The organism is Nitrosopumilus zosterae (assembly GCF_025998175.1).
Lineage (GTDB): Archaea > Thermoproteota > Nitrososphaeria > Nitrososphaerales > Nitrosopumilaceae > Nitrosopumilus > Nitrosopumilus zosterae.
On the sequence record NZ_AP026695.1, the window covers coordinates 57,672 to 173,014 of the forward strand.

Annotated in this window: 137 protein-coding genes, 3 tRNA genes and 1 pseudogene (1 of these 141 only partly in view); 95 read left to right on the forward strand and 46 right to left on the reverse strand. The window is 32.7% G+C overall.

Annotation, left to right across the window (positions count from 1 at the left end; genetic code table 11):
* Window positions 1–135 precede the first annotated feature (135 nt).
* On the forward strand, window positions 136–366 hold the full coding sequence (locus tag OO712_RS00345; protein ID WP_109877527.1) for a hypothetical protein: 231 nt from the start codon (window positions 136–138) through the stop codon (window positions 364–366).
* A gap of 85 nt (window positions 367–451) precedes the next feature.
* Entirely contained in the window at window positions 452–919 is a 468-nt protein-coding gene (locus tag OO712_RS00350) for a hypothetical protein (RefSeq protein ID WP_109877526.1), read from the forward strand.
* 565 nt (window positions 920–1,484) lie between these two features.
* On the opposite strand, the gene OO712_RS00355 is transcribed toward OO712_RS00350, so the two are convergent.
* The 3 genes from OO712_RS00355 to bluB form a co-directional block, all read right to left on the reverse strand.
* Window positions 1,485–2,009, reverse strand: coding sequence for an NADPH-dependent FMN reductase (locus OO712_RS00355; RefSeq protein WP_109877525.1), 525 nt, complete (start codon window positions 2,007–2,009; stop codon window positions 1,485–1,487).
* 47 nt (window positions 2,010–2,056) lie between these two features.
* Window positions 2,057–2,149: transfer RNA gene (locus OO712_RS00360), tRNA-Arg, on the reverse strand.
* 24 nt (window positions 2,150–2,173) lie between these two features.
* Window positions 2,174–2,884: a 5,6-dimethylbenzimidazole synthase gene (bluB, locus tag OO712_RS00365; RefSeq protein ID WP_109877524.1), complete on the reverse strand. Its 711-nt coding sequence runs from the start codon at window positions 2,882–2,884 to the stop codon at window positions 2,174–2,176.
* Between the two features lie 67 nt (window positions 2,885–2,951).
* On the opposite strand from bluB, the gene OO712_RS00370 reads away from it, so the two are divergent.
* Window positions 2,952–3,025: transfer RNA gene (locus OO712_RS00370), tRNA-Val, on the forward strand.
* A 3-nt stretch (window positions 3,026–3,028) separates the two neighbouring features.
* Here OO712_RS00370 and OO712_RS00375 read toward each other — a convergent pair.
* Entirely contained in the window at window positions 3,029–3,523 is a 495-nt protein-coding gene (locus tag OO712_RS00375) for a hypothetical protein (protein WP_109877523.1), read from the reverse strand.
* A gap of 81 nt (window positions 3,524–3,604) precedes the next feature.
* On the opposite strand from OO712_RS00375, the gene OO712_RS00380 reads away from it, so the two are divergent.
* Window positions 3,605–4,102: a CopD family protein gene (locus tag OO712_RS00380; protein ID WP_109877522.1), complete on the forward strand. Its 498-nt coding sequence runs from the start codon at window positions 3,605–3,607 to the stop codon at window positions 4,100–4,102.
* On the opposite strand, the gene rtcA is transcribed toward OO712_RS00380, so the two are convergent.
* The gene (rtcA, locus tag OO712_RS00385; protein WP_109877521.1) at window positions 4,082–5,107 is read right to left on the reverse strand and encodes an RNA 3'-terminal phosphate cyclase; all 1,026 of its coding nucleotides are present in this window, start codon (window positions 5,105–5,107) and stop codon (window positions 4,082–4,084) included. The genes OO712_RS00380 and rtcA overlap by 21 nt on opposite strands.
* Window positions 5,108–5,170: 63 nt before the next feature.
* Between rtcA and OO712_RS00390 the strand changes: the two genes are divergently transcribed.
* Genes OO712_RS00390 through OO712_RS00400 form a run of 3 tightly spaced genes read left to right on the forward strand, consistent with a single transcriptional unit; the run spans window position 5,171 to window position 7,650 of the window.
* Window positions 5,171–5,665 (forward strand): nicotinamide-nucleotide adenylyltransferase, encoded by a 495-nt coding sequence (locus tag OO712_RS00390; RefSeq protein ID WP_109877657.1) that lies wholly within the window; start codon window positions 5,171–5,173, stop codon window positions 5,663–5,665.
* 39 nt (window positions 5,666–5,704) lie between these two features.
* Window positions 5,705–6,850 carry a pyridoxal-phosphate-dependent aminotransferase family protein gene (locus OO712_RS00395; RefSeq protein ID WP_109877520.1) on the forward strand — a complete coding sequence of 382 codons (1,146 nt, stop codon included), beginning with the start codon at window positions 5,705–5,707 and terminating at the stop codon, window positions 6,848–6,850.
* A 41-nt stretch (window positions 6,851–6,891) separates the two neighbouring features.
* On the forward strand, window positions 6,892–7,650 hold the full coding sequence (locus OO712_RS00400) for a peptidylprolyl isomerase (protein ID WP_109877519.1): 759 nt from the start codon (window positions 6,892–6,894) through the stop codon (window positions 7,648–7,650).
* Here the strand turns inward: OO712_RS00400 and OO712_RS00405 are convergent.
* Entirely contained in the window at window positions 7,647–8,711 is a 1,065-nt protein-coding gene (locus OO712_RS00405; RefSeq protein ID WP_109877518.1) for a sn-glycerol-1-phosphate dehydrogenase, read from the reverse strand. The two genes, OO712_RS00400 and OO712_RS00405, sit on opposite strands and share 4 nt — an antisense overlap.
* Before the next feature lie 76 nt (window positions 8,712–8,787).
* Here OO712_RS00405 and psmB point away from each other — a divergent pair, with 76 nt between their 5' ends.
* Complete coding sequence (gene psmB / locus OO712_RS00410) at window positions 8,788–9,420, forward strand: archaeal proteasome endopeptidase complex subunit beta (RefSeq protein ID WP_109877517.1); 633 nt, start codon at window positions 8,788–8,790, stop codon at window positions 9,418–9,420.
* A gap of 7 nt (window positions 9,421–9,427) precedes the next feature.
* Window positions 9,428–11,368 carry a beta-CASP ribonuclease aCPSF1 gene (locus tag OO712_RS00415; protein ID WP_109877516.1) on the forward strand — a complete coding sequence of 647 codons (1,941 nt, stop codon included), beginning with the start codon at window positions 9,428–9,430 and terminating at the stop codon, window positions 11,366–11,368.
* On the opposite strand, the gene sepF is transcribed toward OO712_RS00415, so the two are convergent.
* A complete protein-coding gene (gene sepF, locus OO712_RS00420; protein ID WP_109877515.1) occupies window positions 11,360–11,638 on the reverse strand; it encodes a cell division protein SepF in 279 nt (92 codons plus the stop codon). The genes OO712_RS00415 and sepF overlap by 9 nt on opposite strands.
* Window positions 11,639–11,712: 74 nt before the next feature.
* Window positions 11,713–12,726, reverse strand: coding sequence for a DUF814 domain-containing protein (locus OO712_RS00425; RefSeq protein ID WP_109877656.1), 1,014 nt, complete (start codon window positions 12,724–12,726; stop codon window positions 11,713–11,715).
* 71 nt (window positions 12,727–12,797) lie between these two features.
* Between OO712_RS00425 and OO712_RS00430 the strand changes: the two genes are divergently transcribed.
* Entirely contained in the window at window positions 12,798–13,862 is a 1,065-nt protein-coding gene (locus OO712_RS00430) for a M24 family metallopeptidase (RefSeq protein ID WP_109877514.1), read from the forward strand.
* Window positions 13,863–13,864: 2 nt separating this feature from the next.
* Here OO712_RS00430 and OO712_RS00435 read toward each other — a convergent pair whose 3' ends face one another.
* The 7 genes from OO712_RS00435 to OO712_RS00465 are packed head-to-tail and all read right to left on the reverse strand — an operon-like array spanning window position 13,865 to window position 19,135.
* The gene (locus OO712_RS00435; RefSeq protein ID WP_109877655.1) at window positions 13,865–14,347 is read right to left on the reverse strand and encodes a hypothetical protein; all 483 of its coding nucleotides are present in this window, start codon (window positions 14,345–14,347) and stop codon (window positions 13,865–13,867) included.
* Window positions 14,348–14,361: 14 nt separating this feature from the next.
* Complete coding sequence (locus OO712_RS00440) at window positions 14,362–15,207, reverse strand: class I SAM-dependent methyltransferase (RefSeq protein ID WP_109877513.1); 846 nt, start codon at window positions 15,205–15,207, stop codon at window positions 14,362–14,364.
* Window positions 15,208–15,209: 2 nt separating this feature from the next.
* Complete coding sequence (locus OO712_RS00445; protein WP_200829106.1) at window positions 15,210–15,383, reverse strand: hypothetical protein; 174 nt, start codon at window positions 15,381–15,383, stop codon at window positions 15,210–15,212.
* Window positions 15,380–16,636, reverse strand: coding sequence for a bifunctional phosphopantothenoylcysteine decarboxylase/phosphopantothenate--cysteine ligase CoaBC (gene coaBC, locus OO712_RS00450; RefSeq protein WP_109877512.1), 1,257 nt, complete (start codon window positions 16,634–16,636; stop codon window positions 15,380–15,382). Before coaBC ends, OO712_RS00445 begins: the two co-directional genes overlap by 4 nt.
* On the reverse strand, window positions 16,617–17,456 hold the full coding sequence (gene panB / locus OO712_RS00455; protein ID WP_109877654.1) for a 3-methyl-2-oxobutanoate hydroxymethyltransferase: 840 nt from the start codon (window positions 17,454–17,456) through the stop codon (window positions 16,617–16,619). Before panB ends, coaBC begins: the two co-directional genes overlap by 20 nt.
* Window positions 17,449–18,213: a 4-phosphopantoate--beta-alanine ligase gene (locus tag OO712_RS00460; RefSeq protein ID WP_109877511.1), complete on the reverse strand. Its 765-nt coding sequence runs from the start codon at window positions 18,211–18,213 to the stop codon at window positions 17,449–17,451. Before OO712_RS00460 ends, panB begins: the two co-directional genes overlap by 8 nt.
* A 10-nt stretch (window positions 18,214–18,223) precedes the next feature.
* Entirely contained in the window at window positions 18,224–19,135 is a 912-nt protein-coding gene (locus OO712_RS00465) for a pantoate kinase (RefSeq protein ID WP_109877510.1), read from the reverse strand.
* A 65-nt stretch (window positions 19,136–19,200) separates the two neighbouring features.
* Between OO712_RS00465 and OO712_RS00470 the strand changes: the two genes are divergently transcribed.
* Complete coding sequence (locus OO712_RS00470; protein WP_109877509.1) at window positions 19,201–20,181, forward strand: phosphate signaling complex PhoU family protein; 981 nt, start codon at window positions 19,201–19,203, stop codon at window positions 20,179–20,181.
* Here OO712_RS00470 and OO712_RS00475 read toward each other — a convergent pair whose 3' ends face one another.
* Both OO712_RS00475 and OO712_RS00480 read right to left on the reverse strand, forming a co-directional pair.
* Entirely contained in the window at window positions 20,182–20,697 is a 516-nt protein-coding gene (locus OO712_RS00475) for an NUDIX hydrolase (protein ID WP_109877508.1), read from the reverse strand. It lies immediately after the preceding gene.
* Window positions 20,698–20,722: 25 nt separating this feature from the next.
* Complete coding sequence (locus tag OO712_RS00480) at window positions 20,723–21,625, reverse strand: AsnC family transcriptional regulator (protein ID WP_109877507.1); 903 nt, start codon at window positions 21,623–21,625, stop codon at window positions 20,723–20,725.
* Between the two features lie 145 nt (window positions 21,626–21,770).
* On the opposite strand from OO712_RS00480, the gene OO712_RS00485 reads away from it, so the two are divergent.
* From OO712_RS00485 to OO712_RS00510, 6 genes are all read left to right on the forward strand, one after another.
* A complete protein-coding gene (locus OO712_RS00485; protein WP_109877653.1) occupies window positions 21,771–22,928 on the forward strand; it encodes an ABC transporter permease in 1,158 nt (385 codons plus the stop codon).
* Between the two features lie 109 nt (window positions 22,929–23,037).
* Window positions 23,038–23,625 (forward strand): ABC transporter ATP-binding protein, encoded by a 588-nt coding sequence (locus OO712_RS00490; protein ID WP_264953722.1) that lies wholly within the window; start codon window positions 23,038–23,040, stop codon window positions 23,623–23,625.
* Window positions 23,625–24,929, forward strand: coding sequence for a COG1361 S-layer family protein (locus OO712_RS00495; protein WP_109877505.1), 1,305 nt, complete (start codon window positions 23,625–23,627; stop codon window positions 24,927–24,929). Before OO712_RS00490 ends, OO712_RS00495 begins: the two co-directional genes overlap by 1 nt.
* 31 nt (window positions 24,930–24,960) lie before the next feature.
* A complete protein-coding gene (locus OO712_RS00500) occupies window positions 24,961–25,305 on the forward strand; it encodes a hypothetical protein (RefSeq protein WP_370684796.1) in 345 nt (114 codons plus the stop codon).
* 619 nt (window positions 25,306–25,924) lie between these two features.
* Complete coding sequence (locus OO712_RS00505) at window positions 25,925–26,308, forward strand: hypothetical protein (RefSeq protein ID WP_109877503.1); 384 nt, start codon at window positions 25,925–25,927, stop codon at window positions 26,306–26,308.
* A 3-nt stretch (window positions 26,309–26,311) separates the two neighbouring features.
* Window positions 26,312–27,865, forward strand: coding sequence for an ABC1 kinase family protein (locus OO712_RS00510; RefSeq protein WP_109877502.1), 1,554 nt, complete (start codon window positions 26,312–26,314; stop codon window positions 27,863–27,865).
* On the opposite strand, the gene hsp14 is transcribed toward OO712_RS00510, so the two are convergent.
* The gene (gene hsp14, locus OO712_RS00515; RefSeq protein WP_109877501.1) at window positions 27,866–28,258 is read right to left on the reverse strand and encodes an archaeal heat shock protein Hsp14; all 393 of its coding nucleotides are present in this window, start codon (window positions 28,256–28,258) and stop codon (window positions 27,866–27,868) included.
* 219 nt (window positions 28,259–28,477) lie between these two features.
* Between hsp14 and OO712_RS00520 the strand changes: the two genes are divergently transcribed.
* The 5 genes from OO712_RS00520 to pyrH all read left to right on the forward strand — a co-directional run bounded on the left by OO712_RS00520 (window position 28,478) and on the right by pyrH (window position 32,692).
* On the forward strand, window positions 28,478–29,116 hold the full coding sequence (locus tag OO712_RS00520) for a DUF922 domain-containing protein (RefSeq protein WP_146196007.1): 639 nt from the start codon (window positions 28,478–28,480) through the stop codon (window positions 29,114–29,116).
* Between the two features lie 126 nt (window positions 29,117–29,242).
* On the forward strand, window positions 29,243–30,070 hold the full coding sequence (locus OO712_RS00525) for a cupredoxin domain-containing protein (RefSeq protein ID WP_109877499.1): 828 nt from the start codon (window positions 29,243–29,245) through the stop codon (window positions 30,068–30,070).
* A gap of 128 nt (window positions 30,071–30,198) precedes the next feature.
* Complete coding sequence (tmk, locus tag OO712_RS00530; protein WP_109877498.1) at window positions 30,199–30,780, forward strand: dTMP kinase; 582 nt, start codon at window positions 30,199–30,201, stop codon at window positions 30,778–30,780.
* Window positions 30,777–32,012: an HD domain-containing protein gene (locus OO712_RS00535; protein ID WP_109877497.1), complete on the forward strand. Its 1,236-nt coding sequence runs from the start codon at window positions 30,777–30,779 to the stop codon at window positions 32,010–32,012. Before tmk ends, OO712_RS00535 begins: the two co-directional genes overlap by 4 nt.
* The gene (gene pyrH / locus OO712_RS00540) at window positions 32,009–32,692 is read left to right on the forward strand and encodes a UMP kinase (RefSeq protein ID WP_109877496.1); all 684 of its coding nucleotides are present in this window, start codon (window positions 32,009–32,011) and stop codon (window positions 32,690–32,692) included. Before OO712_RS00535 ends, pyrH begins: the two co-directional genes overlap by 4 nt.
* Here the strand turns inward: pyrH and OO712_RS00545 are convergent, their stop codons facing one another.
* Window positions 32,693–33,049, reverse strand: a complete 357-nt coding sequence (locus OO712_RS00545; RefSeq protein WP_109877495.1) for a hypothetical protein — start codon at window positions 33,047–33,049, stop codon at window positions 32,693–32,695. It lies immediately after the preceding gene.
* Window positions 33,050–33,119: 70 nt separating this feature from the next.
* Here OO712_RS00545 and OO712_RS00550 point away from each other — a divergent pair, with 70 nt between their 5' ends.
* A complete protein-coding gene (locus OO712_RS00550) occupies window positions 33,120–33,677 on the forward strand; it encodes a hypothetical protein (RefSeq protein WP_109877494.1) in 558 nt (185 codons plus the stop codon).
* A 248-nt stretch (window positions 33,678–33,925) separates the two neighbouring features.
* Here the strand turns inward: OO712_RS00550 and OO712_RS00555 are convergent, their stop codons facing one another.
* The 4 genes from OO712_RS00555 to OO712_RS00570 form a co-directional block, all read right to left on the reverse strand.
* On the reverse strand, window positions 33,926–34,573 hold the full coding sequence (locus OO712_RS00555) for a Dna2/Cas4 domain-containing protein (RefSeq protein ID WP_109877493.1): 648 nt from the start codon (window positions 34,571–34,573) through the stop codon (window positions 33,926–33,928).
* A 33-nt stretch (window positions 34,574–34,606) separates the two neighbouring features.
* Entirely contained in the window at window positions 34,607–34,843 is a 237-nt protein-coding gene (locus OO712_RS00560; RefSeq protein WP_109877492.1) for a hypothetical protein, read from the reverse strand.
* A gap of 10 nt (window positions 34,844–34,853) precedes the next feature.
* Window positions 34,854–35,891, reverse strand: a complete 1,038-nt coding sequence (locus tag OO712_RS00565) for a V0D/AC39 family V-type ATPase subunit (RefSeq protein WP_109877491.1) — start codon at window positions 35,889–35,891, stop codon at window positions 34,854–34,856.
* A 61-nt stretch (window positions 35,892–35,952) separates the two neighbouring features.
* Window positions 35,953–36,621: a hypothetical protein gene (locus OO712_RS00570; RefSeq protein WP_109877490.1), complete on the reverse strand. Its 669-nt coding sequence runs from the start codon at window positions 36,619–36,621 to the stop codon at window positions 35,953–35,955.
* A gap of 127 nt (window positions 36,622–36,748) precedes the next feature.
* Here OO712_RS00570 and OO712_RS00575 point away from each other — a divergent pair, with 127 nt between their 5' ends.
* The 3 genes from OO712_RS00575 to OO712_RS00585 all read left to right on the forward strand — a co-directional run bounded on the left by OO712_RS00575 (window position 36,749) and on the right by OO712_RS00585 (window position 40,061).
* Window positions 36,749–38,308, forward strand: a complete 1,560-nt coding sequence (locus OO712_RS00575; protein ID WP_109877489.1) for an ammonium transporter — start codon at window positions 36,749–36,751, stop codon at window positions 38,306–38,308.
* Between the two features lie 73 nt (window positions 38,309–38,381).
* On the forward strand, window positions 38,382–39,158 hold the full coding sequence (locus tag OO712_RS00580) for a sulfurtransferase (protein WP_109877488.1): 777 nt from the start codon (window positions 38,382–38,384) through the stop codon (window positions 39,156–39,158).
* Between the two features lie 108 nt (window positions 39,159–39,266).
* A complete protein-coding gene (locus tag OO712_RS00585; protein ID WP_109877487.1) occupies window positions 39,267–40,061 on the forward strand; it encodes a hypothetical protein in 795 nt (264 codons plus the stop codon).
* A 5-nt stretch (window positions 40,062–40,066) separates the two neighbouring features.
* Here the strand turns inward: OO712_RS00585 and OO712_RS00590 are convergent, their stop codons facing one another.
* On the reverse strand, window positions 40,067–42,166 hold the full coding sequence (locus OO712_RS00590; protein WP_109877486.1) for a V-type ATP synthase subunit I: 2,100 nt from the start codon (window positions 42,164–42,166) through the stop codon (window positions 40,067–40,069).
* Between the two features lie 72 nt (window positions 42,167–42,238).
* Here OO712_RS00590 and OO712_RS00595 point away from each other — a divergent pair, with 72 nt between their 5' ends.
* The 6 genes from OO712_RS00595 (at window position 42,239) to OO712_RS00620 (ending at window position 47,144) form a co-directional block, all read left to right on the forward strand.
* A complete protein-coding gene (locus OO712_RS00595) occupies window positions 42,239–42,856 on the forward strand; it encodes a V-type ATP synthase subunit E (RefSeq protein ID WP_109877485.1) in 618 nt (205 codons plus the stop codon).
* Between the two features lies 1 nt (window position 42,857).
* Window positions 42,858–44,636, forward strand: coding sequence for a V-type ATP synthase subunit A (locus OO712_RS00600; RefSeq protein ID WP_109877484.1), 1,779 nt, complete (start codon window positions 42,858–42,860; stop codon window positions 44,634–44,636).
* Window positions 44,633–46,018: a V-type ATP synthase subunit B gene (locus OO712_RS00605; RefSeq protein ID WP_109877483.1), complete on the forward strand. Its 1,386-nt coding sequence runs from the start codon at window positions 44,633–44,635 to the stop codon at window positions 46,016–46,018. Before OO712_RS00600 ends, OO712_RS00605 begins: the two co-directional genes overlap by 4 nt.
* Before the next feature lie 4 nt (window positions 46,019–46,022).
* Window positions 46,023–46,655 (forward strand): V-type ATP synthase subunit D, encoded by a 633-nt coding sequence (locus tag OO712_RS00610; protein ID WP_109877482.1) that lies wholly within the window; start codon window positions 46,023–46,025, stop codon window positions 46,653–46,655.
* Window positions 46,655–46,786 carry a hypothetical protein gene (locus tag OO712_RS00615; protein WP_263970085.1) on the forward strand — a complete coding sequence of 44 codons (132 nt, stop codon included), beginning with the start codon at window positions 46,655–46,657 and terminating at the stop codon, window positions 46,784–46,786. The genes OO712_RS00610 and OO712_RS00615 overlap by 1 nt, the downstream gene beginning before the upstream one ends.
* Window positions 46,787–46,853: 67 nt before the next feature.
* Entirely contained in the window at window positions 46,854–47,144 is a 291-nt protein-coding gene (locus OO712_RS00620) for an ATP synthase subunit C (RefSeq protein ID WP_109877481.1), read from the forward strand.
* Window positions 47,145–47,181: 37 nt separating this feature from the next.
* On the opposite strand, the gene pyrI is transcribed toward OO712_RS00620, so the two are convergent.
* The gene (pyrI, locus tag OO712_RS00625) at window positions 47,182–47,643 is read right to left on the reverse strand and encodes an aspartate carbamoyltransferase regulatory subunit (protein ID WP_109877480.1); all 462 of its coding nucleotides are present in this window, start codon (window positions 47,641–47,643) and stop codon (window positions 47,182–47,184) included.
* Between the two features lie 41 nt (window positions 47,644–47,684).
* Between pyrI and pyrB the strand changes: the two genes are divergently transcribed.
* The 3 genes from pyrB to OO712_RS00640 are packed head-to-tail and all read left to right on the forward strand — an operon-like array spanning window position 47,685 to window position 50,754.
* Entirely contained in the window at window positions 47,685–48,614 is a 930-nt protein-coding gene (pyrB, locus tag OO712_RS00630; protein ID WP_109877479.1) for an aspartate carbamoyltransferase, read from the forward strand.
* Window positions 48,615–48,665: 51 nt separating this feature from the next.
* Entirely contained in the window at window positions 48,666–49,376 is a 711-nt protein-coding gene (locus OO712_RS00635; protein WP_109877478.1) for an LON peptidase substrate-binding domain-containing protein, read from the forward strand.
* A gap of 22 nt (window positions 49,377–49,398) precedes the next feature.
* Window positions 49,399–50,754, forward strand: coding sequence for a PEFG-CTERM sorting domain-containing protein (locus OO712_RS00640; protein ID WP_200829105.1), 1,356 nt, complete (start codon window positions 49,399–49,401; stop codon window positions 50,752–50,754).
* Here OO712_RS00640 and OO712_RS00645 read toward each other — a convergent pair.
* Window positions 50,751–51,134, reverse strand: a complete 384-nt coding sequence (locus OO712_RS00645; protein ID WP_109877476.1) for a CopG family ribbon-helix-helix protein — start codon at window positions 51,132–51,134, stop codon at window positions 50,751–50,753. The genes OO712_RS00640 and OO712_RS00645 overlap by 4 nt on opposite strands.
* 90 nt (window positions 51,135–51,224) lie before the next feature.
* Here OO712_RS00645 and OO712_RS00650 point away from each other — a divergent pair, with 90 nt between their 5' ends.
* Genes OO712_RS00650 through OO712_RS00660 form a run of 3 tightly spaced genes read left to right on the forward strand, consistent with a single transcriptional unit; the run spans window position 51,225 to window position 53,661 of the window.
* On the forward strand, window positions 51,225–52,124 hold the full coding sequence (locus OO712_RS00650) for a metal ABC transporter substrate-binding protein (RefSeq protein WP_109877475.1): 900 nt from the start codon (window positions 51,225–51,227) through the stop codon (window positions 52,122–52,124).
* Window positions 52,118–52,840, forward strand: a complete 723-nt coding sequence (locus tag OO712_RS00655; protein ID WP_109877474.1) for a metal ABC transporter ATP-binding protein — start codon at window positions 52,118–52,120, stop codon at window positions 52,838–52,840. The genes OO712_RS00650 and OO712_RS00655 overlap by 7 nt, the downstream gene beginning before the upstream one ends.
* A gap of 32 nt (window positions 52,841–52,872) precedes the next feature.
* Window positions 52,873–53,661, forward strand: coding sequence for a metal ABC transporter permease (locus OO712_RS00660; protein WP_109877473.1), 789 nt, complete (start codon window positions 52,873–52,875; stop codon window positions 53,659–53,661).
* On the opposite strand, the gene OO712_RS00665 is transcribed toward OO712_RS00660, so the two are convergent.
* Complete coding sequence (locus tag OO712_RS00665; protein WP_109877472.1) at window positions 53,651–56,437, reverse strand: copper resistance CopC/CopD family protein; 2,787 nt, start codon at window positions 56,435–56,437, stop codon at window positions 53,651–53,653. The genes OO712_RS00660 and OO712_RS00665 overlap by 11 nt on opposite strands.
* Window positions 56,438–56,530: 93 nt before the next feature.
* Between OO712_RS00665 and OO712_RS00670 the strand changes: the two genes are divergently transcribed.
* Window positions 56,531–57,169, forward strand: a complete 639-nt coding sequence (locus OO712_RS00670; RefSeq protein WP_109877471.1) for a hypothetical protein — start codon at window positions 56,531–56,533, stop codon at window positions 57,167–57,169.
* A gap of 12 nt (window positions 57,170–57,181) precedes the next feature.
* On the opposite strand, the gene OO712_RS00675 is transcribed toward OO712_RS00670, so the two are convergent.
* Together OO712_RS00675 and OO712_RS00680 are read right to left on the reverse strand one after the other, a co-directional pair.
* Window positions 57,182–58,051: a PEFG-CTERM sorting domain-containing protein gene (locus OO712_RS00675; protein ID WP_200829104.1), complete on the reverse strand. Its 870-nt coding sequence runs from the start codon at window positions 58,049–58,051 to the stop codon at window positions 57,182–57,184.
* 57 nt (window positions 58,052–58,108) lie between these two features.
* Complete coding sequence (locus OO712_RS00680) at window positions 58,109–58,927, reverse strand: CFI-box-CTERM domain-containing protein (protein WP_109877470.1); 819 nt, start codon at window positions 58,925–58,927, stop codon at window positions 58,109–58,111.
* A gap of 112 nt (window positions 58,928–59,039) precedes the next feature.
* Here OO712_RS00680 and OO712_RS00685 point away from each other — a divergent pair, with 112 nt between their 5' ends.
* From OO712_RS00685 to OO712_RS00740, 12 genes are all read left to right on the forward strand, one after another.
* Window positions 59,040–60,749, forward strand: a complete 1,710-nt coding sequence (locus tag OO712_RS00685; RefSeq protein WP_342453488.1) for a peptidase — start codon at window positions 59,040–59,042, stop codon at window positions 60,747–60,749.
* 33 nt (window positions 60,750–60,782) lie between these two features.
* Complete coding sequence (locus OO712_RS00690) at window positions 60,783–60,989, forward strand: hypothetical protein (protein ID WP_109877469.1); 207 nt, start codon at window positions 60,783–60,785, stop codon at window positions 60,987–60,989.
* A gap of 1 nt (window position 60,990) precedes the next feature.
* Entirely contained in the window at window positions 60,991–62,547 is a 1,557-nt protein-coding gene (locus OO712_RS00695; protein ID WP_200829103.1) for a peptidase, read from the forward strand.
* A gap of 63 nt (window positions 62,548–62,610) precedes the next feature.
* Window positions 62,611–63,003 carry a hypothetical protein gene (locus OO712_RS00700; RefSeq protein WP_109877650.1) on the forward strand — a complete coding sequence of 131 codons (393 nt, stop codon included), beginning with the start codon at window positions 62,611–62,613 and terminating at the stop codon, window positions 63,001–63,003.
* On the forward strand, window positions 62,996–63,496 hold the full coding sequence (locus tag OO712_RS00705; protein WP_109877467.1) for a winged helix-turn-helix transcriptional regulator: 501 nt from the start codon (window positions 62,996–62,998) through the stop codon (window positions 63,494–63,496). The genes OO712_RS00700 and OO712_RS00705 overlap by 8 nt, the downstream gene beginning before the upstream one ends.
* Window positions 63,450–64,715 carry a peptidase gene (locus OO712_RS00710; protein WP_109877466.1) on the forward strand — a complete coding sequence of 422 codons (1,266 nt, stop codon included), beginning with the start codon at window positions 63,450–63,452 and terminating at the stop codon, window positions 64,713–64,715. The genes OO712_RS00705 and OO712_RS00710 overlap by 47 nt, the downstream gene beginning before the upstream one ends.
* Before the next feature lie 229 nt (window positions 64,716–64,944).
* Complete coding sequence (locus tag OO712_RS00715) at window positions 64,945–66,510, forward strand: peptidase (protein WP_225866922.1); 1,566 nt, start codon at window positions 64,945–64,947, stop codon at window positions 66,508–66,510.
* Window positions 66,511–66,550: 40 nt separating this feature from the next.
* Window positions 66,551–67,327 carry a rhomboid family intramembrane serine protease gene (locus OO712_RS00720; protein WP_109877465.1) on the forward strand — a complete coding sequence of 259 codons (777 nt, stop codon included), beginning with the start codon at window positions 66,551–66,553 and terminating at the stop codon, window positions 67,325–67,327.
* 33 nt (window positions 67,328–67,360) lie between these two features.
* Complete coding sequence (locus tag OO712_RS00725) at window positions 67,361–67,537, forward strand: tautomerase family protein (protein ID WP_109877464.1); 177 nt, start codon at window positions 67,361–67,363, stop codon at window positions 67,535–67,537.
* A 141-nt stretch (window positions 67,538–67,678) separates the two neighbouring features.
* On the forward strand, window positions 67,679–68,527 hold the full coding sequence (locus tag OO712_RS00730) for a WING-49 domain-containing protein (protein ID WP_109877648.1): 849 nt from the start codon (window positions 67,679–67,681) through the stop codon (window positions 68,525–68,527).
* Between the two features lie 11 nt (window positions 68,528–68,538).
* Complete coding sequence (locus OO712_RS00735) at window positions 68,539–69,282, forward strand: peptidase (RefSeq protein WP_225866921.1); 744 nt, start codon at window positions 68,539–68,541, stop codon at window positions 69,280–69,282.
* 277 nt (window positions 69,283–69,559) lie between these two features.
* Window positions 69,560–70,366, forward strand: a complete 807-nt coding sequence (locus OO712_RS00740; RefSeq protein WP_109877646.1) for a carbon-nitrogen hydrolase family protein — start codon at window positions 69,560–69,562, stop codon at window positions 70,364–70,366.
* On the opposite strand, the gene OO712_RS00745 is transcribed toward OO712_RS00740, so the two are convergent.
* A complete protein-coding gene (locus OO712_RS00745; protein WP_109877645.1) occupies window positions 70,350–70,865 on the reverse strand; it encodes a topoisomerase DNA-binding C4 zinc finger domain-containing protein in 516 nt (171 codons plus the stop codon). The two genes, OO712_RS00740 and OO712_RS00745, sit on opposite strands and share 17 nt — an antisense overlap.
* Between OO712_RS00745 and OO712_RS00750 the strand changes: the two genes are divergently transcribed.
* The 13 genes from OO712_RS00750 (at window position 70,859) to OO712_RS00810 (ending at window position 82,957) form a co-directional block, all read left to right on the forward strand.
* Window positions 70,859–72,022, forward strand: coding sequence for a thiolase domain-containing protein (locus OO712_RS00750; protein WP_109877463.1), 1,164 nt, complete (start codon window positions 70,859–70,861; stop codon window positions 72,020–72,022). The two genes, OO712_RS00745 and OO712_RS00750, sit on opposite strands and share 7 nt — an antisense overlap.
* A gap of 1 nt (window position 72,023) precedes the next feature.
* Complete coding sequence (locus OO712_RS00755) at window positions 72,024–72,392, forward strand: Zn-ribbon domain-containing OB-fold protein (RefSeq protein WP_109877462.1); 369 nt, start codon at window positions 72,024–72,026, stop codon at window positions 72,390–72,392.
* A gap of 70 nt (window positions 72,393–72,462) precedes the next feature.
* Window positions 72,463–72,624, forward strand: a complete 162-nt coding sequence (locus tag OO712_RS00760; protein WP_200829102.1) for a hypothetical protein — start codon at window positions 72,463–72,465, stop codon at window positions 72,622–72,624.
* A gap of 164 nt (window positions 72,625–72,788) precedes the next feature.
* Window positions 72,789–74,942, forward strand: a complete 2,154-nt coding sequence (gene nrdD, locus OO712_RS00765) for an anaerobic ribonucleoside-triphosphate reductase (RefSeq protein WP_109877644.1) — start codon at window positions 72,789–72,791, stop codon at window positions 74,940–74,942.
* Between the two features lie 212 nt (window positions 74,943–75,154).
* Window positions 75,155–77,806, forward strand: a complete 2,652-nt coding sequence (locus OO712_RS00770) for an adenosylcobalamin-dependent ribonucleoside-diphosphate reductase (protein WP_109877461.1) — start codon at window positions 75,155–75,157, stop codon at window positions 77,804–77,806.
* Window positions 77,807–77,852: 46 nt separating this feature from the next.
* Window positions 77,853–78,962 carry a hypothetical protein gene (locus OO712_RS00775; protein ID WP_109877460.1) on the forward strand — a complete coding sequence of 370 codons (1,110 nt, stop codon included), beginning with the start codon at window positions 77,853–77,855 and terminating at the stop codon, window positions 78,960–78,962.
* A 1-nt stretch (window position 78,963) separates the two neighbouring features.
* Entirely contained in the window at window positions 78,964–79,632 is a 669-nt protein-coding gene (locus tag OO712_RS00780) for a ribosome biogenesis protein (protein ID WP_109877459.1), read from the forward strand.
* Window positions 79,633–79,654: 22 nt separating this feature from the next.
* Window positions 79,655–79,728 (forward strand) — tRNA-Gly (locus tag OO712_RS00785).
* A gap of 88 nt (window positions 79,729–79,816) precedes the next feature.
* A complete protein-coding gene (locus tag OO712_RS00790) occupies window positions 79,817–80,110 on the forward strand; it encodes a ribonuclease P protein component 4 (RefSeq protein WP_200829114.1) in 294 nt (97 codons plus the stop codon).
* A 122-nt stretch (window positions 80,111–80,232) separates the two neighbouring features.
* On the forward strand, window positions 80,233–80,685 hold the full coding sequence (locus tag OO712_RS00795; protein WP_109877457.1) for a 30S ribosomal protein S19e: 453 nt from the start codon (window positions 80,233–80,235) through the stop codon (window positions 80,683–80,685).
* A 7-nt stretch (window positions 80,686–80,692) separates the two neighbouring features.
* On the forward strand, window positions 80,693–80,974 hold the full coding sequence (locus OO712_RS00800) for a DNA-binding protein (RefSeq protein ID WP_109877456.1): 282 nt from the start codon (window positions 80,693–80,695) through the stop codon (window positions 80,972–80,974).
* Window positions 80,975–81,015: 41 nt separating this feature from the next.
* A complete protein-coding gene (locus OO712_RS00805) occupies window positions 81,016–82,095 on the forward strand; it encodes a zinc-binding dehydrogenase (RefSeq protein ID WP_109877455.1) in 1,080 nt (359 codons plus the stop codon).
* A 7-nt stretch (window positions 82,096–82,102) separates the two neighbouring features.
* Window positions 82,103–82,957 (forward strand): HpcH/HpaI aldolase/citrate lyase family protein, encoded by an 855-nt coding sequence (locus tag OO712_RS00810; RefSeq protein ID WP_109877454.1) that lies wholly within the window; start codon window positions 82,103–82,105, stop codon window positions 82,955–82,957.
* 8 nt (window positions 82,958–82,965) lie between these two features.
* Here OO712_RS00810 and OO712_RS00815 read toward each other — a convergent pair whose 3' ends face one another.
* Complete coding sequence (locus OO712_RS00815; RefSeq protein ID WP_109877453.1) at window positions 82,966–83,577, reverse strand: transcriptional regulator; 612 nt, start codon at window positions 83,575–83,577, stop codon at window positions 82,966–82,968.
* Window positions 83,578–83,631: 54 nt separating this feature from the next.
* Between OO712_RS00815 and OO712_RS00820 the strand changes: the two genes are divergently transcribed.
* From OO712_RS00820 to OO712_RS00880, 13 genes are all read left to right on the forward strand, one after another.
* Entirely contained in the window at window positions 83,632–83,982 is a 351-nt protein-coding gene (locus OO712_RS00820; RefSeq protein ID WP_109877452.1) for a response regulator, read from the forward strand.
* A 64-nt stretch (window positions 83,983–84,046) separates the two neighbouring features.
* Window positions 84,047–84,190: a hypothetical protein gene (locus OO712_RS00825; protein ID WP_200829101.1), complete on the forward strand. Its 144-nt coding sequence runs from the start codon at window positions 84,047–84,049 to the stop codon at window positions 84,188–84,190.
* An 80-nt stretch (window positions 84,191–84,270) separates the two neighbouring features.
* The gene (locus tag OO712_RS00830) at window positions 84,271–84,975 is read left to right on the forward strand and encodes a tetratricopeptide repeat protein (protein ID WP_109877450.1); all 705 of its coding nucleotides are present in this window, start codon (window positions 84,271–84,273) and stop codon (window positions 84,973–84,975) included.
* Window positions 84,976–85,255: 280 nt separating this feature from the next.
* Window positions 85,256–85,405 carry a hypothetical protein gene (locus OO712_RS00835; RefSeq protein ID WP_200829100.1) on the forward strand — a complete coding sequence of 50 codons (150 nt, stop codon included), beginning with the start codon at window positions 85,256–85,258 and terminating at the stop codon, window positions 85,403–85,405.
* A 95-nt stretch (window positions 85,406–85,500) separates the two neighbouring features.
* The gene (locus OO712_RS00840) at window positions 85,501–86,085 is read left to right on the forward strand and encodes a riboflavin synthase (RefSeq protein WP_109877449.1); all 585 of its coding nucleotides are present in this window, start codon (window positions 85,501–85,503) and stop codon (window positions 86,083–86,085) included.
* Window positions 86,086–86,163: 78 nt separating this feature from the next.
* Window positions 86,164–86,829: a 3,4-dihydroxy-2-butanone-4-phosphate synthase gene (gene ribB, locus OO712_RS00845; protein WP_109877448.1), complete on the forward strand. Its 666-nt coding sequence runs from the start codon at window positions 86,164–86,166 to the stop codon at window positions 86,827–86,829.
* A gap of 2 nt (window positions 86,830–86,831) precedes the next feature.
* Entirely contained in the window at window positions 86,832–87,248 is a 417-nt protein-coding gene (ribH, locus tag OO712_RS00850; RefSeq protein ID WP_109877447.1) for a 6,7-dimethyl-8-ribityllumazine synthase, read from the forward strand.
* The gene (locus OO712_RS00855) at window positions 87,245–87,997 is read left to right on the forward strand and encodes a GTP cyclohydrolase IIa (RefSeq protein WP_109877446.1); all 753 of its coding nucleotides are present in this window, start codon (window positions 87,245–87,247) and stop codon (window positions 87,995–87,997) included. The genes ribH and OO712_RS00855 overlap by 4 nt, the downstream gene beginning before the upstream one ends.
* The gene (locus OO712_RS00860; RefSeq protein WP_109877445.1) at window positions 87,991–89,181 is read left to right on the forward strand and encodes an amidohydrolase family protein; all 1,191 of its coding nucleotides are present in this window, start codon (window positions 87,991–87,993) and stop codon (window positions 89,179–89,181) included. Before OO712_RS00855 ends, OO712_RS00860 begins: the two co-directional genes overlap by 7 nt.
* The gene (locus OO712_RS00865; protein WP_109877444.1) at window positions 89,168–89,824 is read left to right on the forward strand and encodes a 2,5-diamino-6-(ribosylamino)-4(3H)-pyrimidinone 5'-phosphate reductase; all 657 of its coding nucleotides are present in this window, start codon (window positions 89,168–89,170) and stop codon (window positions 89,822–89,824) included. Before OO712_RS00860 ends, OO712_RS00865 begins: the two co-directional genes overlap by 14 nt.
* A 36-nt stretch (window positions 89,825–89,860) precedes the next feature.
* Complete coding sequence (locus OO712_RS00870) at window positions 89,861–90,118, forward strand: hypothetical protein (RefSeq protein ID WP_109877443.1); 258 nt, start codon at window positions 89,861–89,863, stop codon at window positions 90,116–90,118.
* A 97-nt stretch (window positions 90,119–90,215) separates the two neighbouring features.
* The gene (locus OO712_RS00875) at window positions 90,216–90,773 is read left to right on the forward strand and encodes a hemerythrin domain-containing protein (protein ID WP_109877442.1); all 558 of its coding nucleotides are present in this window, start codon (window positions 90,216–90,218) and stop codon (window positions 90,771–90,773) included.
* Between the two features lie 2 nt (window positions 90,774–90,775).
* Window positions 90,776–91,078 carry a hypothetical protein gene (locus tag OO712_RS00880; RefSeq protein ID WP_109877441.1) on the forward strand — a complete coding sequence of 101 codons (303 nt, stop codon included), beginning with the start codon at window positions 90,776–90,778 and terminating at the stop codon, window positions 91,076–91,078.
* Window position 91,079: 1 nt separating this feature from the next.
* On the opposite strand, the gene OO712_RS00885 is transcribed toward OO712_RS00880, so the two are convergent.
* The 5 genes from OO712_RS00885 to OO712_RS00905 all read right to left on the reverse strand — a co-directional run bounded on the left by OO712_RS00885 (window position 91,080) and on the right by OO712_RS00905 (window position 95,812).
* Window positions 91,080–92,471: an NAD-dependent succinate-semialdehyde dehydrogenase gene (locus tag OO712_RS00885; RefSeq protein WP_109877643.1), complete on the reverse strand. Its 1,392-nt coding sequence runs from the start codon at window positions 92,469–92,471 to the stop codon at window positions 91,080–91,082.
* An 82-nt stretch (window positions 92,472–92,553) separates the two neighbouring features.
* Window positions 92,554–93,069, reverse strand: a complete 516-nt coding sequence (locus OO712_RS00890; RefSeq protein ID WP_109877440.1) for a transcription factor — start codon at window positions 93,067–93,069, stop codon at window positions 92,554–92,556.
* Window positions 93,070–93,095: 26 nt separating this feature from the next.
* The gene (locus OO712_RS00895; protein WP_109877439.1) at window positions 93,096–93,629 is read right to left on the reverse strand and encodes a TrmH family RNA methyltransferase; all 534 of its coding nucleotides are present in this window, start codon (window positions 93,627–93,629) and stop codon (window positions 93,096–93,098) included.
* Window positions 93,619–94,740 (reverse strand): GTPase HflX, encoded by a 1,122-nt coding sequence (gene hflX / locus OO712_RS00900; RefSeq protein ID WP_109877438.1) that lies wholly within the window; start codon window positions 94,738–94,740, stop codon window positions 93,619–93,621. The genes OO712_RS00895 and hflX overlap by 11 nt, the downstream gene beginning before the upstream one ends.
* 25 nt (window positions 94,741–94,765) lie before the next feature.
* Complete coding sequence (locus tag OO712_RS00905) at window positions 94,766–95,812, reverse strand: phosphate signaling complex PhoU family protein (RefSeq protein ID WP_109877437.1); 1,047 nt, start codon at window positions 95,810–95,812, stop codon at window positions 94,766–94,768.
* 90 nt (window positions 95,813–95,902) lie between these two features.
* Here OO712_RS00905 and OO712_RS00910 point away from each other — a divergent pair, with 90 nt between their 5' ends.
* The 9 genes from OO712_RS00910 to OO712_RS00950 all read left to right on the forward strand — a co-directional run bounded on the left by OO712_RS00910 (window position 95,903) and on the right by OO712_RS00950 (window position 101,316).
* The gene (locus OO712_RS00910) at window positions 95,903–96,376 is read left to right on the forward strand and encodes a PUA domain-containing protein (protein ID WP_109877436.1); all 474 of its coding nucleotides are present in this window, start codon (window positions 95,903–95,905) and stop codon (window positions 96,374–96,376) included.
* Window positions 96,373–96,714 carry a nascent polypeptide-associated complex protein gene (locus tag OO712_RS00915; RefSeq protein ID WP_109877435.1) on the forward strand — a complete coding sequence of 114 codons (342 nt, stop codon included), beginning with the start codon at window positions 96,373–96,375 and terminating at the stop codon, window positions 96,712–96,714. The genes OO712_RS00910 and OO712_RS00915 overlap by 4 nt, the downstream gene beginning before the upstream one ends.
* A gap of 87 nt (window positions 96,715–96,801) precedes the next feature.
* A complete protein-coding gene (locus OO712_RS00920) occupies window positions 96,802–97,128 on the forward strand; it encodes a hypothetical protein (RefSeq protein WP_109877434.1) in 327 nt (108 codons plus the stop codon).
* Between the two features lie 120 nt (window positions 97,129–97,248).
* Complete coding sequence (locus OO712_RS00925; protein ID WP_200829099.1) at window positions 97,249–97,812, forward strand: hypothetical protein; 564 nt, start codon at window positions 97,249–97,251, stop codon at window positions 97,810–97,812.
* 339 nt (window positions 97,813–98,151) lie between these two features.
* Window positions 98,152–98,622 carry a hypothetical protein gene (locus OO712_RS00930; RefSeq protein ID WP_109877432.1) on the forward strand — a complete coding sequence of 157 codons (471 nt, stop codon included), beginning with the start codon at window positions 98,152–98,154 and terminating at the stop codon, window positions 98,620–98,622.
* 17 nt (window positions 98,623–98,639) lie between these two features.
* The gene (locus tag OO712_RS00935; RefSeq protein WP_109877431.1) at window positions 98,640–98,981 is read left to right on the forward strand and encodes a hypothetical protein; all 342 of its coding nucleotides are present in this window, start codon (window positions 98,640–98,642) and stop codon (window positions 98,979–98,981) included.
* On the forward strand, window positions 98,974–100,305 hold the full coding sequence (locus OO712_RS00940; protein WP_109877430.1) for a UbiD family decarboxylase: 1,332 nt from the start codon (window positions 98,974–98,976) through the stop codon (window positions 100,303–100,305). Before OO712_RS00935 ends, OO712_RS00940 begins: the two co-directional genes overlap by 8 nt.
* A gap of 56 nt (window positions 100,306–100,361) precedes the next feature.
* Window positions 100,362–100,850 carry an acyl-CoA thioesterase gene (locus tag OO712_RS00945; RefSeq protein WP_109877429.1) on the forward strand — a complete coding sequence of 163 codons (489 nt, stop codon included), beginning with the start codon at window positions 100,362–100,364 and terminating at the stop codon, window positions 100,848–100,850.
* 55 nt (window positions 100,851–100,905) lie between these two features.
* The gene (locus OO712_RS00950; protein ID WP_109877428.1) at window positions 100,906–101,316 is read left to right on the forward strand and encodes a hypothetical protein; all 411 of its coding nucleotides are present in this window, start codon (window positions 100,906–100,908) and stop codon (window positions 101,314–101,316) included.
* Window positions 101,317–101,635: 319 nt separating this feature from the next.
* Here the strand turns inward: OO712_RS00950 and OO712_RS00955 are convergent, their stop codons facing one another.
* Window positions 101,636–102,049, reverse strand: a complete 414-nt coding sequence (locus OO712_RS00955; protein WP_109877427.1) for a hypothetical protein — start codon at window positions 102,047–102,049, stop codon at window positions 101,636–101,638.
* A gap of 143 nt (window positions 102,050–102,192) precedes the next feature.
* On the opposite strand from OO712_RS00955, the gene OO712_RS00960 reads away from it, so the two are divergent.
* Entirely contained in the window at window positions 102,193–102,858 is a 666-nt protein-coding gene (locus OO712_RS00960; protein WP_109877426.1) for a hypothetical protein, read from the forward strand.
* Here the strand turns inward: OO712_RS00960 and OO712_RS00965 are convergent, their stop codons facing one another.
* Window positions 102,859–103,542, reverse strand: coding sequence for a hypothetical protein (locus OO712_RS00965; RefSeq protein WP_109877425.1), 684 nt, complete (start codon window positions 103,540–103,542; stop codon window positions 102,859–102,861).
* Window positions 103,539–103,922: a hypothetical protein gene (locus tag OO712_RS00970; protein ID WP_109877424.1), complete on the reverse strand. Its 384-nt coding sequence runs from the start codon at window positions 103,920–103,922 to the stop codon at window positions 103,539–103,541. Before OO712_RS00970 ends, OO712_RS00965 begins: the two co-directional genes overlap by 4 nt.
* Before the next feature lie 119 nt (window positions 103,923–104,041).
* Here OO712_RS00970 and OO712_RS00975 point away from each other — a divergent pair, with 119 nt between their 5' ends.
* Window positions 104,042–105,310 (forward strand): DUF5679 domain-containing protein, encoded by a 1,269-nt coding sequence (locus tag OO712_RS00975; RefSeq protein ID WP_264953748.1) that lies wholly within the window; start codon window positions 104,042–104,044, stop codon window positions 105,308–105,310.
* Window positions 105,311–105,339: 29 nt separating this feature from the next.
* Here the strand turns inward: OO712_RS00975 and OO712_RS00980 are convergent, their stop codons facing one another.
* Entirely contained in the window at window positions 105,340–105,816 is a 477-nt protein-coding gene (locus tag OO712_RS00980) for a hypothetical protein (RefSeq protein ID WP_109877413.1), read from the reverse strand.
* Window positions 105,817–106,135: 319 nt separating this feature from the next.
* On the opposite strand from OO712_RS00980, the gene OO712_RS00985 reads away from it, so the two are divergent.
* Window positions 106,136–106,345, forward strand: coding sequence for a hypothetical protein (locus tag OO712_RS00985; RefSeq protein ID WP_109877412.1), 210 nt, complete (start codon window positions 106,136–106,138; stop codon window positions 106,343–106,345).
* On the opposite strand, the gene cyoE is transcribed toward OO712_RS00985, so the two are convergent.
* The 4 genes and pseudogenes from cyoE to asd all read right to left on the reverse strand — a co-directional run bounded on the left by cyoE (window position 106,340) and on the right by asd (window position 108,887).
* Window positions 106,340–107,269: a heme o synthase gene (gene cyoE, locus OO712_RS00990; protein WP_109877411.1), complete on the reverse strand. Its 930-nt coding sequence runs from the start codon at window positions 107,267–107,269 to the stop codon at window positions 106,340–106,342. The genes OO712_RS00985 and cyoE overlap by 6 nt on opposite strands.
* Window positions 107,270–107,271: 2 nt before the next feature.
* Window positions 107,272–107,595, reverse strand: a complete 324-nt coding sequence (locus OO712_RS00995; RefSeq protein WP_263970084.1) for an Lrp/AsnC family transcriptional regulator — start codon at window positions 107,593–107,595, stop codon at window positions 107,272–107,274.
* Between the two features lie 51 nt (window positions 107,596–107,646).
* Window positions 107,647–107,709 (reverse strand): annotated as a pseudogene (locus tag OO712_RS10685) (Lrp/AsnC family transcriptional regulator); the annotation flags it as partial.
* Window positions 107,710–107,810: 101 nt separating this feature from the next.
* Window positions 107,811–108,887 carry an aspartate-semialdehyde dehydrogenase gene (gene asd, locus OO712_RS01000; RefSeq protein WP_109877409.1) on the reverse strand — a complete coding sequence of 359 codons (1,077 nt, stop codon included), beginning with the start codon at window positions 108,885–108,887 and terminating at the stop codon, window positions 107,811–107,813.
* An 83-nt stretch (window positions 108,888–108,970) separates the two neighbouring features.
* Between asd and cobD the strand changes: the two genes are divergently transcribed.
* From cobD to OO712_RS01025, 5 genes are read left to right on the forward strand one after another with little or no spacing between them, the layout of a single operon-like run.
* Window positions 108,971–110,050 carry a threonine-phosphate decarboxylase CobD gene (cobD, locus tag OO712_RS01005; protein WP_109877408.1) on the forward strand — a complete coding sequence of 360 codons (1,080 nt, stop codon included), beginning with the start codon at window positions 108,971–108,973 and terminating at the stop codon, window positions 110,048–110,050.
* Complete coding sequence (locus OO712_RS01010) at window positions 110,047–110,886, forward strand: cobyric acid synthase (protein WP_109877407.1); 840 nt, start codon at window positions 110,047–110,049, stop codon at window positions 110,884–110,886. Before cobD ends, OO712_RS01010 begins: the two co-directional genes overlap by 4 nt.
* On the forward strand, window positions 110,883–111,851 hold the full coding sequence (locus OO712_RS01015) for a cobalamin biosynthesis protein (RefSeq protein WP_109877406.1): 969 nt from the start codon (window positions 110,883–110,885) through the stop codon (window positions 111,849–111,851). The genes OO712_RS01010 and OO712_RS01015 overlap by 4 nt, the downstream gene beginning before the upstream one ends.
* Window positions 111,844–112,569 (forward strand): adenosylcobinamide-GDP ribazoletransferase, encoded by a 726-nt coding sequence (gene cobS / locus OO712_RS01020; protein WP_109877422.1) that lies wholly within the window; start codon window positions 111,844–111,846, stop codon window positions 112,567–112,569. The genes OO712_RS01015 and cobS overlap by 8 nt, the downstream gene beginning before the upstream one ends.
* The gene (locus OO712_RS01025; protein WP_109877405.1) at window positions 112,566–113,150 is read left to right on the forward strand and encodes an NTP transferase domain-containing protein; all 585 of its coding nucleotides are present in this window, start codon (window positions 112,566–112,568) and stop codon (window positions 113,148–113,150) included. The genes cobS and OO712_RS01025 overlap by 4 nt, the downstream gene beginning before the upstream one ends.
* Here OO712_RS01025 and OO712_RS01030 read toward each other — a convergent pair.
* Window positions 113,133–113,330, reverse strand: a complete 198-nt coding sequence (locus OO712_RS01030) for a 30S ribosomal protein S27e (protein ID WP_109877404.1) — start codon at window positions 113,328–113,330, stop codon at window positions 113,133–113,135. The genes OO712_RS01025 and OO712_RS01030 overlap by 18 nt on opposite strands.
* Window positions 113,327–113,608: a 50S ribosomal protein L44e gene (locus OO712_RS01035; RefSeq protein ID WP_109877403.1), complete on the reverse strand. Its 282-nt coding sequence runs from the start codon at window positions 113,606–113,608 to the stop codon at window positions 113,327–113,329. The genes OO712_RS01030 and OO712_RS01035 overlap by 4 nt, the downstream gene beginning before the upstream one ends.
* Window positions 113,609–113,726: 118 nt before the next feature.
* Here OO712_RS01035 and OO712_RS01040 point away from each other — a divergent pair, with 118 nt between their 5' ends.
* Window positions 113,727–115,343 carry the 5' portion of an adenine deaminase gene (locus OO712_RS01040; protein ID WP_109877402.1) on the forward strand. The gene runs 99 nt beyond the window's last position, so only the first 1,617 of its 1,716 coding nucleotides appear in the window; it begins with the start codon at window positions 113,727–113,729; its stop codon lies off the right edge, out of view.

The window sequence follows — 115,343 nt, forward strand, 5'->3', positions numbered from 1 at the left end:
TTGATAATTTTTTTAGGTGTGGACTTTGAAAAAATTATTATTTTTTCAAAACAGAAAATCAGAATTTCTTATATGTTATTTTTTAGAATTTGAAAAGTTATAGTCTTATATAGAACAATTAAAGTTTAGAATCTGTTGAATCGTACAAACCAAAGCACGATAATTAAAGAAGCAATTAATTCTTATCTTGACAAAGGGGTAACGGACAAACAAGATATCTACACCAAAGTAGTTGATGAACTTGGTGTTCCAAGACCAACTGTAAGAAGAGTTGCAAGAGATCTACGAACTGAACTATTGCAAAAAATCCAAATCTTACAATCCGATATGCCCAAAGTATCTACAACCTCTGAAGAAGACGAATAAATTCGGCTCCTTTTTCTTTTTAATTATAATACCATTTTGTGGTATTCAGCATTACTGTTATAAATAATGAATTTTTTAAATTATTATGGGATATTTGGGCAACCACCTGGCCACTGTTTCCACAGGAATATTTGCAGCCGTACTTACAGGACTTTGGGCATTTTGGGATTTATCACCAATACTAGATTTCATATTTCTGATGGCAGTTCCAATAACATGGTTTTTGACATTTACATGTTGGATATCACAAAAAAGTACTGACTATATGCATAAACATGCATCATCTCATGCTCAAACTGAAAAAAAAAGCTTGAGTAGCTCACAAACAATTCAAACAACAACCAGTGGTAATCAAGTTACTCTTTCAGAAATTAAACAAATTCAATCAGAATTATCTACAGAGCTTAACAACCTAAAAGAATCTGTAAAACTAAAAGATGGTGAAATTGAAAGATTAAACCAAGAAATTTCTAATTTACAAACACTTGTTCAAATCGAATCATTAAAAACCGAATTGGCTAATTTGAAAATGCTAGCATCTAAAAGAAAATAAAATTTCAAGATCTAATTTTTACAATGAGAGCACTCTATACCGTGATTTTCCTTACAACCCGGGCAACTAACAGCTCCTCCATAATGACATTTACAAGAACACAATTCAGTAAGATCCTTTTTCAAACTTAACAATATACATATGATGATGTTATTATTTGATTCTTCTATTTTTAAGACAAATCAATTAAAAATCTCTAATTCAAATCATTATTCAATCTCAAATCTATTTTACAAATATTACATTACATATGTTAATTATTAATTTCTTTTATGAATCAATTTTTAGAAATAAATGAACAATTCTGGAGAAATAAATTATAATTTTTCAAAATCTCTAACCTCAAATTCATCTATCCTAAAATAATCAGTTATCAAAATAATCACTAATAGAAAACACATTTTCATTTTGATAATTATTCAAATTTTTTGAATATTTTATTTATAATTCAAAATATTTGTACACCAATTTTATCAAAACCTATTGAAATGTTGTCGAAAAATTTGCAATTAAAAATCATATTATAAAATAATTTTTTGGCATGATTATTTTATAAGATCTAATCCTATCGTAATTTAGATCCCATTGCTAAAGTTTCATCCACCATCTCTTTTAGTCGATTCTGTGCATCTGTATCTAACATGTTATTTTCCTTAACTGAATCTGTAGTTAAAAATACCGCCTTTGGATTCGTTATTACTCTAAAATATGATAATAACTGAGTTATTAACGTCTGGACGTCTATAAAACCAATACTTCCAGAAGCTAAAATTGTTATTCCTGCAACTTTTCCGGCCGTTTTTTTATAATTGATATATTCAAATAAATTTTTCAATGACGAACTAAAAAATGAATTATAGATTGGTGATCCAATTAACCATACATCTGCATCCATTATGTCATTTGCTGCGGTCTTTGTAGCTTCATTATATTCTTCATCTGGTCCTCTGTAACATTCAATCTGACCTTCTGATAAATTAATTAATTTCGTTTCTTGATTTTTTGATTTTGCATAATCATAAACATATTTCATAACAATTTGTGTATTAGCATTCTTTCTTGGACTGCCTGAAATAACTACAACCTTCATGTATCAAGAAATTTGTTTCTGTATTTAAGTTTCCATTAATTTTTAAGCGGGCTTGGAGGGCTTCGATCCCTCGACCTGTAACTTAGGAGGCTACTGCGCTATCCATGTTGCGCGTCAAATTGACTCTGCGCCACAAGCCCAGCAAAAAAAATACTCTTAATTATTTAAGCGTAATCAAGATTGTCCTTGATCATTTTTTGAATATTTTTCCAATTGTTATTTTCTTTATCATTCCACTTTTCAAAATATACAACATCTTTCAATTCTAGTCTTGGTAACCATCCAGCAGTTTCAAGATCTGGTTTTTCTGCAAAATCATCAACATAACCTAAACACAAGTATGCAACAGGAATTACATGTTCGGGCAACTCTAAAACTTCTTTTAGAGTTTCATTTGATAGTATGCTTACCCAACCAAGACCTACTCCTTCAGTTCTTGCTGATAACCATAAATTCTGAATTGCACAGCACACACTGTAAAGACCTGCCTCAGGAATACTTGATCTACCAATCACAAATGGTCCAAATTTTGTAGGATCATATGTTACACACAAATTTACAGGAGATTCTGAAATTCCCTCTAACTTGAATGAAAGATATTTTGATCTTTTTGGCTCTTCAATCAATTGTGATGAACGTTTTTTTTCATCCTGAAAAGATTCTTTTATCTTCTTTTTTGTTTGATCATCTTTAATTAAAATAAAATTCCATGGTTGTGAAAATCCAACTGATGGAGCATGATGTGCAGCATGAAGAATTTTTGATAAAATCTCATCTTCTATAGGTTTGGAGGTAAAATGAGATCTTACATCTCGTCTTGAATAAATTGCCTTATAGAAGCCTCGTTTTTCATCTTCGGTAAAATCATCTGTCAATATATTTCTCCTTTATTCTTCTTTTGTTAAACGTTAATAATGTCAATCTTTAGTTTTGTACTTCATTGGGCCGGTAGTCTAGCTGGTTAGGATACCGCCTCGACACGGCGGTGATCGTGAGTTCGAATCTCACTCGGCCCATTTTTAATAACCAGTTTTGAATTCTTTCTGTGCTTCGCTCCAAGAAGATTGAGTAGTAATACTTCCTTCAGCACTAAAACTAGTGATTTTATTATCTATTATTGCTTCATAAATTTCTGTATTGACATCGTCTTTACTTAAAACAAATGTATTTTTCAAAGGAATTTCGGCACCTGAACTAAACAAAGCCCTTCCAGGCAATGCAATATCTGCCGTAGAATAAATTCCAGAACCTAATAATGTTTCATCCCCATAAAGATTGTATTCTATTACTGAAACTGTAAATGTTTTATCACTTGGATTTTTTACTAGAAATGTCACTTCAAATTTTGCTTGATTATTTATTGAACTAACATCTATCAATTCCACATTTGTTAATTCAATCTCAACTTGATCAAGATCTACATTATCAAGACTAGCATAATAGACAATTCCTCCCATTAATCCTAAAACTCCAATTACTGCTGCATAAACTGTCGTCTTGCTTTGAAGAGCCATTCCATTGTCTCAGATCATAAATAACTAAAAAACGTTATCAAGATCCAAATACATAATATTTAATCAGAAATATCATTATCTATGACTGCATTAGAACAAGCAATTCTTACATGGATACATCTTGTTTCAGCTGCAATATGGGTAGGTGGTTCACTTTTCATTGGAATTGTTTTTTCTCCACTTCTAAAAACTATGACTAGTTCTCTTGAAGAAAGAATGCAAATTATGATTCGTGTAGGAAGACGATTTAACAAAATTGCTGTTCCCTCATTAATTATTTTGATGGCTACTGGATTATACAGTTCGCATATGTTACTTGGTAAACCTGATTTACTTGTTGCAACAAGCTATGGAACATTTCTTATTATTAAAATAATTCTTGTTATTGCGTTAATAATTACATATGCAATACATGTTAGAGTAATTCGTAAAGACATTGAAGAAAAAATAATGTCAAACCAAATGCCTGAATCTCAAATTCAAAAATTAAGAAAAAAAATTATTATTCTTGGAGAAATTACTGTAGTGTTATCAGTGGCAATTTTATTTTTTGCATCTTTACTTGATGCTGGAGTTTGATATTCCCTCAACAATTACTTCAAAACCATTAGTTAACTTCCCAACCCCATATTTACAACCTGTAATTTTTGACGTCACAAACAAATTTGTCTCCAAATGTTTTGTAATGTCTTTTATCAAAAATGTAGTTTTTCTAGGACCTAGGCTTGCAGGAACTACAAGCATATCTGCTAAATTTTCATCCACGCTTTGTAAATTATTAATAAATTTATCAAAGTCCAAATCAAAACTTTGTGTTTTTTTATTAAATAACGAATCTACTCCAATAATGGAATTTTCATCAATACTGTAAATTAATAATGATGCACCAGAATCTATTGCATCTTCATTTTTAGTTTCTGTTTCTACATTAAAATTTTCGTCTGATAACTTTTTTTTGATTCGTTTAATTTCATTTCTAATTATTTCAATCGGGATTTTTGAGAACGTACAAATTAATTTTACATTATTTGTTTTTCTTTTTGAAAATAATATTGATTTCAAACGAGAAGGATATACTTGTAATTTTACTTCTCCACCTCCTTTGGGATAATAGCCTCGTTTAATTAATTGAAGAGAAAATTCTATGCCCATTCTTGAATATGCTTCTTTTAGAATATGCTGTGTATACTCAAAAGAAGGACTCCAAGGAACATCTGTGCCTCCCTTAATTGTTAAACTTAATTTTTTTTGGGATATTGCAACTACCGGAATCAATACTTGTAAAATTAAAGTAATACTTCCAGCAGTACCTACATCTTCACTTAATTCTAAATTATCAAGATCTCTTGGAATGAACTTTAATTCTGTAGAACCTATTTCTGCTCCAATTACTTTTGCATTTGAAATTTTCTGAAGAATTTTAACAGCTGTTAGATGTTGTGGTCTTAATCCAGGAACTTTTCTGTTTTTTCTTATATTTTCTAAATGAATTGATTGTTTTGTAATACATGCAAGTGTAATTGCTGAACGTATTATTTGACCTCCTCCTTCACCAAACTCTCCATTAATTTTCAAAAAATTCATAGTTTTTTTCACCAAGTACTCTTTATGATACTTTTTTTACAAAGAAATTTTCTATATTTTTGTATGAATGGATTGTTAATAGGACGATTCCAGCCTTTTCACTTGGGTCATCTTGAGGCATTACGATTTGCACTATCTAAAGTAGATAGATTATGGATAGGTTTGGGCAGCTCAAATAAACCTACAGAAAAAAACAATCCATTTTCTGCAGAAGAACGAAGAGAAATGATTCTTTCATCAATTAATGATTCTATGAAAAAGCGAATTTCAATTTATTTTATTCCTGATTTGGATAATCATGTTAAATGGATTGAGAAAATAGATACTATTGTACCTAAATTTGATATAGTTTTTTCTAATGATGAATTAACAAATCATCTGTATTCTAAAAGAACAGTCAAAGTAGTTCCAATTCCATTTTTGAAAAGAAATGAATTATCTGGAACCAATATTAGAAATTTGATAATTAGCGATCAAAAATGGGATCATCTTGTTCCTGAAGGGACAAAAAATTTTTTGATAAACACTAGCGCCAATGATCGTTTAAAAAATCTCTAATTATAAATAAACCCCATAACACACTGTGATAGATAACATATGGAATATCTTTCAATGCTTCCAGGTCCAACAAATGTACCTAATAGAGTAATGAGAGCAATGCTTGCACCTATTATTAATCACAGAAGTGATGATTTTGTTGAATTATACACTGACGTAGTAGAAAAAACTCAACAAGTATTTGAAACACAAAATGATATCGTTGCTTTATCTGCATCTGGAACTGGTGCTGTTGAAGCTGGTGTTGTAAATTTAGTTAAAAAAGGTGATAAAATCATAATTCCTGTAAATGGAGAATTTAGTAACAGATTAGCACAACTAATTGAAGGACAAGGAGCTAATGTTGTTAAACTACAAACTCCACCTGGAGAAAATGCAACTTTTGATCAAGTAAAAGAAGCATTTGACAATAATAAAGATGTTAAAGCATTCTACGTTGTTCACAATGAAACTTCTACTGGTACAATGGTAAATTATCTTGATAAAGTGTCTGATTTGACATCTAGAAATGACGCATTCTATGTTGTAGATTCTGTTTCATTGCTTGGTGGTGCTCAATTACCAGTGGATAAATGGAATATTGATGTATGTATGACTGGCGCACAAAAAGCAATTGCAGCTCCACCAGGCATTTCACCAATATCTGTTAGTGCTAAAGCCAAAAAATACATGATAGAAAATCCACCACCTACAATGTATTTCAATCTAGCTAGATATTTCAAATATTATGATGAAGAGAAACATACTCCTTTTACACCTGCACTTCCATTACTTTATGCATATAGAGAAGCATTATCGATAATGCTGGAAGAGGGATTACAGAATGTCTTTAATCGCCATAAAATTTGTTCAGATGCATTATACTCTGGATTAAGCGCAATGGGTCTTACTCCATTTGCAAAAGAAGAAGACCGTTCAATCTCAATTGTTGCATTAAATTACTTGGAAGGACTTGAAGACAAAACTTTCAGAAATACACTAGCTAATAAATTCAAAGTGTTAGTTGCAGGCGGATTTGGTAATCTTAAAGGTAAAGTGTTTAGAGTTGGATGTATGGGAGAAGTTAGTCCATATCATGTAATGAGAACCATCTCTGCAATTTCATCTACATTAGCAATGATGGGATATGATGTAGATGCTCAAGCAGGACTAAAAACTGCAGAAGAAAAACTGAAAGCTCTCTAAATCCTGTTAACTTAATATAAGGAAATTCGAGACCGATCACATTGACTTTCGATAAAGGATCATTAATTCTAGTAGACTATACTGCAAAAGTAAAAGACACTGAAGAAATATTTGATACCACTATTGAAGAAGATGCAAAAAAACATTCTATCTATGAAGAAAATGTAAAATATCAACCAAAATTGGTTTCAATTGGAGAAGTTAGTTATCCTGTTCTAAAAGGATTAGATGAAGCACTTGCAAAAACATCAGCTGGTGACAAACTAACAGTTGAAGTTACACCGGACAAAGGTTTCGGTGAAAGAGATTCTGGAAAAGTTAGAATGATTCCACTTAGAAAACTAGGTGAAGATGCAGAGAAAGTTTCCGTTGGTGATACAATAGAAGTTGATAATAAAAGAGGAATTATCCGTTTTATTGGATCTGGTAGAGTACAAATCGACTACAACCACAGATATGCAGGAAAAACTATCTTATTTGATGTAAATGTAATAAAGTCTCTTGATTCTCCAAATGACAAAATTGATGGAATTCTCAAAAATAGATTACCTGTTGAGGATACAAAAATTTCATTTATTTTGAAGGACAAAGAAGTGAACATCACAATTCCTGAAGAAATTTTACGTGCTGATGGATTACAAATTATGAAACATTTCATTCAATTAGATATTTTCAAGTTTGTTCCAACTCTGGAAAAAGTGAACTTCATTGAAACCCATATAAATAAACAAACTCAGGAAAAGAAAGTAGAAAAAACTCCTGAAAAAATAGAAAAAACACCTGAACAAAAAACAGCTTAAATTACTTTAGTACTCTTTGCAAGATTCATTGCTTTTCTTTCTGTCATTTCAATCTCTTTGAGAATTGTGTATCTTTCAGGTCTTAATTCTTGTGCAATTATTAATGCATCAATGATTTGTTCTTCTTTCAAACCGATTTGTCTTGCAGTTATAGGGGCGCCAAGATCTTTGAGAGCCTTTGCAATTTTTCTCCAATCCTGTCCTTGAAGTTTTGAAATCATGATTGAACCCAATCCACACTTTTCACCATGTAATCCTTTTCCTGGTGCAATCTTATCTAATGCATGAGAAAAAAGGTGCTCTGCACCAGAACATGGTCTACTACTACCTGCAATACATGATGCAACTCCTGCACTAATCAGAGCTTCTACAATCACTCTTGCATCTAATCCGTTTTTGGCATATTTCCTTGAATTTTCTATCACAATATTTGCACTCATTAATGCTAAATCTGCTGAATATCTACCGTAATATTCACCAGTTTTTTCATGACCTAATTGCCAATCCTTTACTGCAATTATGTTTGCAATCAAATCACCGCATCCACTTGAAAGCAATCTGGTAGGTGCTTTTTTTATAATATCAATATCTACAAAAACTCCCAAAGGTGCGCTGGCAACAATTGAATGTGGTTTGTCTGTTTTTACTGAAACAAATGGACTTGCCATTCCATCATGTGATGCTGCAGTTGGTACGCTGACAAATGGGATGTCTAAATTAAAAGAAACCATTTTTGCAGCATCTACAGAGCGACCTCCTCCAATTCCAGCAACTATATCGGAATGATCTTTTTTGACATCTTTTTCAATTTTATTTAGACTAGAAATTTGATTATCTTTTGATAAATGCCATACGAATTGAATTTTTTTTGATTTTAGTGATTTTTCAATTTTTTCTTTAAGAATTTTTTTTACATGAATTCCTGAAATGAGTGATACTTTCTTTGGTTTAGTGAGGTTATGGAGAAAACCCCCAAATTCAGAGATATTTTTTTCACCTACCACAATTTGTCTTGGCAATTCCATAGTATGTGATTGCATGCGATCCTGATTTTTTGTCATTATTTATGATTTCAAGTGATCAAAAAGTTATTTAAAAGGGTGAGATGCCACTCACTTTATCTTAAAAGGTGTATTTTTGTCAAATAATGTTGAAGAAAAAATTCTGCACGGGACTACCACTGTAGGTATCAAGGCTAAAGATGGTGTTGTCTTATGTGCCGATATGAGAGCTAGTGCCGGCTATTTTATTGCAAATAACAATACCATGAAAATCCAAAAAATTGACTTACATGCAGGATTGACTCTCGCTGGGGGCGTTGCAGACGCTCAAAATATTGTTGATATTTTACGTTATCATGCAAATCTCCACAGAGTTGAAAAACAAGGCCCAATTTCTATTCATTCACTTTCCAGACTTTGTTCATTGATATTTCATCAAAATAGAGGCTATCCATTTATGGCTGACATTTTAGTTGGTGGTTATGATGCAAATGGTCCTGCTTTATTTAATATTGATATGTTTGGCTCAGTTGAAAAAAAATCATATGTTACAACTGGTAGCGGCTCACCAGTAGCTTATGGTTTGCTTGAAGAAGAATATAGAGAAGATCTCACAGTTGAAGAAGCTAAAAAAATAGCTCTACGAGCTGTTAAAGCCGCAATTGTTAGAAACATCGGAACAGGCGATGGAATTAACATCGCAATAATGGATAAAGACGGATTCCGTCTTTTGACCGATGAACAAAAGAAAGCAGTTATCGAACTTTAGTGATTTAATGCAAAGAAAACAACAACAAAAAGAATTACCTCCTAGTAGCCAGAATATAATGGCAACCATACTGCAAAGTATACCAAAAGAGGCAAGTGTAACAAAAATCGAATACGAAGGACCACGAATTGCTCTTTATACAAACGCTCCTAGATATCTTATGGAAAATAATGAAACAATTTCAAACCTTGTAAATATTATCAAAAAAAGAATTGTTGTAAGAACTGATGAGTCAATTAGAAAACCTGAAGATGAAGCTAGACGAATTATCGCAGAATGTGTTCCAGAGGAAGCAAAACTACAAGGAACAATCTTTGATACTGCAACCGGTGAAGTTTCAGTTGAAGCAAAGAGACCATGGTTACTACAAAGAAACGCAAAAGAGTTCAATCATGCTGAAGTCACCGAAAAAATGGGCTGGAAATTGCGTATTAGAAAAGCAACTACTATACCTTCACGAACAATTCAAACAATTAATGCAACTCTGAAGCAATCTTCTGCTGAGAGAAGCAAACAACTCAAACAAGTAGGCGATGAAATTTTTAGACCCAGACTGTCTCAAAGAACTGAAGTTTCACTTTATACTTTAGGCGGGTTTGGTCAAGTTGGAAGATCCTCCTTATTACTATCTACCCCTGAAAGTAAGATCTTAATTGATTGTGGGATTAATCCCGGTGCTCGCTCTCCAATGGATGCTTTTCCTAGACTGGATTCTCTAGATATTACCCTTGATGATCTTGATGCAATCGTAATTGGACATGCACACTTGGATCATACAGGATTTTTACCGGCTTTATGCAAATATGGCTATAAAGGTCCAATCTATTGTACTGAACCAACTCTTCCTATGATGAATCTCATTCAATTAGATGCAATCAAAGTAGCTTCTGCTCAAGGCAGAACTCCAATTTATTCAGAAAGAGATGTAAAACAAATAATGAGACAGACTATCACTCTCCCCTATGGAACTGTAACTGATATTTCTCCTGATATCAAACTAGTTCTTGCAAATGCAGGCCACATACTAGGTTCTGCTTTATGTCATTTTCATATTGGAAATGGTGATCATAACTTTGTTTATTCCGGTGATATCAAATTTGGAAAAAGTATTTTGTTTGAAGCTGCTAGTTGGAATTTCCCAAGAGTAGAAACATTATTGATCGAAAGTACATACGGACTAAAAGAAGATATACAACCAACCAGACAAGAGGTAGAATCCGCTTTCATTAATGCAGTTAACAATACATTAGCTGATGGAGGCAAAGTTCTAATTCCAATTCCTGCTGTTGGACGTGCCCAAGAGATAATGATGGTAATTGATCATTATATGAAATCAGGAGAAATGATTGAAGCTCCAGTATTTACAGAAGGAATGATCTCTGAGGCATCTGCAATTCATGAATCATATCCTGAATATCTTGCAAAAGAACTAAAACAAAAGATCTTAGAGACTGATGACAATCCATTTGATTCAGAATATTTCACTAATATTGAACATGGAGATGCCAGAGAGGAACCAATGAGAGAAAATTCACCATGTATTATTTTAGCAACATCAGGAATGTTGGAAGGTGGGCCTGTTTTAGAATATTTCAAAAATATTGCACCTGACAAGAAAAATAAAGTATTATTTGTTTCATATCAAGTTAATGGAACTTTAGGAAGAAGAGTTCTTGATGGTTCCAAACAAGCAACTATGTTGGGAAAAGAAGGTAAAGTTGAAGTTGTTACAATCAATTGTGGTGTAGAAAAACTAGATGGTTTCAGTGGTCATAGTGATTATAATCAACTAATGTCATTTGTACAAAGATTGAGACCAAAACTTCGAAGAGTCCTTGTTAATCACGGAGAACGTAAGAAATCAGAAAATCTTGCAATGAATATTAGGCGAATGTACAGAGTACCTGCCCATTATCCTCAAATTCAAGAAGCAATTAAATTATTTTAAATCGTATTCTGGTTTCCAAATTTTTATGTTAGATGGAGCAACAATAATTCTTTCTTCTCCTAATCTTGCAATATCTGCATCAGCAGCTTTTGCAATAGAATACAATTCTTCAACAACCTTTCTTAATTGCTCTACATCTTTCTGAGCTAATGGCGTAACTCTCAAAATCAAAATCATTTCTTTTTTGATGTCTTCTTTTATGGAATGAACATCACTAATGTCTCTAATGGTTATAGCTTTTAGATATGTGGGGCTTTCTTGTTTTTGCATCCTTATTGAAAATGGCGATCTACTCCCTCAAAAACTCTTCCTTAGTTCTAACTAATTTTTAAAAAAATTCACGCCTACATTCTGAATTTAATATAAGATTGCTCTTCTGCACATTGGGAATTAATTTCCTCAGTTAAATTCTCATTTTTCACGGTTACAATACAATCTTGATCTTTTGGTGCATCTGAATATCTTAGTGTTACAGATGCTGCAAATTCTACATGATCTTTTGCATTTTTTCCACGTAAAATTGAAATGGGTCCTAGATGATCTTTGGCTTCAAGCAAAATATCTCCTGGTAATGCAATTGCTTTGATCATTTCATTTTCATCTTTGTTTCTTCCAACAACAAATTTTGTTTCTTCATCTAATCTAAAATGTCTTCCAATTTTCAACAAATCAATATCGTTGATTGTTGGAGTTTCAACATGTTCAAACAAGTCTTTAGCTTTAATTCCAAATTGTGGTTCTGTTAACAAACAACCCCCACCTGCATTAGGTGGATTTTCAATTCCATATTTTTTTGCCATTTCTAATTGATTTCTTCTTGTTCTACCTTTTATCATTCCGAGATTTTCCCTTTTGATCAATCCTTCTTTTTCAGGATCTGTTTCTGGAAGTAATCCGGCAGAAAGTGGTCTTACTATTTTTCCAATCAATCCTGATTCTTTTTCAATAATTCTTAATGCAGGTGCATGTTGACTCATTGGACGTTGTCCTAAAACTTCTCCGGATATGATAAATTCTGCACCGATCTCCTCCATGTATTTTTTTGCAGCATCAAACATCATAGTTCTACAATCAACACATGGATTAAAACCCGCACCAATTCCATGTTTTGGATGTTTTAACATCTCAATGTACTCATCACCAAGATAAACAGTCTTTAAATTAACATTTAGATCATCAGCTCTTTCTCTAATTTCAAAACCGCACCCTCTCCCACAATCAAAATCACAAAAAGGAGTCTTTATTGCAACAGCTGAAACATCAAATCCTTGCTCTTGCATCATACGCACTGCAAGCTGGCTATCTAGACCTCCAGATAACAAAGCAACTACTTTTTTCTTTTCTTTTTCTTCTGTCACAGCGATCAAACTTAATTTTCCATATACAAACTTTACATCATACATAAATTGAGAATGTGTGATATTTTTGTATGAAGCAACGAAGAAAAAATCTTTTAAAATTTGCTCAAAAAATTGATTGTGATACACTAGTTACATTTGAGCCTGAAAATCTGTTCTATATGACTGGATTTTGGGGAGAAGCAATAGGATTACTAGAGAAAAATGGTAAAACCACGATAATTGCTCCAGAATTAGAAGTAGGTAGAGCACAAGAAGAATCTGAAGACTGTGATGTAATCACAGCAGAAAGAGGCACTGGTTTAATATCCTCTTTAATTCAAAAAATCAAAAAAAATCAAGTTTGTACTGATTGTCAGAATTATTCTGTTATGATGTCTCTTAAAAAATCCATTCCAAAAATTACATCATCTACAGAACCATTTTATAATTCACGTATAATCAAAGACGAAAAAGAAATTCAAATTCTCAAAAAAGCATCTAAAATAATAGATGAAATGTTCAATCTATGCTCAAAAAAGATGAAAATAGGTCAAAAGGAATCCGAATTGCAAACAATTCTGATGACATATGCAATGGAACAAGAAATGTTTGACACTGGTTACAAATCTACATTAAATCCTCTGATAATAGCTGGAGGTCCAAATGGTGCACTTCCTCATGCACAAGTAACACAAAGAAAATTCAAAAACGGCGATTTGATAGTAACTGATCTTACTTTGCGATACAAAGGATATGTTTCTGATGCGACTAGAACATTTGCAATTGGAAAAATTTCACAACAAGCAAATGAAGCATATGAAATTGTCAAGGAATCACAAAAACTTGGTATTAAAGCTGTAAAACCTAATGCATACTGTAAAGATGTTGATTTTGCTTGTAGACAATACATTGAAGAAAAAAATTATGGTCAATACTTTATTCATTCTACTGGTCATGGAATTGGATTAGAAGTTCATGAGCTTCCAACAATTTCTTACAAAAGTGAAACAAAATTACAAAAGAATATGGCAATTACTGTTGAACCTGGAATCTATATTGCAAATAAATTCGGAATTCGTATAGAAGACTCATTGATAGTAAATGAAAAACCAATTGTAATGCATAAATTTACTAAAGATTTAGTACAGATTTGAGTCTAATCATAAAAATCTACTAAATCAATGATATGTTTTGAATCTTGATTGTTAGATGTAATTTTTCCTGAAATCTTATTTACATTCCAATCATAATTTAACTCACCTTTGTATGATTCAAAATCTAAGATAAAATGATATTCTTCATCATTTATTTTTGATACTGCTAATTCAACTATAGTTTTTTTATTATCAAAAATTTTTTCATCTGGATATTCTTCATTAATTCTATTTGTTATTGCCTCCATTACTGTTAATCCTGATTCATTTGGTCCGTTGTAGTTCATCAATATATCAACAACCTGTTTTTGTTCCGATGTGAGTTCAGGAAATCTACTTTGAAGATCACTCTTTGTTAATTCGGGAATGGCAAAGATTACAAAGATTGTAATAATTACAAGATAAATTGGTGCTCTTTTACGAAGAAATGATTTAAAATCATTCTTTTTTGGTTTTTCTTCTTTTTTCTTGTTATTTTTTACCATTACTTTTCCTAAATTCAGTGTTTTGCAGTTAAAATTAAAACTTGCCAAGGAAATAGAATTTTTCCATTTTTCTTTGTATATTGTAATGTCTTCTCTTTTACAACCTGTTTCAATTCTTTTCTTTTTGAATAATCTAATTCATTTAACTTCTCTTTTAGTGGTTTTGCAATGTATTTGATATAATTATCCCAATAATCTGTAAATTTTCCAGGACTGTAATGAAAAATAAATTCTTTAACTGAAATTTCTGAGAATCCTGCCTTACTAATTTCTGTGCTTAATGCAGATTTTGTGCCATATCTATCAAGATTTGGAGATCCTGGTGGAACATATTCAGGGATGAATTCTTTTACTGAATCTAAAATATTGCTAAAAAATGGAACTTTATCTCCTCTACCATGAACGGATATTCCTATTTTTCCTGATTCTTTGAGGCTATTTTTCATATTTTTTAATGCTTTATCAGCATTTGGAAAGAAAAACAATGCATATTGACATGTAATGATATCAAATTTCTTTGAAAAGTTAAAATTTTCCGCATCAATATTTAGAAAATCTACATTTGATTTTTTTCCACTCCATTTTTCTGCAATTTTGATTGCAGTGCTTGAAGTATCTACACCTACTACATATCCTGAATTTCCTACTTTTTTTCTAATATTTTTTGTAACAACACCAGTTCCACATGCTATATCAAGTACTGAATCTCCTTTGTTAATTTCCACTAATTCTATTAATTTAGTTGTACTTTGGAATGGTCCTTTACTAACACTTGCCCATCTTTTATGGTAACGTGGTGCTACTTCGTTCCATACTGTAATGTTTCTTTTTTTGTACTCAAGTGATTTTAACAAAGACAACTTTAGATTAATTCCCTCAGATCTGATTTTAATTTCCTTCCTGTCTCATGAAAATATCTATGTTCAATTATCTTTAGAGTTTCTGAAATTTTAAAATTATTTGCATATTTCTTTCCCTTTTTTTCTTCAAGTTCTTTATATTGTGATATTAATTTTTTAAGCTCAGAATTTTTCATTTTAGTTTCTGTTCAATTTCTTTTCTAATTAATTTAACAATCTTTTCTTTTTGTTTCCAACCTGATGATTTTATTTTATTATTATCTATAATTAAGATCTGATTACGATCAGGGTTTTTTTGATATTTGCTACCAATATCATTTGCAATCATAATGTCTGCATTAACATCTTTCATCTTTTTTTGAGCTGATTTGATTAATGCACTTTTTGTTATATTAGATTCTGCTTTGAATCCAACCAACAGTGTATCTTTTTGCAATTTTTTTACTTGTTCAATTATTTTAGGCACTTTTTTGAGCCTGATTGTAAGGCATTTTTTATCACTTTTAATTTTGGATTTTGATACACTTTCTGGAGTGTAGTCTGATGCAGCTGCCGCCATAATAACAACATCAAATTTTTTCTTTAATTCTTTTTTAGTTATATCAAACATCTCTTTACTTGTTGTAACGTTGATAACTTTTGCACCTTTAGAAGGTTTTTGATTTCCTGGTCCGTAAACAATAGTGACTTTTGCTCCAGCAGAAATCAATTCAGATGCTAAAAGAACTCCAGTTTTTCCTGAACTAATATTTGTAATTACTCTTACAGGATCAATGTATTCTAATGTAGGACCTGCAGTAATCAGTATTTTTTTATTTTTTAAAACTGATGAAAATCCAAATTTTTTCAACACTATCTCTAAAACATCCTCTGGTTCTGGTGCTTTTGCTTTTCCTTCAACCATTTGGGGATTAACGAATTGAATTTTATTTTTTAGAAATTCAATATTTTTCTTAACTGCCAAGTTATCATACATTGATTCATGCATTGCTAAACACATCAGAATTGGAATTTTGGATCCAAATCCTACAGTAAGCACTGTTGAAACTGGAGTATCATCAATTCCATTTGCAAGTTTACCAAGTGTATTTGCTGTTGCAGGATATACAATCACTAAATCTGATTGTTTATAATCTGCTAATCTAATATGTTCTAATTCACCAGTAAGTTTTGTTATTACTTCATTTCCAGTAGCCCACTTAAAATAATCTGGTTGTATCAATTTAGTTACCGCATTACTCGTAACACATGTTACATCAGCACCATGTCTCATTAGTAATCTTGCTAATTCAATTGCTTTGTATGCTGCAACACTACCTGCAACACAAAGAACTATTTTTTTCCCTATAAGCTCAACACCTTTTGAAGTAACTATATCAAGTGATGGATGATCTTTTTTCTTTATTTTCTTAACTACCAATTTGCTCACGTAGTTTTTTTAACTCATCATCATCCATAGAAAACCAATTTTCTTCTGCAGGAAACGCTTCTGAATTTACATCTTTTTTGTAATCTTCAAGGGATTTTACAATATCTTCAGACAAATTCATGTATCTTTTAGCAAATTTTGGTTTAATTTTATCATACATTCCAAGTAAATCTTGAACAACTAGAACTTGTCCATCACAACCAACACCTGAACCAATTCCAATTATAGGAACACTGACTGTTTGAGATATTATCTCAGCTACTTCATGACTAACCATTTCTAATGCAATACTGAATACTCCTGCCCTTTCAAGCTTTTTTGCATCTTCTATTAACTTCATTGCAGATTCTTTAGTTTTACCTTGAACTTTGTATCCTTCTGAAAGCATTGTTGTTTGTGGCTGTAATCCAATGTGTCCCATTACTGGAATTCCAATGTCAACTATGGCATTGATTGTTTCAGTCATTATTGAACCACCTTCAAGCTTTACTGCATCAGCTCCTGCTTTGATTAATTTTCCTGAATTATTAATCGCATCTTCTATACTAGATTGGTATGACATAAATGGTAAATCTGATATTAAGAGTGCATTTTTTCTTGCTCTGCTGACTGCTTCTGTAAACATACACATTTGATCCATTGTCACAGGAATTGTATTTTCATATCCTAACATTACCATTCCTGCACTATCTCCAACTAAGAGTACATCAATTCCTGCTTTATCACAGAGTGATGCTAAAGTGTAATCATAACTTGTAATGACAGAAATTTTTTTCTTTTCTTTTTTCATTTTTAAAATATCTAGTACTGATTTATGCAATCTTAGCACCTCTTGTTAGATTTTTTCTTATCTCAAGTATGTTTTCTGAAAGATTTTTTTTATTGTCAAAATCATCCACTATTTTTCTAAGTGAACTGTGATTTTTTTTAGATAATTTCTTTGAGTCATATATTAGCAAATCAATTGCGCGTGTTACATTATCTACAATTGTAATATTTGCAGTTTGGGAAGTTCTAGAAAGAGGATTTAGATCAAATGTAATGACTGTTTTTCCTGCTTTTCTTAGAGCTATTGTTCTATCTCCATCTTCTAATGGTACTACTACAACATCTGCGACAAAAATTCCATTTTTATCAACTACTCTTCTTGCTGAATCAATCCTAGGTAATTTTGTAGATGTACTGATATTCGAACCTAAAACCACCTTTGCACCTGATTTTTTGAGAATCTTGATGATTGCCTGTTTTCTGTTTTTGTTAGCATAAAACAGGTTTACCTCAAGTTTAGCCTTGGTTTGCTTTGATAATTTTACAATTTCTTTAGGGCACAATGCAGCTATATTCCCATTGATAGATATGACTGGTCTTTCTGCTAAAAGAATCTGAGCTGCAGCAGCTCTTATTGCCTTTTTTGCAGACTTTGTTGTTTTCTCGCCTAATAGATAATCAAAAGCTTCCCCTCTGCCTTGTGCTAGCAATCCTTCTTTTGCAACTAAACCATTATCAAATCCTTTCACAAGTTTCTCTCTAATAAGTAATGATTTAGCTCTTGGATGTGATTTAGGAATTAGTGGCATGTAATTTCAATTAATTAAAAAGAACTCTAGCTCCTTGATCATCTAATTCTGATTTTATTATTGAACCATCAGAATATTTATGTAAAATTTCTAAAACATCATTTTCTTTCTCTTTTGAAATCATTGTAAAAACTGTTTCACCAAACAATGCAATTCCACATTTGATATTCTTTTGTGATAATTCATCAACCAATTTTTGCATTCTTGGTGTCATAACATCTACATATTTTGCAAATTCTAAAGACATATCTTGAAAATGTTCATAATTTTTTGATTCTAATAACTTTTTTACCATTTTTCCACCCATGCCATTAATCTGTGATAAACGCTCTCTGATGAACTTATTTGTAGAAATTGGAGAGAAACATATCATTAATATAGTAATTTTATCTGTCAAAATTTTTTCAACACTTCCAATTCCAGGAGCACCTGGTTTAACACGAATTTCAAATCCACCATGATATGAAGCCAAAACATCTCCTAGTCCTGTTTTACAATTTAACTCTGCGTTATGTGCAATTTGTCCAATTCTTGTTTTATCCAATTTAGTATCAAGAGCTTGATCTAGCGCATAAGATAACGATAAAGCAACAGCACTACTAGAACCTAAACCATATCCAACTGGAATCAAAATTTCATGTTCAATGTCAAAAAATGTATCTGAAAATTCTCCAAGCTTTAAAAATTCATTTAAAACATATTCTGATACATCTGTTTTATCTGATTGATATCCTTTTGTTGTAATATGAAAATTTGATTGCTGATTATTTTTTGTATTAATTTTTACTTTTGTAGTTACACCATGTTTAATTGAAAATCCAGCACCCATCGAACCTAAATTTTCTAAATTATTTTGAGAGTCCTCTAAATGAGCTTTGAAAAAACCTGTAATATGAGCAGGACAAAATGCCTTAGCTTCCATTGATCTCAGTTTAAATTTTACACAAAATATAAGAATATGGTTTAAATTAATTAAATTAGTATAAATTGACTAAATTTATTCGACGCCTACAAAAAATTGGAAGTACCATCCTAGTGTCATTGCCAAAAGAATGGATTGATGCAAATAATCTCGATAAATCCAGTCAGGTTGAGATTGAAACTGGACATGATAGTATTTCAATATCTCTAAACAAAGAATCACGTACAACAAAAGAACTAGTTATTTCATATCCATTACCAAAAGAGGAAAACATAGTAGCTGACATTACGGGTGCTTACCTTTTAGGATATGATGTATTCAAAATAAATTCCAAATCCAGCATACCGGGAGAAGATAGAGAAAAAATTCGTAATTCAATGAGAAGACTAGTAGGTATGGAAATCATTGAAGAGGATGCATCTCATATCAATATGCAATTTCTTTTAGATGCAACAACACTTGATCCAGAAAAAATTCTAAAGAGAATGAGTTCAATTGCACTTGGAATGTATGATGACGCATCAAAAGGATTAATTTCAGATGATAAATCTAATTTAGAAACATTATCAAAACGTGATGTTGAAGTGAATCGACAATATTTTTTGTTAGTTCGTTTAATTCGAAGTGCACTTGTTGATAAAAAATTAGCTAACGCATTTAATTTAGAAAATATTGATGTACTTGATTATAGGGTTGCAGCAAATCTTCTTGAGAATGCTGGTGATTCTATAGTTGAACTTTCAAATTTTATTTACAATTCAACTTTATCACAAGAGGATTCAAAAAAGATTTTTGATATGGTAAAAGATTTCAGTATACTTGCAGAAAAATCAATTGACGCATTTACAAAACCTGATAGACTTTTAGCAATTGAAGCAATATCATTACATAAAAAATATGAACAAAATTTAAGTAAATTAAGAATTGCATTAGGAAATAAAAAACAAATTCCAATTGAATTTCTTGATTTAGTCTATATGTATGAAAAAATTGCACAGTCTTGGGCCGACGTTGCAGATCTTGTTAAACCAATCTATAATGAATGATTAGTAAAGTTTCTTTTTGGCTGCATAAGTCAAAACCGCACATATTGTTTTTGAATCTTGAATTTTTCCAGATTTAATTAATTTCAATAGTTTCTTCAAATCCATTTTTGTAACTGACAAAATCTCATCTTCATCTAGTTTCAAATCTGCAATTTTCTTTAATCCTGAGGCTACAAAACAATGAATTACCTCTGTGTTATAACCTATAGATGGATAATATGTAATGAGAGAAGTCATCTTTTTTGCTCTATATCCAGTTTCTTCTTCTAATTCTCTGTAGGCACATTTTATTGGTTCTTCCTTTTTTTCTAAAGTTCCTGCAGGGATTTCTAATACGTATCCATGAGGAAATCTATGTTGTTTTACAAGAATAATCTTTCCATCATCATCAAAAGCAAGCATTGCAGCAGCTCCTCTATGTTCTATCATTTCACGTTTTACTTTCCTTCCTTCTATTTTACCATCATAAACACTAAGGCCTAAAATTTTTCCCTCATAGATCTTCTTTTTCTTCATCTAAAATCTTAGAAATTGTTATTATTTAATTCGTTTGATAAGTTAGATGTAATTTTGATGATTTCTTAAAATCTTTAATAGCTTTTTCTAACCATTTGATATGAAATGAAATTTTCTTGGGAATAAACAAATCTGCTGATTTTACATTCTTAACAGTTCTAACTTTTTGTGTTATTTCATCCATTTTGAAAATATTGTCACTATACATAAACAAAACTATTTGATTTTTGGCAATAAATGGAATCTGTAAATATGATTTTGAAAATATTCTGTTCATATTTTCTATTGTTTCTTTAAGATCCCCATCTATCCAAGTTAATATGGCATGAGGAATATATCTTTCAATTTTTTTTGGATCATAAATCACTGTAAACTGAACTCCATCATTTTCTTGTAGTTTTTCAATGCATCTGGTAATTGTTTTTGTGGACATGTTTGTCTTTTCTGCAATTGTTTCAATTTTTGCTATGGGGTTTTTGATTAATTTATCTAGTATTTCTAAATCTGTTTTAGTAAGATTTGAATTAAATCCAGGATTCTCTGCTTCAAAAATAGACAAAACTCTAACATCTTTCATCAATTTACTTGCAAGTTGAATTTTTTGCTCCATGTTATCTTTTACAACAATACTACAAACAGTAATTCCACCTACACATGGAACCACAAAAAATGGTTCCCCTACAAGGACTATCTGATCTAAAATTTCATTAATATCTTCACCTGATACTACAAAATACAAAACACCATATCCCAAAACAGGAGGTTCAACTTTAATGAAAAATTCTTCAATAATTTTCATTTCTTCCATTTTTCGAATTCTTGCACGCACTGCTCCTCCAGAAATCCCTAATTCCATCCCAATTTGTCTATCTGACTCTCTACAATTATTCAATAATCTGCTTAAAATTTTCATATCTAAATTGTCCATTATATCACCTAAACCAACTCAATAAAATAAAAAACCAACTAATATGATATAAAACTGTCTATTTTGTTAGCAGATATATCAAATATATTAAATATTAGACTATTTCATAATTTTTGTGGAATACAGATTACGATTAGCAAAACGAATGCTGTTCAACAAAAAAGGTAGTTTGATTGGAGCAGTATTGGCAGTAACAATTGGAATTTTGGTAATTCATGTAAACTTTGTAATTTTTCAGGGACTCTTTGATGCAATTGTTAGAGATATCAGTGATTATCGAAATGGTGATATTCTTGTCACCGATGATGCAGATTTTATTGATAAATCTGATTTGTCTCTTGTAAATTGGTTTGAAAGAATTCCATATGTTGAAGCTGCAACTCCGCGGCTTTCATCGACGGCAGAAATGAATATGACTAAAAGTGGAAAATTAGTAGAAGAAACCAGAGTTCCTATTGTAGGTGTTGACCCATTCAGAGATATCCTTGCATCAACTGTTGCCCAAACTATTACAGATGGTTCCTATGTTTTCTCTAGAAATTCTATAGTATTGGGATCAAATGTTGCAAGAGATCTTGGTGGAGCTCAAGTTGGTGATAGTGTTAAAGTTCTCATAGTTGATAGATATGGACAAGACCAAATTCGAAGATTTACCGTCTCTGGAATTGCTCAATCACCTGGTGGCCAAGGATTTGATTATACTGCCGTAGTACATATTGACACTTTACGTGATATGATGAATAGACATGGTGACACAGGATCTCTAATAGTAAAACTTAATGATCCCTCAAAGGCATTTGAAGTAAAAGAATTCTTCTTAAGATCATTTCCAAATGATGATTTTATTGCAGAAACCATAGAAGAATCAGCTGAACAACAATTAGCTGGTTTTAGATCAGGTATTGCAATGATTAACATGATTGGATATTTTGGAATGATGTCATCAGCATTTGCAATTGTTACAATTCAAATGATGTTAGTAAATGGTAAAACAAGAGAAATTGGAGTAATGAGAGCAATAGGAGCTAAACGAAAAGATATTTTGATAATTTTTATTTTCCAAGGAATGATTATTGGAGCAATAGGAGCTGGTGTGGGTACTGCGGCAGGATTGGGCTACACATTTTATGCAAAGGAAACAAAAATGTCTTTTGATAACAGCCTGCCTCTTGAAGTAAGCTATAACTGGGAAAAAATTATACAAACCGCATTAACGTCATTTGTTTTGGCAATTATTGCATCATTATATCCCTCGTATAGAGCAACAAAATTGTTACCAGTGGAGGCGATGAGAACTGTCTAAAGTACTTGAAATAAGTAATCTAAGTAAGATTTACGGTGAAGGAGAAAACAAAGTAAAAGCTCTTGATAATGTATCATTTTCAATTGAGAAAGGAGAATTTGTTCTAATTGTGGGAAGTTCCGGTTCTGGTAAATCTACTTTGCTTAACATGATTGGATTGTTAGATCGTCCTACAAATGGAAAAATTTTCATCGATAAAATTGATACTACAACCCTTGACGACAACAACATTTCATCATTTAGAAATAAAAAATTAGGATTCATCTTCCAATTTTCAAATTTGTTAAGTGATCTTACAGTTTTAGAAAATATTTTGTTACCCAGACAAATTGCTGGAACCAATCATACATCAGAAAAAGATGCAAGAGATTTACTAAAGGCAGTGGGACTAGAGAATCAAATGAACAAACGAGCAAACAAAATTTCTGGCGGACAAGCTCAAAGAGTAGCAATTGCCAGAGGATTAATCAATAAACCCTCAATTGTTTTAGCAGATGAACCAACTGGTAACCTTGATTCTGTAACTTCAGAAACCATAGTTCAATTAATGAAATCAATGGCAAAAAAACTAAATCAAACATTCATTATAGTTACTCACGATAGACAACATTTTGGCGATGTAGACAAAGTAATCACTATCAAAGATGGTAGAGCCTTCGAAGGTGAACAACCCTCCCAAATGGAAGTAACTGCATAATGATTCTAAAGATTATGTTTGCATTATTTGTAATTGGACTTGTGCCATTTATTTTTGAAAACTCTTATGCTCAAATAAAATCGGGTGGTTTTGGTGATTCTCCATTTGAAAGAGACTTTGGCGATGTAAAATTTTTAGATGCTTATTTTGGGACAATAAATGAGAAAATTGAGGTAGACTCAGGAGATAGTAACGTTCCATTTACGGTAGTATTTGCAAATGTGGGTACACAGGATATTACAGGTATTAGAGGCCAGCTGTCATTGCCATTAGGTTTCTCTGCATCTGATGGTCCAGGCTCAATAATTCGTGCTGATAGCGATTCTAATTCTTTGGCTGGAGAAAATTTCTATCTCACATTTTTTGTAAATCTTGATAAAAATATACGAATTCAGCAGTATCCTGGAACTGTAAAAGTTGATTATTCTAGATTAAGAGAATCTGGAGTTAGAACAGCATTTGCAGATTTTGATTTCAAAGTAACTGGCGATATTGTGATTAATGTAAGAGCAATAGAGCCCTTTCTTACTTCATTACGAACCAATGACGTAGTTATTGAAATTTCAAATAATGGAACTGCACCAATTTCTGGCGTAGATATCACTGCAACTAACACACAAACAGAATTGGCTTCTACATCATCATCAATTACCAATGTAGAAAATGTTGTAATTTTAGAATCAAGCTGGGATATTGGAACCATTGATCCGAAATCTGTAAGATATCTTACAGCAACAGTTTATGTTCCAGAATCACTTAGAGGAGATACGCTAAGACTTCCTTTGTCTATATCATACTTTAATGCCCATGGAGATGAAAAAGTCATTTCAAAAATTGTAGACTTTTACATTAAAGGATTAATTGATCTTACTGTTTTCAACACAGATGTAATTGATTTGTCTGGTAAACAAATGGTTATTGGAGAAATAATTAATGAAGGAAATGAAGATGGATTATTTGGTTTTGTAACAATTGAACCTCGTGGCAATTCTAATATTAAATCAAGTACTCAATTCATTGATGAAATTGAAGTTGATGCACCAGTACCATTTAATGTTCCGATAGAATTTGATGGAGAACCCAAATATGGAGAACATGACATTACTATAACTATAAGATACAAAGACAGTACTAGAGATGAAGTATTTCTAACACACGATACAACCATCTTTGTTAAAGAACCATCAAATGATGATGATGGTGACCTTGATTCAACTTTGATCGTCATTCCAATTATTCTAGCAGTTGGTGCTGGAATCTTTATTATTCGTAGGCGTAAAAAAGCCAAAATTGAGGCTAATTAAAGATTAATTTTTAATCCGAATTGTAGAATTAATGCTAGCTAAATTGAGATCAAGTATTGTTATTTTAATTGCAGTTGTAATTGTGGGAAGTGTAGTGATAATTCTTGGGTTTTTAACAAACCAAGAGTATGTAGAAATTTCTGAAATATCTAATCAATATGAAAAATTAGAAAATTACAAAAATGAATTAGAAAAAATAAATCAATACAATCAACAAATTCTAGAAGATTTAGAAGAACAAATCAAAAATTCTGATGATTCCTCCTTAGAGCAAATTCGTAAAGAAATTGATGTGGTAAAACGTGTTATTAACGACAATAAAGTAGAGCTCGAAAAAGTAATTGAAAGACTATCTCAAACAGAATCTACTCCATGAACTATTATTGATTCCATTTCTGGGAAATTCACATCATAATTATATCAAATCTAACAAAATTATAACTGGGTATGGCAAAGGGTGTATTTCTATTTCTAGTTGGTAGTGTAGTTGGATTTATTACAACTCCTCTTCTTTGAATATTCTTATTTTTTCTAAATTCATATTAGTTATTATCATTCTTTTTCTTGTTGGAAACTCATCACAAATTAACAATAATTGGTATAGTTTTATTGATTCTCACTTTTCTGATAAATAATTACCATCAGGAAGTTCATCCTAATGACGAAATTAATTATGCTTATGTTACAGGCATTGGAATGTTAATTGCATTTTCAATTAGTTTTGTAATGTTTACAAAAGATCGATTAAAATCTTAAAATTATTTTTACATTTGATAGATTGAATGATGCCGTTTTAGGGAAAAAACTCTATCCTACTATTTGATACAAATATGTTAAATTTGAATATAATATTCTCGTAGAAATTATTAATTAGAACTAAATACTAATTCGTAAAATTTTTGTCTAATCATTACTAAAGTCTAATTCATTTTTGGTGTTAGATTTAGGCACTTTGAATACCGTAAGATTATAAGCAATTACTAGATCTTGCGATTATGCCTGGGGATGAGATTGAAGTCCCAAAGGAATTGAGAGAATTCATGCTTGAAGGAGCAGAAGAAACATTCCTTGGACAAAAAAATGGAGCAAAAAAACAATATCGTTATGGTAATTTACACATTAGAGAATATGATGAGAAATTTCTTCTTCATACTGATAAAATTGACCCAAGAAAAGATCCGATTGGACATTTAGTTCATGATGCCCCTGAAGTTTTAGTTGGTCTTGCATGTGCAATCTTTGGGAGTTCGCAAGTCACAAAAAAAATTCTTAACAACAACTCAAAAAAGAAATCTTTTGCTTCTGGCTTACTTTCATCAATTATTATTGGATATCTAGGATATTCTGCAACTAAAAAAATTAAAAATTATTGGGAATGAATAATGTCTACTACCAGAACAATTTTTATCCTCATCAAACTTTTCCCATCAATTCTTGCATTACGAAAAGATAGGAAAAAATGGATTTACCATGAAGGAAATGAAATAGATTTAGAACAATTTAGAAAAAATGCTCGTAAAGTACTTGACACATTCATCTCATTAGGACCTGTCTATATTAAATTAGGACAATGGCTTTCTTCAAGAGCAGACATTTTACCTCAACCATATTTGGAAGAACTTTCAAAACTTCAGGATAGTGTTCCAGCTGCACCTTTTGATCAAGCAAAATCAGTCATTGAAAAAGATCTTGGTCCAATTAATGAAACATTTGATCAAATAGATCCAAATTCCATTTCTGGTGCATCATTAGGACAAGTTTACAGAGGTTCCATTTCTGGTAAACAAATAGTCATTAAAGTAAAAAGACCTGGAATTGAAAAAATTGTTGCAGAAGATATCAAAGTTTTAAAAAAAATTCTTCCATTAGCATTAAGATTTGTTGATCCAAACTTACGTTATTCAGCAAGAGCTATGCTTTCCCAATTTATTGAAACAATACATGAAGAAATGGATTATACCAACGAATCAGAAAATCTCAAAAAAATTAAACATGATTTAGAAAATAATAACAAAGTTGTGGTCCCTTCAGTATATGATGAACATTCGTCTAAAAATGTCCTCACAATGGAATATCTTCCTGGTATTAAAATTACTAATGTTGAAGCCCTAAATGAGAAGGGAATTGATAGACAAAAACTGGTAATTGATGTTCATAAGGTCTTCTTTACTATGCTTCTCAAACATTCCATATTTCACGCAGATCCTCATCCAGGAAACATTTCAGTTACTGATGATGGAAAATTGATTTTGTATGATTATGGAATGGTTGGACGACTAGATAACGAAACTAGACTAAGATTGATTCGTCTATATCTTGCATTAGTGGAAAAAGATCCTCCAAGAACCGTTAATGCAATGTATGACCTTGGAATGCTTACACCTGATTTTAATCGCTCAGTAATCGAGAAAGGAATTGAACTAACTGTTCGTGCAATGCACGGTAAAAAACCAGATGAGATGGAAGTTGAAAGTTTGATGGAACTTGCCAATAAAACTATGAGTAAATTTCCTTTTATTCTTCCAAAAAATTTGGCTTTGTATATGAGAATGGCATCAATTATTGAAGGCATTTACAAAACACACAAAGTAAATTTTAAGTTTGTAAAAATTCTAAGAGAAATTTTAGAAGAAGAGAGCCTAATCAAAGATGCATACATTGAAGAAATAAAACATTCATTTGAGCGATTTGCAAAATCAATTGATGCTACAATTTCTATAGCACCCGAACTCAAAAAATATCTTGATGACAACAGATCATTGAATCTCTTAAACACAAAACCGAAATCTAATATTTTACTTTCTGGAAGTATTCTTTCTGCTGCAATTTTTATTGGCTCTTCATTTTTGTATACTACAAATGAATCAATTGGAATTACTGGAATGATTGGTTCATTAGTTATTATGAGTATTTTTGCAATATTTAGAAAACGTTAACTATTCTATTTTGATATCTTTCCCGTGTTTTTGGACGGGAACAATAATTGTCAAAATTCCTTGCTCATATTTTGCAGAGTTAACTGATTCTTCTCCCTCTTTTAATTCAATAGGCAATCTTATTTTCTTATCAATTATGTTTGGTCTCTGATTACAAATCATATTGTGCTTGCCTTGTTCAGCAATTTCTTTGCATGCTTGAATTGATAAAATATTTCCATTGATAGATAACTTGATATCTTTTTTTTCAAATCCTGGCATATCGACTAACAATGTTAATTTATCCTCATCAAGATACATATCAACTGGAGGTAAAACAAATTCATAAAATTCTCTTGATTTATTTCCAATTTCTTTTATCATTTCATTTGCCATAGATTTCACTAATCCCATTTTGAGATATATGCTCAATTTTTGGTTATAAATCTTATAATCTATTCTTGGTATTTTCATAAACAAATGGGCATAATCTTAATTCTTTCCAAAAAAAGATTCAAGCCTATCTAAATTCTCCACATTAACAAGGACTCTTTTGAGACAAGTTAGACCATAGTCCGGTCGATGTGAAATGAACTTGTTTAGATTAAATATCACATTATTAACCTCATACTTGTGACAACAGTAAAACATTGGTATGTTTACATGGCAGCAGCAGTCACTGTTGCATTTTTAGTGGGATTTTTCTGGGATCAAACTCCTATTCCTCCAAACCAAATCCCTTGGAATAGCAATACTTCTTTAGAATGGAATGACTTTCAAGGAACTCCTCCTCAAACTACTCCTTATTCTGCTGCAACTGGATATTACCTGGGATACAAAGATCTAGTCTGGAGACAATATTTTGTTGATAATGTTTGTACTTTTGTGATTAGTAGCGTGGATGTTGATGCATATGTTGACAGAACTCTTTCTTGGGTAAAAGATGGTTCTCAATCATCTGAATTGCTTTCACATGAACAAGGACACGCTGATATCTTACACGTTAAAGCTCTGGTATTGGGCAAGGCACTATGGGCATTAGTTGGCATGCCACATCAATGTCCAGATAATGATCCTGCCAAAGTCCAACAAGAAGTAGAAGATATGGTTAATTCAATCTATAATCCAATCTTTGACTCTCATGATAGATTGCAGGATGAATATGATTCTGACACTGATCATGGAAGAAATCCTGATGAACAAAGAAGATGGAATCAGAGACTTTCTGATATCTTTATGCCTCCTCCACCCAACCCAATTATTCCGCTATGAGAATAAATTTTCTGAATACTGGAACTTTTTTAAAGGCAACTTGTTCTACTGGTTTGTCGAATTCTAATCCTTTAGAGTAAAAGTAAGAAATTCATAATTTATATTTCAAACAATCACTATGAATACATGGAGACGATTCCAAAGGTAGGAATTCTAGTTGGAATTGTAGCTGTAGTTATTTTTTTGCCCTTTTGGATGATTGTTACTATTGCAGAAAATGAGGCTTTGTTTGTCGAATTTTTCTTTAATGTAGATCTAGTGGAGAAAAAAATGAAAGAAACTAAAACATACAAAGCAATGTTGGAAAGATATCCTGATTCTATTGTATCGTTAAGAAATCATGGACCATTTAATTCAGATATGGAAATAATTGCTTACAGTAATAGTTCAGAGTCTCATCTTAATGCCAATATTGGATTTGATCACCAAAACGATTTCACTTGGGAGCATGTACGTTGCCAAATAGGTGATGGCGATGACCGTAAAAAACTTGGAACCATCCCTCCGGAATTAATTGAGAATAATCCTCCTATTCCTCGATATATGTTCAAAGAAGGAAATGCAGATAATTCGTTTACTGCTGATTTTATCAAGTTTACAAATTGTTTGGAATTGAATAAAGAGCAAATCGAATTACAAGAACTTGATGCTGATTATCATGTTGCAATTCCTGAAAATACAGGGGTTCCTGGATGCCAAGAGGATTTGTCTTGTTTTGAGCCATATTCATTGAAGATTAAAGTTGGAGATATCGTAGCTTTTAGAAATTTTGATTCTGACTATCATACTGTAACAAGTGGAAGTCCCGAGTTTGGACCAGGAGGGGAATTTGATTCTGCATTAATGGAGTCAGGAGAACAGTTTTTCCATAAATTTACAAAAGCAGATGAATACGAGTATTTCTGTATGGTACACCCTTGGCAAACAGGTAAAATCATAGTTCATGAAAAATAGACTTTAGATGGCAAGAGTAAAAACAAGGAAACTCCAACATATGAGCAAATTTATGCGATATACAAACATGAGCGTAGTCTAAATCTTGATAGATTTTTAATCAATTAATTTCCCACCTTTGATAACTTATGATTATTGTAATAGAAGGTGGAGATCAGGCAGGAAAATTAACCCAGTCAACTCTTTTGGAAAAAGCTCTGAAAAAAAGGAAGATCAAAACTAAGTTATTTCATTTCCCTGATTACAACACACCAATAGGACAAGAAATAAGAAAGTATTTGGATGGAAAACGAAAATTTTCCCCACAAGTAATTCACTGTTTATTGTCTGCAAATAGATGGGAAAAACTCGATGAAATAATATCAGCACAAGAAAAAAATTCTATTCTCATAATGAATCGCTATTATCATTCAAATCTAATCTATGGGATTGCAAATGGTTTGAATCCAAAATGGCTTGAGAATCTTGATGCTGGTCTACCAAAGGCTGATCTTGTAATTTTACTTGATGTATCCCAAAAAGAATCATTTGATAGACAAAAAACCCATCGCGACAAATTTGAAAAAAATGAAGAATTTTTAAGAAAAATTTCTAAAATCTACAGGACTATTGCAAAGAAAAAAAATTGGAAAATAATTGATGCATCAAAATCTAAGCAAGAAGTACATGAAGAAATAATAAAAACATTTTCGAAGAAAATAGGGTTATGAAAAAAAATTATCTCGACATAATTGATCCTATTCATGATTTTATCCGTGTTTATGAACATGAATTATCAATAATTGATAATCCTATTTTTCAAAGATTAAGACGAATAAGACAACTTTCAGGTGCTCATTTAACTTATCCTGCAGCTCAACATACAAGATTTGAACATTCACTAGGTGTAATGCATATTGCAAGTCAAGCAGGTAATGCATTAAATGAAAAAGGGATTTTAAAATCTGATGACATTGAAATTTTAAGATTGTCTGGGCTTTTACATGATATAGGACATGGTCCATTTTCTCATCTTTTTGAGGAAGTAATACAAGAAAAAAAATTTTCACATGAAGACTTTGGTAAAAAAATTATTCTAAAATCTGAAATTGGGGATAGTTTATCAAAAAATGGTTATGACAAAAAACTTGTTACAAAAATCGCTTTTGGAGACTCTAAATTTCAATACCTAAATGAAATTGTTTCAGGCGCACTTAGTGCGGATATGATGGATTATTTACTTAGAGATGGTTATTTTACAGGAGCAGAACATGCAAAGATTGATCATAAAAGAATTACTCAATCCCTTGATGTTCATAAAAAAAAATTATCTTTAGAACGCTCAGCATTGTATTCTTTTGAATCAATGATGCATTCAAGATATCAAATGTTTAAGGCCGTTTATTTTCATAAAACTGTACGAGCTGCAGAAGTAATGTTGCTTGAAGCCCTTAGATTATCTGATGATGAATTTGGTTTTACAACTTTTAATCTAAATGAATTTGTTAACCTTACAGATGAATATATTTTATCTACTTTAATCTCATCCAAATCTATGAAATTAAAACGTGCTAGACAATTTGCTCAAGATTACCAAAATCGAAAATTGCTAAAATGTGTATTTGAGAGAATACTAACTAGCCCGATTGATCTGAAAAAAACAAGAACCGATGAATTAAGATCAACAATTTCTAAAAAATCTAAAGTTGAAGAAAATGAAATCTTTGTTGATAGTTCTGTTACTCCGTCAATTCCTCTTGCACCATCAAAAAATGAATCTAAATCTATAATTTTAATTTCAAATGAAAATGGAAAATCATCCGCGAAAGAAATGTCAATTTCTGAAATTCCAGTCGTTTCGGCAATTTCAGGCTTTATGAATATTCTTAGAATTTATACTCATCAAAAGAACAGAAAGAAAGTTGAAATTGCTGCAAAATCGATTATTGGTGATCTAAAATGAAAAAAAGAATTGTCATAAAATTATCTGGTAAAATTTTTGGAATGGATAATGTCAAAGTACTAAAAGACTATGCAGAATTTCTAGTAAAAATTAGTAATATTTGTCAGCCAATAGTTATTGCCGGGGGTGGAAATATTGCGCGACATTACATTTCTCATGCAAGATCTTCAGGCGCTGATGAATCAACTCTTGATGAATTAGGTATTGAAATATCAAGACTCAATGCAAAGTTATTGATTTATGCTTTAAAAAATAAAGCATATTCACATCCGCCAACTACATTACAGGAAGTTAGACATGCAGTTGATGATGGATTAATCGTTGTAGCAGGCGGTTTACATCCTGGACAGAGCACTAATGGTACTGCAGCTTTGATTGCAGAAAAAGTACAAGCAGAACAATTTCTTAACGCAACTGATGTTGATGGAGTATATGACAAGGATCCAAACAAGTACAAAAATGCAAAAAAATTCAGACGTATTGAACTTAAGAATTTAAAAAATATGCTTATTCATGAAGATTCTGTTGCTGGAGGTTATGATCTGATGGATATTGTGGCTCTAAAAATTATAGAACGTTCTAAAATTAAAACCAGAATTCTAAAGGCTACTCCAAAAAATATTGAAAGTGCTATTAAGGGTGTTAATGTAGGCACAGAAATTGTTCTTGGTTCAAAATAATTATTCAGATTTTTCATTTTGAATTGTCTGTCTTGTTTCAGACCAAATTTGAATCTCCTTCTCTGGATATTCTTGCATTCCTGCATCTAGAAGTTTTTTGAAAATTGAAATTGCTTCATCTTTTTTTAAAGCCTTTGATTGAGCCTTTGTAAATCCATCTTTATCTACAATAACTGCTACATATCCGTCCGGAGAATTAATAACTGCTGTAAATTCTTCTTCTCCCACTGGATGAAATTTTCCATCAATTTTTTTGGTAGTTAACGTTAACATTGCAAATCCAGCTACATCAAACATCTTCATTTGTGATTTACTTGCTCGCAATTTTCCTTGTTGGACTGCTTGAAAATACTGCATAATTCTTTTCTGCCTCCAATGGTATAATAACTATCTTAACATTTAAGACATCAAGAGGAAATGAAAAATAATGAATCCTAAAATTTTTGTTGGTGTTGCAGTTGCAGCACTTGCTTTGATATTAGGTGGGATTCTTTTAGTAGGACCAACGATGGTAATTTCATCTCAGGATGATTCTTTAGATACAACCCCAATTGTTCAGCAAGTAAAACCCTTAGAAATTGAATTAGAAGATATTTCAGTGGCAAAAATCTCAGAACGTTCAGCAACAATTGATATTGCATTCAAAATCTCTAATCCTAATCCACGTTCAGTAATAGTTCAAACTATGGATTATCAATTATTCGAAACAGGCTATTCAGATTTTGAGCAAATCTCAGGTGGTGAAATTGGCAGTAGACCAGAGGGAATGGTGGAATTTGGCTCAAATTACTATACTCTTCTTGGTGAAAATTCTATTATTCTAAGAGATACAGTTGTGTTGAGAAATACTGGTAATACTCCTGATTTGTGGAAAGCCTTTGAGGATGGTACGAACACCTGGCGAGTTTCTGGTGATGTCTTTTACAATCTCAGCTCGATGACTAGTGGCCAAGAAAATGAGCTTCATTTTGAATTTACAAGGTAAATTTCTATAGTATCATAAAATTCAAAAATTATGATATTTTGTTTTTAGATAAAAAATATTGGCAAAGTTATAAAAGCTCGTAAAATTGATTTTTATCAAATGGCAGAAGCAGGTATGGCCGCATTTGGCGCAGCAGCAGGAGTAGCAATAGCACTAGCAGTAGTGACATTCGCTCTTCGTGGTAAGGGACACCCAGAACCACTCGATTAACCAAAAGGAATTTTTCCTTTACAATATTTTTAATTCATCTAATTATTGTCGCCCATTCCTAACATTTCTGCTAGAGATATCTGCTTGGAATTCTTCTTTTTCATAAAACATCTTTCATAATATTGACATTCAGAACATTCAGTTGATGGCTCTAAGATTGGGATTTTTTGTTCTTTTAGAAGATCATTTAGAACTCTTACTCTTCTAATTACTTCCTCAAACATCTTTTTGTTTCGTGTTAATGAGAATGTTGTCTCTCTTCTATCTCCTGAAATATATACAACAACTCCGTCATTTTTGTCATAAATCCACATACATGCATTAAGATACAAAACATCATTTGCTTGAGGACTTTCTAATTCAACTGGTGCTGGTCTGAATAAAAGAATAGTGTCATCTACTATCATATCGACTTGGCCTTTTAGCCTAATGTCCTCTATGGCAAATTCTTTTGGTTCACTGCCATACTCTAGTTTTCTTAATAATCCTGAGAGAAGCTCATTGAATCCTCGTCTTTCAATTTCTTGAGGATCTACCCTATCATAGTAAGAGCGTCTAAGACATTGAACTACTTCATGAAGATGTATAGTTTGAATATCCTTTGAATCTACTTGAACCTCTAACTCTTTTCCAATAGATTTAACAGCACTTTGAATAATTTTTCGAAAATCTCTATCACCCATCATGATAATTTACCTTCTTTTATGATCCCTTTTAGTTTAGCTCATGATTTTAGTTATAATTTTCGAAATTCTTCCTGAAAACGCTAATATCACAAAATGGACTCCAAAACCAATAACTGCCCCTATGATAAGCTCGCCTGTAAAATAGTAAATTCCTAGAAATAGTCCCAACGGAGGTAATGTGAAAATCATTGCTAAGAATGAACTCACCCAAATGAACCTGATTAGAACTTCTGTGGAAATTTCTGTTTTTTTCTTTGGAAAATTAAACATGTTATAATTCCTATTCTTCTTCTAGGATCAACTTTGACATTGTAATATCGGTTGGAATTTTTTGTTCAATTGCAAAAGCAATAGCTGCTAGATTTCTAATTTCAAATGAAGTCAATTTAGTAATTCCAACAATCGTTGCAAAACTAAACATCTTAGTGAATGATCTCAATGACGCACTGTATATTGCCATCTCAAACGCTCTTTCAAATTCTGCAATAGCATCCAATTCATTTTCTACTTGAGGAACTAAATCCTTGTATTTGGTGCTGGATAATTCATTAAATGCATCTCTGGCTGTTGCTGCCGCCATCATTCTTCCAAGCAATTCTCTTGCAGGTGGACTTGTACTGATAACTAGATCTTGGATTTGTTCTTCTTTCAATCCCCAAAACTTTCCTCTGATTACACTCAAAATATTATAAAAATCAATATCCATTGAAACTAGTTTTGTGGCTTCCTTATCAGAATAATTTTTCATTGCACCTGCTAGATGTTGATATAATATTTTATCAAAATATGTATCAAAGACTTGCACATTCTTTTTTTCATTGTATAATGCAGCAGCCTTTGCAATCTCTTCTCCAAACTTAACTGAATTTAAGCTTGCAACTGCTTCTTCAAGATCTTTTGAAACTAGAGCTTTGATTACAATATCTCTTTGTTTGATTAATTCTTCTGCATGAAGATTTACGTGAGTTTCAATCTCTTCCTGAGGTTTGCCTAGTACTTTGCCTTTAAGAATTAATTTTAGATTTGCTATGATAAATTTCATATAATATGCGTCTAATACACCAGAATTTCCTGATGTCTTTGCAATGGAATAGTGAATATCTGCCAGTTTGCTTCTTAGGGCTGATTCGATTTTTTGTGAAGTATATGGTTTTTGAACATCTGCTACAGAATCAGCATAAACTGTATTCTTAATTCTGGTCATTAATTCTTCTAAATCTCTTGATTCGGCAAGCGTTTGAAAATCGGCCTTTGTCAATAATTTGCCTCTTTTACTATATGCCTTAACTGAGGCATAGACATTCTTTGAACCGCCCATTTCGATCAATCTCTATAGACAACTGATTTTAATGTTTGGCGAACTATTTCTGAGAACTAATCTAAGTAATTTTATCTAAGAATATTATGGCCTCGCCTTTTTCTTGTTTTGAGAGTTTTAAAAAGGCTAGTAGAATCTCTTTCTGAATTGTTAATGATTCATCTGAAATATCCTTCAATTTTGATAGATCAAAGGGGAGTAACTCTTCAATTTTATTCTCACAAAACGCCTTGACATATTTTTGAAAAATTGAATAAGTAAAATTTGGACTTATTTTTAACAGACTTGTTAAAATTTTCTCAAATTCCTTTTCAGAGGATTCTGCCTTTGAGAAAAACTCTTTTAGCAATTCTTCTCTGTTTTTAATTTCATTCAATGACAGTGCTATCAAAATACCTTTTTTTGTTAAATGATAATATGGAATTCCCTTTTCTTGTAGTGCTTTTGGACCTCTTTTTAGGGGTAATCTGCCATCTTCTTCTGCAATCTCCATAGGAAGCAAAATTTCATCAAGATCCCGAAATATCCCTGAATAGATATTCTTCCAAGCTATTCCATGTTTTTTTGCTATTCTCTGAGAAATACCAGTACGTGTTCTTTCAGCAGCATTTGCATTACTTCCAAGTATTGCAATAATTGATCTTTGTCTATTTGCTTCTCCTGTCAAATCATCTCCTTTAGTCTTGAATGTATCAAAAATTGCAAGTTTAGTGTTTGATTTAACCTTCATTTGTAACACCTTGACATAATTTTCATATTTTATGTTATTATCAGAATATACTAAAATATAATAATTTACTTTTTCACAGCCTTTCGAGTCTCCAATGCTTAAATAATTTTCAATTTCGATAAATTTAATGAATTCTAGGAACTACAAGTATGCTCTATTACTTGTAGCCGCAGTATCCATCACAGCAGCAGGTGCAATGTCACAGGCATATGCACAACAAGTTACTGATGGTATGGACGGATATGTAAAGGGAACCAGTGGAATTTACACTGGTAACCCTAACGAATGTTGGTATGAAGAAGATGGCGGCATGCTACCTTGTAAAATTGATACAGGTGATACAGCATGGATGCTCACTGCAACTTCATTAGTACTCTTCATGTCCCCAGGTGTCGGTTTCTTTTATGGCGGATTGGCCAGATCAAAGAACATCGTCAACGTACTTGGTATGACCTTAATTGTAATGGGTCTAATGTCAGTACAATGGGTTCTATGGGGATACTCACTAGCATTTGGCGGAATTGATTCGGATGCAAACTTATTCATGGGAAATCTCGATTACGCCGGATTTAACATGGTTTCACCATATGCACCATTAGGTGAAGCAGGTCCTTGTGGAGACACTTGGTCAGCAGCTTATCAAATGAATGCAATGGTTGAAGGTGATGTTTGTAGTCAAGGTTGGCCTGGTACAGTACCACACCAACTATTTGCAATGTTCCAAGCAACATTCGCTATCATTACACCAGTTCTAATTATTGGTGGATTGATTGACAGAATCAAATTCAGCGCATTAGTAATATTCGTACTCTTATGGGGAACCTTCGTTTATGATCCAATAGCACACTGGGTCTGGGGAGGAGGATACATAGGAGGAGGTTCATTAGACCTCGATCCAGACTTATCTCCATCATACGCATTAGACTTTGCTGGTGGTACTGTAGTACACATATCTTCAGGATTCGCTGCATTGGCAGGTGCCTTAGTCCTTGGTAGACGACTTGGATATGGCAAAGTTCCAATGGAGCCACACAACATCCCAATGGTAGTCCTCGGCGCAGGAATTCTATGGTTTGGATGGTTTGGCTTCAACGCAGGAAGTGAAGTTATGGTAGACGGCATTACCGTCAGTGCATGGACTGTTACAAATACAGCAACTGGTATGGCTGCAGTCACTTGGGTGCTCATGTCTTGGGCACATACAGGAAAACCAAGTGTCGTAGGAGCTGCATCGGGAGCAGTAGCAGGATTGGTAGCAATCACACCAGCCTCTGGTTGGGTAGGTCCAATGGCTGCGATTATAATCGGTATTGCAGCTGGTACAATTTGTTATGCAGCAATTGCATTCAAGAGTGCACGCAAATGGGACGACGCATTAGATGTATGGGGAGTACACGGAATGGGTGGTCTTACAGGTGCAATTTTGACTGGTACATTGGCTAGCCCACACATTTGGGATACTGGAGACGGTATCGGTGCATGGACTGGAACTGCAGAAGGAATGGAACAGCAAGCAATCAGCATCATTGGTGCTGCAATATCAATAGGCTATGCCTTTGGTGTTACAATTGTAATCCTCAAAGTAATGGATGCCGTATGGCCTGGCGGAATCAGAGTCACTCCAAAAGAAGAGGAGATTGGTCTCGATTTAGCACAGCACGGAGAAAGAGCATACGTAAACGAATAAGAAAAACCCTTTTCTTTTCTTCTTTTTATTATTCAATCCAAATCAATTTAGATTTGATCATTTTAGCCAAATTATGTTAATTACCACAACCGATCTTAATTCAATTATCAATGATCCTGATGTTATAATTGCTGACACTCGTTCTTTCAAGGAATATTCTGAAGAACATATTCCAGGATCTGTACATTTGGACTTGTTTGCATTTCATTGGATTGATACAACAAAACAAGGAATTGAGAATTTCAATAATCAAACCAAAAATCTTCTTTCATTCCTTGGAGTTACTCCAGAAAAAAAAATAATCTTTTATGATTCTGTTTCTGGAATGCTTGCCGCAAGAGGTGTTTGGATGCTGATGTATTTTTCACATGAAAATACATCAATGCTTGATGGTGGAATTACAAAATGGAAAAAAGAAAATCTTCCACTAGAAACAAAATCTAATGGATTCAAACCATCTCATTTTTCAGGAGAAATCAATCCAGAAATTATTTCAGGGTTTGAATATATTAGAGATAATCTGAAAAACGTAAAAATCCTTGATGCCCGCTCACCCGGAGAATTTGATGGAAGCATAGTTCGTGCTGCTCAGTCTGGTCATATTCCAAATTCAATCAATATTGACTGGAATCAAAATCTCAATGAAGATGGTACTTTCAAAAATGATGAACAATTATTACAAATATACAATTATCCAAAAGATACTGAAATCATTACATACTGTCAAGGAGCATATCGAGCTGCAAATTCTTTTTTGGTTTTAAAAAAATTAGGATTCAAAAATGTCAAAGTATATCTTGGGTCTTGGGGAGAATGGGGAAATAAGCTGGAGCTTCCAGCAGAAAAATAAATTTTCTAAAAATAATTCAAGCCTCATGGAACTTGAATCTCTTAAATTTGCATCATTCCTAAATTTTCCTATATACATAAATCTCAAATCCCGTTTTGATTAAAAATCATGAAAAATTTTTTCTATATTGCACTTCCAATTCTTGCATTTTTACTAATATTTGTAAATACATTCTTTGGCCATTTTATTTTTTCATCAGAAACCCAACAGGTAATAAACAAATATTCAGTGTATGTTCATTTGTTGTCAGAATGGCAAAGTGATTCAAAGAATATTATTTTTGACGTAACAAACTCTTGGTATAAATCAGATCAAGTCAGTGATGAAGATCATGTGTTTAATGCTGAGTCCAAAGAATACAATACAAATCAACTTCAAGAAATCCATGGCAAATCCTATGTTGAATTAAAGCATGAATTCAGTGAATGCCATGAAGAATGGCAACCAATGCTCTATAGAAAAGCAATAGATACTGTAAGACATGAGATTGAATATGTCCAAGGAAAGCAGCTAAGTACTGATCCAGGCATCTCTGTGTATCCTGACATTGAGAATAGAAACTACGATAATTCAGAACAACAATCAAAAATTAAAAGTGGCTATATTCAATTTGTCCCTATTTGTACATCTAAAGAAATTACATCATATGATTACAGTGTCAAAATTGATAACAAAGATTTGGGTTTTGATGTGTATTTTGTTTCATCATCTAAACAGCGTGAAAACTTTGGAAGTTCTGACTTTGATTCTTACACAGAATTAGGATGCTTTGGACAAAACAAACAAAGCTATAGTGGAACGTGTAAAAATATAAAAAAAGACGGTGGATTGTTATTGGTATTTCCTGATGAACTCAAACCATGGACTACAAAAGTTACAATAAACCTTTATGAAATCAATTAAAGATTCTATTTTCTTTTCCAGATAAATTGATTGTAAATCAATTCTGGTCTAATTTGTCTAAATGACTGTGAACCACCAACATACCATTTTGTAAAGAATTCATACAAGTGCAATCTGAGAGACTGTATGTATACAATTAATCCTTCAATCATCATAATTCCCAAGTTACCGCCAATGATCATTGCCATTGCTCCACCTGATTCTACACCGCCTAATGACGAAAATGCATTATTTACTGTCAACAGCAAAGCTGCATGGACCAGTAACATGATTCCAAGTCGAGCGTAACTAATTGTATGAGCTAAACTTTCAACTGTTTTTCCTAAGAGGACTTCCATTATGACACTTGCAGGATCTGCTCCGTCTTCTGGATGCTTCTTTGCATGCATCACACCTCCAATCATCATGATGACCATTGATGCAATAACAATAACAACTGCAATTCTTGTAATAATCCAAACTTGTGCCCAATCGCCTAGGAACATTGTTACCCAAGGAACTGCTTCTGTGTGGACTTTTGAATACATATTCATCACATCATACTGCGAGCCAATTGCACACATCATAATAACTACGATTCCTCCATAGAGCGTGATGTTTGGAATTGCTTCAGTAAACACGACTAGTTTGTGTCCATCTTTTAGTAATCTGATTACGCGTAGAGTCATTGCCCAAACTAAATGAACAATTCCGATGAATAATGATACTTTGAGAATATTAATCACTTGTTCAAATGTTAATTCTGCAACACTGAGAATTCCAACTATCCAACTAACAGAATGTAACGCTCCACCTTCTTCTAGTAATCCTTCAAATGGACCCATATGATCAAGATGATATCCAAACGCTTCTCCTGCACCGACTCCTGCTATAGCTGCCGAAGCACCAGAAATCGCAATAAGCATTCCCCATTTAGAAAGTTCTCCTTGTCCTTTGAACTTGAATAATAAACCAAGTGCCATAAGTAACAATCCGTGACCCATATCTGCAAACATAAGTCCATAGAAAATTGGCCACATTAGGGCAATCATAGGAGTTGGATCTGGTTCTCCTGTTTTTGGTATTCCTTGACTTTTTGTAATTACTTCAAATGTTTTAACGAATTTTTTATTATCAAATAAAGTTGGAATTTCTTCTTTTAGTTTAGGATCTGTAACGTCTTCTACAACTGACATCCATTGTTTTGTTGACTCTATGAATTTTGATTCCATTTTTTGGGGAATAAAACCCTGAATTACTGCAAAATGTTTTGTTCCGCCAGGTTTTCTCAAAGTCTCAAGTACATCTTTTGCAACTAGTGCCTTTTCATGTAAAGCTAGAATGTCTCGTCTAATCTTTTTTGTTAATCCTGCTAATTCTTTTTTGATTGATGCTTGTTTTGCAGTTAATTCTTTAATTTTTGATTCTGCAAGTTCATATGCTTCACTAGGAACCTGTGGAAATCCTTCAGGAATTTTAAAAGTATTAGAATTGAAACTTCTTAATACTTTTAGAACTTTCTCAGAATCTGCAGTATCTGAAATTACTAAAATTGCAGATTTTTCCTTGTTTTCTAAATCATATTTGTAAATTGTAATTCCTTCAAGAGAGCGACTTATCTCATCAAAATCGGCAGAATTGATAACAAAAAGATTTGTAAAAAAGTACTTCATTAAACCAAATCCTGAAAGATCCATCTTCATCTTTCTGATAACTTCTAAGGCGTCTTTGAGCGACTTGTATTCCTCAATTGAAAGTTTAGTATTTGCAGCATTTTCTAATAATTTTGCAGGCTCATCAATAATTGAAGGGGCTTCTTTACTTAGTTGCTCTACCATCTCTTCAATTTCATTAATTTCATAATCTTTTTTCTTGATAACAGTTCCCTTGAATAAAATCTCCATAATTCCCACGACTAGAGGAATTCCCATCCCCTTGATGACATCATCAATTGATTGATACGTTTGCTGAGCCTTTAGTAGAAGATCATCAATTTCTGGAGTCACCAAATCACTAGGGGAATCAATTTTGTGATACCATTCAAATTCTGTTAACCTTGAAATCGCTTTAGGAGACTCACTTCTTGGTAAAATGACTGTTCCTAGTTTTAGATCTGCTGTTCCCAAGACAAATTTTGGGTATTTTCATTGAGTTTAATATCTTTCTGATTGCTTCTCTCCCAAACATTAAAATCCATTATGGGTCAACGGCACCCATTGACATCTAATTCAGCATTAGAAACTACGATTGACAAAATTTTAAACAACACTGAAAAAGATATTCTTTCAAACATCAAATCTGCTCTTGTTGAATCTCAACAAAAATTAGATGATTCTATCCCAAAATTGGAGAACGAATATGATAAAATTATTTCAGATGGCAAAAAAGAAGCAGATAAGATCGAAAAACAGATCATTGGAAGTTCAGATATTGAGGCCAGAAATAAGCAACTTATGCTATTGGAAGAAGCAGTTGCTAAGGTTTTTTCAAAAGCACTAGATCAAATTGCAAATACTGACAAAAGTGGTGATTATTCAAATTTGATTAAAACTCTATTAGACGAATCAACTCAAGTTTTAGGTACCAATGAAATCACTGTTTTTACTAGTGCAAAAGATAGAGATGTAGTTCAATCTGCATTATCACAATTCTCGGGAGCTGAGTTAGCATCTGATACAATTAATTGTCTTGGTGGAATTGTAGCAAAATCAAAAGATGGGGCAATGACATTTGATAATACCATTGATGCAAGAATTGAACGCCTGAAGCCTTTAATAAGGAAAGACATTGCATCAAAATTCGGAGTAGGAAATTAAGATGGCAGCTCAAGGTAGAATTGTTTGGGTAAGTGGTCCGGCTGTAAGAGCAGACGGTATGTCTGATGCGAAAATGTATGAGACAGTGACTGTTGGTAATTCAAAATTAGTAGGGGAAGTAATTCGTTTAACTGGGGATGTAGCATTTATTCAGGTTTATGAGTCAACAAGTGGATTAAAACCAGGCGAACCTGTTGTAGGTACTGGAAATCCACTCAGTGTATTATTAGGTCCTGGGATTATTGGACAACTTTATGATGGAATTCAAAGACCATTAAGAGAATTATCAAAAGCTTCTGGTTCATTCATTGGTAGGGGCATTACAACGACTCCAGTTGACATGACAAAAAAATATCATTTTGTTCCAACTGTTTCTAATGGGGATGTAGTGCATCCAGGATTTGTAATTGGCACTGTTCAAGAAACTGAACTTATTGAACACTCTATTATGGTTCCACCAGATCATCCAGGCGGAGTTATCTCAAATTTAGTGTCTGAAGGAGATTATGATTTAGAAACTCCATTAGCTTCTACCGAGAAAGATGGTCAAAATACTCCTATCAAGATGTATCACAGATGGCCTGTAAGAAAACCACGTCCATATCAAAAAAGATACGATCCTACTGTTCCGTTACTTACTGGCCAACGTGTAATTGATACGTTCTTCCCAATCGCAAAAGGAGGAACTGGTTCAATTCCTGGTGCATTTGGAACAGGAAAGACTGTTACATTACACCAAATCGCAAAATGGGCTGATTCCCAAGTTGTAGTCTACATTGGTTGTGGCGAAAGAGGAAATGAAATGACTGAAGTTCTCGTGGAATTTCCACACCTTAAAGATCCACGTAGTGGAAAACCACTCATGGATAGAACAGTCCTTGTTGCAAATACTAGTAACATGCCGGTAGCAGCAAGAGAAGCAAGTATCTACACCGGTGTAACAATTGCAGAATATTATAGAGATATGGGCAAAGATGTCGTACTTGTAGCAGATTCTACAAGCAGATGGGCTGAAGCACTCAGAGAAATGAGTGGTAGATTAGAAGAGATGCCAGCAGAAGAAGGATATCCATCATATCTTGCATCAAGATTGGCGGAATTTTATGAAAGAGCAGGTCGTGTAAAAGCAACCGGAAGTCCTGACCGTGATGGCTCAGTAACTCTGATTGGCGCTGTATCCCCATCTGGTGGTGACTTTACAGAACCAGTTACAACTCACACAATGAGATTTATCAAAACTTTCTGGGCTTTGGATGCAAAACTTGCATACTCTAGACATTACCCATCAATTAACTGGATGAACAGCTATTCTGGTTATCTTGCAGATATTGCAAAATGGTGGAGTAAAAACATTAGTGAAGATTGGTTTAACATCAGAAGTGAAACTTATGGTATTTTACAAAGAGAAGACACATTAAAAGAAATTGTCAGACTCTTGGGTCCTGAAGCATTACCTGACGAAGAAAAATTAATTCTTGAAGTTGCAAGAATGGTAAAGATTGCTTTGTTACAACAAAACTCGTTTGATGATGTTGATACTTATTGCAGTCCAGAAAAACAATTTAAATTAATGAAATTATTAGTTGACTTTTACAAGAAAGGACAACAAGCACTCAAAGAAGGTGCAGCATTATCTGACATTAGAGCATTAGATGTAGTATCAAGTATACTCAAGGCAAGAATGGATATCAAAGATGACGAGATGCCAAAACTTGATCAATTAGATAAAGACATGCAAAATCAATTCAAATCAATTACGGGAGTTAAAGTTACAAATTGACAACAAAAGGCGGAGTTCAATACAGTAAGATTGCAGAAATCAAAGGTCCGCTAGTTGTAGTAGATGATGTTGAAAATGCAGCATTTGATGAACTAGTTGAAATTGAAACTACTGATGGAGAAAGAAGATTGGGTAAAGTTCTCGAAGTAGGAAACGGCAAAGCAATCGTCCAAGTCTTTGAGGGAACAACTGGATTATCAATTTCAGGAACTAATGCAAAATTTGTAGGTAAAGTTATGGAAATGCCGGTATCCAAAGAGGTACTAGGTAGAGTGTTTGATGGATTAGGCAGACCAAAAGATGGACTGCCAGATCCAATTGCTGATAAATTTATTGACATTAACGGTGAACCAATGAATCCTGAGCAACGTGAATATCCAAAGGATTTCATTCAAACTGGTGTATCCGTAATTGATGGATTGATGACTCTAGTTAGAGGACAAAAACTTCCAATCTTCTCAGGTTCTGGTATGTCTCACAATCTTTTGGCAGCACAAATCGCAAGACAAGCAAGTGTTATTGGTACAAGTGATGACTTTGCCGTAGTCTTTGCAGCAATTGGTGTGCAATACAGTGAAGCAGAATATTTCAGACGAAGTCTTGAAGAATCTGGTGCACTAAAGAGAAGTGTTCTATTTCTAAACACAGCAGATGATCCTGCAATTGAGAGAATTATTACACCTCGTGTAGCATTAACTGTTGCCGAATATCTTGCATTTGAATTAGGAATGCACGTTTTAGTTGTAATTACAGACATGACAAACTATGCAGAGGCACTAAGAGAGATAAGTGCAGCAAGAGAGGAAGTTCCTGGAAGAAAAGGATATCCTGGCTATCTTTACACTGACCTTTCAACAATTTATGAACGAGCAGGAAAACTCGATGGCAAAAAAGGAAGTGTTACACAAGTCCCAATTTTATCAATGCCATCTGATGATATTACTCACCCAATACCTGATCTTACTGGTTACATTACCGAAGGACAAATAGTAGTTGGTAGAGATTTGTTCAGACAAGGAGTTTATCCACCAATCAATATTTTGATGAGTCTTAGTAGACTTATGAAAGATGGAATTGGTGAAGGCAGTACCAGAGATGATCATAGTGAAGTTGCTAACCAAGTTTATGATGCATATTCTAGAGCACAAGAAGTAAGAGCACTTGCAGGAATTGTAGGCAAAGCAGGATTAACTGAAATTGATCTCAAATACATGGATGTTGGAGATACTTTTGAAAAAGAATTCCTTACACAAGCAACTGATGAGAACAGAACAATTGAAGAAACTCTTGCTCTTATGTGGAAGATTGTATCAAAATTACCAAAGAATGAGATTACTAAAATCAAAGACAAGTACGTAGAACAATATTACAAGGAAGAGTAACTGGATGTCATTTGGACAAAACGTTGCAGCAACAAAAATTGAGCTTTTTAAATATAAAAAATCGACTCAAATCGCTGTAATGGTCCAGCAAATTTTAGATGATAAACGTAAAGTTCTCTTAAAAAATATTGAAGAGATGATTCAAGAAGCATCTAAAGCAAGGGGTGGAATTTGGGAACCATTACAAGATATTTACAAATCAGTTAACGAAGCATATCTGGCATTAGGTACTAACACTGTTGACTCTGTTGCAGAATCAACACCACCTGTAATGGAAGTAGAACTTCATGTTAGAAGAGTCGTTGATGTAAAAATTCCTGCACTTACAGTTACTGAAAAAGATACAAAATCAATGCCTTATGGATTTGCAGACACCAATTCTTCAATTGACAGAGCATCAAAACAAATCAAAGAATTGATGCCGAAAATTTGTAAAGCAGCAGAATATGAAAATTCAATTTTTAGTCTTGCAAAAGCGTTAGAAAAAACTCAAAAATTATTAAATGCGCTTGAAAATGTCATTGTTCCTCAATACAAAGAAAACATCCGATTTATTCTCTCTACTCTAGAGGAAAGAGAAAGAGAAGAATTCGCAAAGTTAAAAAAAGTGAAAGAAAAGATGGAAAGTGGAAAATAATGGCAAAGGAAGAAATTAAAAAATTACTTGAAAATTCAAAAAAAGAATTGGATGCAGATTATGATAATTTTGTTACATCTGTCAAAGATGATCTGAACTCTTTCAAAAAGAAAGCACTAGATCGAATTTGAGTTAATTATCTCATCATGATTTAAATATGGACCTAAAGGAGCCACAACATAAATGAAAACTATCGTCATGTTACTTTTGGCAGCATCAGCAATTTCAATTCTAGGTTCAACTGGAGTTGCATTTGCTCAAGAAGATGGTGCATCTAATGGTGACTCTATGAAACTCCTCGGTGCTGGTTTAGCATTTGGTATTGCAGCAGGTGGAGCAGGAATAGGTCTTGGTCAAGTAGGTGCAGCAGGTCTTGCAGTCATTAGTGAGAACCCAGCTTTACAATCTAAGGTGTTCATCTTCGTAGGTATGGTCGAATCAATCGCAATCTACGGTATAGTTATGATGTTTATCATCTTAGGACAATAGTCCTACAACATCTTTTTCAAATTTTTAAATTTTTCAATCAATTGTATTTTAGCTTGTTTACATCCAAAACTCGTGCACAGTATCTGCATTTGAGTACTCTGCCTTCTTTGTCAATAACATCCATAATTGATTCAATGTGTTCGGTACTATTTGTAATGCAATCAGGATTGGAACAACGAAATATTCTGTCTATTTCATTTGGAAGTGAAACTCTTCTTTTCTCAACAAGCTTGAAATCTTTTATCATATTGATGGTAGCTTTTGGAGCAATAACGGCTAGCTTGTTTGTGTCGTCATCTTTTAGGAATTTGTTTTCTATTTTTATAATGTCTTTTTTCTTAAATTTACCACTTGGAACATTAAGTGCTATGGTAATTAATTCCCCGTCTCTACCATCAATTCTTAAAGCGCTGAGCACCTGAAGGCCCTTGCCTCCATCAATATGGTCAATTACAGTGCCTTCTTTGATTCGTCGAACCATAAGTTCGGACTGTTCCATCAGAATACTTTGTATAGTCACCTGTATATATTATTGAAAGAATGAACCAATTCTATCAAAAAGATATAATCTCGATTAAGGATTTTGACAAAAATTCACTAGAAACAATATTTTCAGCAACTGACAAAATCATGCAACTAGACCCATCTGATAGACGAGAAATTTGCAAGGGAAAGACTTTGGGATATTTGTTTTATGAACCTAGTACTAGAACTCGTCTCAGTTTTGATGCTGCTATGGCATCTGTTGGTGGAAATTCATTGGGCATCTCAAATATGTCTTCGTCTTCTACTCAAAAGGGTGAAAGCCTAGCTGATACTGTACGAGTAATGTCAATTTATTCTGATGTTCTTGTATTGAGACATACTCTTGATGGTTCAAGCAGATTTGCAGCGGAAGTTTCTGAGAAACCTGTAATCAATGCTGGTAGCGGAACAGAAGAACATCCTACTCAGGCAATTCAAGACCTGTTTACAATAAAAAAAGAAAAGAGAAAGATTGATGGTCTCAAGATAGGAATTGTTGGTGATCTAAAGTATGGTAGAACAGTTTACTCTTTGCTTTATGGACTTGGAAATTATGACGTTGATGTCCACCTAATTTCTCCTGAATCATTAAAAATTAGATCTGACTCTGTATATGAAATTAAAAAGAGGTTAGACTTTGCTGAATCAACTGACATTACAGAGACAATAGATGAATTTGATGTTCTTTATGTTACAAGAATTCAAAAAGAAAGATTTCCTGATGAAGAGGAATATCTCAAAGTTAAAGGAAGCTATGTAGTTGGACTAGACTTGATAAAACAGATGAAAGATGATGCAATAATTTTACATCCGCTTCCAAGAATAGATGAAATCTCAGCGGATGTTGATAAGACAAAAAATGCAAAGTACTTTGAGCAAGCAGAATATGGAAAATACACACGCGCAGCAATTTTGGGCTTGATTCTCAATGAAAATGGATTTTAAATTATTTTAAAATTCGTATTCCATATATCTAGAGACATTTCAATACAACTGTTGACACAAACAAGAGTAATTCCTATCTTTCCTTTAGATTTAGTGTTATTTCCGCGACAAGAATTGCCTCTACGAATTTTTGAGCCACGCTACAAACAGTTAGTTGACGATTGCATGATAGGTGATGGTCAGTTTGGTGTTTGCTTGCTTGATGAAAATAATACTGTAAAAGGTTGGAATTCTCCTAAATTAGTTGGAACAATTGCCAAGATTACAAAATGTGAAGACATTGAACTTGATGGATTGCAACTACACATTGAAACTATAGGAAGAAATTCATTTAAAATAAGAAAAATTATTCCGCCATCAATTTCACAACCTGAAAACTATGATCCACTATCAGTTGAAGGACATCAGGAAATATCTGATATTCATGAAAAGATTGGAACGGAAGAGAAAATGTACATTCAAGCAGAGGTTGAAATGATTCCGGAAATTGATGAAAACATTTCATTAGAAAAATGGGAGAAACTAGTTGAATTATGGAAAAAGAAAATTATTAATCAGGCATTACCTCAAGTTGTAGAACCACACGCTTTGGACCATGTTTTAGAGCAATACTATCTAACTACTGACACTCCAACAATTGATTACATCTACTCATTATCTGCACTTGGTGCAAAAGATCCAAATGAGCTTCAACCAATTTTAGAAGCAACAACCATGGATGACTTGATTCAAAAAGTTGAAGAATTACTTACAGTGAAATAACCCCTTATGAATTAAAATAATAATGTCTATTAGAAAATACGGTATCTTGGTCTTTTTGACATATTTAGTATTTCCAGCAAGTAATGTCTATGGACATGGATTTGGGATTGATACAATTTCATCCATAGATATTCAGGGAAAAGAATTATCAATTTCCGTAGAGATGCCAATGTATTTTGAAAATACACAGGAACAAATTACAATCACTGCAACTGAAAAAGAAACAAAAGAAAATGCAAAAAATGTAACATTTCTAATTGGATTATTTCATGAGAATGAAATGATTTTTAGAAATTATTTTTTTGCTGATAATGGAATTTTACAAATTAAGGTAACGCCAACACAAGAAGAAAAAATTACAATTCATGGGGAACAAGACTCTTTACTTGGAGCTTGGCATGGAACTGAATCTAATCCTATAGAAGTCACTGGTCCATTATTTGATTCAGGAGGTCTATACAATTTTGAAATTGAGGTCAGAACTATTGATGAACCCACAAACATCATAGAGAATTCTGGTATTTATAATGCTGATTTGAGTTTGATTGAGATTATCTCTTTTATTCAAAAGGATTCTGAAAACAATGATGTAGAATTTCGTTCAAAGTCATATTTTGATACAGTTTCTAATTTCAAGTATGATTTTGTGGCTAAAGAAGTTACATTTGAAATGCCATTTGATTGGAGTGAGAAACAAATATCTCACATACCTGTAGTTCATGTAGAAACTCATTTACCAAAAGATTTTGTAGAATTTCTTTCTCCCAGCTATTCTGCATATGTAAATGGTGTCGAACTATTCAAATCCTCAATATCTGTTGATGATTATACAGAGGATGATGAAAGAATAATTCATCTTGTTTTATTACAAGATCATTTAAGATATTTGAAAAATGAAATGAAAAAATTAGATGAACCAATAACAGAAAATATGGTATTTAGAATATCTGCTAGTGAGAACACTGCATTTCCGCTGGAAGCGTATACAAAAAGTGAGGACTTTAAGGTAAATCTTTCATGGGATCCGTTAAAAGTAGAACCTGGAATTGACACGAATTTTATTTTCACTATTAGAGACGGTAAAACAAATGATCCTTTACGAAATTCTGATTATACATTTGTCCTAATTCAAAATGGTAGAGAGATTCATCGTGTATCTGGAACTGCTCAAATAGGTGGAGAATTTGAAAAATTTATGTTTACTGACGATCAAACAGGTCCTACAATAATTAAATTTGAAAACATTAGAAATACAGGACAAGAAACTGAATTTGCACTAGTTGTAGTACCAGAATTTGGAACTATTACATTATTGATATTAGTAATTTCAATAATGAGTATTGTTTTTGTTAGTAGAAGAAATCCACTAGCAATCTAAAGCGCTACTAGCTTTACAGTATCCATGTTTTTGTTAGTCTGAAAATCTTTTGTAATCGTAGAAACTTTTTCTGCATCACCATTGATCAAAAAGAGTTCCATGCATTTTTCTTTCTCGATTTTACTATGAAGATGCGTTGTGATTAAATCTTCAAAATTATGTGTTATTCCTGAAACCACATGATCAAATTCATCATTATGTACAACCAAAAGAATTGCGTGAATGTTTCCAGATAAATCTGCTTTTTGTTTTTCTTCAGAAACAAATGATCTGATTCCAGCTCTGATTGCCTCCGATCTCCCGGAAAACCCCATAGTTGTTTGCAGCTTGTCTAGTTCTGAGAGAATTTCATCGTTTAGGGAGATTGAGACTATTGGCATATGTATAATGTTATTAATTATCTTATAAGTTTAGCAATTAATTTTATTAAGATTTTATAGATTTATTAATAATCCATAAAGAATTACAGCGTGAATATTCAGATAAAAATGGCAATAATTGCAATTGCAATAATAATTCCATTAAGCTCACTTGTCGTGTATGGAACTGATTCCAAACCACAATTATCAAATACGAATAATTCAAAACTCCAAGTAATTTCATCATTTAACCCGCTTTACGAATTTTCACAAAATGTCGGACAAGAAAAAGTTGATGTTACATTACTTATTCCAGTAGGAGTTGAGCCTCATGATTGGGAACCAACTGTTAAAGATGTTCAAAGAATGCAAAATGCAGATCTAATCATTATCAATGGAATTGGATTTGAAAATTGGGTTGATAATTTGGAAGATACAGGTTATTCTGGTGAGATAATTGATACAAGTAATGGAATTTTAATCAAGACTGATGAAATTTCTTCAGTTTCTGGAGACCCACATATTTGGTTAAATCCTGTTTATGCAAAAATTCAGGTACAGAATATTGCAAATGCGTTTTCTAATTCTGATCCTGCCAATGAACAATATTATCAATCAAATGCTGCAAAATACATTGAAGAATTAGATCTACTTGACTCAAAAATTCGAAATGAATTATCTGATTGCAATAATAACTTTATATCTTTTCATGATGCATTTTCATATTTTGCAGATGAATACAATCTAAATCAACATACAATAATTTCATCTAATGACCCACATGGAGAAGCTACTGCAAAAACATTAGAAAATATTATTTCCACTGCTAAAAACCTTAACATTAACATAATTTTTGCAGAAGAAAGTGTAGACACTAGAACATCCACAATAATTGCAAATGAGATAGGTGGCAAAGTTTTAGTTCTGTCCCCCCTTGAAGTTGTAACTGATGGGACTTACATTTCTCGTATGACTGAAAATCTTGAAAATCTAAAGGAGGCATTATGTTGAAAATAGTTGAGATTGAAAATCTGACTGTTCAATATCCTGATGTTAAAGCATTAGATGATGTTAGCTTTGAGGTAAATCAGGGAGATTTTCTAGGCATAATTGGTCCTAACGGAGCGGGAAAATCTACGCTTTTTGATGTCATGTTGGGGCTAAATACAAAATACAAAGGAACCATCAAATTTTTTGGTGAAGATATTAAAAAATCAAAAGAATATCTTAAAGAAATTGGATATGTCCCACAAAAACCAATTTTTGAAAAAAATTTTCCAGTTACAGTGATTGATGTTGTGAGAATGGGACTAAGAAATGAAACAGATGAAAATAAGATTGATGAAGTTTTACAGCAATTATGGATTCATGAATTAAGAAATAGAAGAATTGGTGATCTATCTGAAGGTCAACAACAACGAGTTTTCATTGCAAAAGCTTTGATTACAAATCCAAAAATTCTGATATTAGATGAACCTGTTACAGGAATTGATCAACAAAACATTGATTTGTTTTACAGTATTCTTCGAGAATTAAACTCTAAACGAAAAATTACTATAATTTGGTCATCACATGATTTGGATGCAGTAAATCAACTAGCAAATCATGTGGCATGCCTAAACAGAACTCTGTTTTTCCATGGGGAATCAGAGAAATTCTTTTCAAATGACGAACTAATCAAACAATATTCTGAAGCATCGATGCAGGAACATATGCATCATCACTGAATATGTCTCTAGAAATTCTAACCTTTAGTTTTATGCATAGAGCACTAATTTCTGGGATTGCAATAGCAATTCTTTGCTCAGTTGTTGGATTATTCCTAGTTTTGAGACGTTATTCCTTATTTGGGGATGCCATAGCTCATTCATCATTTGGTGGAATTGCACTAGGATTGCTAGCTGGCATTTATCCATTATGGACAGCATATGGAGTTTCAATTGCGAGTGCATTAGTTATCACAAAAATTAAAAATCGATACAACATTTCAGGTGATGCATCAATTGCAGTTCTTTTATCCTCAGGCATTGCAGTTGGTCTTGTAATTATTGGGTTATCAGGTGGTTTTACAATTGATATCTTTAGTTTCCTGTTTGGAAGCATTCTGCTAGTTAGTGTGAACGATACTGTTCTAATTTTGGCATTAACTGGAGGAATTTTAATTGTAATTTTATTACTTTATCGTCAAATTCTTTATTCAACATTTAATGAAGAGCAGGCCAAAGTAAGCGGAATTCCAGTTGAGAAAATAAACTATCTAATTGTCTTCATGGCAGGAATTACTGTAGTTACATCAATACAACTTGTAGGCGTGTTGTTAATTTCAGCTCTATTTGTAATTCCAAATGTTACTGCAATTATGTATGGCAAAGGATTCAAACAAACTGCGATAATTTCCATGAGTTTCTCTATATTTTCTGTAGTTGTAGGAATTTTATTGTCTTACATATTCGATATAACTCCTGCAGGAACTATTGTTTTATTGGCAATTAGTTTACTTGCAGGAACTATGGGAATAAAATCATCTGGATTGTTATCTAAGAATTGATCAAAGAATTTAATCTTCTTTTATCTTGTATGCTTTTTACATAGAATAAAGACGTTGCAATAATTCCTAATGCAATAAGTGGTGATGCAATTTCTGTGTATTTTAGTTCTGATCCACCTGTTGTTTGTATTTGTGATGCAATAACAGGGGTTTCCGTAATTTTCACTGTTCCTATTTTGTTTGCTTGTTGTTCAACAAACCACACATTATCATCTCCATCTGATGTCATGAATTGAACAAATGTTGATTCAGTTGGTACTGGAACTTCAATCAAATTATTGTTGTCTGGATCATATGCTCCAATCTTGTCTACTGTATGTTGTGCAAACCAAATATTTCCATATTTATCCAATGTCATTCCAAATGGTAATGCTTCTTCATTGGGAATTGAAATTCTATCGAATGTTTCCAAAACTGGATTAAATTTGGCAATGCCTAATCCTGTATGTTCTGCAATCCAGAGGTTTCCATCGTCATCAAAGAGTAAAGCCTCGGGACCTTGTAATGGGGGTTCAGCTGAAAATTCTGTTATCTTATTAGTTTTAGGCTCAATATATCCAATTTTTCCTGCACCTGTTGTTGAATACCATATTTTTCCATCATTATCAATTGTTAATGCAAATGGCAAGTTTTCTTTTCCAGACAAAACAATTTCTTCAAATTCATCAGTTTCTGGAGAATATTTTACAATTCTGTCTTTGTTAATGATAGTAATCCAGATGTTTCCGTCAAAATCTGCCTTGATAAATAATGGTGTATTATCTGAAATCACAGGATCTAGTTTTGGGATTGTTTTTGTTGTGATTTGTTTGGTTTGAGTATCTATGAATCCAATTTGATTTCTAGGCGGATCCACAAACCAAATTCTTCCTTTATTATCTTGTGTGAGGAATGTTGTGACAAGTCCATCAAATGAGTATGATGAAAATTTTTGAGAATCAAGTGAGAATTGCCATATTCGTGATGCATTTGCATCACTTATCCAAATTGAATTATGACCATCATATATTGGGAATAATGGTTTTGCATCTTTGTCTGGAAGTTCGTATTCAATAATTTGTGTTTGAATGTCTCCAAGTCTTGGCTTTACAAGCAAATTCAAAAGCTTTGACTCACTTGCATTCTCTGTTCTTTGAGCTTCAATCTCTACTAGCCATTCTCCTGAAAATCCAAATGTCAATTCTCCTTGGAATTCTAATGGTTTGCCTTCATTTTGTTTTATTAATTCCATAGGAACTTCAATTGGGGAAATAGCCTTAGATGGATTTGAAACCTTTACTTTGAGTTGATTTGAATCGTATAGTTGATTTCCTTCAAAGTCACTAACTTTAACTAAAATTGTGTTTGTTCCGCTTGAAAATGGAGAAATGTCAATATCAAATTTTACATTTTCAGTAAATTCGATTGTCTTAAATCCATATACTACCTCTTGAGCGTCAACTTTCTGAATTTCACCAGCTGGCAATGTCCCATTAGCTAAAAGTGCAACTATTCCGAGAAGAACAATTCCTAAGGTCACATCAACCTTGAGTGATCTTTTTAGTTTTCTGTGAACTGAGATCTTTCCTGACTGAAAATTTTTTTCTGCATTTTTTTGAACTTTAAACTGGAAAAATCCTCCCAATCCAATCATCATTGCAGCAATTGTAATTTTAAGAATAATCAATTGACCATATACTGATTCTGTGATTAATCCTACATCACTTTCTAAGAACCACATCAAAGTTGGTCCTGTTATTATGACAATTCCTACTGAAATTATGAATGCTATTGAAAATCTAGGAATTAACAAAAGACTCATCTTCTCTCGATTTTTTTCTCGTAACTGAGAAAATGTTGGAAGCAACGCAAATACAAAATAGAAAATTCCTCCTATCCACACTGCTGCAACCAGATTGTGAATGTAATCTAATACCAGCGGTGCCATTTGACCAGTTGCTGCGCCATGCCCAATCAAACTTGTAGTTGAAATTAATCCCAACGAAACTATTAGCATTGGAATCTGATTTTTCTTTGATAGAGATTTTCTTTTATCCATTCCAAACCAAATACCAAGTAAAATTATTGTAATAATCATCCTAGCTAGCCATATTGTTCCAAAGTCTGTTCCTATCACAACTATTGGTGATATCTCTAGTCTGATAGTTTGAATTGCTAACATGAGAATATCTGAAATGAAAACAAGCATTAATCCAATTCCAGTAATAGACATGAATTTTCCATGATGAAAGTTTTCTATTTTTTCTAATTCTTCTTTGATTAGTTGTTTGTTTTGTGTTCCCCAAATCATTAGTGATGCAATAACTGCACCTAAAACAATAGTTTGACCTATAATTCCTGGAAATCTTGCACCTGCTTCTGGTAAAAATATAATTTCTGATGGTCTTTCTTGATCTAACAAAGAAGGATCAATTTCAACATCTCCTACTGCAAACAAAAATGCACTTGGAACAAGATGTCCATCAACTTTGGATAACACTTTGGTAGATGCAGTGTAAATTCCATCTTCCAGAGGTGGTGTTGTAACAATTAAGGATACTTCTCCTTCATAGTAACTGGTGTCCTTATTGTCAATTTGATTCCCTTCGCTATCAAATACTTTGATTTCACTAAAATCAATATCAACTCGTTCTGAATAATATACAATTACTTCTGTAGTTCCTGCAGGCGAACTTGATGCTAAACTAGGAATTGTTTCTTCTGTAAATGGATGTGCATATACAAATGGGATAGATACTGATGATAAAATTAGTAAAATAATTGCAATTTTTTTCATTTACTCCTAAGATCATTGTTCATAATTTAAACAGTTTTCATGTGTTCGTCATTTGTACCAATTCACGTAAAGATAATAACTTGTAAATGTCATATGATATCTGTGAAGCTAGTAATTTTTGGATTTATTGGACTATTGTTTAGCATTGGAATGATTGATGCTTCATTTGCACATACCACCGTAGAAGTAGAACAATACCACATTGAAGCAGGATGGGGAATTGAACCACCTGTTGTAGGAATTAGAAACGACATTGTCTTTAAAATCACTGAACCTGGAGAAACTGAGGGATCCTACAAGGGAGTCACCAATGTATTCAGAAATGTAGAAGCTACAGCAATGTATGGTGGAGCCGCCAAAAAAATCGATATCAATTCTGATCCACGACCTGGATATTATTTCTCACCCATAATTCCAACTAAAACTGGAGGTTACATTATGAATCTGCAAGGAGATATTCGTGGTACTATTATTGATATTAAAATTCCAGTTGAGGATGTAGAACCTACTGCAGTCTTGGATTTTCCTCCTACAAGTAATGAAGGTACTGCAGACATTACTGCACTAAAAAATGCATTATTATCACTTCAACAAGATGTTTCTAAATTACAGTCTGGCGAAACTTCTGTATCTTCGGATGGTGGAGCAGCTTATGACTTTGCAATATTTGGATTGTCAATTGCAGCAGCAGCTATTGTCTTGGCAATTATTGCTTTAGTAAAAAGAAAATAGAAAAGAGGATTCCTAAAATCTTGGAATGACTCTAGATTTTGCAGTTACTGCAACAATGCTTATGATTGCAACAGCTAGTACCATCATTGCAATTGTACCAAATTCTGGTACAACATTTGAGAATACTACTTCTTCACCAATTGGTCCTGTTTTAGGATCTTCAACACCGTAACCTTGGAAGGTAACAGTGATGTCTACTGGATCAGAAGAAGTTAATGGTGCTGTCGTATGCATGCCTGTGCCTTCATGATGATGTGCGCCTTCGTCCATCAAAACTTCTACACCATTCTGTGTTACCATCATATCGTGGTTAACATGTTCTGCATCTTCAAATTCAATGGAAATTTCCATTGCTTCGCCTGCAGTTGGTGTTGAAGTCCAAATAGAAACCATTGTGCCGTCAGATAACATTCCGGTTGCAGTTGCTGCACCTTCCATGCCCATCATTTCGTCATCATGCTCGTCATCATGTTCATCCATAGCTTCTGCTTCTTGTACTACAATCAATCCTTGCATCCAAGGATGAACCATACAGAAGTAAGGAACTTCACCAATTGTGTCAGGAGACCATTCAAATGAATTTCCTGCCATTAACAATCCGGTATCAAATTCTCCACTTGGACCATCTTCAGGAGTTCCTGCTGTGAATGTATGTGCTGCTGTATCCACATTTGACATGATTACTTTGCCACCTACATCAACTGTTGCAGTACTTGGAATGTAACATCCCTCTGCAGTGTCTTCACATCCTGGAGCTCCAGAACCTGGTGCTGTCTCAATTGTGACTTCTGAGTGATCTGCAAAAGCAGCTGGTGTTGTTGCAACTATTCCAGCTACAATAGCAAATAGTACGAAGAAAGAGCAAATTGCTTTAGTCTTCATTAAATTGAATACCAGTCCGGATACATAAAAACCTCACTGGAATTTTCAGAACTAGAACTAGTCTTTTCTAAACTGGTACAACTTTAGAATTCCAAATACTGGAATTCCTGCATACATTACAATGTTTAGTAGAACTATAGAGATCCCATATCCTAACATCTCTTCTTCTGAATCAATGCTTACGTGATTCAATAAAGATAATGATGTTAACATTGGAGTTAGTGCAAGTTTTACTGCTTCTTTGAATATCGGGTTCTCGCGTTCAAAGTCTGCAATTGCTGGTGAAAATGAGTAATAGAATTGATTGAAACCTGTCATAAATACAATCCCAGATTCAGTTGATAAAATAGTATTATCTCTGAGTTCTCTTAATTGTTGAACTTGTGGAGCCATTTCAGAACCATATGTTGCAGTGGCAATTAGACATCCGCCATTTTCTCCATTAACTCCATTTTCAGGAGGAATCATGGGTTGAGCTTGAGCTTCACCTACTACAATATCAAAAGAAACCGCTTCTGCTGGAATTGGTTGGAATAAAATTCCTTCAATGTTAAAACTCATAGTGTATACTCCTTCACCAAGATTGAATTCAATTGGAATCTTTACAGAACCTATTGATGTATGTGTTAATGGAATTGGACCAAATACAGTCTCACCATCTTTTGAAACTGATACAGTGTAATCAATATGCTCTTGGATTTTTTGTGTTTGAGGATTGATAAAATCAATATTTATTTTTGTTTGAATATTTGGATCTATCTCATCATATGTTAATTTAACATCTAGTGTTCCTTTTTCAGTTGGAAGTATTTGTGATTCTGCGAATGCTGGAATTATTAATAATGGAATTAACAGTAATACAAACAGAAATTTCATACCTATTTTCTAATAATCATAAATAAAAGTTGTACCCTATTTGTCACAAAAAAATTCTCATAGGCAACAATCCTATACCATCTTTAAATATGGATTTAATTGAATTCTAATGTTGTACCATAAACTTGCATTATCGATGATAATTATTGGTATTTTTGCAATTCCTGTTGTTATTCCTGATGTATTTGCACATGGACTTGGAGGAGATCAAGCTCCACCAATTAGCTTTGGTGATATGGAAGTCACTGTACGTACACAACTAAGTCCATCTGATATCACTGTTGGTGACATCGATTCAGCTAACATGCAAGTGCGCTTTTTCGATACGCTAACTGACAAGAATCTTGATAAAGTTACTTACAGAGTGGAAGTTTGGCAAAGTGGAGAACTTTTAGCTAGAAATCTATTTTATGATATGGATGGAAGATTAGATGTAAAAATCAAGCCACAACCTAATTGCAATGAAGAACATCTTGAAGAATGCTCCATTTATGGTGGTTCAGAACATGTTAGCGCACCAGGAGCGCTATTTGTTCAAGGAGCTGAATGTACTGATGATAATTTAGATATTTGTGCAAGACCGTCAATTACAGGCCCAATTTTTGTAAAGGGCGGATTATACAAGATTAGAGTTGACATTGAAGCAGCTACCAGTCCAAGAACTGTGTTAGCTAATTTACTAAGTTATGAAACTTTTGTCAGTGTTGCACAAGAACAAGACTTTTTTATCAAAACTGCTAATGCTGAAGAAGTTCCAGTAGTTGTAAAAACATACTATGATGATGTTGATAATTTTAAATTTGATACATCTAATAATTCAATTTCATTTGACATGCCCTTTGATTGGAATCCATCTTATGTTGATTTAGTGCAAGTTGTACATGAAGAAGTAAGAGTTCCAAAAACATTTACTCCTTATGCTGAAGGAACACAATTCAAAGGATATGTTAATGGTGTAGAAATTGATCAGAGAGCATTACTAAATGATCCCTATTCATATGAAGATACCAACATTATACATTTTCTAATTACAAAAAATGAATTGCAAAAAATCAATGAAAAATTAGGAGCCGACAATCACAATAACCCAAAAATGGATTTAAAACTAGTTCCATTACCTGAAGCTTCAAAAAGCTCTACAGAATTTTATCTAGTTGATACCACAAACTATGAACAAGTCCCAACCACTGTAAAAATTTCATGGGATGGGAAATATGGTGCAAATCAAGAAATTCCATTCGAGTTTGCATTCTTCAATGAAAATAGAGAACTCATAAAAGATATCAAATATGCATACTTTGTTTTTGATGAATTTGATCAAGAAATTGCTAGTAATGTTGGTGATGACACATCAAGTCTTGGAATTCCTTCTACTGAAGGAATTGACGTTCAAAGAATTTTTGTGCCATCTCAAGGTCAAATTAGAGTTGACGTTAAAGTTTTAGGAACCGGATTGGATTACAATCCAAAGTATGCAGGAATTGGTTCGGCAATTATTGAAATAGGTCCAGGTGCTCCTGTTTCTGCATCTTCGATACCTGAGAAAGCAGCAATTCCTAGTTGGATTAAAAACAATGCTGAGTGGTGGGCAGCAGGACAAATAGATGATGATTCATTCATTCAAGGAATTCAATTTTTGATTAAAGAAAATATCCTGAAAATTCCTCCAACCACGCAAGGCTCTAGTTCAGTCTCAAATGAAATTCCTAGTTGGATTAAAAACAATGCTGAGTGGTGGGCAGCAGGACAAATAGATGATGATTCATTCATTCAAGGAATTCAATTTTTGATTAAAGAAGGAATTATGAGGATTCAATCATAGGTTTTTAAATAAATTCTACCAAGTGATAGTATTATGAAAGACATCAATGACATTATGCCTAAAATTCCAAACATGAAATGGGGTGCCTTGATGAATACCCCGCCAACCAATGACAAAGTTGACGAGATGAACAAAATTTTTCCAAGTAACGGTAAATGGCATACCGTCTTTGAAGAAAAAGATCTTATTACAATTGACGGAAAAGAGATTCGTAAAAAAGATCCCGAAAAGTGGACCTAGATTGAGAAATTCTTTACTGATTTTAACTCTAATATTATCATCTGTTCTTATATTGACATTTGATAATGTCTATGGTCATGGAGTTGGAAGTGAAACTTTTCCTCCTGTAGAATTAGATGGAAGATTAGTTACATTGGAAGTTTCATCTTCAACAAGTGATCCTGACACTAATGATGACCAACAAATATCAATTTCATTAATTGATTTTGATTCAAAAGTTACTCTACGAGATGTTACTTTTTTGATTAAATCACAACGTGGTGAACAATTTCTATTTGAACAAGAATTCAAAGCTGATAATGGATTCATAGTTTTTAATTTTGTATCTGAACAAACTAATTCTATAATTATTGAAGAAGATCATGGAGGTAATCTGTTTGGTTCATTACTTGGACTTGATAGCAGAATGGTTCATGTAAAAGGACCAAAACTTAGTGAAGGCGGACTATACAAATTTGATGTTACTATACTTACTGCAGATGGATATTCTAAAAAACTAATGAACCCTCTAGTTTTTAATGCTGGAATATCTATTGCCCAAACTACACAATTTGATTTTATTGATCCAAATTTTGGAGATCAATATGTACAAGTAATATCATACTATGATAAAATTTCGAATTTCAAATATCAACCTGATTTAAGAGAAATTAGTTATTCAATGCCTTTTGAATGGAGCCAATCCAACATTAATCAAACATCTGTTGTTCATCAGGAACTTGTAATTCCAAAAAATTTTGGTGATTTGTTAGTGTCGGGATTTTCGATGTATATTAATTTTGTAAAGATCTCAGATGATGTTGTAAACATTGATGATTTTTTTTCAGATCAACGTGTAGTTCATTTTATAATATATCAAAAGGAATTGCAAAATGTATTTCATTTTAATCCCAATCAAAACGAAATGAATTTCATAATAAAACCAGACCGTGACTATTCTCATTTAAGCTCAGTCACTGAAAATGGACAATTTAGAATTCTAGTATCTTGGGAACCTGAGAATCTAAAATCTAATTCTAATGCAAAAATAATTTTTGATATTACCGATATTTTCTTAAAGAATAGACCTGTTGCTGCAAGTTATGACTTTTCAGTTACACAAAATGATAAAATAATTTTTGAACAAAGTGGAATTAGCAGTGATTCAAAAGAACAACATAATGTTGCAGAATTTCTGATTCCTCAGGATATAACAGGTGTTGTAAATCTAAATTTTAAAAATTTAGACAATAACAATCTTGCAAAAACAACAATTCCAATTGTGATTGATCGAATTTCAGATCAAAACGGTGAATTCATTCCTGATTGGATTCGAAACAATGCATTATGGTGGTCTGAAGAACAAATTGATGATAATACATTCATTCAAGGAATTGAATATCTAATTAAAAACAAAATCATAATTATTCCAGAAACTCAAAAAGAGTCTTTACAATCTAAAGAGATTCCATCATGGATTCGAAACAATGCAGCTTGGTGGGCGGCAGGACAAATTGATGATAAAACATTTGTTCAGGGATTGGAATTTTTAATTCAAAGGGGAATTATTCATGTTTGATCGATTCTTGTTCGAAAAATGAACCAGTCGCTTTAAATCTTAAAAATTTTAATTTTGATCACTTTGTTTAGGCCTGAAAGAATAGTTGAAAGAAAATCAACTCTATTTTCAATTGTAGTTACTGGCGTTATTGCAATTCTTGCTTTGCCAATAATTATTCCACATCTTTTACATGGATATCATCTTGTACACATTTTCCTACATGTTGGAGGAATTACACTTGCAGTCTTCATTTCGGTGCTTGCAGGAGCTGCATACTACAGATTAAGAACAAAAAGACTTTTGCTAAGCGCTGCGGCATTTACTAATTTTATTGCAGCTGAAGTTGTTTTGCTATTTGATGCTACATGGCCAAATATCTATAATCTAGGCGGAATGTCATTTCCCGAAGTTGGACATTTGTTGACTTTTATTACCTTGGGACTATTGGCTTTGGGAGTGTTTAGAAATGACTGATAGAAATTCACAATTACAGCAAATCATTGAAGAAAATCCTGGAATTCAATTCCGTGAAATAATGCGTTCATCTGGATTAAAAAATGGCGTACTCAGTCATTATCTAGGAAAATTAGAAAAAAGTGGAATAATCAAAGTTATTCGTGGTCCACGGCAAGCCAGATTCTATCCACCTAGAATAACCGAAAACGAATCTATTGTTATCAAAGCTCTAAGAAAAGAAACTCCACGTGATCTGTTACTTGCACTGATCAAAGAAGATGGATTAGAATTTAATCACCTAGTAAAAGAAGTTAGAAAATCTCCATCAACTGTTTCGCTTTATCTTTCCCAGATAGTTGGTGATGGACTAGTTGAAATAAAACTAGTTCAACTCAAAAAGAGATATTATATTAAAGCAAGAGAGCTCATAGATAAATTAGTTGAAGAATATAGGCCAGGCTTACTTGAAAAACCAACATCCGGATTTGAAGATATCATCAACTCTTTCTAATTCAATTTTTTGTATTTCTACAATTGTATGTTTTTGTCTAGTTTTATTTTCTCCAGTTGCTCACGCTGATGTTTTCATTCCTGATAATGAATACCATGGTTATTACGATTTTGAAGGAATTTACACTGTTGTTGGTAATGTTAAAAATCAAAATGATTTTGCATTAATCCCAACAATCACAATATCGGTAATTGACAATGAAACAAAAATTACCAAGACACTTAACCATGTTCCAATTCCTCCAATGGTTGACATTCCATTCAAACTAAAATTCCCAGAAATTCACGGTCAAAATCCTGTTGTACTAAAAGCAGAACTAAAATATGTAAAGACTGACAAACCCCCCATCCCCATCCAGATTATCTATGATAAAACTTTGATAACTTATGATGATGGCCATGTTACCGGTAGAATCAAAAACATTGGGAATCAAACTGTATACAATCCCAAAATCTTTGCAATTGTGCATGGTTATGAAAAATATATCTTAGATGTGGCTCAAAACATTGATCGTATTGAAAAAATTGAACCAGGAGAAATTCTAAACTTTACGATATATCCTGATCCATCTGTTTCTGAACCTGTTCGCTTTTATTCTTGTTTTGCACCTGTGGATACTACAGTAATTCCTCTTACTACAAAAAAGAATAATGGCGATTTCGATTTCAGATATGATTCTGGAGCATGGTATTATGCTGCAAAATTTGACGAAAAGGGAACTACATTGAACATTAAAGGGTACAACAGCTATCCATTAGAGACTTATGCAAACTTTGAGTTTCCTCCAATTTCAGGAAATGAGAAATTTACAGTTACGCTAAATGATGAGTCTATAGAATTTATTCAAAGTGTAGATGAGATGGGCTTTTGGCATGTGGCTTTCAAAGTAGAATCTAGATCACAGGGAGTCTTGAAAATTTCTGGTTTTGAGAAAGGATTGCCTCCTGAACTACCAAAAATCCCACAATGGATTAAGGTTAATACAGAATGGTGGATAACAAACCAAATCTCTGATTTAGAATTTCTTGAAGGAATAGATTTTTTGTTTGAAAAACAAATAATCTCTGTTCCTGAACGAGATGTAATTGCTGAATCTCAATGGAAGATTCCTGAATGGGTAAAAATTTCTGCTGAATGGTGGTATGAAGAAAAAATCTCTGATGATGACTTTCTAAATACAATTGAAAATCTTGTTAAGCGAAAAATAATCGTAGTTTAAGAAAATTAGATAATAATTTTATATCTACCATAAATTATGTAAGCATAAATTGATTATAAAATAATTTTTTGTTTTTCACCAATATAATTAGATGACTCATCCATTTCTCATCTAACCACTACAGTAGTGTTGATAATGAAGAATAGATAAACCAAATTGGTATATTAGTAAGTTTCTTATTTTTTTATTTCATGAAATTTTAATAGCAGAAATTCTAAGCAATACAATCTTGAAAATTTTAGCCTCAATAACCGTGATTTGCATTATATTTTCATTTGCAATAATTCCAAATGTGTTTGGACATGGATTGGGTGGAGAAGTTTTACCGCCCATAATCATTGAAAATAAACAGGCTTCACTTTCAATCAGTATAACGCCATCAGTTTTTGATGAAAATCCTGAAAAATACATCTCACTTAGACTCTTTGATTCAAACACTGATGCAATAATTGAACATGTTACATTTGAATTTGAACTAAAAAAAGACGGCAAACAAATTTTCAAAGATATTTTTCATGATGAACTTGGAAATCTCAACATCAAAGTATTCACAGATAATTCAAACAATATTACAATAGAGGGAATCAAAGAGCCAATTTTAGGCGGTTGGATGAAAAGCAATTCCAATCCATTAATTCTTAGAGGTCCAGTTTTTACTTCTGGAGGATTATATGAATATACTATAAAAATTCTATCAATTAATTCTGATTCTAATATAATTAATGAAGAAATAATATTAGATGGTGGAATTAGTCTTGCCCAAACAAATTATTTCAATGTAAATGATTACCTAAATGAAGAAAAAACACTACAAGTAATATCTTATTTTGATACTATAAACAACTTTAATTTTGAATCAAATACAATAGAATTTTCAATGCCATTTGATTGGAATCAAAATCTTGAACAACTAAGTGTGGTTCATCAAGAAATTAGAGTGCCAAATACTTTTGGAGACTTTCTTTCAACAAGATATGATTCAACAGTTAATGGCATTCTACTACCAGACGAATCTGTAACAATTGATGATTATTCTTTTGAAGATAGGACAATCCATCTAGTTGTAAATCAGGAATTAATCAAACAAATCCAAAATGAGGCAATACGGACATCTGATACAACAATGAATTTTCAATTAAGACCGAGTGAAACTGTCAAATTTCCCCTAGAATTAGTAACTCCTGATTTAAGATACGAGGTATTTTTGTCATGGGAGCCTGAAATTATCCATACAGAAGGCGAAATTACGTTTTTTGTTACTTTTGAGGAGATTTTCTCAGATAAATCAAAAAAACTCGTAGAATATGATCTATCGATAATCCAAAAAAATAACGAAATATTTTCAAAACATCTAACAGGAAATGTAAATTCTCAAACACCAAATTCACACAAAATCACATTCAGTAATGAACAATCTGGCACTGCAAATTTTGTTTTATCTAACATAGGCGGAAATTCCTTATCTAAAGGAAATTTTATTCTAGTTATTCAATCTCCTAGTGATATTCAAAATGATTCATCAATAATTCCAGAATGGATTAAAAATAACGCAGCATGGTGGGCTGACGGTTCCATAGATGACAATTCCTTTGTACAAGGAATTCAATTCTTAATAAAAGAAGGTATTTTGCAAATACCTTACACTACACAAGGTAGCAGCTCAACTTCAAATCAAATTCCAGAATGGATTAAAAATAACGCAGTATGGTGGTCTGAAGGTACAATTGATGACGACTCATTTATTCAAGGAATTCAGTTTCTCATAAAAGAAGGTATTTTGCAAATAACAAGCTGAATAATGTTATTATACAAATTTTAATCAAATAAAATCACAAATGCTACCATTAAGAGACGAAAATCCACATCCACCAGGATTTAAACCAACTGTAACTTACACACTAATCATAATCAATGTAATTGTATTTTTTATTGAAGTTGCATTTACCGGTCAATTCTTTGACTTTACAAATCAGAATGCATTCAATTTATTCTACAACTGGGGTGCTGTTCCAAGCTGCGTTACTGGTGGAACTGTTGTAAATGTTGATTTTGGTGCAGGTCCACTACGTGTGTCTTGTCCTGATGCACCATATTTCTCGTTACTAAGTTCAATCTTTTTGCATGGAGGTTTGATGCATCTTGGAGGAAACATGTTGTTTTTATGGATCTTTGGTGATAACATCGAACACAAATTTGGAAAAATAAAATATCTTGGAATCTATCTGATGTGGGGAATTCTTGCAGGACTAATTCATATTTATGGTGATGCTAGCAGTCCAATTCCCGCAGTTGGCGCATCAGGTGCAATCTCTGGAGTACTGGGAGCTTATCTTGTGATTTTCCCAAAAGCTAGAATCCAGACATTTCTGATGATGGGATTCTTTTGGAGAATGATGCATATTCAAGCAAGATGGTTCTTGCCATTCTGGTTAGTTTTCCAAAATCTGCTACCCTTTTTTATTGGAGGATTCGGTGTAGCTGGTGGAGGCGTAGCATATCTTGCTCACATTGGAGGGTTTGTTGTAGGTCTGGCAACAGGATATCTCTACAAAAAGACTCACAGTTCAGAGTTTACATATGGAACAAGATATGGCTATAGGCCAGATTATTGAACGCATAAATCTCCGAATCTATCTGAAATTTTTATGCCGTTGATTACAGTTTCAATGTATCCTGGTAGAACGCAGGAACAAAAAGACGAGTATGCAAAAGCAATAACAAAATCTGCAGTAGAAATTCTAAAAACAAAAGAGAATCATGTTATTGTTATTTTTGAAGACAATCCTAAAGAAAATTGGTTTCTAGCGGGAAACCAACTTTAATTATTTTTAAAATAGCTAGCCTCCACACTTAACACTTGTTGGCTATGCCGTAAAATCATACATATTTGATTTCAGAATTATGTCAGTACATTCTACGAATGTACCAATTTTCTTTTTATGATAAATGTGATGCCATACTTGATGACAACAAAAACTATCTTGATGATATTGCCAATTCTATGTGCAATTGCTCTATTGTTTACTCCGTCAACTGTATATGCTCATGCAGGACATAATCATGGTGGTGGTGGATGTTCAGATTGTAATCCACCTACATTAGGTGTTGATGCAAGTGGAAAAAGACAAGTTTCTGGAGGATTAACCATCAACGGTCAGACATTTGATGCAGAAGCATTCAAACAAGATCTTGATTCTCAAATTCTCCAAATTGGGGAACCTGTAGAGATCACACTAAAAATATATGATAATAGAGGATATAATGAACTAAAACATGTCGAGCTGAATCTGGGTTACGAGGAAAAACTCGTGTCTGGAGTAATGATTCCACATCATCCAGTTACCATAGAATGGAGTAAGACGTTTGATGGAAAAACTACTACAACTGTTTTTGACAAACAAAAACTACTCAAAGATGTCAATGTTCAGGTTCTTGACAACAGTCCAATTATTGGTGTAAAGTTTAATTTTACACCTGTACAAAAATTTGACGCAAATACAATTGTCACAAAGATCTGGGATCAAAAAAGAAATGCCAATACGAACTATTTCCATAACGCGCTAGACATAATCTCAAATAAACCTGCACCAGTTTTGGCAAATACTCTAAATTCTATACAGGCAAAAATATCTGAGGAAACCACTAATGAACCTACAATCTCTGATTCTCCAATTGACAAAGTAAATCAGGACGTCAAATGCAGTACAAAACATGTACAATTATTGCGTGTGTCAGATAACAGTCCCATTTGTGTTGATGAATATCAAGCTTCAGTACTGATTCAAAACAATTGGGCAATTCCAGCTCAATAATTTTTTTTATCATGACTTCTAAATTACTTCTTGCTTTTACCATGATATTTCTCGTATTTGGAATGACCTCTACAGCATTTGCACATTCTGCAAAAGTTGTTGGGGATTTTAAAATTGAAACAGGTTGGAAGAATGAACCACCTTTGGTGGGAATGGATAATGCAATAGAGATTACAGTATCACTTGCAGAAGAATCTGATAAACTGATCTATGATATGATTTTTTTTAATAAGATAGATGATTCTACAGATAAAGCAACTGAGAAGCATCTTTCAGGACTTGCAGATGAAATTGAAGTAAGTGTATCTGCGGGTGGATCAAAAACCTTTCTTTTACTAGAAGAGAATAAAGAAAATTTGGGTGTGTATCATGCCAAATTCATCCCTACCAATACAGGTACACATACGATTCATTTGTATGGAATTATAAAGAATCTAGAGTTTGAGATGACATCCCAAATTGAGACAGTAGAAAGCTCTGACAGCGCACAAATTCCAGATTGGATTCGAAACAACGCAAAGTGGTGGTCAGCTGGATCAATAACTGATGCTGATTTTGTTAAAGGAATACAATTTCTAGCACAACAAGGTATAATCAAAGTAGAACAAACAACAGAATCATCTGTCATGTCTCAAGAGATACCTCAATGGATTCGAAACAACGCAAAGTGGTGGTCAGCTGGATCAATAACTGATGCTGATTTTGTTAAAGGAATACAATTTCTAGCACAACAAGGTATAATCAAAGTCTCTTAAGTCAATTTTCTACTTGCCATGATTTTACTTGATAAACTTTTGTAGTCCATTTTTATCATAAATGAATCCATATTGTGCTATTATTTTTCTCTGATAACAAATAATTTATTTATATTTTTAAAAATGATAGACTGGAAAAATTCCCCCAGTCAGGGATTGACATACACACTATGGTCGGTTTGATTTCTATTAATCAAATTTACATAATAAGAAAATGGTACATTTTATGTTTGTACCAAGAGTTTATCCTTTTATTGCGATTCAATTAATCTATTTTGTGAAAGCAGCAGTCATTCAATTCAAAGCATCAACGAAAAAAGAAGATAATTTGAAAAAAATTGTTTCATACATTTCAAAGGCAGCTGCAAAAAATGCAACACTATGTGCATTTCCAGAATTCATGATGTTTTTCACAAACTCTTCTCAGACTTCAAAACAATTAGCTAGTTTAGCTGAAACAATTAATGATACTTTTGTCACAACAATTGCAAAAGCTGCAAAAGATAATCACATCCAAGTCGTGGGCTCATTTTATGAAAAGAGTAAAAAGAAAGATCGTGTATATGACACTTCTTTTGTAATTGACAAATCAGGCAAAGTAATCTCTACATATCGTAAAATTCACCTCTATGATGCATTAGGATTTAAAGAATCAGATAAAATGATCTCAGGCTCTAAAATTGCAAAGCCTGTAAAGACATCTATTGGAAAAATTGGCATGATGATCTGTTATGATTTAAGATTTCCAGAGATGTCAAGATCTTTAGCTGTTGCAGGTTCTGAAGTACTAATTATACCATCAGCTTGGGTTAAAGGAAATATGAAGGAAGAACATTGGATCACAATTAACAAAACACGTGCAATTGAAAATGGATGCTATATCATTGCACCAGATCAAGTTGGAAATATTTACTGCGGACGAAGCTTAGTAGTTGATCCTTATGGAAAAATTTTACTTGATATGAAAAAGAAACAAGGCATAGGTTTTGTAAATATTGATTTGGATATAGTAAAACAAACACGAAAAGTTTTGCCATTACTAAAAAACAGAAGAACAGATGTTTATCCTACTTTGAAGGCTTGACTATTCTGCTTTCGCAATTAAAGTTTGAACATTGTTTGGTCCACTTTTGTTTTCTTGAATAACGAAAAATTATCATTGGCCATTTACAAACATCACACGGATTTTTTGTTGCCCTTAGTCTTGCTTTTTGTAGTAATGGAGATGATGCTTTACATCCCCCATAAAAGTTTGAACATCCCATGAAACGCTTTCTTGTAGTTTTAGATCTAATTACCATTAGTTCCCCCAACTTACATTGAGGACACTCTACAAGTCCATTTTTTGGAGAATTTGTTCCAAGAATTATGTATTTCTTCTCTTTTGATGACCATGAAAGATATCCATTTACATCCAAATACTGAATAATTTCTTTTTTGAATATACTGGTCTTTGACTTTGTAGTTTTTGCTGTATGTCTCACTATTGTCTTTTTGACCTGAACAGTTTTGAGTGAACTCTTTGACTTCTTCAATGTTGGATTTACTAAAACAATTTTTATAGGGACTTGGGTCAGTGACATTTGTGGAAAAGGTTTGTGTTCTTGGCGCTGGTAGTACCAAATATGGAAAATTATCTGAAAGCATAGCCGATATTACTACTCAGGCGTCAGTTGCAGCCATAGAAAGTGCAGGAATTTCTCCAAAAGACATCAAAGCATCATACATTTCAAACGTCTTTGGTGTTGCTGATAAACAGGTCCATATTGGTCCTGTCTTGATGAGCAGATTAGGAATTCCAGATAAACCATCATTAACAATAGAGTCTGCATGTGGGAGTGGCTCTGTATCTTTTAGAGAAGCATACGCCAATGTTGCGGCAGGATTTTATGATTGTCTGGTTGTAACTGGCGTTGAAAAAGTAACTCACACAGGGACTGAATGGACAACAACTTACTTTGCATATTGTTCCGACTTTTTTTATGAAGGTCAAGCTGGTGCATCATTTCCTGGATTGTTTGCGTCTATGGCAAGGGCTTACTTGACAGAGTTTAATGCAACTGAAGAAGACTTTGCAGCAGTTGCAGTAAAGAATCACGACAATGGTTTCCTTAATCCTAAAGCTCACATGCAAAAAAAGATTACAATCGATGATGTAATGAATTCTGCTGTAGTTGCAAGTCCTCTAAAACTTTATGATTGTTGTCCATTTTCTGATGGTGCAAGTTCTGTTATTCTTTGTTCTGAAAAGTTTGCAAAAGAGCACGGTGGTGATTACATTGAAGTAATTGGTTCTGGCAGGGGAGGTTCTCCTGCTGCATTGCAAGGACGTGAACATATGACAACAATTCCTAGTACAAAAATTGCAGCAGCGGATGCATACAAAATGGCAGGAATTACTACAAAAGATATTGACTTTGCAGAAGTACATGATTGCTTTACAATTGCAGAAGTAGTAGACACTGAAGACTTGGGATTCTTTGAAAAAGGACAAGGCATTCAAGCTGTTCGTGAAGGTAGAACAAAATTAAATTCTGACATTTCAATTAATCCATCAGGTGGTCTTAAATCAAAAGGACATCCAATCGGAGCAACAGGTATTGGACAAGTAGTAGAAGTATTTGATCAACTAACTGGAAAAGCTGGTGAAAGAACTGTTAAAGATGCAAAAATTGGTTTAACTCATAACTTTGGCGCAACTGGGGCAAGTTGTGCAGTTCACATATTCCAAAGTGTGTAAAATGACTATTGAAGAACAACTAATTGAATATGCAAAACAGGGTAAACTCTTGACTCATAAATGCACCAAATGCGGATATCTTCATTTATCTACTGCCTATTATTGCCTCAAATGCGGTAGTCAAGGGTTTGAAGATGTTATTTTAGACGGTGTAGGCTCAATTGCAACTTATACCATCATCACTGTTGCCCCTGCGGGCTTTGAAAAATATACCCCGTATGCCTTTGTTGTACTTCAACTAGATAATACTGATCTGAGAATTTCTGGGTTTATGGCAGGAATTGCCACTCCTGACGATCTTCCGATTGGAACTAGAGCCCATATAACTGGTTTTGAAGATGGCTGTGGAATCATCATTAAAAAACAGTAAAATAATTTGTTTGAATTATTAAAAAAAATCAAAATCGATTCTTAATAATTTTGCATAGCTGATAGTCTCCATGTCTGTAGAAATAACTTGTGGTAAATGTGGAGAAAAGATCACAAATATGAAAATGCTAAAATCTCTAAAAGATGTTTTGAATCCAACAAATGGAAAATGCCCATCCTGTGGACAGAAACTTTCCACTTCAGAATTTTCACTTGATGTTCAAGAAAACTGATCACCAAAAAGATCATTTTTTAGATTTTTTCAAAACGCTAGTGGTTATTAAAAAATTTCCTTGGCAAATTGGAAAACTGATCCAATTTGATCCCAAACTGATCAAAAATGTTCAAAAATGATCTAGTCACAAGTCTTATTTACTCCTTAGTCAAGAAAAAAAACATGAAAATGAGTGACGAGGATCTAGAATTAGATCTGGATGCTGATCTAGATGATGATGACGATTTAGAGTTAGACTCTGATTCATCACCCAAACGAAGTGGTATTTTACAATCTACATCAAAACGTGTAAGAATGATTTTCTCTGTTATGGCAAGTCCAAACAGAATAGATATCCTTAGAATCTTAAATTCTAAAGGTCCTTTGACTTATTCTGAATTAAAATCCCTTGCAGGATTCAAGTCAAAAAAAGAAAGTGGCAAATTTGCATACCACTTGAGAAAATTACTTAGACAATCCCTTGTTGCACTTAACAAATCTGAAAGACGATACACCATTACAAATCTTGGAAAGCTAGTTTTGAGTTTGGCAAGACAAATTGAAGAAAGATCAATTATTGAAAGTGGAAAAATGTACGTTAGAACATCTCATCAATCAATTGAGGAATTCAATTCACATAAAATTATTCAATCTCTGGTTCGTGAAGGAAGTCTTCCATTAGAACTTGCGCAAAAAATTACTGAAGAAGTCGAAAATAGAATTTACAAATACCAGACCACCTATCTGACTGGCTCACTAATCAGAGAAATGGTGAACTCTGTCCTTCTAGAGCATGGTCATGAGGAATATAGGAATAAACTTGCACGCCTAGGCCTTCCTGTTTATGACGTTCAGGAGATGATTTCCAATCTAGACAATGTAGATAATGGCGCTGAAGGTCTTCTCTTTAACACAGGACAGAGGGTATTTGCTGAACATCTATTAACTAACATCTTACCAAAAGATGTGGCAGACTCACATCTTTCTGGAGACTTGCATATTACTAATCCTGGAATTTGGTCTATGATTCCTGATACCATATTTGTTAATATCAAGGAATTAATCGAAGATGGAATCAATCTTGGTGGAAAATATCTTGATGTATCTAGAATTCCTGCATCAAAACAACTTGATGACATTGCAAGTTCACTATCAATTGTAATTGCACTCTTGTCAAAGGAGGCTTCGCAAGAAGTTGTAATTGATGGATTAGTGCAATTATTTACAAAATATTCAAAGTCCATTCCAGAACTTGAACAAAAACTCACTGATGCGTTTGCAACTGCATCTACAACTGCAAAATATAACAAAACAAGTACAAAGGTATCAATTAGATTACAATTAGGAACTGATACAAAGATAATTAATTCAATTATTAATGCATACAAGAATTACACAAAGATTACTCCAATTCCAAAAATTGGTTTGATAATAGATGTTGACAAAGGAAAAATTACTGATATTTCAGAATCAATAGCTGAAATAATCTCTGTTGGCGGACACGTAATGTTTGCTAAAGGTCAAACTTCTAGTTCCGGCGTTACAAATGGATCTACAAAAACCACAGCTCCGCTTTCAATAAACTTGGAATCTGTTTCAATTAATCTTCCAAGACTTGCATTTGAATCAAACAAAGATGAAACTTACTTTAGAGCAAGACTTGCATTACTAATGAAACCGGCATTATCATCTATGGCATTAAGAAAGAAAGAGATTTCAGATCTTACTAGACGAGGACTAAATCCAATTCTTGCCAAGAACACACAATATATGCAACGTAGTTCTGTTTCACTTGTTGTAAATTTGGTAGGGCTCAAAGAATCTGTCTTTAACATACTTGGATTCCAAGACAATAAAGAAGGACGCGATATTCTTCATAAGGTAATTCAGACAGCAGTTGATGTTGGAGCCAAAAAAGGTAAAGAATTAGGTGATACGGTTGCAATATGTATGACTGAAACTGAGGCATCTGCTCGTTTTGCTACTCTGGATGGCGAAAAATATGGCAAAAACTCTGCCTTAAATTCAATGGAGGGTGACTCTTATTCACAGGGAATAGTAATTCAAGCCTCTGAAATTGCTAGTTTTACTAACAAAAGTGACCCTATAGTAGAATCAAACAAGCTCTCAAAAATCCTCACTGGAGGATTACTAGTCACATTACAAATTGACAAGAATGCAAAGGTAAACGAAATCAAAAAATCACTTGAAAAAGCATCAGAACTTACGACTTCTTTCAAGCCTGTGCGAAAAATTGCAATTTGTGGTGAGTGTGGATTTAAGGATGAACCCTTTGAGGACAAATGTCCAAAGTGCAAGTCCCCATACGTTGTCTGATATTCGTATGTGAAAAACTAGTTACGATCATTTTTTAAAATTTTTTGATCAGAATCAGATAAGCGATCTTCATCATTACTATCAAAGTTATGCCAGTATGAAATTCATAGTAGCGGTGTTAAAAAAATTGACTCATTAACGGGACAAGATCAAAACTTTTCGAGCACATAAGTTATATCCACATTGGTTCTAAGCATGGAGGGGAGATTATAATGGACAATTCACAAATTGAAAATACGATCAATGAGATCCGTAAGCGCAGTGGCGCAGTCACGGCTTTCAATCAAAATAAAATTTCAAATGCCATATTTCGGGCATTGGCCGCCACCTCTAAAGCCGATCGTGGTCTGGCCGATCAACTAGCAGAGAATGTAGTTAACAAACTAGTTGAACAAGGATTTACAAGTACTAGAACACCGACTGTTGAAGATATTCAGGATATTGTAGAATCAACTCTAATTGATAGCGGAAATAGCGATATTGCAAAAGCCTACATTGTTTACAGACATGAGAGAAGAAAACTAAGGGAAGAGAAAATGAAGGTCTTGAATCTGAAGGCTCTTGACCCAGTTTCCAAAAAGTTTGATCTGAATTGTCTTAGAGTCTTGGCATCAAGATATCTTTTCCGAAATTCTAAAAACGAGATCATTGAATCTCCAACTCAAATGTTTGAGCGAGTAGCAATTCTGGTAGGAATTGGAGACATTCTATATGATTCACAAATCTTTGACAAATCGGGAAATATCAAACAAGATGTAGAAGAAGCAAAATCATATCTTGAAAAACTAGATGCCTTTGATTATAAATTCAAAGTAGGAGATTATTTCTTCAACAAATGGCATTTCAGATCCTTAATCAATCACTACGTGAGTCTTGCAAACAAAGGTCAAATGAAGATAAGCTTCAAAGATCTTTTGACATTACTTGCAGCAAAGAAACTAGATAATTATGCAGACAAAATCACAGAATACTTTGAACTAATGACTGCACAAGACTTTCTACCAAATTCACCAACCATGATGAATGCGGGTGGAAGATTGGGACAATTATCTGCATGCTTTGTACTTGGAATGGAAGATGGAATGGAACAAATCATGAAATCTACCTCTGATGCAGCATTAATCTTCAAGTCTGGTGGTGGTGTTGGAATTAACTATTCTGATCTTCGTGAAGAAGGTGATATTGTAGCATCCACTTCAGGTGTTGCGTCAGGACCTGTATCTTTCATGAATATCATCAATACCGTCACTGAAGTAGTCAAACAAGGAGGAAAAAGGCGCGGTGCAAACATGGGTATTATTGAAGCATGGCATCCTGATGTTGAAAAATTCATCACAAACAAAACAGAACCAGGAGTTTTAGAGAACTTTAACGTAAGCGTTGGTATCTGGGAGGACTTTTGGCATGCCTTGGTAAATACTTCTGATGGTAACTATATCTTACGTAGCCCACGTGATAAAAAACCAGTTAAAGAAATCAATGCGCATCAACTAATTGATCTGATTGCACTTTCTGCATGGAAGAGCGCAGAACCTGGATTGATCTTCTTTGATCAAATTAACAAATACAACGTATTTGCAAAAGCAAGAAAAGCACCACTTAGAGCAACAAATCCATGTGGTGAACAAAGTCTTTATCCATACGAATCCTGTAATCTAGGTTCTATCAACTTGGTAAATCTTGTAAAGAGACAAGCAGATGGAACTTATGAATTTGATTGGCAAAGATATGAAGAAACAATCAGAAAGACAACAAGATTCTTGGATAACATCATTGATGTCAATACATATCCGGTACCAGAAATTAATGTAGCATCAAAAGAGTCTAGACGTATTGGACTTGGAGTGATGGGTGTAGCTGATCTATTGTACAAGCTAAAAATCCCATACAATTCTCAAGAAGGATATGAACTACAATCAAAACTATCTGAAGCTCTGTCATACTATTCAATGGAAGAAAGTGTTGCACTTGCTAAATCTCGTGGTGAGTTCCCACTATGTTCTAAAACAGAATATCCAGAAGGAAAGATTCCTATCTCAGGATACTATGAGAGACCAAAAGAATCTCATTCTTGTGATTGGGATCCACTAATTGATAAAATCAAAAAGCATGGTATCAGAAATGTCTTGACTACTACGGTAGCTCCAACTGGCACACTCTCTATGATTGCAGATTGTTCAAATGGAATGGAACCTGCATTTGCTCTTGTATTTGAGAAGAGAGTAACTGTTGGAAGATTCTTCTATACCAATAAGATAGTTGAAGAAGCACTAAAAGAACATGATCTTTACAATGATGAAATCCTTGAAAAGATTGCAGACAATTACGGTTCATTGAAAGGAATACCTGAAATTCCACAATGGATGCAGGATGTCTATGTTACAGCAATGGATATTCATTGGGCTGATCATCTTATGGCTCAAGGTGTATGGCAAGACTGGATTGGAAATGCAATTGCAAAAACAATCAACATGCCATATGACGTAACTGCCGAAGACGTAAAATGTGCATATCTTCTAGCACATGAACTTGGACTAAAAGGAATGACAGTTTATCGTGATGGTTCTAGACACAAACAAGTTCTTCATATGACTAGTGAAAATGCTCAGAAGATATTTGATGTACCACCAAGTGATTACATGACTGCTTTTGTGAAAGAAAACATCACAAATCCATACATCAAGTCTCAAGTAAATGCAGCACTTGCATTAAAAGTTCATGACGAAGAAATCAAGATTGAACCTCAAAAACAAGAAGAGATTTCAGAAGATCGTCTATGTCCGACATGCAAAAACAATCTGGTCTTCGTAGAGGGTTGTAGCATTTGCATTGAATGCGGATACAGTGGTTGTACTTCTGGATAAATAACAGAATCACAACTTTTTTACTCCCTTTTCATTTTGAATCAATGTGAACAAGAAGATTCTAGGAATAATTGCAGGCATAGTGGTTATTGCGATAGTGTCTACAGTTTTAGTCATGCCCAATTCAGAAATTAATACTCGAACTAATGAAAAAATTGGTCTAGTGATTAATTCTCCTAGCCAATCTGTTACTTTACAAAACTTGGATGAAATTTACTCCGAAGCTGCCAGCTCTGGTATTGGAAGAAGTAATGTCTATCTCTTTTGGAATTTAGTTGAGCCTGTTCGTGATAAATTTGATTGGCAACAATCAGACGTATTGATGAGTTTTAATAAAAAAAATAATCTCAAAGTTACACTTTACTTTTCTGTAATAAATGGTGAAACACTTGGACCTTTTCCAAGTTGGATTGGAAAACCTCCAATAATCTCCATTGGAGAAGATAGGGTGGTTAGCGTACTTGATGCAATACTATCAAGATACGACATCATAGACACAGTTATTCTTGCAGGAGAAACAGAATCTCAATTCAGATTCAATGAGCAAAATATTCCTGTATACAAGGATCTATTCAATGGAGTTTATGAAAAAACCAAAGAAAAACATCCTGATGTAAAAATAGGAAATGCATTTGCGTTACACCACGTAATTAACAAAAATCTACAATATATTGTGACTGATTTAGCTGTTGGTGATTTTATTGCTTTTTCTTATTCACCAGTTGACACACTAAATGATATTATCAAAACACCAGAACAAGCAATTGGGGATTTAGAGCAAGTGTTTGATTTAGCTGGAGATAAGAAAGTAGGAATTTTTGAACTTAGCTGGAGTACCGCTGATTTTGTTGGAGGCAGTGATTCTTCACAAACAGAATTTTTAGAAAAATCCTTTGATTTTTACGCTGCGAATGAATCTGAATTAGAATTTTTTACTTGGTACAGACAATATGACAAACCTGAAGGAACATGTACATTTGAAGAACAGGAAGTTGGTGAGGATACACTTACTGTTGGTGGTTCTGGTTTTGGAAGTAGTGAGCATGTAATTGAGAGATTAAATCAGTATGTGTGTAGTGCAGGATTGATCAACAGTGATGGTACTCCAAAATCTAGTTGGATTGAATTTAAAAAACAAGTTGATATGACTAACTAAAATGATCTCTTTAATTTTATCTGAATCATCATTAGAAATTGTTCCATTTGAGCTACAAGATCACCCATCCATAATTTTTCATGCACGAAAACTTGGAAAACATTCCTCAGAAATCTTACTTGATAATTCTTGGCATTTTGCAGCTATGAAAGGAATTAAAAATGAATTAAAAAGAGGAAGACCGGATTTAGTACATTTTTCAATACTTGAAGCTACCACAATTCCATTATATCTTAAAAATAAAATAAAAATTTACGTGCATACACTTGATGATAAAGTAATTTATTTTGGTCAAAACGTCCATGTGCCAAAGTCATATCATAGATTTGAGGGAGTAATTGAAAAACTGTACAAAGAAAAAAAAATTACAGCAAATAATGAAACATTACTAGAACTTAAAGAAAAAACATTTTCAGAATTACTTGATGAAATAAATCCATCAAAAGTAATTGGTTTTTCAACAAGAGGTAAACCTAGCTCGTATGAAAAAATCGCTACAGAAATTTCAAATAATGACTGTATTATAGTTGGCGGATTTCAAAAAGGACATTTTTCAGATTTTGTTGAAAACAAAATAACTGATCTATATTCTATTGGTGATGAATCACTTGAAGGTCATGTTGTAGTTGCTAGACTACTCTATGAGTGTGAAAAAACCATTTTTATGTAGGAACTGAAATTTGCATTCTGTTGCAGTCATAGTATAGCCTGGTTAGTATTCGGGGTTTCCAACCCTGTGACGCGGGTTCGAATCCCGCTGACTGCATCTCATTCATTGTAATAATAACTAATTTTTAGGTCAAGTTTTAGAAATTATTGTGAAATCTGCAGTAAGAAAAATCGCGATAGAGCGAATGCAAATTTTAATTGAAAAAGCAATACTTAATGCAAAAATTAACCCTGACCTTTCTCAGCGTCAGGCTTTTCTTGCTAGAAGAATTAGTACAAGACACAAAATTAGGATGCCTTATGCTCTTAGGATGGTTTTCTGTAAAAAATGCAAGTCATTTATTGCACCTGGATTAAATTCTAGAATTCGTATAGGCAGAACATCTGTCAAATCAATCAGAATTTCTTGTAACTTGTGTGGACATACTTATCGTAAAGTTATACCCCCATCCGCTACAATTAAAAAAAACAGTATTTGATACAAGAATTGAACTATCGGAAAAGTTGAATATTGATCCATGTATTTTAGGCTACATTATATTTGACAATCTAGCGACAATACCTCAATGATTTATAAGACGATTATCGATTTTTTCACTTTATGGCAAAGGTATACGATGTACCAGCAGATGTTTTGATAAAAAGACTAGCGAATATTCTAAAGAATGAAGATATTCCTGCGCCTTCTTGGATTCCTTTTGTTAAAACTGGAGCTCATGCAGATAGACCCCCACAAGAACGAGACTGGTGGTATACTAGATGTGCATCAATTATGAGAAAAATATACTTTCATGGCCCAATTGGAATTAACGAATTAAGAAAAGATTATGGTGGAGGTAAACCCTCTGGATATGGAGCTGCTCATCACAAAGATGCTGGTGGCGCAATAATTCGCAATGCAATTCAGGGATTAGAAAAACTTGGTTATTTGGAAAAAGTTGAGAAGAAAGGTAGAATTATTTCTAAAAATGGAATGCAAAAACTAGATAGATTATCCACAGAAATTCTAAAAGAACTAATCGTTGAAAACCCTCAATTGAAAGTTTACACATAGATTCAAAATGAGTTTTCCAGAATCTAACGAATCTCCTTATGAAAACACCAACAATGAGTTATCCGCACAAAAAGAACAGATTCTAAAACAAATTCTTTCACCAGAAGCTAGATTGAGACTAAATAATATCAAGATGGTAAAATCAGAACTATCCGATCTTGTTGAACAATATTTGATAGGCATGGCAACTCAAGGCAAATTACCTGGTCAAATATCTGATGATCAACTCAAACAAATTCTGCTTTCTATTCAACAACCAAAACGTGATTTTAAGATAAATCGAGTATGATCCAGAAAAAATATAATTATGGGTAGCCCACCGTTTAATTCATGAAAGCAGTAGTATACAATGAATATGCACCAGATGATAATTTTTCTAAAATCCTCAAAGTCCAGGATATAGATGACCCAAAACCAAAAGCAGATGAAGTTGTCTTTAAAGTAAAAGCAGCTGCTCTGAATTATAACGATATTTGGGGAATGAGAGGAGTGCCTGTTGCTGTTCCATTACCACATGTTTCAGGTTCCGATGCTGCTGGAGATGTTATAGCAGTTGGTGAAGATGTTAAAAATATCAAAGTTGGAGATAGAGTTGTCTCTCACTCAAACATGTCTTGCAGAGTTTGTAAAGCATGTACTGACGGAAGAGAATTTGATTGTATTAATAGGACCATTTGGGGATTTCAAACTGGTCCAACTTGGGGAGCTTTTCAAGAAGTAACACACCTTCCAGAAGTTAATGTTTCAGTTATTCCAGAAGGAGTATCATATGATGACGCAGCAGCTGCATCCATGACATTACTTACATCATGGCATATGCTGGTTGGAAGAGCCAAAATTGTTCCAGGACAAACTGTCTTAATCATGGGTGGCGGCTCTGGAGTAGGAAGCTTTGGAATTCAGATTGCAAAATTATACAATTGTGATGTAATTGCAACAGCAAGTCCTGACAAACTAGACAAATGTCTAGAACTAGGAGCCGATTTTGCAGTAGATCATAGAAAAGAAGACTGGCATAAAGAAGTCAGAGCAATTTCAAAAGAACTTGCAAAGAAAAAAGGTGAAGCACCAGGAATTGATGTTTCCTTTGATCATATTGGTGAAACACACTGGAACAAACAACTTACCTTACTAAAATATGGAGCAACTCTAGTTTCATGTGGTGCAACAACAGGATACGATGCACAAACTGATCTTAGACATATTTTCTTTAAAGGAACAAACATCCTAGGTTCTACACAAGGAACCAAAGCTGAATTAGATCAAGGTCTTTATTGGATGGGTCAAGGCAAAATTAAAGCAGCAATTGACTCAACATATTCCTTTGAGCAAGCAGCAGAGGCTCATACAAAGATGTTAACTGGAAAAGGTCTCTTTGGCAAAATCTTAATGAAGCCAGAGGGCACTTAATCATTTAATGACACAGCTTTTCAGAAGCCTTATTTTTGTTCCGGGAAATAATCCTAGATTTCTTGAAAAAGCAAAAAAATTACGTGCTGATATTGTCTGCTTTGATCTTGAAGATTCAGTACCAGACAATGAAAAAGTTAACGCAAGAAATCTTATCAAATCTGCATTAAAATCTAGACAATCTTATGAATCTTCAATTTTTGTTCGAACAAATTCTCCAACTTCAGGGAAAATCTCTTCTGATCTTAAAGAAGTGGTCCAAAAAGGAATTGATGGTATTGTTATCCCAAAGGTAAATAATGTAAAAGAGATGGAAAAAATTGAGAAAATACTATCAAAATTAGAAAAAACACGAAACCTAAAACCAATTCAAATAATTCCGTCAATTGAATCTGCAGAAGGTGTAGTTAACACGTATAACATTGCATCTTTTGGAAAAAGAGTTTATGCAGTAGTTTTTGGTGTTTTTGATCTTCTAAATGATCTAGGAGTTGAATATACAAAAGAATCAGAAGGTGCCAGATATTCTAGAGCAAAAATTCCTGTAGATGCACATGCTGCAGGAGTTGTGGCAATTGATGCCATCTGGCAGGATCTAAAAGATTCTAAAGGTTTTGCAAAAGATTGCAAACTGGGTAAAAGTTTAGGTTATTCAGGAAAAAGTATCATCCATCCAGATCAAATCTCTGTGGTGCACAAATTATTCCATCCTAATAAAAGTGAAATTTTCTGGGCTGAAAAAGTCTGTAAGGCATATCTTGAATCAATAAAGAAAGGTAAAGGTGCCACTATTGTTGATGGAAAAATGATAGATGAAGTACATTTCAAACAAGCAAAATCCCTTCTTGAAGTAGTAAAGTGATATTGTACTTATTCTAATGTTTGAAGTATTGATTTTACACTAGAACTTTTTTCCATAATTTTCTTTGGTATTATTCCATTTACAACAGTTTTTCCCTTTTTAATATCTAAATTAATTTCTTGAAAAACACATTGAAGCTTAGATATTTTTTTACTTTCACTTAGAACTTTTCCAGTTTCAACAATCAACCCGTTGATCATCATATTTTCAATCTTTCTATATCCTGAAGTTTTTGGCGCTTTAGATTCTTTAAGGATTTGTGGAATTGTATATTCTTTATCTAAAAGAGTTGTAATAATACATCTTGAGTCATATTCTCCGAACAATTCTAATATTGAATCTGATAAAATTGGGTTGATTATAGTTACAAAATATTTTTCATTTGATTCTTTTATTCTGATGATTTTATCTAGACAATCTCTTTCAAATTTAGAAACATCTAGACTTGAATTTTTTTTGAGAACACTTGTAAATTTTTGAAAATGTTCAATTGAAAGCTTTATGGACATTCCATGTTCTAAAAATAATTCACGTTCAACCTTATGGAGCAGTTCCAAATCCATTTTTTTCTTAATTTCAGATAGTAAAGCATTTGAAATTAATCTGTCAATTCCTCCCATTTATCAATTCTAGATAATGAAAAATATTAAAGCACTGTTTTTTTACTATCATCTATGTCCAAATCAGTAATTGTGATTGATGATGATGAGGATACTGTTAGACTATTTACTGAATTTCTTGAAGAAAGGGGAGTAAATGTTGTCGGAAATGGGTTTAATGGAACCTCTGCTGTTAAGCTATTCAAGGAAACTAATCCTGATGTAGTTCTAATAGATCTAAACATGCCTAACGGGAGTGGTTATTACGCAATTAAAAAAATTCAAGAAGTTAATCCCAAGGCACGGATTGTTGCTGTTTCTGCAGACAGTAATTACACTACGGAGGAAAAATTGGAAAAACTTAACATACCTCTTATTCAGAAACCATTCAAAATGGATCAAGTAATTTCAATCATAAATGATTGATCCCACTTTTGGAACATTTCATATAGTGTTATATTGTAAAATTCATAAAATTTCTATGATTAAAATGAGTAAGCGAGTCACAATCATGATTGATGAAGACCTTGATAAAAAACTCCGACTTCGTCAAGCAAAATTAATTCAACAAGAACAGACTTCATACAGTTATTCTAAAGTATTGAATGAATCACTGCGTAAAGTTCTAAAATAACTAGAGTAGAATCTAGTAAGATTTTATTTCATTTATTAGAATAGGTTAAAGATAATGAATTATTATTATATTTTAGAAAAATGATTGATCTTTTAGATCCTACAAATGTGATAACTAGGATGTTTAGTGCTGGAAAATATGAAGAAATGTACAATTATTGTAAAAATCTATTGGAAAAAATTCCTAATGATATGATTGCACTTCAAAATATTGCATTATCATTAATTCATTTAAAAAAGTATGAGGAGGCAATTATGTATTGTGATAAAGTCTTAGAAATAAAAAATTCAGATACATATGCACTAAAAAATAAAATTTATGCCCTTGAAAATCTAAAAGAATATGAGCGAGTTTTAGAATTGTGTAAACTAATTCTTTCTACAAATCCCAATGATATTTGGGCTCTTAACAGTATGGGGTTATCTCTAAACGAACTAAATCGCCATCCAGATGCTCTAGAATGTTATGATGCTTCTCTTCGAATAGATCCTAATGATGTTACAGCCTTGATGAATAAAGCTATTTCTCTTAGTCATCTCCAAAATTACAAAGATGCCATTGAATTTTATGACAAAGCTCAAAGTATTGATTCAACCTTAAAAGAAATTCCTCTTGCAAAATCGAGATTATTTGAAAAATTAGGAATGGATGATGATGCATTTTTAGCTGCACAAGGAGTTTTAAACAAAGATATGCAAAAAATCAAAAATGACGCTAAGGAAAATGGGTTTTCTGTATTTCATCAATTCTGCGAAAATGAATTTCAAGATTATAATTCCAAATAATTACTATCATTATTGAGTTTCAATATCAAAATCTAGTTCTGGTAGCATCCCTTCCCACCATTTTGGAATAAATTCTGACATAAAACAAACGATTCAACCTTTCCTTATAGATCTTACGTATAGAAATGAATGAGATTGGAACTTAAGACCAGCAACGATTTGTTTACTGGTGACAATTCCAACCATAACATATTGTCTAAAATAGTATTTAGGAACTACTGATGATTTGTATGAATGATTTGTTCATTAGTGTTTTAAGTAAATCTTGTAAATACATAACATGTCAACCTTAATTCAGTACAAATATGACAAAAACGCTGATCAGTCATTATCTCTGGAAGAAGATGAAATTAAAAATCCAGTTTCAGCCAACATTACAGCAATGGATATGATTGGATTAACTTGGATTCTTCAAGATGATGAATGGTGATGTGTTTTACAACTCAAAATCTCTTAATTCTGGAATCTGTCTCTAAATTTGAATTCGAAAAGCTATTTTATACGTATAATTCATAACTATTTTTGATGTTTACTGGAATTGTTGAAGGTGTTGGCACAGTGGAAAAAATTTCAAAAAATACAAAAAATCGTAGTGCAATTGAAATGACTGTAAATCTTGGAAAGCATTCTAAGGGATTAAAAATTGGGCAAAGTGTTGCTCTTAATGGTGTATGTCTTACTGCGACAAAATTGTCAAAATCCAGTTGTATTTTTGAAATGATTGAGGAAACTACTAAAAAAACAGATCTTGGTAATCTAAAGGTCGGTGGAATTGTAAATATTGAAAGAAGTTTAAAAGCTGGTGAGAGACTTGAAGGACATTTTGTTTTAGGTCATGTAGATGGTGTTGGAATAATTAAAAAAATTCTAAAAAAACCAAAAGAAGTACAAGTTTGGTTTGAAGTTCCAAAGAAATTATCAAAATATGTTGTGAAAAAAGGCTCTATTGCTATAGATGGAATTAGTTTAACTGTAGTTGATATCAAAAATTCACTTGCATCTGTTTCATTAATTCCTCATACCCTTGATATAACAAATTTTCATACAAAAAAAATAGGCGATAAAGTTAATATTGAAACTGACATTCTTGGGAAATACATTCTAAAATAAAGTCAATAATCTACAAATTTAGTGGTAATTACCAATTTTTTAGTAAACTTTATAATTAGATTAGAAAGATTTTTTATTATGTCTCTTGAATCTGCACTACAATCTCTAAAACGAGGAGAATTTGTATTGTTATTTGATTCAGCTGGAAGAGAAAATGAGATTGACATGGTAGTTGCAGCTGAATTTGTTACTCCTGAACATGTTGCAAGAATGCGACAATATGCTGGTGGATTGTTGTGTATTGCAATTGATAATAATTTTGCAAAATCTCTTGAATTAAAGTACATGCATGAAATTCTTGCTGATTCTTCAATTTCAAATAAAGAAATGATTATGGGTTTGGCACCATATGGAGATCATCCAACATTTTCTTTATCTGTAAATCACTATCAAACTTATACTGGAATTACTGATAAAGACAGATCATTAACAATTAGAGAAATGGCAAATATTTTTAATGTTGAAAATAAACAGAAAAAATTTGCATCATCATTTAAAACTCCTGGGCATGTTCCTTTATTGATTGCGTCTAAAGGATTATTAGCTGCACGACAAGGGCATACCGAAATGTCTGTTTATTTAGCTCAGGTTGCAGGTTTGACACCTGTTACTGCAATTTGTGAAATGATGGATGCTGAAACATATTCTGCATTATCTGTAGATAAAGCAGAAAAATTTGCAAAACAAAATGGAATTCCATTAATTGATGGAAAAGAACTCTTAGAATACGCCAAGGTGCATTAGTATTGAATATTGCAGTAGTGGTTTCGGAATTTAATGAGGAAGTGACATCTAGGATGCTTGCAGTAGCTCAAGAGAAGGCAATTACTTTGAAATTAAAAATTTTGTATACGTGTAAAGTTCCTGGCGCTTATGATATGCCTATAATCGTAGATTCTTTATTGCAAAAAAATGATGTTGATGCTGTAGTTACTTTAGGTGCTATTATTAAAGGACAAACAAAACATGATGAAGTAATTTCCCATTCTGCTGCTCAATCTCTGACTGCTTTATCTATAAAATACCAAAAACCTGTTTCTTTAGGAATATCTGGCCCTGGAATGCAAGAAAGACATGCTTATGCCAGAATTAGACCTGTTGCAGAACGCGCAGTAGAAGCTGTTGTAAAAATTTCTTATGAATTAAAGAGAATTCAAAAATGATTCAACTCAGTATATTAAAAATTACTGGTTATGGTCCTTGGACCTTGACATTGGGTAGTGATAGAGAGCATGAACTACAAATGCTACAGGCATCACTATACAAAGAAGTACAAAAACTATTTTCTGAAAAGAACTGTCTCGTTTTTCTTAATAGAGCCGATGAATTTTTTGTAATTACTAATGGTCTCAAATTAGAAGATCACATCGAAATTCAAAAAAAACTTGAAAACTTATTTGATATTCGTTTGGCAATATCCATTGGTTATGGTGAATCTCCTTTTGATGCAAATCTGAAGGCATATGATGGAAAGAAAAATAACATTATTTTAAATCAGGAACATAATATTTTTGGATTCGTTAAAAATGTACCTGATTCAAAAGTTTCAATCATGCATTTAGATGTAGATGATCTTACGTCACGAAGAAAAAATAATTCTCCTTATGAAATTACATCAATAATTTTTGAATTATATTCGAAAATGTCAAAATATTTTCTTGCAAAAAATTCTCTTACATTTTTTATGGGTGGTGATAATTTCATGATAATTGCAAGTGAAGATGGTAAAAATTCTGTTCAGAATTTTATTAACATGATTAAAGACAATGACAACATATCTTTGAATTGTGGAATAGGAAATGCATATACTAGTAGAGAAGCTGCAAAATTAGCCACAAAATCTCTTGACACAATACGAGAAATTCGAGATTCAGGAAAAGAAAAACCTGAAGTTTATGAATTATCATGTTAATTAGAAATATTAGTGTATTACAAGGTTCAGAATTAGATTTTGTCTTAAGAACTAATGTAAAAATTCAGAATAATGTATTTCAAAAAATTCAATCAAAAATACAAACTAACTCAAATGAAGAATCAGTAGACTGTGAAGGTCTTCTTTTAATTCCTGGTTTTATTAATGCACATACTCACATAGGAGATTCGATTGGAAAAGATGTTACGCTTAATAGCAGTGTAGATGAAAAAATCCATCCTGTATTTGGAGCTAAATCAAAAATCCTAAAAAATACATCGCAAGAAAATCTATCAAATTTTATGAAAAATACATGTCACTCAATGCTTCGAAAAGGAATTACAACATTTGTAGATTTTAGAGAAGGGGGATTAGATGGAGTAATCTTACTAAAAAAAGTACTATCTAACATTCCCATTCGTTCCATAATTTTAGGTAGACTTGAATTCTATCAAAAATCTACGGAAATTAAAAAAAACCTGCCATTACCTAAAGAAAAAACTGAAGATCTTAATCAACTTCTTAAAGAATGTGATGGGATTGGTGTCAGTGGAGCAAATGAAAATAGCACTTCTATTTTAGAATATTATTCAAAAACACCAAAACTTAGAGCAATCCATTCTTCTGAAACTATACAAAGTATTTCAGCATCAAAGAAAGTTACAGGAAAATCTGAAACAATTAGAGCCTTGTCACTAAAACCTCATTTTCTGGTTCACATGACTTTTGCTTCAAAAAGTGATCTTACTATTTCAGCAAAAAAAACCCGAGGAATTGTCATTTGCCCAAGAGCCAACTCCTCTCTTGCTGAGGGTATTCCAGACATAGAATTGATGCAAAAGGCAGGATGCACACTGGCATTAGGAACAGATAATGTAATGATTAATTCTCCTGATATGTTCAGAGAAATGGATTTTCTTTGGAAAGCAACAATGGGAATTCACAAAAAAAGAATTGATCCGAAAGAAATTCTTAAAATGTCTACAGTAAATGGAGGAAAAGTTTTGAACAAAGATATTGGAGTAATTGAAAATGGAAAAATTGCTGATTGTATTTTTCTTGATAAACATGCTTTAGATTTAGAACCAATGCATAATCCACATGCATCAATTGTTCATAGAGCATCTGAATCTGCAATTAAAGCAGTAATGATTGGAGGTAAAATAGTATATGGAAAAATCTAAACCGTATGTAATTCTAAGTGCTGCAACATCTATTGATGGAAAGATTGCGACTGTAACTGGCGATTCAAAACTATCATCAAAATTAGATGGTATTAGATTACATAAACTAAGATCTAAAGTTGATGCAATACTTGTAGGAAAAAATACTGTTTTACTTGATGATCCTATGTTAACTGTACGACATACTAAAGGTAAAAATCCAATTAGAATAGTTTTAGATTCTAAAGGTAGTATATCAAAAAATTCAAAAATAATTCAAACAAGCAAAAAAATTCCAACTATAGTGGTTGTTTCCAATAAAATTACTAAATCAAATCTTGAGAGGCTCAAGAAATTTCCTGTAGAGATAATTATAGCAGGAAAAAATTCTGTTGATATCAAATTATTATTGAAAAAACTTTCATATAAAAAAATAAAATCAGTTCTGGTAGAGGGCGGCGGAACTACTAATTGGGAATTTATTAAAAATGGACTTTTTGATGAATTAATTATTACTCTGTCTCCCTTTCTAATTGGTGGAAAAGATGCGGTATCGTTGGTTGAAGGAGACGGATTTAAAAAAATCACAAATTCTCCTATTCTACGACTCAAATCTACCATGAGGCTCAAAAACCACCTTGTTTTGAATTACGTAAAAGTGTAAGTTATTATACTTTCTTTGAAATAAAATTACAAGAAATTGGCAGTAAAAAAGAAAGCTACAACAAAAAGAAAAACTACAACAAAAAAGAAGGCCGCACCAAAAAAGAAGGCCGCACCAAAAAAGAAGGCTACTAAATCAAACACAAAAAAACCAGCATTTGGTGGATATGCAATTAGTTTTGCAGGTCGTAAAGAAACTGTAGAACAAGTATTTGGAAATAAACCAATTGCTCCAAGTGAAATGACCAAAAAGATTTGGGCATTTGTAAAATCAAAGAGCCTCTCTAATCGTTAAACTGATTTGTTAACGATTTATCGTTAACTAATTTCCATCTTTTAATTATTTTTTAAAATAAATAAGATATAGATATTGGATTTTATTCAAAATTATCATGTCTACAGCATCGTTAAGACGCGATCATGATTTGATAGAAAAAGTCGTCAAAGCAATGGAATCTACAATTCAATTACTAAATGACAATAAACAAATTCCAGAATCAATTTTACTTCCTGTAATTGATTTTTCAAAAAATTTTACTGATGTTTGTCATCATACTAAAGAAGAAAAATCTCTATTTCCTGCATTAGAACAAGCTGGAATGCCGAGTAATATGGGTCCTGTAGCTATGATGTTAATTGATCATCAACGTTCCAGAGAAATTGGATCTAGAATGGAAGAATCAGCTAAAGAGTATCTTTCTTCAGGAGATTCTACAAAATTGATTAGCGATATGCAACAATATGTTGAACATATAACAGAACATCTATGGAAAGAGAATAATAGATTATTCATGATGGCTGAAGCACGATTACAATATGTTTCAAAAAAAGTAGATGATGAGCTAAATGAAATAGAAAAAACTCAACTTAATGATTTGGGAAAATCTAGAGAACATTATGAGAAATTAGCTGAAAATCTTTCAAAAGATGTATCTGAACAAGGTAATTAGATTTGTCTTCTAGCATATTTGGTCAAGTGATGGGAGTTAGAAAATTTGCTAATGGTGACATTGAATTAGATTTCTACCATGAAGATGAAATAACAGAATATCGATATTCTTCGGATCCTAGTAGATTAGGAAATTTTCCAAAGGAATTAGCTGAAACTTTAGCCAATACTTTGGCTTTGGATATTTGTGTTGAGATTTACTTTGATGAAGATGGCAGTCCTACATATATTGAGCTTGAAGAATGTGATGATGAAGATTTTGATGATGATGAAGATTTTGATGAATCTAGTGAAATGAATGAGTAATTTACTCTACATAATGATGATGTGTAAGATTGTCATAAAATCTGACTGATTTTAGATTCACAAATTCAAGCATTCCATATCTTGATAACTCCCTTCCAAATCCACTATGTTTTATTCCTCCAAATGGAATTCTAGGATCAGAAATTACAACATTATTTACACTTACAATTCCTGAATCTATTCTTCTTGACATTTTATCTGCTTTAGCAAGATCTTTTGTCCAGATACTTGCACCTAAACCAAATTCACTCTCATTAGCTAATTTAATTGCCTCACTTTCATTTTCAACTACTGTAATTGGAGCAACTGGTCCAAATGTTTCTTCAGTTGCAATTCTCATATCTGATGTTATGTTTTTAAGAATTGTTGGTTTGTAAAAGAATCCTTTTCCGTCCATTTCTGAACCTCCTAGAAGAACTTCTGCACCTTTTGCTTTTGCATCTTCTACAATTCCAGAAATTGTCTCTAAACCTTCTTTATTTGAAATAGGTCCAATATCTGTTTCAATTGACATAGGATCTCCTACTTTGAGTTTTGATGCATTTTTTATAAATAATTCAGTAAATTCTTCTGCAATATTTTTTCCAACAAAAAATCTCTTTGATGCTACACAACTTTGACCGCAATTGATGAATCTACCTTTAACTGCGCCTTCAGCAGCTTTTTCAATTATTGCATCATCTAATACAATGAATGGATCACTTCCTCCTAATTCTAATACGCATTTTTTTAAATTTTTTGCAGCCCTTTCACCAACTTTTGCACCAGCATTTGTACTTCCTGTAAAAGTTACTGCATTAACATCTGAATCAATAAGATGATTTGCAGAATCAACACTACCAACTATTGTTTGATAAATTCCATCTGGCATTCCTGATTCAGTAAATGCTTTCTCAATTTCAATTCCTGATTGCATAGTTACTCTAGATGGTTTCATTACAATCACATTTCCAGCCATTAAACATGGAGCTGCAAATCTTAATGCTTGCCAATAAGGAAAATTCCAGGGCATAATGGAACCAATTACTCCTAATGGTTCAAAAGTTAGAAAACTTTTCCTTGCATCTGTGTTTAATACTTCATCAGAGAGAAAACTATCTCCATGATCTGCATAAAACTCTAATGCCCAAGCACATTTTTCAACTTCTCCAATTGATTCTTTGAGAGCTTTTCCCATTTCAGTTGTTGCAACTTTTGCAAGTTCCGTTTTGTGCTTCTTAAGATATTCTACTAAATTGTAAACATAACTTCTGCGTTTCTCATAATCTTTTTTCCATTCTGGAAAAGCTCTTCTTGCTTTTCCCACTAACGCAAATACCTGATTTTTATCCATTGTATCATATGTTTTAATTTCTTCACTTGTTGCTGGATTTATTGTAGTTATTTGACCCAAGGATTTTTCCAAGAATTTCTCCTATTTAATCTGTAACTCGTTTTTCAATATTTTTTGTAAATTTAGTATATCTGAGTTAAAATCAGAATGTTTGCTGCATATCTTTCTTGATTTCATCAATTTTCTTTGAATATGCTTTTTTAGATTTATCATTCTTTTTTAGGTTTAGAACACTTCCACATGATGGGCATTTGAACATTCCATCAAGTGCACTCTCAAATGTAACTCTGGGGCAGTCTTCATTACCACAATGATAAAAGTCTGAAGCATTTTCATAATCTAATCGTTGTTGTAATCTCTCTTCAATTTTCTTTTTCTGGCTTTCAATAAAATGCTCTACTTCTTCTCTTCTGGTTCTCCATCTGTAGACAAACCACCCCTTTCTTTCATCTTTTACTCTGATTCCAGTGATTAAGGATTTTCCAAACAAATCATACAATACTTTTCTTACCATGTTGATCCTAAGACCAGTAGAGCTTGCAATTTCTTCATCAGTTGCATCTTCTGCTTTGAGTAATGATCTTGCTACTTTGAGGTATTCATCCCCTCCTATCATGGAGGCTATTCTAACAAAAGGATCTTCGTATTTGTCTACCAACTCTAATGACTCCTGATTTTCTATTATTAATCCCTTGTTTCTTCTACTTGTACATTTTTGCCATTTTTAGTGGGTATGATCTTTCTTTTTGCATTTGCAAAGTATTTCTCAAACTGACCGCCTTTTTGAATCCGATCTAAGAGAATTGCCAGGGCACTAATCTCTGAATGCGGTTGACTACCAATTCCTACATTATAATCTGCCAATTCATAAATCTCTCTAGGTACTTTTTCAGCTCCTACAACAATTAGCAAATTTTTTTCCTTTTGAAGCTCCTCTTGTACATTATTGATGTTTTGACCATACATTGAAAGATGAATGATTTTAAAATTTTCTTCCTTTTTCTTTTTTACAACATTTTTCCATTTATCAATAAATTCTACTTCAAATTTCCCACCCCATGTTTTATTGATTTTTTCTACAGTATCTTTGATTTCTGGATTAACTTCATTCATGAAAATTCTTTCTGCGCCAAATGCTCGTGAAACAAGTGCAACATGTGTGGTGACTCTATCGTCTCTTACAAGACGTTGTCCAATTCTTAAAACTTCAATTATCAAATGTCTCTTTTACTCCTTCAAATGAATTTCTATTGAAATTGTATGAATTTTGACTCATAGTAATATTCTTGATTAATTTTTTCAATTCATTAACATTTTTACCTGTTTTTGCAGAAACTGAAATCACTTTTTTGTTTTCAGCTAAATTTAGAATATTGATTTTTCGATTTATCTCATCATGTTTTAATAAATCATCTTTGTTTAATACATAAATTATTTTATCTTGTTCAACACCTAATTCACTTAAAGTTCTCATGCAGCTGGAAAATTTCTTTTTCAATTCAAATACAGAATCACTAATGTCTATTACTAACAGAATGATATCTGTGTATGTTAGTTCTTCTAAAGTTGATTTGAATGCATCAATCATATATGCCGGTAATTTACTGATAAATCCAACTGTATCTGCAATTAAGAATGGTTCTTGATTGATAGTTAATCTCCGTGTAGTTGTTGTAAGCGTTGTAAACAGTTCTTTGCTTTGTGCTCTTGATTCGCCTGTTACTTTGTTAAACAAGGTTGTTTTTCCTGCAGATGTATATCCCGCAAGTGAAATGGTCTTGAATCCAAGTCTTTTTCGTCCTTGTCTGTGAAGTTCTCTTTGTTTTCCTGCTTTTTCAAGTTTAGATCTTAATGTTTGCATTCTGTGTTTAATATCATTATAATAGACATCCACCTCAAATTTTCCAATACCCATAAACCCTGGTTGCTCACCCATATTTGCAAGACGAACTTTTTCTTTTGCTCTGGCCATCTCATATCTCAATTGGGCTAATTTAACTTGCAACTTTGATTCTGCACTTGATGCCCTGCTTTCAAAGATTTCAAGAATTAATCCTTCTCTATCTAAAATTTCACGATGTAAGGCTGAAGCTAAATTGTAATTTTGGCTTGGTTTCAAAATTTCATCAAATATTATTACCTCTGGCCTAAGCTTATCTGCTATCTCTTCTAATCTTTCTAAAACTCCTCCACTAATTCCGTATTTTGGTTTTTGAAGATAATCTTGCTGGATAATATGAACTACTTCGTATCCTGCTGCATCACAGAGTCCTTTGGCCTCGTTAATCGAATCTTCCTGGTCATATGTGATTAAAATTGCAGATTTCATTATTTTTCATTTAGCCAATTTTTTATTATTCCGTTTTTTTCAGTACTTTTTCAATATTCATATTCAAAACAATTTCTGCTATGTCGCTCGCATACTCTGAAACTCTTCTAATATTTTCAGACATTCTTCTTACTCTATAAAACTCCTCATCATCTTTTAATGATTTTGATGCATCTCTGACTTTTTTCTCATATTTGCTAATTTCATTTGTTTTCTCAATGGTTTTTTCTGCTTGAACATAATCTTCTTTGAATAAAGCTAAACATGCATCATCTAATACTGATAAACAAAATTCATTCATATCTTGAAGCTTATCTAAAATCTCTTTCTTAACTGGTTTTTTAAATTCTAATAGATCAGATGCAATAAATGATGCATGATCTCCTGCTCTTTCAATATTTTTTACAACCAATCTATACCCAAGGCAATTTCTGGCATTTCTAAAACCCATCTCTTTTAGCATGTGTTCATTTTGGATTGCTATTTTTAATTGTCTAATAATATAAAATCCAAATCTATCTACTTCGTCATCTGTATTGATTACTTCTTGTGCTAGTTCTAGATTGTTTTCTTTTACTGCTAAAATTGCATCACTAGACATTGATTTTGCCAAATGTATCATCCGCTTGAATGCTCCATCCACTGACAATTCCAACAAATTCACAAGAACCTGAACTGTAATTCCTCCACTAGAATCAGAAATTATTTCTGAACCCATAAGCATTCTCTTTACTGCTTCTTTCACTGTATTCCTTTGATTGGGACTTAGTCTACCGCTTTTTGGTTTAACATTAATTGTCCTGAATCCTAGAAAATATAACGAAATTAATTTTCTAATTATGGAAGATGCATCTTCTTCAATATCTATCTCTATTACAGCATCCTCTTTTTTTTGGATACGTGATTCGAATTTTGGGGGATAAAGCTCTAATGTTGAGGAGCCTTTTCTGACCATCCTGATTTGATCGCCTTGTTTAAGACCCAACTCCATTATCCACTGTTTTGGAAGTGAAACTATGTATGATGATTTTCCTGTAAATTGAATTTTCCTTGTCTCTTCTCTTTCTTCCATAATCTAAAGAGATTAATCCTATCTATATAGTTTAGTAGTTATAATATGGTCTTGCATTGAACTAATATTTAGAAAAGATCTTTTATGCATATGGATCAAGTTCTCAAACTCCAATATTCACTTGATGCATTATTTGGAAATGGAGTATCAAAATATTTACCAAAAAATATTGAAATGATATTTTCTAGAAAGACCGGAAGAATCCGAACTGTTTTGCATGAGGGAAAATTATTGTGTACTTTGAGAATTGATGGTGGCTTGGCAATCAGTCCTTATTTTGCTCAAATTTTATTGAAAAGTAAAACATTCAAAGAAAATTGTGTGGAAATAAACAAGGATGCTGCTCCTTTTGTAATGGATGGAAAATCAGTATTTTGTAAACATGTAGTGTGGTGTGGAAATAAAGTTAGAATTTCTGCTGATACCCCTGTATTGTTCAAAGGTAGAGTGATTGCAGTAGGTAAGGCTGTTTTGTCCCATGAGATGATTTCTGATTTTAATAGAGGTGTGGCCATAAAGGTCAGAGATAGTTTAAAAAGTCCAAAGGAGGCAATAGAATCATGATGCGAGGAGGTAATCGTGAAATGCGAAGAATGATGGATAAGATGGGTCTAGACATGAATGAGCTATCAAATGTTCAAGAGGTAATAATCAAAACTGACAAGAAAGAGATTATTATCACAAAACCCTCCGTTACTGAAATGAAAGCAAAAGATAATTCGATTTTTACAGTAACTGCAGATAGCTATGAGGAAAGAGAATTGGAGGTTCCAATTTTCTCGGAAGAGGACATTCAACTTGTGAGTCAACAGGCTGGAGTTGATGAAGAAAAGGCCAAAAATGCTTTAGAGGAGGCCGAAGGCGATCTTGCTCGAGCAATCTTGCTTTTGACAAGTGGATAATTTTTATTTGTTTTTTATGCCTAAAAACTAACCAAAAATGAATGATTTAAGTAATGGATTCATTAAATTTTGAGTATAATGAGTAGTATGGCCGAATCCAAAGTTACGGGAATTATCAAATCTCTGAATGCTTTAGAAGATGAACTAGATTCGTTGAATAGTAAAGTAGGCGACATGAAAAAACAACTGAATCTAAAGGCTCAGTCTAAAATTGATTCATTATTAGAAAAAACTAGAGAAATGGCCACAAAAGAGGCTGAAGTAATTATTAATGCATCTAAAGAAAAGGCAACTTCTGAATCTCAAAGAATTGCTCAAGAAGGTGATGCTAAATTATCTGAAATACAATCCACGATTGATGCCAATTTTGATGAAGCAGTGAAACATGTAGTGTCAACTGTTTTGAAGGCATAAACCTAAATTTCATATTTTATTCAAAAAAATATCGATCCCTTACTTAATACTCGTATTGGAATTGCTACTACGTATGGTAAGCATTACTATAGGTTTTCAACCTATCTTAAGACGCTTCAATTGTCTTTTGATTCTATTCTCCCAGAAGAAATTTTAGATTATTCGGGGCATCTAATATTTACAACTAGGAAAGAATCTCCCAAAAAATGTAAAAAACTATTATTTCATGAAGATATATTTGAACAGCCTTCAACTGTGATTAGAGGAATAATGATGCAAAAACTCAATCTAGATTTTGAGGAAGAAATTTTAATTTTAGGTGTTGATCCTGGACAACGAATAGGCTTATCTGTATTTTATTATGGGCAAGAAATTGAGAGATCGTTTCATTTATCGATTGAAGACTTTGTTTTTCACATTATTCAAATTTTAGGAGGCCTTAGAGCAAAACAGAAAATAATAAAAATTGGAAATGGAAATATGGTCATTGCCAAAAAAATTGTTTCTATGTTGAATCTAACATTTTGTTCATCTTTTGAATTGGAATTTGTTGATGAACGGAAAACTAGTTTAAAAATTAAAAATTTCAATCAACGAGGAAAACGAGATATGCTTTCAGCAAAATATATCTCTCAACGTGATGGTTTTAGACATTCTATTTTACCATTGTCTTTGACAGGTTGAGCATTCAAAAATTTCGTTTTTCTAAATTATCTATTTTTATATTTTATCAATACTTCGTTGACACAATTATGATAGTATAATAATTTCTTGAATTTTTTATATTTTTTTGAAAAAAGAATGAAATTTTTTGTTAAACAACTATATTGACAGTTGTTATTTTTCCAAAAAATATCGAAATAAAATAAGCTATACATATTTATTGGAGATTTCAAGTTTTTTTTTGAAACAAATACTGATGATCGCATTATAATTAAAAATATTTGCAACTTTTTTAGTTTTTTTTATAGATTTTATCGATCCATCCTTATATAGTTATGAATTCTATAAGATACTACCAAGATGACTTGTAAAGGAATTTGTGTTAGATATAAGGCTCAAAAGCCAGTTGGAACCGGAAGATATGCTTCAGGACAACGTCGATGCCAAATTTGTGAAATATTCATCAAATGGGAAGGACTTTGGTGTCCATGTTGTGGATATAGATTAAGAACAAAACCACGTAATCTTAAGTACAAAGCAAAATTACGAGCTAGAGTTGAGGCTGATTCTATTGAAGCTAAAGCAGTTGCTGACACTCAACCAGAAGAAATTGAAGTTGAAGTAAAGCCAAAAACAAAATCTAAATCAAAAACTGTAAAAGCTAAAGCAGCAAAATCCAAAGTAGCAACAAAAACTAAAGAAAAAACTCCATGCAAATATTGTGAAAAATTATTTGTTTATGCAGATAAACACGAAAATAACTGCAAGAAGAATCCTGATGTTGAAGTTGTATCTGCTCACGAGAATGAATCAATAGCAATAAAAGCATAAGATTTGTTCATAGCTTATTGAACTCTCCAAATGGATTTTTCCAGAAAGCGGTAAATTTGGAGAGCCGTAACTTCTTTTTACAAATTCAAAAATTTGAAAATGGCTATTTTATTTCAATAACTGAAGGTGTTAAAAAAATAGGTTCTATTGTTGCCTCTTTAGCTACGGGACCTAGTCCTATCACTACTACTGTAATTCCCACAAGAACAGATTCTCTTTTTTTAAAACTTGTTGCTGAACGAATTAGTACTAGGGTGAGAGGAATTGCCCTAGTCTCAGTATTTGTTCAAAAAGAATTAGAAACTGATACTGCAAAAGCCTTAATGTCTGAAATTATGGACATGATTGAGAATGAGTGATTTAAGAAATTATATTTCTCAAATTAAAAAGATCAACGATCTTAAAATAATAAAAAGAAAAGTTTCGACAAAATTCGAAATAGCCGGCATCACTGCAAAAGTTGATGGTTCACATGCTGTATTGTTTGAAAATATTAAAGAAAGCAATTTTCATTTAGTTGCAAATTTAGTGGGAACTAGGAAACGATTTGCTTTAGCAATGGGCGGGACTGAAAATAATATACATGCAAAAATTATTTCGGCAATTAAAAACGCTAAACATCCAAGAATTATTCCTTCAGGACAATTCTTGGAAAACAAGTCAAAAAATCTCTTTTCTATGCCTATTGTGACTCATTTTGAAAAAGAATCTGGCCCTTTTATCACATCTTCTGTGGCTTATGCCAAAAATCCTGAAACTGGAAAACAAAATTCTTCATTTCATAGAATGATGCCAATTGATAAAACTCATTTTACAATTAGAATGGTGGAAGGACGTCATCTTCATAGATGTTTCATTGACGCAAAAGAACATGGAGAAGATCTTAAAATTGCAATCACAGTAGGTGTTCATCCAGCAATTTTGATTGCAGGTGCATATCAAGCAGAATGGGGACAAGATGAAATTGATATTGCAAATTCGCTTTTAGGCGGAAAACTTACTTTGACGAAACTTCCTTTTTCAGGGTTGAATGTACCGTCAGGTTCAGAAATTGTAATGGAAGGAAAAATTCTTCGCGACAAAACTCATCCTGAATGGATGGTTGAAATGCTTCAAACATATGATCATAAAAGATCTCAGCCTGTTTTTGAACTTGAAAATTTATACTTTAGAACCAATCCTATTTTCCATGATGTTCTATCTGGATATTCTGAACATAGATTACTGATGGGAATGCCAATTGAATCTAAGCTAAATGGTGAATTAAAAAAAGCATTTCCTCAAACACTCCAAGTTTCTATGACTAATGGTGGATGTAATTGGCTACATGCAGTTGTACAAATTAAAAAGAAAAGTGATTCTGATCCTAAAAAAATAATTAAAAAAACATTTGCTTCACATCGTTCATTAAAGCAAGTAACTGTAGTTGATGAAGACATTGATCCTACTAATGCAGAATCAGTAGAGTATGCTATGGCTACAAGATTTCAAGCTGATAAAGATTTAATGATTCTTAAGAAAGTTCGTGGCTCAAGCCTTGATCCTTCAAGTAATCAAAAGAAATTACAAACTGCTAAAATGGGAATTGATGCAACCCGCCCTCTTTCTAAACGTCCAGAGGGCTTTGAATTAGCTAAAATCCCAAAAATCAATAAAATCAATCTAGAAAAATATATCAAATAATCATTAAACTGATTAAATTAAATTGGATGAATAAAAGATCATATTAAATCAAAGATATGTCTTCTAAAAATTCCCAACTACGTGAAAAAAGTCCCTCAGAATCACATGCAGAAGTAATAGTTAGAATGTTTCCTTCTGACGCAAACCCTGCAGGAAATGTGTTTGGTGGTGAAATTCTAAAACATATTGACATGGTTGCAGGAATTGTTGCTCAACGACATTCTCAATCAAATGCTGTTACTGTGTCTATGGATAGTGTCAATTTTCTAAAGCCGGTATTTGTAGGAAATGTTCTCAAATTAAATGCAAGAATTAACTATGTACATAACTCCTCAATGGAAATTGAAGTAAAAGCCGAAGCTGAGGATATTGTAACAGGAATAAGGACTCTAACTGGAACTGCTTTTGTTACATTTGTAGCTCTAGATAAAAATGGAAAACCAACACATGTTCCAAAATTAGCTCTCAAAACAGATGAGGATAGAACCAAATTTGAGGAAGGTAAACTCAGAATGGAAAAACGCCTAAAAAAGCGTCAAAAATAAACTTCTCTTAATTTCTATAGATCCATTTAAGAATAACAAAAATTATCTTTAGTTATTGTCCGAACAAGAAAAAAACAATGAATGGGATTCCTTATGGCAAGAATACACAAAAGCACTTGACAACTGGAAAACTGTTTATGAACAAATTCAAAAAGCTAGTAGTGACATGCAAGAAAAATTCAACCAAGTATGGGACAAAGCAACTATTGAATCTAGTACTGAAACCATGAAACTGTTTACCGAAAACTGGCAAAAATCAATGGCTGATGCTGGAATGAATTCTTTCAAAGAATTTACCGAAAACTGGCAAAAAGTATTAAATGATTCAAATACTTCCACTTTCAAACAATTTACCGAAAACTGGCAAAAGGCTTTCAGTTCATCTGGATTAGAACAAATGAATGCTTATGGTGAAATGATGAAGAAATTCGCTGAAACCTGGAGTTCCATGTGGCCAAAATCTTAATTCATTGAATCGAGAGAAAAATTATTCTTTTTTTGTAGTTGTATTGCTATAGAGATAATGACTGCTTTTGAAGTAACAAATTATCTGTCTTCTCTTGGTTAACCCATTTAGCATTAATCTAAATGGTAGTTTTTGGTAAACTGATTATTTTTCATTTTATAATAGAATACTTTGGTGAACAAAATCTAAAAAAATTCATCATATTTTAAAACTTTGAAATATGCTGTCAATTTTTTAAAAATCATTAATATTATTTCTAGGTCATGTGTACTGAATTTCTAGATTAAAGTAAAATATAAAAAAGAAAACCAATCACACACTAGTTTTTTTGTGTGATAGGATTAATCCAAGATTGAATTGTGTTTTTATTCAATTCAGCAAATGCGTTTATGTTATCATTGAATGTTTTGATGTTTTGAACAGTTGCATCAATTGTTGTTTTAACTAATTGATTGTTTACTGTACTTGCTTGAACAATTTGCTTGTTTGTATCAATAATTGCAGTTTTTGTAGCATCAGGAACATCTGAAATAATTCCAGTCTTTTTTGCAAATTCTTGTTGTACAGATACAGATGCATTAATCGTTTTCTCACAAGTTTTCATACATTCTTCTTGCAATTGTGTCATGGCTTGAAAATACTGTGGGATGATTTTTGAAATATTTTCAAAGTATTTTTGGACATTTTGCTTGTACATTGAATATACATTGTTTGATTGAGTTTGTGTACTCATACGATAACATTTTGATACTGATATATATACTATTGGTAATTATTGGTAATTGTTGGTAACTATTGGCTACCAAAACATATGTAATAAAACTCGGTTAAGTATGATTTCAAAAGAATAAAACTGATCTAGTCCGAATTTTGTTGATGGAGATTACTCAGAATGAATGCTTTATTGAATTATCTAGTTTTGATGATTTAGCAAGATACGTTTGTGCCTTTCAAGAATATCCTAGAAGAGTATACTCTCAAGAATTCAAAGGTTCTAGAATTATTTCAAGTAGTTTGACTCTTGCAAATACTTTGTTGATTTTTTATGCCCCTTTACCCAAATTTGGAAGATACGTTTCATATCGAGTTAACGGAGATAAGGAAATTTGTGATGTTGTTGAATCTACAAAAAATATCTCAAATTATGCACCAATTGTTCATATGGAATCAGAAATTTCCCCTTTACCAGCAGAATCAAAAAAAATATCTGATGTATTCCATCCAATTCAAGTACGAGATTTAGGAAGTTTAGCTAGATTAACATATAATCCTGAATTTCCAGATGAATCTAATCTTACTCTATATGCACTCCAACACAAAGAATCTTGGGTAATAGGATACATTACTTCATTAGAAATGGATGAAGTCTATTATAATTTCAATTATGTTAAATTATATTCTGAACCTTCAAAACATTTTATAAAATATCAAGGGAATCTAGGAAAAGAACCAGAATTTTCTAATAGTATAGAGCACGGATTTTCATATTTGCCTATTATTAAAATCAAGAAAAATCCACATATTTTTGGCTTTTCAACTTAACTATTTCCATGTTGTTAATTCTTTAATTTTTTTCCTTGATTCTTCAACTAATCGTCTCATTACAGGAATGTATATTTCAGCAGCGTATGCAATTTCAATATCTTTATGATTTTCAATATCTAAAAATGTTGATACATTAATTTGATTTTTACCTACTTTAGGTTCATTCTTTTCATTTCTTTTATGATTAATAATTTCTAAAAATACTGGTAATTGTCTTTTTACTTCTATATCTAATTCTTCTTTAGAACGTAATTTTTCATTACTTAAATTAACTTTGATTTGTTGATTAATATCATCTTCGTAGCGGTCAGATGCTCTAATCATTATCTTGATCTTAGGAATTCTTTCTGATTTAATCTTACATTGACATATTTTTTTTATAAAATTTGGATATGGGTTTCCATGTTCATATTCATATTTCTGTAAAAACCACTGGAAAAATTTGATTGCATTTTGATCGTTTTTCTTTCTTGCTTTTTCATGAAATTTCTCTAGGGAAATTTTTTCTGAAATGAATAATCCAAAATCTCTATTTGCTTCTTCAAAAATACCATCATAAGTATTACTTACCGAATTAATGAATCCATTAAAAAAATGATTTACATAAAATGGATCTGGGTCATACTGTTTAATCTGTTTAACACAAACTTCACAATCTCTTATCTGTTCTTCAATATTCATTGATCTTTGCCAGATTCTAGGTTTACATATTTTGATTGCTTCTTTAAACTTGCTGCTAATTCTTTAAAAATTTCATTGACACTTACATCTACTAGATTTATGGTTGCATTTTCTTTCACAATTTGTTTTTCAAATTTTTCTTTAATTGCAAAAGATACTGATGACCAATGAAGAATTCCTCTTAATTGTTCTTCAGCAGTGACATTTGTTGTAGGGAAATTCGCTGGAGAAAAAACAATTCCGTTTGTCCATTGCATTGTCGGAATTCCTCCACCAGATGATCTTGTACTAAACGCTATTTGCTTTACCCAATCATCAAATTTGTATTCAATCACCTCATGAATTATCAATTTTTTCCATGGTTCTATTGATATTTCCATCTAATAATGGAGGAGTCCTAAACCAATTATAATCTTATTTTTATCATATACATATAGTTCCTCCAAATTTTATTGATTAAAATTGCTTATTTACTAGAAATCAATCATTATTTTTTATAATGGATAAATGGGCTGACTATTTAATTTCTAAAGTCAGTTATGACTCAGATCATTTGATCTCTGTTGCAATCCGTCATCAAGAAACTGAACAAGGAATTACAGAAGGTAAGTCCATAGATCGTTTGACTATTGCTTCTGATATTAAGAATGGTTTACTCTACATTACAATTTACAATGGGAAAAATTCCTGGAAAAAAGGACATAAAATTAAAACATTCTCAATTAGCGGTACTCCGTATCTACGAATTGACGGAAATAAAGTAAAATTAGATTATCTTGGAGATATACAAGAATTATTGATTCCTAAATCTGATTTTTCCGAACAATTAGAATCACATCAAGAACCAATCACAGAACCAGAAGAAGATGAAGCAACACCGGAACAATTAGCTAGATTAGAACAATTAGAAACACAAATTGAACAATTAGAATCACATCAAGAACCAATCACAGAACCAGAAACTCTTCCCAGTCCTAGAGGTTCATTACCGAAAGATTCCACAGAAGAGCTTCCACAAGAATTAGATCTTGCACCAGAACCAATCACAGAACCAGAAACTCTTCCCAGTCCTAGAGGTTCATTACCGAAAGATTCCACAGAAGAGCTTCCACAAGAATTAGATCTTGCACCAGAACCAATCACAGAACCAGAAACTCTTCCCAGTCCTAGAGGTTCATTACCGAAAGATTCCACAGAAGAGCTTCCCCAAGAATTAGATCTTGCACCAGAACCAATCACAGAACCAGAAGAAGATGAAGCAACACCAGAACAATTAGCTAGATTAGAACAATTAGAAACACAAATTGAACAATTAGAATCACATCAAGAACCAATCACAGAACCAGAAGAAGATGAAGTAACACCAGAACAATTAACTCAATTAAATGATCTCCAACAACAAATTGATGAATTAGAAAATATATTGTCATCTAATCTAAATTTATCTTTAGATAAATCATCTAAACAAATTCCTAAAATTAGGGAATCCGAAAAACCTGAAGACACAAATATTGAACAAAAAATAATTCATACTTTACAAAAACAAAATCAAAAACTTGATAATATTGAGAAAAAACTTCATAACTCAACAATTGAAAAAACTCTTGAATCTAATTCACTTGATGCTTATTGTGTAAAATGTAAAACAAAAAGAAATATTGAAAATCCTGAAGAAACTGTAATGAAAAATGGTAGACCAGCAGTACGTGGAGTATGTACTGTTTGTAAATGTAAAGTTTTCAGAATCATAAAAATGAAAAAAAATTAAATTATTTCTAAATTCTAAACTTGTTTAAATTATACTTGACCTGATTGCCATGCCTGATTGAATTTTTTAATGGCTTCCTGATATGCTGCAATTGAATCATCTCCAGATGTTGAAAGAAATTTCTCCCACTGTTCATTAAATTTCTTTATCGATTCAATATTTGTCTCCTTGAAAATGCTTTCAATCATCTTTGTTTGTTGTTTGATGTATTGTGGTCCAATTTCTTCCCAAGTATTTTCCCAACTTGAACTTACTTTTTTTAACAATTCTGCATCGGATTCTAATGCTTTTTGACATGCATCATGATAAGTCATTAGAGTTTCATTGGTGGCTTTTTGCCATTGAGCAAGAGATTCTTTCCATCCATTTAATGCAGCATTGTATTCTTTCCATGCTTTTTCAAATTCTGGTTTTTTTGATGATGCTGATTTTACTTGTTTTTTTGCCTTGGAATCTACCTTTTTTACTGGCTTTTTTTTAGCAGTTGCTTTTTTCTTTACAGCCATATCCTGTTTAAAAAATAGTAGATGTTAAATCTTTCAATAATTTTAGGATTAGAAAAAAATCATTCAATCTTCGTTAAAATTTTGATGCTTTGGTAAATTTTGGAGCATGCTTTTTATCTTTATTTTTAAATAATTCGTAGTGCTCTCTACAAAGATTTCTAGTTTCTCGAAAACTTATACTGATTGTCTCTAATGCTTTTTGTTTGCACTCTGAGATACTACATTTCAATACGAAAAATACCTCCTGATCAGTAATAAAACTTTGAAATTATGTCATTACCACTGCTAACTTTTTATCATTGCGTAATATCGAAAAAATATGAACGACGATGAGAAAGGAAAGCGATTTTTAGAATTAATTGATGAGCAAAATAATCTTCAATGGAGTGCCATTGCAAAACTGACTTCTTTAATTAGTTCAAAATGGAATTCCAGAGAGCTTCAAAATGAACTGGAATCAATAGTGGAAAAGCATTCAACGATAACAAAAGAGCTTAACAGTCTAGATGAGAATAGCAGTATTTTATAGAGCAGAATCTACCATTAGTGCAATAAACAATACTGCCAAATATGGACTAGAAAATTTGAACAAAGTCCATGAAGCTTTCTCCATAGGCTTTACAATTACCCATATTGACAAAGCAATCATTAATGCGCCTGATACAATCGCAGTCCATAGATATACACTACCTACCATTGAATCTCCACTTTCAGTAGTAATGAAAAATGGCGCAATTGAAAATAATACCATGATTACAGTTGATCCTGCAATTGCTCTTGCAGATGTCTTTTCTGATTGAACTGCAGTTAGCATCGGAACATTTACTTTGTTATAATCATCCTTGAAATGTAATGTCAAAGCCCATATGTGCATTGGAATCCAAATAAACACTAATCCTGCCATTGCTAAACCCATCGTCCATAAATCTGACATACTTACAGCTACCCAACCAATCATTGGAGGTGAACCTCCACACAAACCTCCTAAAATTATATTGGTTCTTGAATTTCGTTTTAGCGCATAAGAGTAAACTAGAATATTATTTACTAAGCCAAATGCAATAAATGCAGTTGCCCATGCACCTTGTTCTAAAGTAGTAGTAAAAGAAATTCCAAATGCTAAAACTAATGATATGCCTGCTAATACTAATCCAAAATTTCTTGCTTTTTCAGCAGGATAGATCCTTTTTGATGGAAGTGGCCTACCCTTTGTTCTTTCCATAATAGCATCAATATCCCTATCATGATAATTTGTTAAAGTATTAGCAGCGGCAGAGCCTGCTGCAACTGAAAACAACATTAGCAACCAAGTTGCAGGAGAAATTTCAATATCATAAATATTAGATGCTGTTAATGCTGCACCAAATGCAGTAAAGACAAGTAAATACCAGATCTTTGGCTTTGTTAATTCATAATATACGGCAACTCTTGATTCAGATTTTTGCTTTTGCAATACTAGTCACTACCCTTTGATGGCATATATGGCATTGCTTTCATTCGTGATTTCATCTCAATAAATGATTCTGAAGACTGTATTCCTTCAATTCTACCAATTCGCTCTGAGATCATTTTATGCATCTGATCTAATGATTTTGAATACATAGTTACTAAAATGTCAAATCTTCCTGTAACTTCAGCTACTTCTCTTACTCCATCTATTTTGAATAATTCTTCTATAATGTGATCGCGATTTTTTGTATCCATGTTAATCCCAGTTAATGCTTTTACATTATACCCAAGTTCAGCATCATTTACATCAATAGTAAAACGTTCAATCAATTTTCTTTTAACTAATCTTTTGATTCGTGAATATACCACTGATGAATTTACATTGATTTTCTTTGATAATCTCGGAACTGAAATCGATGCATCATTAGATAATTCTGATAAAATTTGTAAATCTAAATCATCTACTTTTGCCGTTTAAAACACCTGAGTCGATCTAGATTTCTGGTTCTTATAAAGTTATTATTGAAAAAATTACAAAAAATTATCTAAATCTTGCCTTTTTTGTATAACATTTCTGCAAGTAACACTGCACCTTTTGCTGAACCCATTTTTTTATTATGTGAGAAGAGCATGTATTTGAGACCGTTATCAAATAACTCTTCTTTCTCAACTCTTCCTATTGTGGTTGTCATTCCATCACCAACAGTTCTCTCCATTCTAGGTTGAGGTCTTGTAGGATCTTCATGAAATGCATAGTAATCTTTTGGAGCAGAAGGCAATCCTATAACTGAAATATCTTTATTGCATTGATTGTAAGTCTCTTTTGCTCTTGCAGGATCAATCTCCTTTGTCGTTTCAACAAACACAGATTCTGTGTGTCCATCTATTACAGGAACCCTAGTACAAGTACAGCTAATTCTAATGTCTGCTTCTTCAATTTTTCCATCTTTTAGTTTACCTAAAATTTTTCTGGTTTCTTGTCTTACCTTTCCTTCTTCTTTCGGAATGTATGGAATTATGTTATCTGTTATTCCCATGGCCGACACACCTGATTTTCCACCACCTGAAATGGCCTGCATTGAAGTCATCATAACTTTTTTTGCACCATATTTTTCAAGTAATGGTTTTAATGTAATTGCTAAACCTGTGGTTGTACAGTTTGGAAGAGGTGCCACCCAACCTTTCCAATTTCTATTCTTTTTTTGAATATCAAGTAATTCTGTCTGCTCATCATTAATTCCTGGAATTAGAATAGGAACATCATTTTCGTATCTATAAGCTGAACTAGTTGAGATAACCGGTAAATCAACTGCCATTTTAGTCTCAATGTCTCTTGCAGCTTCAGATTCAACAGCAGAAAATACTAAATCTAATTGTGATACATCTAATTCATTAATTGATTTTACTGTCATTTCTTTGATGTATTCTGGGATTTCTCCACCTACATCCCATGCAACAATTCCATTTGAATCCTTTATTGCGTCTAGGTATTTCTTGCCTGCAGAACGTTCAGATGCTGCAATTTGAGTTACTTCAAACCATGGATGGTTATTTAGTGACTGAACAAATTCCTGACCAACAGAACCTGTAACTCCAATAATTGCAACCCTTTTTTTAGCCATAATTTACTAATTGATGTCTTTCAATTAATAATCGTTTTCTGAATCACCAAAACATACTAAATCAGCAACTACTATTTGGAACTGTGAAAATAAGAACAAAATCTTCCATAATTAGACATATTCCAGTAATTCACGGGGGAAGACACTCTTTAAAAAATTCTAATCCTCAAATATTGGATTTTAGTTCCAACATTAATCCACTTGGAATCCCTCCATCCGTAAAAAACTTCCTTAAAAAAAATCTTGACACTATTCAAAATTATCCTGATTTAGACTCGTCTGAACTAATTTTAAGTATAAAAAAATACACGCAATTAGATAAATCAAATATTCTTGTTGGAAATGGTGCAATTGAACTAATCTATAATTTCTGTTTTGCCTTTCTGTCTGGAAAAAAAGTATTGATTCCTGTTCCTACTTTTCAAGAATATGAAACTGCAGCAAAACTCAACAACAGTAAAATTTCATTTTTTAAAACATTAGATTTGTCTGAAAATATTAATTCATTTATTTCAAAAATTCCAAGAAATGGTTGCATCTTTATTTGTAATCCTAATAATCCTACAGGAAAACTTTTGCCAAAAAAACAAATGCTAAAAATAATTCAAAAAGCACAAAAAAATTCTTCTTTAGTATTTGTTGATGAATGCTTTATTGAACTAGTTCCTGAATCCAACGAATCAGTAATATCATATATAAAAAAATACGATAATCTATTTGTTTTACGTTCTTTGACTAAATCTTTTGGATTTCCTGGATTGAGAATAGGTTACGCAGTAGCATCAAAGCAAATAGTTGAAATTTTGCAGAAAATAAAAATCCCATGGAGTGTAAATTCCCTAGCACAACATGCAGCAAAAATTTCTCTTAACAATAAATCTCATATCACAAAATCAAAATTAGTTATTAAAAAGGAATCAAACTTTCTAAAAAATAAAATCAATCAATTTTATGGATTTGAATGCTGTGATTCTTCAACAAATTTTATTTTGATAAAAACAATTCATGATTCAACAGAATTACAAAAAAAATTACTCAAACATAAAATCCTTATTCGAGACTGTAAAAATTTTCGAGGATTAGACAATCATTATTTTCGTATTGCTGTAAAATCTCATAAGGATAACATAAAACTAGTAAAAGCATTGGAGAATTTCACATGAAATCATTAATGATTCAGGGAACATCTTCTGGTGCTGGAAAAACAACTCTGGTTGCAGCTCTTTGCCGAATTTTTTCAGATAAAGGATACAATGTTGCTCCATTCAAATCCCAAAATATGTCAAATTTTGGATATGTTACGCCTACATTTGAGATTTCCAGAGCACAAGCTATCCAAGCAATTGGTGCTCGTTGTACAATCACTCCTGACTTGAATCCTATATTGCTCAAGCCAATAGGAAATTACAATAGCATTGTATATCTACATGGAAAACGCTACAAAAAAATGCATGCAAAAGATTACTATGAAAAATTTGTAAATACCAAAGGATTCAACATTGCATCTAGATCTTTGAAAACATTGCAAAAAAATTTTGATTTAGTAATTTTAGAAGGTGCAGGATCGCCTGCTGAAATTAATTTACAAAAATTTGATATTGCAAACATGCGAATTGCGGAAAGAGCAAAAGCTTCAGTATTACTTGTTTCTGATATTGACAAGGGCGGTTCCTTTGCAAGTATTGTAGGAACTATGGCTTTAATTGAAAAAAAATATCAACAGCTTGTAAAAGGTTTCATATTTAACAAATTTAGAGGGGATATTGATGTGCTAAAACCAGGATTTCAAAAACTCAAAAAACTTACAACTATTCCCGTTGTTGGTACTGTCCCACTAATATCACTAGATTTACCCGAAGAGGATTCTCTTCATGCAAAACCTAAAGATATCACATGGAATAAGAAAAATCTTTTAAAAATTGATAATGAACTAAATCGATTAGCAAAAACTGTAAAATCAAACATTGATATCAAATCAATTGAGAGAATGCTAAAATGATTCTTGAATCTATTTTTATTGTTGGTATTGCAATTTTTATTGATTTAACATTAGGGGATCCAAAAAATAAATATCATCCTACTGTTTGGATGGGCAAATTAATTGCTACACTAACACCTATTGCAAAAAATAAAAATCCTACAATTGAAAAAACTGGAGGAATTTTAATCATAATTATTACTAGTCTGATTGTTATCTCATTACTTTTAATTTTAAATGTTGGAATATCTCTAATCTCTTTTGATTACATTTCAATTATAGTGTATGTAATTGTTGGTGGATTATTACTAAAAACCACAATTGCTATTAGAGGAATGGAAAATCACACCCATAAAATTCTAGAATTCCTTGATAATGATCTAGATGGGGCTAGAGCAAATCTGTCTATGATAGTTAAGAGAAATACTAAGAATCTGGATAAAAATCATGTAATTTCAGGCATGTTGGAGAGCATTAGTGAAAATACTGTTGATGGGATAACCGGTCCTCTTTTCTATTTTTCAATTTTTGGTTTGCCTGGAGCATTTATGTATAGAGTAATTAACACTGCAGATTCAATGATTGGATACAGGACAGATCTATTCAAAAATGTAGGATGGTTTGCTGCAACTTGTGACACCATTTTGAACTATGTTCCATCTAGACTTACAGGCTTGACTATGATTATTTCAGCTGCTATCTTAAAAAATAATTGGAAGAAATCATACAAAATCATGATTCGTGATGGCAAAAAAACTGAAAGTCCAAATGCTGGATATCCTATGGCTGCATTAGCAGGAGCGCTTGAAACAAAATTTGAAAAGATAAATCACTACAAGTTAGGTGACGGTGAAATTACATTAACAAAAGAACACGTGTACTCTGCAATAACAATGATGAAACTTACATCAATTCTCTTCTTTGGAATAGTTACAATTCCAATAATTTCCATTTTGTCTTTAATTGGATGGTGGATTCATGCTTAAAGAAATAAGTTCTGTTTTTTCATTTCTTACAATATTTCCATCTTCAAATACGACTCTAGAAAATATCGCAAAATACATGTATCTTTTTCCTATAGTTGGAATTGCAATTGGACTTTTAGTCGGTTCTTTTGGATTTGGTTTATCCTTCTTTTTAGATCCGTTGTTAGTTAGTTTGTTAGTTGTAGCTTTTATTGCAATCGTAACTGGAATTCATCATGCAGACGGCTTGGCTGATTTTGCTGACGGATTAATGGTCAAAGGTAGTAAAGATAAAAAGCTAAAAGCGATGAAAGATCTTTCAACTGGTTCTGCAGGAATTGTTGGAATAGTGTTATATCTAATTGGATTGGTGATTACAGTTTCACTTACAAGTGGATTTGATTTGTTTAAAGCAATTTTGATTAGTGAAATTCTAGCAAAATTCTCAATGGTATTGCTGGCCAGTCTTGGAAATTCAGCCTCCTTAGGCTCCAATTCACCTTTTGTAGACGTGATGAAAGATAAGAAAAAACTCACTGCCGCATTCATAATCATGCTAATTCCTGTCATCGCTATTGGTGAAACAACTGGATTAGTAATGCTCGGCGTAACTGTAACTCTTGTTATTTTTCTTTTAGCACTATCCACTCGTAGTTTTGGTGGAATTACTGGTGACGTGCTTGGCGCTACAAATGAACTCACAAGATTAGCTTCATTGATGGTGTTTGTATCAATATGATTGGGATTGTGATGGCTGGTGGGAAAGGCACTCGTATGAATTTAGATGACGAAAAATTATTGCTCAAATACAAAAAACCAATCATACTTCACGTAATTGATTCATTAAACAATTCCAATCTTTTTTCAAAAATTCTAGCAATCACAAGTTCTAATTCTCCTAAAACAAAAAAACTACTTCAAGAAAATAATATTGAAATCTTTGACACTCCTGGAATTGGTTATGTTGAAGATCTAAATTTAGTACTAAAGGCAATAGATGATCAAGTTTTAGTTACTTCTGGCGATTTACCTTTATTGGATGGAGAGATAATCAAAAAAATTGTAAACCAATATGACTCTCAAAAAACATGGACTAGCATCCTTGTAACTAAAAAATTCCTTTCTTCACTTGGACTTGAATCTGATTATCCAGTAAATTTTTCTGATCAAGTATGCCATTATACTGGGATTTCATTAGTAAATTCAAAAAAAATTACATCGCTTGAAACTTTAGATGAAAATTATATCATATTTGATGATAAGAGACTTGCATTTAATCTAAATTCTAAACAGGATTATGATTTACTCAGCACTACCTGAGACTTTGCCATTAATTTTGGCTTTAGAACCTGTTGCTTCTGCAATTACATTTCCACAGGAATTGCATGCAACTTGTGTTGATGCATGAGAATAAACTACTTGTAATTCTCCACATTCATTACAGTTGACTTTTTGAAACTTACTTGCTGGTTTTGGAATCTCAATGTGATCTTTTTTCATGCTGCCACCAACTCAAATTTCTTAATTCTAACGCCTACTTTATTGTATTTCTTTTTACACACGGTACATGTCATGATAGGAGTAACTTTCTTTGTAACTTTGGCTGGTTTTGCTAATTTTGGGAATTTCTGTCCACCATATCCCTTTTTACGTTCTGCGTGTCGACGTTCACCTCTAGCTGAACCTCGTCTTTTTCCAGCCTTGTAAATGGAGACCTTTTGTTCAGTATGTGTTTTACACTTTGCACAATACTTTCTGATCACCTTAGGAATGTTCATATCAAAAAAACCTCTTCAACCGTAATTTAAGCATTGAATCTATAATAGGCGCAAAATCCAATTATTATCTGTGACTTCGAGCCTGGCAACTTCGATCTCTTCATTGAATTCCGTAGCTATGGGTGACAAAAAAGCCGATCTTATTTTAAAAAATTGTAATTTACTATCAGTTTACACACGAGAAATTCTCCCAAAAATTCAGATTGCAATAATATGTGATAGAATTGCATATGTTGGTCCTGATGCTTCACATACTTTAGGTCCAAAAACAACTGTAATTGATGTAAAAGAAAAATATGTTTCTCCTGGTTTTGCAGATCCTCACTTGCATATTGATCAATTTGTGTTGCCTTCTGAATTTGTACAGAAGGCTCTTCTTTGTGGTGTTACTTCTTTATTTTCAGATCCAATTGATATTGTAAGCGTTGCAGGTTACAAAGGTTTTCAAGAATTTCTTAAACTTGGGGAAGATTTGCCAATAAGAATTTTCCAAGTTGTACCTGGAGGTCTTCCTGTGGATGGAAAATTTAGTAACAGTGACTCTCTCACATTATCGCAAGAAAAATCTGCAATAAAACATCCACATGTTCTTGGTTTGGGAGAAGTTTTTTCTTGGACCAAAGTAACTCTTCGTGAACCAAAAACAATGAAATCTATTTCATCTATGTTGGAGCATGATTGTATAATTAATGGCCATACAGCTGGTGCAAGTGAAAAGAAACTTAATGCATATGTTTCCTCTGGTATTTTATCATGTCATGAACCAATCAATTTTGATCAAGTGTTAGAACGATTACGTCTTGGAATGTGGATAATGATTAGAGAAGGCTCGATAAGACGAGATTTGAAAGAAATTATTCCAAGCGTTTTATCTCATGGGACGTATCTTAATCGTTTAATGTTTTGCTCAGATGGTCTTGATCCTCTTGATATTATGAATTTTGGTCACATAGATCATTGTGTAAGAGAATCAATCAAACTCGGCCTCAAACCAATAGACGCAATTACTATGGCTTCAAAAAATAATTTTGATTATTATAACATGGGAAAAGATCTTGGTGGAATAGCGCCTGGAAAATTAGCAGATATTCTAATCTTTGATGATCTAAAATCAATTAAACCGACCAAAGTCTTTGTAGGTGGAAAACTAGTTGTATCTAATGGAAAAATTGTCACATCTATTAAGAAAAAATCAATATCTCCATGGTTCAAAAAAACTGTAAAATTAAAAAAATTCTCAAAAAATGACTTTCTTATAAAATCAAAAAAGAAAGACGTACTTGCAAATACTATATTCATGCAAACTGAAATCATTACTAAAATCGGTTCAGCTAATCTTCGTTCAAAGGATAATCAAATTTCTGCTTCTTTAGATTCTGATATATGGAAAGTTGCAGCATTTGATAGAATTCATGGTACAAATCAACATTCTATTGGATTTCTTGAAAATTTTGGAGCTGATATTGGTGCATTTGCATCTACGTGGAGTTTTCATGAAAATGATCTGATAGTAATTGGATCTGATGATTCTGATATGGCAATAGCTTCCAACCACATTATACAGAATCAAGGTGGATTTGTTGTAGTAAAATCTGGTAAAATTCTTGCATCTTTGCCCTTACAATTTGCAGGAATTATTTCTACAGATTCTTTTGACAAAGTATCCAAAAATTTTGAAAATATCAATAATACTATTGTTGATTCTGGATGTAAATTTTCCAGACCTCATCTGGTT

Bases quoted from the DNA above. Each gene is read 5' to 3' on its own strand.
- OO712_RS00525 (WP_109877499.1), top strand. From the start codon at position 29,243: ATGGAGACGATTCCAAAGGTAGGAATTCTAGTTGGAATTGTAGCTGTA.
- OO712_RS00670 (WP_109877471.1), top strand. From the start codon at position 56,531: ATGATATCTGTGAAGCTAGTAATTTTTGGATTTATTGGACTATTGTTT.
- OO712_RS00975 (WP_264953748.1), top strand. From the start codon at position 104,042: ATGGATAAATGGGCTGACTATTTAATTTCTAAAGTCAGTTATGACTCA.
- OO712_RS00835 (WP_200829100.1), top strand. From the start codon at position 85,256: ATGTCAACCTTAATTCAGTACAAATATGACAAAAACGCTGATCAGTCA.
- OO712_RS00955 (WP_109877427.1), bottom strand. From the start codon at position 102,049: ATGAGTACACAAACTCAATCAAACAATGTATATTCAATGTACAAGCAA.
- OO712_RS01015 (WP_109877406.1), top strand. From the start codon at position 110,883: ATGATTCTTGAATCTATTTTTATTGTTGGTATTGCAATTTTTATTGAT.
- OO712_RS00510 (WP_109877502.1), top strand. From the start codon at position 26,312: ATGTCTACTACCAGAACAATTTTTATCCTCATCAAACTTTTCCCATCA.
- OO712_RS00475 (WP_109877508.1), bottom strand. From the start codon at position 20,697: ATGAAGAAAAAGAAGATCTATGAGGGAAAAATTTTAGGCCTTAGTGTT.
- OO712_RS00680 (WP_109877470.1), bottom strand. From the start codon at position 58,927: ATGAAATTTCTGTTTGTATTACTGTTAATTCCATTATTAATAATTCCA.
- pyrH (WP_109877496.1), top strand. From the start codon at position 32,009: ATGAAAAAAAGAATTGTCATAAAATTATCTGGTAAAATTTTTGGAATG.
- asd (WP_109877409.1), bottom strand. From the start codon at position 108,887: ATGGCTAAAAAAAGGGTTGCAATTATTGGAGTTACAGGTTCTGTTGGT.
- OO712_RS00945 (WP_109877429.1), top strand. From the start codon at position 100,362: ATGTCTTCTAAAAATTCCCAACTACGTGAAAAAAGTCCCTCAGAATCA.
- OO712_RS00940 (WP_109877430.1), top strand. From the start codon at position 98,974: ATGAGTGATTTAAGAAATTATATTTCTCAAATTAAAAAGATCAACGAT.
- OO712_RS00855 (WP_109877446.1), top strand. From the start codon at position 87,245: ATGATTCAACTCAGTATATTAAAAATTACTGGTTATGGTCCTTGGACC.
- OO712_RS00760 (WP_200829102.1), top strand. From the start codon at position 72,463: ATGTCTGTAGAAATAACTTGTGGTAAATGTGGAGAAAAGATCACAAAT.
- OO712_RS00485 (WP_109877653.1), top strand. From the start codon at position 21,771: ATGCTGTTCAACAAAAAAGGTAGTTTGATTGGAGCAGTATTGGCAGTA.
- OO712_RS00480 (WP_109877507.1), bottom strand. From the start codon at position 21,625: ATGGACAATTTAGATATGAAAATTTTAAGCAGATTATTGAATAATTGT.
- pyrI (WP_109877480.1), bottom strand. From the start codon at position 47,643: ATGGAACAGTCCGAACTTATGGTTCGACGAATCAAAGAAGGCACTGTA.
- OO712_RS00910 (WP_109877436.1), top strand. From the start codon at position 95,903: ATGGATCAAGTTCTCAAACTCCAATATTCACTTGATGCATTATTTGGA.
- OO712_RS00390 (WP_109877657.1), top strand. From the start codon at position 5,171: ATGAATGGATTGTTAATAGGACGATTCCAGCCTTTTCACTTGGGTCAT.
- rtcA (WP_109877521.1), bottom strand. From the start codon at position 5,107: ATGAATTTTTTGAAAATTAATGGAGAGTTTGGTGAAGGAGGAGGTCAA.
- OO712_RS00610 (WP_109877482.1), top strand. From the start codon at position 46,023: ATGTCATTTGGACAAAACGTTGCAGCAACAAAAATTGAGCTTTTTAAA.
- OO712_RS00580 (WP_109877488.1), top strand. From the start codon at position 38,382: ATGTTAATTACCACAACCGATCTTAATTCAATTATCAATGATCCTGAT.
- OO712_RS00660 (WP_109877473.1), top strand. From the start codon at position 52,873: ATGCATAGAGCACTAATTTCTGGGATTGCAATAGCAATTCTTTGCTCA.
- OO712_RS00350 (WP_109877526.1), top strand. From the start codon at position 452: ATGGGATATTTGGGCAACCACCTGGCCACTGTTTCCACAGGAATATTT.
- OO712_RS00690 (WP_109877469.1), top strand. From the start codon at position 60,783: ATGAAAGACATCAATGACATTATGCCTAAAATTCCAAACATGAAATGG.
- OO712_RS00665 (WP_109877472.1), bottom strand. From the start codon at position 56,437: ATGAAAAAAATTGCAATTATTTTACTAATTTTATCATCAGTATCTATC.
- OO712_RS00965 (WP_109877425.1), bottom strand. From the start codon at position 103,542: ATGAATATTGAAGAACAGATAAGAGATTGTGAAGTTTGTGTTAAACAG.
- OO712_RS01010 (WP_109877407.1), top strand. From the start codon at position 110,047: ATGAAATCATTAATGATTCAGGGAACATCTTCTGGTGCTGGAAAAACA.
- OO712_RS00495 (WP_109877505.1), top strand. From the start codon at position 23,625: ATGATTCTAAAGATTATGTTTGCATTATTTGTAATTGGACTTGTGCCA.
- OO712_RS00865 (WP_109877444.1), top strand. From the start codon at position 89,168: ATGGAAAAATCTAAACCGTATGTAATTCTAAGTGCTGCAACATCTATT.
- sepF (WP_109877515.1), bottom strand. From the start codon at position 11,638: ATGCAAAAACAAGAAAGCCCCACATATCTAAAAGCTATAACCATTAGA.
- OO712_RS00465 (WP_109877510.1), bottom strand. From the start codon at position 19,135: ATGGAAGCTAAGGCATTTTGTCCTGCTCATATTACAGGTTTTTTCAAA.
- OO712_RS00820 (WP_109877452.1), top strand. From the start codon at position 83,632: ATGTCCAAATCAGTAATTGTGATTGATGATGATGAGGATACTGTTAGA.
- OO712_RS00705 (WP_109877467.1), top strand. From the start codon at position 62,996: ATGACTGATAGAAATTCACAATTACAGCAAATCATTGAAGAAAATCCT.
- OO712_RS00445 (WP_200829106.1), bottom strand. From the start codon at position 15,383: ATGAAAAATTCTGAGCTTAAAAAATTAATATCACAATATAAAGAACTT.
- OO712_RS00745 (WP_109877645.1), bottom strand. From the start codon at position 70,865: ATGTCACTGACCCAAGTCCCTATAAAAATTGTTTTAGTAAATCCAACA.
- OO712_RS00930 (WP_109877432.1), top strand. From the start codon at position 98,152: ATGACTTGTAAAGGAATTTGTGTTAGATATAAGGCTCAAAAGCCAGTT.
- OO712_RS01030 (WP_109877404.1), bottom strand. From the start codon at position 113,330: ATGAAAAAAGATCACATTGAGATTCCAAAACCAGCAAGTAAGTTTCAA.
- OO712_RS00980 (WP_109877413.1), bottom strand. From the start codon at position 105,816: ATGGCTGTAAAGAAAAAAGCAACTGCTAAAAAAAAGCCAGTAAAAAAG.
- OO712_RS00375 (WP_109877523.1), bottom strand. From the start codon at position 3,523: ATGGCTCTTCAAAGCAAGACGACAGTTTATGCAGCAGTAATTGGAGTT.
- OO712_RS00735 (WP_225866921.1), top strand. From the start codon at position 68,539: ATGACTTCTAAATTACTTCTTGCTTTTACCATGATATTTCTCGTATTT.
- OO712_RS00675 (WP_200829104.1), bottom strand. From the start codon at position 58,051: ATGAAGACTAAAGCAATTTGCTCTTTCTTCGTACTATTTGCTATTGTA.
- OO712_RS00395 (WP_109877520.1), top strand. From the start codon at position 5,705: ATGGAATATCTTTCAATGCTTCCAGGTCCAACAAATGTACCTAATAGA.
- OO712_RS00560 (WP_109877492.1), bottom strand. From the start codon at position 34,843: ATGTTTAATTTTCCAAAGAAAAAAACAGAAATTTCCACAGAAGTTCTA.
- OO712_RS00565 (WP_109877491.1), bottom strand. From the start codon at position 35,891: ATGGGCGGTTCAAAGAATGTCTATGCCTCAGTTAAGGCATATAGTAAA.
- OO712_RS00770 (WP_109877461.1), top strand. From the start codon at position 75,155: ATGGACAATTCACAAATTGAAAATACGATCAATGAGATCCGTAAGCGC.
- OO712_RS00575 (WP_109877489.1), top strand. From the start codon at position 36,749: ATGAATTCTAGGAACTACAAGTATGCTCTATTACTTGTAGCCGCAGTA.
- OO712_RS00905 (WP_109877437.1), bottom strand. From the start codon at position 95,812: ATGGAAGAAAGAGAAGAGACAAGGAAAATTCAATTTACAGGAAAATCA.
- OO712_RS00355 (WP_109877525.1), bottom strand. From the start codon at position 2,009: ATGAAGGTTGTAGTTATTTCAGGCAGTCCAAGAAAGAATGCTAATACA.
- OO712_RS01035 (WP_109877403.1), bottom strand. From the start codon at position 113,608: ATGAACATTCCTAAGGTGATCAGAAAGTATTGTGCAAAGTGTAAAACA.
- OO712_RS00405 (WP_109877518.1), bottom strand. From the start codon at position 8,711: ATGACAAAAAATCAGGATCGCATGCAATCACATACTATGGAATTGCCA.
- cobS (WP_109877422.1), top strand. From the start codon at position 111,844: ATGCTTAAAGAAATAAGTTCTGTTTTTTCATTTCTTACAATATTTCCA.
- OO712_RS00960 (WP_109877426.1), top strand. From the start codon at position 102,193: ATGGAGATTACTCAGAATGAATGCTTTATTGAATTATCTAGTTTTGAT.
- OO712_RS00780 (WP_109877459.1), top strand. From the start codon at position 78,964: ATGATCTCTTTAATTTTATCTGAATCATCATTAGAAATTGTTCCATTT.
- OO712_RS00840 (WP_109877449.1), top strand. From the start codon at position 85,501: ATGTTTACTGGAATTGTTGAAGGTGTTGGCACAGTGGAAAAAATTTCA.
- OO712_RS00435 (WP_109877655.1), bottom strand. From the start codon at position 14,347: ATGGTAAAAAATAACAAGAAAAAAGAAGAAAAACCAAAAAAGAATGAT.
- hsp14 (WP_109877501.1), bottom strand. From the start codon at position 28,258: ATGGGATTAGTGAAATCTATGGCAAATGAAATGATAAAAGAAATTGGA.
- OO712_RS00830 (WP_109877450.1), top strand. From the start codon at position 84,271: ATGATTGATCTTTTAGATCCTACAAATGTGATAACTAGGATGTTTAGT.
- OO712_RS00805 (WP_109877455.1), top strand. From the start codon at position 81,016: ATGAAAGCAGTAGTATACAATGAATATGCACCAGATGATAATTTTTCT.
- OO712_RS00500 (WP_370684796.1), top strand. From the start codon at position 24,961: ATGCTAGCTAAATTGAGATCAAGTATTGTTATTTTAATTGCAGTTGTA.
- OO712_RS00415 (WP_109877516.1), top strand. From the start codon at position 9,428: ATGCAAAGAAAACAACAACAAAAAGAATTACCTCCTAGTAGCCAGAAT.
- OO712_RS00920 (WP_109877434.1), top strand. From the start codon at position 96,802: ATGGCCGAATCCAAAGTTACGGGAATTATCAAATCTCTGAATGCTTTA.
- OO712_RS00755 (WP_109877462.1), top strand. From the start codon at position 72,024: ATGACTATTGAAGAACAACTAATTGAATATGCAAAACAGGGTAAACTC.
- OO712_RS00430 (WP_109877514.1), top strand. From the start codon at position 12,798: ATGAAGCAACGAAGAAAAAATCTTTTAAAATTTGCTCAAAAAATTGAT.
- OO712_RS00460 (WP_109877511.1), bottom strand. From the start codon at position 18,213: ATGCCACTAATTCCTAAATCACATCCAAGAGCTAAATCATTACTTATT.
- OO712_RS01025 (WP_109877405.1), top strand. From the start codon at position 112,566: ATGATTGGGATTGTGATGGCTGGTGGGAAAGGCACTCGTATGAATTTA.
- OO712_RS00815 (WP_109877453.1), bottom strand. From the start codon at position 83,577: ATGGGAGGAATTGACAGATTAATTTCAAATGCTTTACTATCTGAAATT.
- OO712_RS00505 (WP_109877503.1), top strand. From the start codon at position 25,925: ATGCCTGGGGATGAGATTGAAGTCCCAAAGGAATTGAGAGAATTCATG.
- OO712_RS00545 (WP_109877495.1), bottom strand. From the start codon at position 33,049: ATGCAGTATTTTCAAGCAGTCCAACAAGGAAAATTGCGAGCAAGTAAA.
- OO712_RS00595 (WP_109877485.1), top strand. From the start codon at position 42,239: ATGGGTCAACGGCACCCATTGACATCTAATTCAGCATTAGAAACTACG.
- OO712_RS00875 (WP_109877442.1), top strand. From the start codon at position 90,216: ATGTCTACAGCATCGTTAAGACGCGATCATGATTTGATAGAAAAAGTC.
- OO712_RS00620 (WP_109877481.1), top strand. From the start codon at position 46,854: ATGTTACTTTTGGCAGCATCAGCAATTTCAATTCTAGGTTCAACTGGA.
- tmk (WP_109877498.1), top strand. From the start codon at position 30,199: ATGATTATTGTAATAGAAGGTGGAGATCAGGCAGGAAAATTAACCCAG.
- OO712_RS00535 (WP_109877497.1), top strand. From the start codon at position 30,777: ATGAAAAAAAATTATCTCGACATAATTGATCCTATTCATGATTTTATC.
- ribB (WP_109877448.1), top strand. From the start codon at position 86,164: ATGTCTCTTGAATCTGCACTACAATCTCTAAAACGAGGAGAATTTGTA.
- OO712_RS00645 (WP_109877476.1), bottom strand. From the start codon at position 51,134: ATGCCAATAGTCTCAATCTCCCTAAACGATGAAATTCTCTCAGAACTA.
- OO712_RS00800 (WP_109877456.1), top strand. From the start codon at position 80,693: ATGAGTTTTCCAGAATCTAACGAATCTCCTTATGAAAACACCAACAAT.
- OO712_RS00915 (WP_109877435.1), top strand. From the start codon at position 96,373: ATGATGCGAGGAGGTAATCGTGAAATGCGAAGAATGATGGATAAGATG.
- OO712_RS00720 (WP_109877465.1), top strand. From the start codon at position 66,551: ATGCTACCATTAAGAGACGAAAATCCACATCCACCAGGATTTAAACCA.
- OO712_RS00550 (WP_109877494.1), top strand. From the start codon at position 33,120: ATGAATCCTAAAATTTTTGTTGGTGTTGCAGTTGCAGCACTTGCTTTG.
- OO712_RS00825 (WP_200829101.1), top strand. From the start codon at position 84,047: ATGAGTAAGCGAGTCACAATCATGATTGATGAAGACCTTGATAAAAAA.
- OO712_RS00725 (WP_109877464.1), top strand. From the start codon at position 67,361: ATGCCGTTGATTACAGTTTCAATGTATCCTGGTAGAACGCAGGAACAA.
- OO712_RS00860 (WP_109877445.1), top strand. From the start codon at position 87,991: ATGTTAATTAGAAATATTAGTGTATTACAAGGTTCAGAATTAGATTTT.
- OO712_RS00615 (WP_263970085.1), top strand. From the start codon at position 46,655: ATGGCAAAGGAAGAAATTAAAAAATTACTTGAAAATTCAAAAAAAGAA.
- OO712_RS00585 (WP_109877487.1), top strand. From the start codon at position 39,267: ATGAAAAATTTTTTCTATATTGCACTTCCAATTCTTGCATTTTTACTA.
- OO712_RS00380 (WP_109877522.1), top strand. From the start codon at position 3,605: ATGACTGCATTAGAACAAGCAATTCTTACATGGATACATCTTGTTTCA.
- OO712_RS00555 (WP_109877493.1), bottom strand. From the start codon at position 34,573: ATGATGGGTGATAGAGATTTTCGAAAAATTATTCAAAGTGCTGTTAAA.
- OO712_RS00640 (WP_200829105.1), top strand. From the start codon at position 49,399: ATGTCTATTAGAAAATACGGTATCTTGGTCTTTTTGACATATTTAGTA.
- nrdD (WP_109877644.1), top strand. From the start codon at position 72,789: ATGAAAATGAGTGACGAGGATCTAGAATTAGATCTGGATGCTGATCTA.
- OO712_RS00600 (WP_109877484.1), top strand. From the start codon at position 42,858: ATGGCAGCTCAAGGTAGAATTGTTTGGGTAAGTGGTCCGGCTGTAAGA.
- OO712_RS00655 (WP_109877474.1), top strand. From the start codon at position 52,118: ATGTTGAAAATAGTTGAGATTGAAAATCTGACTGTTCAATATCCTGAT.
- OO712_RS00985 (WP_109877412.1), top strand. From the start codon at position 106,136: ATGAACGACGATGAGAAAGGAAAGCGATTTTTAGAATTAATTGATGAG.
- OO712_RS00730 (WP_109877648.1), top strand. From the start codon at position 67,679: ATGACAACAAAAACTATCTTGATGATATTGCCAATTCTATGTGCAATT.
- OO712_RS00970 (WP_109877424.1), bottom strand. From the start codon at position 103,922: ATGGAAATATCAATAGAACCATGGAAAAAATTGATAATTCATGAGGTG.
- OO712_RS00810 (WP_109877454.1), top strand. From the start codon at position 82,103: ATGACACAGCTTTTCAGAAGCCTTATTTTTGTTCCGGGAAATAATCCT.
- hflX (WP_109877438.1), bottom strand. From the start codon at position 94,740: ATGAAATCTGCAATTTTAATCACATATGACCAGGAAGATTCGATTAAC.
- OO712_RS00795 (WP_109877457.1), top strand. From the start codon at position 80,233: ATGGCAAAGGTATACGATGTACCAGCAGATGTTTTGATAAAAAGACTA.
- OO712_RS00570 (WP_109877490.1), bottom strand. From the start codon at position 36,621: ATGAAGGTTAAATCAAACACTAAACTTGCAATTTTTGATACATTCAAG.
- OO712_RS00790 (WP_200829114.1), top strand. From the start codon at position 79,817: ATGCAAATTTTAATTGAAAAAGCAATACTTAATGCAAAAATTAACCCT.
- pyrB (WP_109877479.1), top strand. From the start codon at position 47,685: ATGAACCAATTCTATCAAAAAGATATAATCTCGATTAAGGATTTTGAC.